Origin of the sequence: Kordia sp., from assembly GCF_022447245.1 — a bacterium.
GTDB lineage: Bacteria > Bacteroidota > Bacteroidia > Flavobacteriales > Flavobacteriaceae > Kordia.
In genome coordinates this window covers 1-92390 of record NZ_JAKVBC010000019.1, presented here as the reverse complement: position 1 = coordinate 92390, position 92390 = coordinate 1, and the positions used below count along the sequence as shown (strand labels likewise).

At 34.2% G+C, this 92390-nt stretch carries 95 protein-coding genes; 44 read left to right on the top strand and 51 right to left on the bottom strand.

Annotated features, from left to right (window positions below):
* From MK119_RS14035 to MK119_RS14015, 5 genes are all read right to left on the bottom strand, one after another.
* The coding region (locus tag MK119_RS14035) for a DUF6443 domain-containing protein (protein ID WP_290679934.1) at nt 1-1760 on the bottom strand (1760 nt) is incomplete at its 3' end.
* A gap of 2 nt (nt 1761-1762) precedes the next feature.
* Nucleotides 1763-5050: a hypothetical protein gene (locus MK119_RS14030; RefSeq protein WP_290679933.1), complete on the bottom strand. Its 3288-nt coding sequence runs from the start codon at nt 5048-5050 to the stop codon at nt 1763-1765.
* A gap of 27 nt (nt 5051-5077) precedes the next feature.
* On the bottom strand, nt 5078-5233 hold the full coding sequence (locus MK119_RS14025; protein WP_290679931.1) for a hypothetical protein: 156 nt from the start codon (nt 5231-5233) through the stop codon (nt 5078-5080).
* 55 nt (nt 5234-5288) lie between these two features.
* A complete protein-coding gene (locus MK119_RS14020) occupies nt 5289-5627 on the bottom strand; it encodes a LytTR family DNA-binding domain-containing protein (protein WP_290679929.1) in 339 nt (112 codons plus the stop codon).
* Nucleotides 5628-6350: 723 nt separating this feature from the next.
* Nucleotides 6351-6521 (bottom strand): hypothetical protein, encoded by a 171-nt coding sequence (locus tag MK119_RS14015; RefSeq protein WP_290679927.1) that lies wholly within the window; start codon nt 6519-6521, stop codon nt 6351-6353.
* A gap of 551 nt (nt 6522-7072) precedes the next feature.
* Between MK119_RS14015 and MK119_RS14010 the strand changes: the two genes are divergently transcribed.
* Genes MK119_RS14010 through MK119_RS14000 form a run of 3 tightly spaced genes read left to right on the top strand, consistent with a single transcriptional unit; the run spans nt 7073 to nt 8807 of the window.
* Nucleotides 7073-7237 (top strand): hypothetical protein, encoded by a 165-nt coding sequence (locus tag MK119_RS14010; protein WP_290679925.1) that lies wholly within the window; start codon nt 7073-7075, stop codon nt 7235-7237.
* Nucleotides 7230-7895: a recombinase family protein gene (locus MK119_RS14005; RefSeq protein ID WP_290679923.1), complete on the top strand. Its 666-nt coding sequence runs from the start codon at nt 7230-7232 to the stop codon at nt 7893-7895. Before MK119_RS14010 ends, MK119_RS14005 begins: the two co-directional genes overlap by 8 nt.
* Nucleotides 7896-7910: 15 nt before the next feature.
* The gene (locus tag MK119_RS14000) at nt 7911-8807 is read left to right on the top strand and encodes a recombinase family protein (RefSeq protein ID WP_366512820.1); all 897 of its coding nucleotides are present in this window, start codon (nt 7911-7913) and stop codon (nt 8805-8807) included.
* A 37-nt stretch (nt 8808-8844) separates the two neighbouring features.
* Here the strand turns inward: MK119_RS14000 and MK119_RS13995 are convergent, their stop codons facing one another.
* Genes MK119_RS13995 through MK119_RS13975 form a run of 5 tightly spaced genes read right to left on the bottom strand, consistent with a single transcriptional unit; the run spans nt 8845 to nt 12068 of the window.
* Entirely contained in the window at nt 8845-9660 is an 816-nt protein-coding gene (locus tag MK119_RS13995) for a YgcG family protein (RefSeq protein ID WP_290679921.1), read from the bottom strand.
* Nucleotides 9660-10100: a TPM domain-containing protein gene (locus tag MK119_RS13990; RefSeq protein ID WP_290679919.1), complete on the bottom strand. Its 441-nt coding sequence runs from the start codon at nt 10098-10100 to the stop codon at nt 9660-9662. Before MK119_RS13990 ends, MK119_RS13995 begins: the two co-directional genes overlap by 1 nt.
* A 24-nt stretch (nt 10101-10124) precedes the next feature.
* Nucleotides 10125-10718: a LemA family protein gene (locus MK119_RS13985; RefSeq protein WP_290679917.1), complete on the bottom strand. Its 594-nt coding sequence runs from the start codon at nt 10716-10718 to the stop codon at nt 10125-10127.
* A gap of 46 nt (nt 10719-10764) precedes the next feature.
* Nucleotides 10765-11094, bottom strand: a complete 330-nt coding sequence (locus MK119_RS13980; RefSeq protein ID WP_290679915.1) for a MerR family transcriptional regulator — start codon at nt 11092-11094, stop codon at nt 10765-10767.
* Nucleotides 11094-12068 carry a M23 family metallopeptidase gene (locus MK119_RS13975; RefSeq protein ID WP_290679913.1) on the bottom strand — a complete coding sequence of 325 codons (975 nt, stop codon included), beginning with the start codon at nt 12066-12068 and terminating at the stop codon, nt 11094-11096. Before MK119_RS13975 ends, MK119_RS13980 begins: the two co-directional genes overlap by 1 nt.
* 174 nt (nt 12069-12242) lie before the next feature.
* Here MK119_RS13975 and alaS point away from each other — a divergent pair, with 174 nt between their 5' ends.
* The 3 genes from alaS to MK119_RS13960 all read left to right on the top strand — a co-directional run bounded on the left by alaS (nt 12243) and on the right by MK119_RS13960 (nt 16307).
* Nucleotides 12243-14855, top strand: coding sequence for an alanine--tRNA ligase (gene alaS, locus MK119_RS13970; RefSeq protein ID WP_290679911.1), 2613 nt, complete (start codon nt 12243-12245; stop codon nt 14853-14855).
* A 99-nt stretch (nt 14856-14954) separates the two neighbouring features.
* Nucleotides 14955-15353, top strand: coding sequence for a hypothetical protein (locus MK119_RS13965; RefSeq protein ID WP_290679909.1), 399 nt, complete (start codon nt 14955-14957; stop codon nt 15351-15353).
* 3 nt (nt 15354-15356) lie between these two features.
* Nucleotides 15357-16307, top strand: coding sequence for a GSCFA domain-containing protein (locus MK119_RS13960; protein WP_290679907.1), 951 nt, complete (start codon nt 15357-15359; stop codon nt 16305-16307).
* Nucleotides 16308-16360: 53 nt separating this feature from the next.
* Here MK119_RS13960 and MK119_RS13955 read toward each other — a convergent pair whose 3' ends face one another.
* The gene (locus MK119_RS13955) at nt 16361-18100 is read right to left on the bottom strand and encodes an aromatic amino acid hydroxylase (protein ID WP_290679905.1); all 1740 of its coding nucleotides are present in this window, start codon (nt 18098-18100) and stop codon (nt 16361-16363) included.
* A 111-nt stretch (nt 18101-18211) separates the two neighbouring features.
* On the opposite strand from MK119_RS13955, the gene MK119_RS13950 reads away from it, so the two are divergent.
* The 18 genes from MK119_RS13950 to MK119_RS13865 all read left to right on the top strand — a co-directional run bounded on the left by MK119_RS13950 (nt 18212) and on the right by MK119_RS13865 (nt 33188).
* Nucleotides 18212-18790, top strand: coding sequence for a TetR/AcrR family transcriptional regulator (locus MK119_RS13950; protein ID WP_290679904.1), 579 nt, complete (start codon nt 18212-18214; stop codon nt 18788-18790).
* A 117-nt stretch (nt 18791-18907) separates the two neighbouring features.
* Entirely contained in the window at nt 18908-19093 is a 186-nt protein-coding gene (locus MK119_RS13945; RefSeq protein WP_290679902.1) for a hypothetical protein, read from the top strand.
* Nucleotides 19094-19292: 199 nt separating this feature from the next.
* On the top strand, nt 19293-20366 hold the full coding sequence (gene paaE, locus MK119_RS13940; RefSeq protein WP_290679900.1) for a 1,2-phenylacetyl-CoA epoxidase subunit PaaE: 1074 nt from the start codon (nt 19293-19295) through the stop codon (nt 20364-20366).
* Between the two features lie 111 nt (nt 20367-20477).
* Nucleotides 20478-21464 carry a 1,2-phenylacetyl-CoA epoxidase subunit PaaA gene (gene paaA / locus MK119_RS13935; protein ID WP_290679898.1) on the top strand — a complete coding sequence of 329 codons (987 nt, stop codon included), beginning with the start codon at nt 20478-20480 and terminating at the stop codon, nt 21462-21464.
* A gap of 39 nt (nt 21465-21503) precedes the next feature.
* Nucleotides 21504-21788, top strand: a complete 285-nt coding sequence (gene paaB, locus MK119_RS13930) for a 1,2-phenylacetyl-CoA epoxidase subunit PaaB (protein WP_290679897.1) — start codon at nt 21504-21506, stop codon at nt 21786-21788.
* A gap of 112 nt (nt 21789-21900) precedes the next feature.
* Entirely contained in the window at nt 21901-22653 is a 753-nt protein-coding gene (gene paaC, locus MK119_RS13925) for a 1,2-phenylacetyl-CoA epoxidase subunit PaaC (RefSeq protein WP_290679895.1), read from the top strand.
* Nucleotides 22654-22742: 89 nt separating this feature from the next.
* Complete coding sequence (gene paaD / locus MK119_RS13920) at nt 22743-23243, top strand: 1,2-phenylacetyl-CoA epoxidase subunit PaaD (RefSeq protein WP_290679893.1); 501 nt, start codon at nt 22743-22745, stop codon at nt 23241-23243.
* A gap of 67 nt (nt 23244-23310) precedes the next feature.
* Nucleotides 23311-24096 (top strand): enoyl-CoA hydratase-related protein, encoded by a 786-nt coding sequence (locus MK119_RS13915; RefSeq protein ID WP_290679891.1) that lies wholly within the window; start codon nt 23311-23313, stop codon nt 24094-24096.
* Nucleotides 24097-24139: 43 nt separating this feature from the next.
* Entirely contained in the window at nt 24140-24511 is a 372-nt protein-coding gene (locus MK119_RS13910) for a four helix bundle protein (RefSeq protein WP_290679889.1), read from the top strand.
* A gap of 60 nt (nt 24512-24571) precedes the next feature.
* Complete coding sequence (locus tag MK119_RS13905; RefSeq protein WP_290679887.1) at nt 24572-25726, top strand: 3-hydroxyacyl-CoA dehydrogenase NAD-binding domain-containing protein; 1155 nt, start codon at nt 24572-24574, stop codon at nt 25724-25726.
* Nucleotides 25726-25944 (top strand): hypothetical protein, encoded by a 219-nt coding sequence (locus MK119_RS13900; RefSeq protein ID WP_290679885.1) that lies wholly within the window; start codon nt 25726-25728, stop codon nt 25942-25944. The genes MK119_RS13905 and MK119_RS13900 overlap by 1 nt, the downstream gene beginning before the upstream one ends.
* Before the next feature lie 163 nt (nt 25945-26107).
* Entirely contained in the window at nt 26108-26515 is a 408-nt protein-coding gene (locus MK119_RS13895) for a hotdog fold thioesterase (protein WP_290679883.1), read from the top strand.
* Nucleotides 26516-26534: 19 nt separating this feature from the next.
* A complete protein-coding gene (locus tag MK119_RS13890) occupies nt 26535-26789 on the top strand; it encodes a four helix bundle protein (RefSeq protein ID WP_290679881.1) in 255 nt (84 codons plus the stop codon).
* A gap of 328 nt (nt 26790-27117) precedes the next feature.
* Complete coding sequence (gene pcaF, locus MK119_RS13885) at nt 27118-28329, top strand: 3-oxoadipyl-CoA thiolase (RefSeq protein WP_290679879.1); 1212 nt, start codon at nt 27118-27120, stop codon at nt 28327-28329.
* A gap of 321 nt (nt 28330-28650) precedes the next feature.
* Nucleotides 28651-31143, top strand: a complete 2493-nt coding sequence (gene paaZ, locus MK119_RS13880; protein WP_290679877.1) for a phenylacetic acid degradation bifunctional protein PaaZ — start codon at nt 28651-28653, stop codon at nt 31141-31143.
* Nucleotides 31144-31219: 76 nt separating this feature from the next.
* A complete protein-coding gene (locus MK119_RS13875) occupies nt 31220-31531 on the top strand; it encodes a GIY-YIG nuclease family protein (RefSeq protein ID WP_366512819.1) in 312 nt (103 codons plus the stop codon).
* Nucleotides 31532-31571: 40 nt separating this feature from the next.
* Complete coding sequence (locus MK119_RS13870) at nt 31572-32324, top strand: enoyl-CoA hydratase/isomerase family protein (protein ID WP_290679875.1); 753 nt, start codon at nt 31572-31574, stop codon at nt 32322-32324.
* Between the two features lie 267 nt (nt 32325-32591).
* Nucleotides 32592-33188, top strand: a complete 597-nt coding sequence (locus MK119_RS13865) for a transferase hexapeptide repeat family protein (protein ID WP_290679873.1) — start codon at nt 32592-32594, stop codon at nt 33186-33188.
* Here the strand turns inward: MK119_RS13865 and MK119_RS13860 are convergent, their stop codons facing one another.
* From MK119_RS13860 to MK119_RS13815, 10 genes are all read right to left on the bottom strand, one after another.
* The gene (locus MK119_RS13860; protein WP_290679871.1) at nt 33189-34010 is read right to left on the bottom strand and encodes a hypothetical protein; all 822 of its coding nucleotides are present in this window, start codon (nt 34008-34010) and stop codon (nt 33189-33191) included.
* A 191-nt stretch (nt 34011-34201) separates the two neighbouring features.
* The gene (locus MK119_RS13855) at nt 34202-34357 is read right to left on the bottom strand and encodes a hypothetical protein (RefSeq protein WP_290679869.1); all 156 of its coding nucleotides are present in this window, start codon (nt 34355-34357) and stop codon (nt 34202-34204) included.
* Nucleotides 34358-34573: 216 nt separating this feature from the next.
* Nucleotides 34574-35527: a hypothetical protein gene (locus MK119_RS13850; protein WP_290679867.1), complete on the bottom strand. Its 954-nt coding sequence runs from the start codon at nt 35525-35527 to the stop codon at nt 34574-34576.
* A gap of 124 nt (nt 35528-35651) precedes the next feature.
* A complete protein-coding gene (locus tag MK119_RS13845) occupies nt 35652-36200 on the bottom strand; it encodes a hypothetical protein (RefSeq protein WP_290679865.1) in 549 nt (182 codons plus the stop codon).
* Complete coding sequence (locus MK119_RS13840; RefSeq protein WP_290679863.1) at nt 36197-36649, bottom strand: VOC family protein; 453 nt, start codon at nt 36647-36649, stop codon at nt 36197-36199. The genes MK119_RS13845 and MK119_RS13840 overlap by 4 nt, the downstream gene beginning before the upstream one ends.
* 15 nt (nt 36650-36664) lie before the next feature.
* A complete protein-coding gene (locus MK119_RS13835; protein ID WP_290679861.1) occupies nt 36665-37783 on the bottom strand; it encodes an aminotransferase class I/II-fold pyridoxal phosphate-dependent enzyme in 1119 nt (372 codons plus the stop codon).
* A 216-nt stretch (nt 37784-37999) separates the two neighbouring features.
* Nucleotides 38000-38557 carry a hypothetical protein gene (locus tag MK119_RS13830; protein ID WP_290679859.1) on the bottom strand — a complete coding sequence of 186 codons (558 nt, stop codon included), beginning with the start codon at nt 38555-38557 and terminating at the stop codon, nt 38000-38002.
* A gap of 321 nt (nt 38558-38878) precedes the next feature.
* On the bottom strand, nt 38879-39826 hold the full coding sequence (locus MK119_RS13825) for a hypothetical protein (protein ID WP_290679857.1): 948 nt from the start codon (nt 39824-39826) through the stop codon (nt 38879-38881).
* 2 nt (nt 39827-39828) lie between these two features.
* Nucleotides 39829-40782, bottom strand: coding sequence for a threonine/serine dehydratase (locus MK119_RS13820; protein WP_290679855.1), 954 nt, complete (start codon nt 40780-40782; stop codon nt 39829-39831).
* Nucleotides 40783-41028: 246 nt separating this feature from the next.
* Nucleotides 41029-41496 (bottom strand): Lrp/AsnC family transcriptional regulator, encoded by a 468-nt coding sequence (locus tag MK119_RS13815; RefSeq protein ID WP_290679853.1) that lies wholly within the window; start codon nt 41494-41496, stop codon nt 41029-41031.
* Nucleotides 41497-41695: 199 nt separating this feature from the next.
* On the opposite strand from MK119_RS13815, the gene MK119_RS13810 reads away from it, so the two are divergent.
* From MK119_RS13810 to MK119_RS13800, 3 genes are all read left to right on the top strand, one after another.
* The gene (locus tag MK119_RS13810; RefSeq protein ID WP_290679851.1) at nt 41696-43018 is read left to right on the top strand and encodes a dihydrolipoamide acetyltransferase family protein; all 1323 of its coding nucleotides are present in this window, start codon (nt 41696-41698) and stop codon (nt 43016-43018) included.
* A 248-nt stretch (nt 43019-43266) separates the two neighbouring features.
* Nucleotides 43267-44325: a branched-chain amino acid aminotransferase gene (locus tag MK119_RS13805; RefSeq protein ID WP_290679849.1), complete on the top strand. Its 1059-nt coding sequence runs from the start codon at nt 43267-43269 to the stop codon at nt 44323-44325.
* A gap of 135 nt (nt 44326-44460) precedes the next feature.
* Nucleotides 44461-46533 carry an alpha-ketoacid dehydrogenase subunit alpha/beta gene (locus MK119_RS13800; protein ID WP_290679847.1) on the top strand — a complete coding sequence of 691 codons (2073 nt, stop codon included), beginning with the start codon at nt 44461-44463 and terminating at the stop codon, nt 46531-46533.
* A gap of 117 nt (nt 46534-46650) precedes the next feature.
* Here MK119_RS13800 and MK119_RS13795 read toward each other — a convergent pair whose 3' ends face one another.
* Together MK119_RS13795 and MK119_RS13790 are read right to left on the bottom strand one after the other, a co-directional pair.
* On the bottom strand, nt 46651-46968 hold the full coding sequence (locus MK119_RS13795) for a hypothetical protein (RefSeq protein WP_290679845.1): 318 nt from the start codon (nt 46966-46968) through the stop codon (nt 46651-46653).
* A gap of 94 nt (nt 46969-47062) precedes the next feature.
* Complete coding sequence (locus tag MK119_RS13790) at nt 47063-47392, bottom strand: hypothetical protein (protein WP_290679843.1); 330 nt, start codon at nt 47390-47392, stop codon at nt 47063-47065.
* A 228-nt stretch (nt 47393-47620) separates the two neighbouring features.
* Between MK119_RS13790 and MK119_RS13785 the strand changes: the two genes are divergently transcribed.
* Nucleotides 47621-48649, top strand: coding sequence for a hypothetical protein (locus MK119_RS13785; RefSeq protein ID WP_290679841.1), 1029 nt, complete (start codon nt 47621-47623; stop codon nt 48647-48649).
* Nucleotides 48650-48653: 4 nt separating this feature from the next.
* On the top strand, nt 48654-51005 hold the full coding sequence (locus MK119_RS13780) for a hypothetical protein (RefSeq protein WP_290679839.1): 2352 nt from the start codon (nt 48654-48656) through the stop codon (nt 51003-51005).
* 320 nt (nt 51006-51325) lie between these two features.
* Here the strand turns inward: MK119_RS13780 and MK119_RS13775 are convergent, their stop codons facing one another.
* The 10 genes from MK119_RS13775 to MK119_RS13730 form a co-directional block, all read right to left on the bottom strand.
* A complete protein-coding gene (locus MK119_RS13775; protein ID WP_290679837.1) occupies nt 51326-52168 on the bottom strand; it encodes a toxin-antitoxin system YwqK family antitoxin in 843 nt (280 codons plus the stop codon).
* 231 nt (nt 52169-52399) lie between these two features.
* Nucleotides 52400-52942, bottom strand: a complete 543-nt coding sequence (locus MK119_RS13770; protein ID WP_290679835.1) for a hypothetical protein — start codon at nt 52940-52942, stop codon at nt 52400-52402.
* Nucleotides 52943-53082: 140 nt separating this feature from the next.
* Nucleotides 53083-53400: a hypothetical protein gene (locus MK119_RS13765; protein WP_290679833.1), complete on the bottom strand. Its 318-nt coding sequence runs from the start codon at nt 53398-53400 to the stop codon at nt 53083-53085.
* Between the two features lie 11 nt (nt 53401-53411).
* The gene (locus MK119_RS13760; RefSeq protein WP_290679831.1) at nt 53412-53534 is read right to left on the bottom strand and encodes a hypothetical protein; all 123 of its coding nucleotides are present in this window, start codon (nt 53532-53534) and stop codon (nt 53412-53414) included.
* Nucleotides 53535-53607: 73 nt separating this feature from the next.
* Nucleotides 53608-53982, bottom strand: a complete 375-nt coding sequence (locus tag MK119_RS13755) for a hypothetical protein (protein ID WP_290679829.1) — start codon at nt 53980-53982, stop codon at nt 53608-53610.
* Nucleotides 53983-54082: 100 nt separating this feature from the next.
* Nucleotides 54083-54517, bottom strand: coding sequence for a VOC family protein (locus MK119_RS13750; RefSeq protein WP_290679827.1), 435 nt, complete (start codon nt 54515-54517; stop codon nt 54083-54085).
* Between the two features lie 109 nt (nt 54518-54626).
* The gene (locus tag MK119_RS13745; protein WP_290679825.1) at nt 54627-56063 is read right to left on the bottom strand and encodes a S41 family peptidase; all 1437 of its coding nucleotides are present in this window, start codon (nt 56061-56063) and stop codon (nt 54627-54629) included.
* Between the two features lie 398 nt (nt 56064-56461).
* On the bottom strand, nt 56462-57031 hold the full coding sequence (locus MK119_RS13740) for a DUF4136 domain-containing protein (protein ID WP_290679823.1): 570 nt from the start codon (nt 57029-57031) through the stop codon (nt 56462-56464).
* 141 nt (nt 57032-57172) lie between these two features.
* Nucleotides 57173-59161 (bottom strand): urocanate hydratase, encoded by a 1989-nt coding sequence (locus MK119_RS13735; RefSeq protein ID WP_290679821.1) that lies wholly within the window; start codon nt 59159-59161, stop codon nt 57173-57175.
* A gap of 138 nt (nt 59162-59299) precedes the next feature.
* Entirely contained in the window at nt 59300-59452 is a 153-nt protein-coding gene (locus MK119_RS13730) for a DUF5522 domain-containing protein (protein WP_162200418.1), read from the bottom strand.
* A gap of 47 nt (nt 59453-59499) precedes the next feature.
* Between MK119_RS13730 and MK119_RS13725 the strand changes: the two genes are divergently transcribed.
* Complete coding sequence (locus MK119_RS13725; RefSeq protein ID WP_290679818.1) at nt 59500-59823, top strand: hypothetical protein; 324 nt, start codon at nt 59500-59502, stop codon at nt 59821-59823.
* Between the two features lie 102 nt (nt 59824-59925).
* Entirely contained in the window at nt 59926-63468 is a 3543-nt protein-coding gene (locus tag MK119_RS13720; protein ID WP_290679816.1) for a VIT domain-containing protein, read from the top strand.
* Nucleotides 63469-63482: 14 nt separating this feature from the next.
* Here MK119_RS13720 and MK119_RS13715 read toward each other — a convergent pair whose 3' ends face one another.
* Nucleotides 63483-63788 carry an alpha/beta hydrolase gene (locus MK119_RS13715; RefSeq protein WP_290679814.1) on the bottom strand — a complete coding sequence of 102 codons (306 nt, stop codon included), beginning with the start codon at nt 63786-63788 and terminating at the stop codon, nt 63483-63485.
* Nucleotides 63788-64132: an alpha/beta hydrolase gene (locus tag MK119_RS13710; protein WP_290679812.1), complete on the bottom strand. Its 345-nt coding sequence runs from the start codon at nt 64130-64132 to the stop codon at nt 63788-63790. The genes MK119_RS13715 and MK119_RS13710 overlap by 1 nt, the downstream gene beginning before the upstream one ends.
* Nucleotides 64133-64468: 336 nt before the next feature.
* Between MK119_RS13710 and MK119_RS13705 the strand changes: the two genes are divergently transcribed.
* The 3 genes from MK119_RS13705 to hemL are packed head-to-tail and all read left to right on the top strand — an operon-like array spanning nt 64469 to nt 67538.
* On the top strand, nt 64469-65380 hold the full coding sequence (locus MK119_RS13705; protein ID WP_290679810.1) for a pyridoxal-phosphate dependent enzyme: 912 nt from the start codon (nt 64469-64471) through the stop codon (nt 65378-65380).
* 3 nt (nt 65381-65383) lie between these two features.
* Nucleotides 65384-66226 carry a glucosaminidase domain-containing protein gene (locus MK119_RS13700; RefSeq protein WP_290679808.1) on the top strand — a complete coding sequence of 281 codons (843 nt, stop codon included), beginning with the start codon at nt 65384-65386 and terminating at the stop codon, nt 66224-66226.
* Nucleotides 66227-66251: 25 nt separating this feature from the next.
* Nucleotides 66252-67538: a glutamate-1-semialdehyde 2,1-aminomutase gene (gene hemL, locus MK119_RS13695; protein WP_290679806.1), complete on the top strand. Its 1287-nt coding sequence runs from the start codon at nt 66252-66254 to the stop codon at nt 67536-67538.
* 113 nt (nt 67539-67651) lie between these two features.
* On the opposite strand, the gene MK119_RS13690 is transcribed toward hemL, so the two are convergent.
* The 10 genes from MK119_RS13690 to yiaA all read right to left on the bottom strand — a co-directional run bounded on the left by MK119_RS13690 (nt 67652) and on the right by yiaA (nt 74009).
* Entirely contained in the window at nt 67652-68368 is a 717-nt protein-coding gene (locus tag MK119_RS13690; RefSeq protein ID WP_290679804.1) for a CPBP family intramembrane glutamic endopeptidase, read from the bottom strand.
* A gap of 61 nt (nt 68369-68429) precedes the next feature.
* Nucleotides 68430-68762, bottom strand: a complete 333-nt coding sequence (locus MK119_RS13685) for a Spy/CpxP family protein refolding chaperone (protein WP_290679802.1) — start codon at nt 68760-68762, stop codon at nt 68430-68432.
* 101 nt (nt 68763-68863) lie between these two features.
* Complete coding sequence (locus tag MK119_RS13680) at nt 68864-69325, bottom strand: hypothetical protein (protein WP_290679800.1); 462 nt, start codon at nt 69323-69325, stop codon at nt 68864-68866.
* A 165-nt stretch (nt 69326-69490) separates the two neighbouring features.
* The gene (locus MK119_RS13675) at nt 69491-69997 is read right to left on the bottom strand and encodes a hypothetical protein (RefSeq protein ID WP_290679798.1); all 507 of its coding nucleotides are present in this window, start codon (nt 69995-69997) and stop codon (nt 69491-69493) included.
* 21 nt (nt 69998-70018) lie between these two features.
* A complete protein-coding gene (locus tag MK119_RS13670; RefSeq protein ID WP_290679796.1) occupies nt 70019-70195 on the bottom strand; it encodes a hypothetical protein in 177 nt (58 codons plus the stop codon).
* 271 nt (nt 70196-70466) lie between these two features.
* The gene (locus MK119_RS13665) at nt 70467-71036 is read right to left on the bottom strand and encodes a GDYXXLXY domain-containing protein (RefSeq protein WP_290679794.1); all 570 of its coding nucleotides are present in this window, start codon (nt 71034-71036) and stop codon (nt 70467-70469) included.
* On the bottom strand, nt 71033-72316 hold the full coding sequence (locus tag MK119_RS13660; RefSeq protein WP_290679792.1) for a DUF2157 domain-containing protein: 1284 nt from the start codon (nt 72314-72316) through the stop codon (nt 71033-71035). Before MK119_RS13660 ends, MK119_RS13665 begins: the two co-directional genes overlap by 4 nt.
* A 27-nt stretch (nt 72317-72343) precedes the next feature.
* Nucleotides 72344-72610, bottom strand: a complete 267-nt coding sequence (locus MK119_RS13655) for a hypothetical protein (protein ID WP_290679790.1) — start codon at nt 72608-72610, stop codon at nt 72344-72346.
* Nucleotides 72611-72655: 45 nt separating this feature from the next.
* Nucleotides 72656-73450 (bottom strand): tetratricopeptide repeat protein, encoded by a 795-nt coding sequence (locus MK119_RS13650; RefSeq protein WP_290679788.1) that lies wholly within the window; start codon nt 73448-73450, stop codon nt 72656-72658.
* Between the two features lie 82 nt (nt 73451-73532).
* On the bottom strand, nt 73533-74009 hold the full coding sequence (gene yiaA / locus MK119_RS13645) for an inner membrane protein YiaA (RefSeq protein ID WP_290679786.1): 477 nt from the start codon (nt 74007-74009) through the stop codon (nt 73533-73535).
* A gap of 180 nt (nt 74010-74189) precedes the next feature.
* On the opposite strand from yiaA, the gene MK119_RS13640 reads away from it, so the two are divergent.
* The gene (locus MK119_RS13640; protein WP_290679784.1) at nt 74190-75689 is read left to right on the top strand and encodes a hypothetical protein; all 1500 of its coding nucleotides are present in this window, start codon (nt 74190-74192) and stop codon (nt 75687-75689) included.
* Nucleotides 75690-75758: 69 nt separating this feature from the next.
* On the opposite strand, the gene MK119_RS13635 is transcribed toward MK119_RS13640, so the two are convergent.
* Both MK119_RS13635 and lysS read right to left on the bottom strand, forming a co-directional pair.
* Nucleotides 75759-76433, bottom strand: coding sequence for a hypothetical protein (locus MK119_RS13635; protein ID WP_290679782.1), 675 nt, complete (start codon nt 76431-76433; stop codon nt 75759-75761).
* Between the two features lie 157 nt (nt 76434-76590).
* A complete protein-coding gene (lysS, locus tag MK119_RS13630; protein ID WP_290679780.1) occupies nt 76591-78276 on the bottom strand; it encodes a lysine--tRNA ligase in 1686 nt (561 codons plus the stop codon).
* Nucleotides 78277-78447: 171 nt separating this feature from the next.
* Between lysS and MK119_RS13625 the strand changes: the two genes are divergently transcribed.
* On the top strand, nt 78448-78609 hold the full coding sequence (locus MK119_RS13625; RefSeq protein WP_290679778.1) for a YqaE/Pmp3 family membrane protein: 162 nt from the start codon (nt 78448-78450) through the stop codon (nt 78607-78609).
* 21 nt (nt 78610-78630) lie between these two features.
* Nucleotides 78631-79380, top strand: coding sequence for a hypothetical protein (locus MK119_RS13620; protein WP_290679776.1), 750 nt, complete (start codon nt 78631-78633; stop codon nt 79378-79380).
* A 61-nt stretch (nt 79381-79441) separates the two neighbouring features.
* Here the strand turns inward: MK119_RS13620 and MK119_RS13615 are convergent, their stop codons facing one another.
* Nucleotides 79442-79648, bottom strand: coding sequence for a hypothetical protein (locus tag MK119_RS13615; RefSeq protein ID WP_290679774.1), 207 nt, complete (start codon nt 79646-79648; stop codon nt 79442-79444).
* A gap of 178 nt (nt 79649-79826) precedes the next feature.
* Here MK119_RS13615 and lipB point away from each other — a divergent pair, with 178 nt between their 5' ends.
* Genes lipB through MK119_RS13595 form a run of 4 tightly spaced genes read left to right on the top strand, consistent with a single transcriptional unit; the run spans nt 79827 to nt 82046 of the window.
* Nucleotides 79827-80540 carry a lipoyl(octanoyl) transferase LipB gene (gene lipB, locus MK119_RS13610; protein ID WP_290679772.1) on the top strand — a complete coding sequence of 238 codons (714 nt, stop codon included), beginning with the start codon at nt 79827-79829 and terminating at the stop codon, nt 80538-80540.
* Nucleotides 80537-81013: a hypothetical protein gene (locus MK119_RS13605; protein WP_290679770.1), complete on the top strand. Its 477-nt coding sequence runs from the start codon at nt 80537-80539 to the stop codon at nt 81011-81013. Before lipB ends, MK119_RS13605 begins: the two co-directional genes overlap by 4 nt.
* Nucleotides 81014-81051: 38 nt before the next feature.
* Nucleotides 81052-81546, top strand: coding sequence for a hypothetical protein (locus MK119_RS13600; RefSeq protein ID WP_290679768.1), 495 nt, complete (start codon nt 81052-81054; stop codon nt 81544-81546).
* Nucleotides 81547-81560: 14 nt separating this feature from the next.
* A complete protein-coding gene (locus MK119_RS13595) occupies nt 81561-82046 on the top strand; it encodes a hypothetical protein (RefSeq protein WP_290679767.1) in 486 nt (161 codons plus the stop codon).
* A 23-nt stretch (nt 82047-82069) separates the two neighbouring features.
* Here the strand turns inward: MK119_RS13595 and MK119_RS13590 are convergent, their stop codons facing one another.
* Both MK119_RS13590 and MK119_RS13585 read right to left on the bottom strand, forming a co-directional pair.
* Complete coding sequence (locus MK119_RS13590) at nt 82070-84517, bottom strand: hypothetical protein (RefSeq protein ID WP_290679766.1); 2448 nt, start codon at nt 84515-84517, stop codon at nt 82070-82072.
* A 752-nt stretch (nt 84518-85269) separates the two neighbouring features.
* Nucleotides 85270-85428, bottom strand: a complete 159-nt coding sequence (locus tag MK119_RS13585) for a hypothetical protein (protein WP_290679764.1) — start codon at nt 85426-85428, stop codon at nt 85270-85272.
* A gap of 89 nt (nt 85429-85517) precedes the next feature.
* On the opposite strand from MK119_RS13585, the gene MK119_RS24325 reads away from it, so the two are divergent.
* Entirely contained in the window at nt 85518-85748 is a 231-nt protein-coding gene (locus MK119_RS24325) for a DUF1059 domain-containing protein (RefSeq protein WP_366512818.1), read from the top strand.
* Between the two features lie 99 nt (nt 85749-85847).
* Here MK119_RS24325 and MK119_RS13580 read toward each other — a convergent pair whose 3' ends face one another.
* Nucleotides 85848-86444: a ribonuclease HII gene (locus tag MK119_RS13580; protein WP_290679762.1), complete on the bottom strand. Its 597-nt coding sequence runs from the start codon at nt 86442-86444 to the stop codon at nt 85848-85850.
* A 204-nt stretch (nt 86445-86648) separates the two neighbouring features.
* Here MK119_RS13580 and MK119_RS13575 point away from each other — a divergent pair, with 204 nt between their 5' ends.
* Together MK119_RS13575 and MK119_RS13570 are read left to right on the top strand one after the other, a co-directional pair.
* Complete coding sequence (locus MK119_RS13575; protein ID WP_290679760.1) at nt 86649-88625, top strand: putative porin; 1977 nt, start codon at nt 86649-86651, stop codon at nt 88623-88625.
* A gap of 530 nt (nt 88626-89155) precedes the next feature.
* Nucleotides 89156-92074 carry a GEVED domain-containing protein gene (locus MK119_RS13570; RefSeq protein ID WP_290679758.1) on the top strand — a complete coding sequence of 973 codons (2919 nt, stop codon included), beginning with the start codon at nt 89156-89158 and terminating at the stop codon, nt 92072-92074.
* Nucleotides 92075-92390 lie beyond the last annotated feature (316 nt).

The window sequence follows — 92390 nt, the reverse complement described above, 5'->3', positions numbered from 1 at the left end:
CTAGTGGTATTGGTATTATCTGTATACTTTCCTGTGTAAACGACTCTTCCCAAGGCGTCGTATTTGGTAAATAGCCATGTATTGCTTCCTCTTAGATTTACATCTTGAGTAAGGATTGGACGATCTAGTTTATCATAGACAATATATTCCCATCCTTTCCCTGGAATTCGTTTTTCAATCAGCCTGTTTCTATGATCGTACTTGTACTGATAACAATATTTTTCAATTGTATTGTTAGCATTGATATCTGGTTGTGCAGATGCCATAGGAGGTAATACATAGGTTAGATTCCCAAATTTATCATACACATAATAAGTATCCAAAGTTTGTGCTCCATCATAAGTACGCTTTAAAAGCACCTGTCCAGATTTGTTGGTATATTCTTCTGTGGTATGATCTGTTGGATACTCTTGATTCTTTTTCCAATTCTCATCTTTAGTGATCGTTTTGGTCAGTTCTCCTGTAGGGTAATATGAATTTGTATATGATAATGATATATTCTGAGAGACTCCGCTAGGATGAGTCACATCATAACGTTTTACAGCATCCCCAAGTGAATCATTTAATTGATACACCATTTTAATGGTATGTTCTTTAGCAAGCGACCAATCTTCTCCTGCTGCTGCTTGTTCAACTGCTCTATCCACATTATCAAAAATCTGTGCGCTATACGATGGAGCTAATGATCCTTTTATACTCATCTCATCTAAAAGCGTTCTAAGGTTTTGTGGCAGGTTAGACAAACCATCAAGGATCGTTATCAGCCCATTTGTATTGGTCTGACTGGTAATATCTTCACTGTATTTATTGTGATAAAACTGTTGTTGTTTTCTAGTTTCTCCTACTGCTAGGCTATTACCTGAGACATCACTGATATGTGTATCTGTAAAACTTCCGCCACGCTCATTAGTAACATAGGGCAAGAAAGTATTGGCACTACGTCCATATCCATCATAAGCAGCGATGGTTTTAATATCTCTTCCATCTCTTGGAGACTGTCCAATGGCTATTTGCATTTGTGAGCGTCCAAGTCCATCAAAGTAGGTAACCTGTTCTATTTTATCTTTAGCTGTAACATTACTGATATCTTGGAGTTGTGTCGCTCTTTGATAAGCTACAGAGTGAACATAGTTTTTGTCCTGATTGATACTTGTCTGATTGGTAAGATCAGGACAACCATTAAATTCCCCAAAAGTATCAGGGCAGCTATCTCCTCCGTTTTCTACATACCCACTTGGAATGCTTCCAGAGCAAGAATAAATCACATCTTCAATATCTCCAAAACCATCACCTTCAACATCTCTATAATAGGCTTTAAATGCTGTTAAGCTTGGATCAGTATCATCACAATCCATTTGTAAATTCGCTGTATTGTTTAGATCAATCATTACCATATTCGAAGGAATATTGTCACAGCCTTGTACTACTGAGGTAATGGTATAATGATCGTCATTATCTCCATCTACAATAGCTGCCCAATAGGTATCAGGATTGATAAGGGGATCACTATCATCACAGTCACTAGCATTACAGACCCTATTGCCTTTTTGTATAACAGCATAGGCAGGAACTTCATATTGATATTGACTTGGATTTTGAGGGTTATAAGGATAGTTACTATCTCCATAGCCATCTCCATCCCAATCGTAGTATTGAATCACAGAACAATCCACCTGAATTGTCTGAGCTTGCACTTTTGTATTAGTGAAAAAAACACTAACACATAGAAGTGATAAAATATATTTCTGTATTGTTTTCATTGTTAGTTGTTTTTGTAGTGATACGTATTTTGACTCAGTACATTTCCATCATGGTCAAGGACAAACTCCAAACGTCCCATAATGTCGTATTTATAGAAAGTCTGTCTTCCTCTAGGATCACTGCTTTTAATCATCCCTACCATTGGCTCAAACTCATAGGTACTCACCATGGCATTTGGTAAGTTTGCTCTTAGTGGAGCTAAGGCATTTTCTAACGCTACTCCTGTAAGATTTTGAATCGTAGTTTCATCTACAAGAGCAGATACCTGAGTGTAGGTAGCATTTTCAATCTTAGCTACTGGATAGTTATAGTTATATCCCCAGAGATAGGTAATAGATGTTCCGCCAGTTTTAGAAACTTCTCTAGGTTGTCCATAAGGAGTATAGCCGTGATAGGTAACACGCTCCTCTAGTGCTGTATTTTCTTTAGCTCCTAAAATACGTGCCACTTGATTTTTTCCTTCAAAAACACCGTATTCACTTTTAATAGTAGAAAGTGTGATACCTTGCTCTTTACTTTCTGTAACTAGTGGAATATTAATTCTATTTTCACCTAGTAACACCGTATGATTTTCTTCATATGGATAGCGTATAATCGTTTCATTCATGTCTCCCTTACTATCAGTAGTCACTGTTTTGGTAGGATTGTAATGTGTAGGAACGCTCTCATAATAAGTGTCAGTTATTTGCGTGAGCTGAAGATCACCTTCTCTAGTAATTACCGTATTTTTATTTGGCAATGTTTTTCTTGAGAATAATGTATATGCGTGCATTGGTGCAAGTGTTATTCCATAAGCACTATTTACATCATTGACTTCAGTGCTAGGATCAATTCCCAATTCGTTCATTAATACATCTCTGTCGATTGCCGCTGTTAATTGTCCAAAGGTTGGAATAGGTGAGCCAAAGACCCTGCTTACTGTTGCATTACTTATCGATTGAATAGGAGGGTTTAAATTTACGCCTTCTATGTCGTTAGTAGTTTCAAATATTTGATACTCTGTACTTGAGATTTGCTTATTTTGAACGTTTTCAGTTAATAAATTCCCATCTTTCCAATCGTATACATGTACACCACCTAAACGCACATTAGAGTAATCATTTGCCTTAGAATAGGTTCTAACAATAGATTTGGTATCTCCATCATTCGAGCTCATTCCTTTATTAGAAGGTGCGATCTCATGGATCGTCTCTGTTACTTCTGTATATCCTACATATCCTGATTGTGTGGTAAGCAGTGGTACAGAACTATTAGATGTAATACGATAGGTTGGGAAATAAAAATTAGCACTAAATGTTCCTGATGCCTCATGTAATGCGAGGTCCTTTGATAAGTATATAGGTGTACTAACTACAGAACCTCCTGCATATTCATAGCTTTTGTGTGATGCTAGTCTTGACGCATTGTAGGTCTTAATGGCTTGTACACGTATGCCTCCAAAGTAGTCTACTGTTTGAACACTTGTATTTGGATTCTTTTCAAACCAACTAAGTTCTATCTCACTGTAATGATCTATAAGACTATAATCATTATTCGTACTTGTAATTTCTATTTCTAATTTATAGGTTGCTCCTTTATCAAGTAAGACATAGCCTGATTCCCAGATTGCTCCTGTAATAGGAGGATCTATACTTCCTACTTTGATAAGCTTAAAAAACATATTGTTACATACCAAATCGTCACCGTCAAAGATTGCTGCTACATTATCACTTTCACATCGATTAGAAGCTCCCATGTAGTGAGCTTGTGTTTTATTAGCATCATTCGGTGCTGATTTGGCATCAGAGGCAATGGTAAAATCATTGGAATAAAAACGATAGACCGTAGCATTTCCATTTTGAGTAATGGTATGTTGGTGTGAGTTTAATGCTTTAACCGTAGTCATTTTTTCTATATATGGCGGAAGGCTTCGCGTCTTAATATCTCCTTTATTGTTTTCATAAAATAGACGTGTGACACCGCCTTCTGGATAGGTGATTTTTTCTAGCATACACGCAGTGCTGTATTCAGGGTTAACCTCTCTGTTTGCACCATTAGAGATTTGTATGCCATTTGGAATGGCAATTAAACTGGTATTACCTGTAGCTCCGTTGTAATATCCCCAATGATCTTGTGCGAAGGACTGCTTGTCGGGAAGCATTTGTGAGGTATTATAATCAAAACTATACTCATAATGATCCTCTTGTACACTACTGTTGTAACCACCTCTAAACTGTACCTTATCTAAGTATAAACGTCTGGTTACAATGCTTTGCGCATTACTTGGTGCGCTATTGGCATGGTCTAAGAGCATCCCTGCTCTTGGGGTACTTTCAAAATAATCATGAAAGAATTCAATCTCTTGCAATTTTACATCTTGGTTATTGTAGACCTCAATAAATTGTAATCGTTTTGCGTTAGAGCGCATATCTAAACGCTGCTCTGGTGCTTGCACGAATTTTACATAACCATTACTACTAGTTATTTTTGATAATTCTTCTATATAACGATACGAGGTACTAAATGATTCTGTGGTATAAGGATTAGCAATCGTATATTGATGATTTCCTTGTGAGTTTGTTGTCCATACATCAAGAGGATTTAAAATAAGACTCTGTCCTCCATGACTAAACTCCCAACGTGTAGCGGTATCATTAGATAATAGCTCATGTGTGTATTCAAAGCTAAGCTCATCACCATTGATACTGGTTACTTTGGTTAGATTCCAAGTTTCTATATAAGAAAGACTAGTTCCTCCATCGGTAGGAATAGAGAACTGACCATCCTTTTTTTGATACGATTGGCTACGTATAAATTTATTTCCCGCAGAGAACTCATACAATGTTCCGTTGGTGTCGGTAATCTCCCAACCAATGATGGTATTGTTATTAAATATTGGTTCGATCTTTACATTTTGCTCAGGAAACTGAACGATTTCTCCTTTTGGATTCACATCTCGCTTCTGATTGAACATAAAACGTCCTGACACCCCTAACATGCTATAATTAAAATCATCAGGTTGAGGATCGTATAGATTAGAGCTTTCTCTGATTTGCTTGCAGAGATCAGCGCCACTACTGCCACCACTTCCATTACAAGCCGCAGCAATATCTGCCGCAGTAGTAGAAGTATGAATAAAGCCGTTGACATAATCATCAGGTAAACCTTTGACCACACGGCTTATTTGTCCACCCGCAGAGAGCGACCATCCAAGTCCAACACGACTGGCTTCTTCGTTGACTCTGTGACCACCTGCGTGATACGATAAATTAATAGGGGCAGCGAGTTCACGTCCTGCTAAAGTATACACAGGTACACCAATATTGGGTACACCATTTTAATACGAAACAGGAACTTCGCTGTAGCGTAGTATGGAACTTACCTCTGGTGAAGAAGGAATTACTGTAGGAAGATCATAAGGCGATGCCTGATTCTGCGATATTCCTAGCATACTACATAAAAAAAGGCATAGAAATGCGATACAATTTTTCATAGAGTGTTTGATTTTGAATTATTTACTAGTTTTTATTTTTTGAAGATGTATGTTTTTACACTGCCATTTTAAAAGGCGTATTTGATTCTTGATTTTTAATCATTTTGGAAATCTCTCGATTCTTACGATAACTCACTGGTAAAACAATTTCTTCTTTTAAATACACCAAACGATAGCGTGGTTCATAACGTTTTAAATGGGAAGAGTTGATAAGATATGAGCGGTGAATCCTTGAAAAGTTCTTTTTTGAAAACAACTCCTGATAATGTCCAATAGGTTTAGAGCTAAGGAATTTTGAGTCTCCTTTTACATGTATCCATGAGTAACATTCACTGGCTTCTACATAAAGAATCTGTGATTTTTGAATATAATCACCTTGATTTACTGTCCCCATAAGAAGATAGTTTTCATTGTTTTTAAGTGCTTTTTTTACATTCTTTTTGTTTTTGTTCCAATCATGCAATACGAGTTTTTAAGAGTTATTAATTCTTTGGGGTACAGCTTGGTTGGTGGTTATCATTTACAAAGTAAATTCTTTTTTCTATGTCAGTAGAAAATAATATATAAGCGTAAATATGTCATCTCTTATCGGTATTTCACTACCATTTAACGACATTATTTCTTGATTATTAACCAACTGCCTTTTTTTATTCCATTATTTTTTTCTTCTGCAAACATCTAAAACAAAGAGAGTTTTTTGACTCTATTTTAAATCTCAATTCTGTAGTTGCAGTATAATTTTATCTATATGAAAATTTGATATAGTAAGTAGTTTATAAGATTAATTACAGATAAAAAACTAATGTCAATACAAGAATAAGTACCATAGAAAGTATAGCAGCAAAAAAGCCAATAATAAACCAACGAAAACGCTCTAACTTTTGTAAACTCATGCCTATACGAATTAAGGAGATTTTGTTTGCTGTTTTTGTTCTAACTAAATAACAAAGTGATACTTTTAAAGTTTAGCAGATCACCTTGCACTAAAGAGTAGAACTGACTAAAATTCTACATATTAAATACACCTTTTGAATTTGAAAGCACTAAACAAAGGAAAAGCGCTTATCAGAAAAGTACCTAAATTTGAAAAAATGGTCTGAATAAAGGCGTATCATTCTTATCTGTGTAGTGTATCATCTAAATCAAAACGATGCACATACTTATAAATTACTATCGATATAAATAGTAAAATACAAAAGCATCCTACCCCAATAATAATCATTATGAGTTGCCATGTAGAAAATACATCTGATCCCAATTGTAAACCTTCTAAATTGTTAGTTCTCATTTTTTTAAGCTAATATTAGATTTTTTTATAGTGTGCCCATTAATCTATTGTAGCCTTTAGCTGTTAAGAAGTGATATTTATTTGATAAAAACTTTTCATTGATTGCAGTTTTTTAAGTTATTTATTTTACAAAATTACCAGTTGTTTTAAAGTCATAAGATATATACAAAAGAGGGAATGATGTAGTATCTATCTCTGTAAGTTCCATAAAAGGTGATCATTCCCCCGAAATTAGGACAGTAGTTTAAGTTAGAAAAAAAACAACATCGAATTCAATGTAAAATTGAATACCCACAAGGTCAGAAACAGAAATAATCACATTAAAACTAAAAACGTATCAAGAAATAATTAAGTAAACATATCATACAAACACTATTCCTTATCTATAATTATAAGATTTTAACTATTAATGTTCGATAAAACCCTTTGAGTTGGTTACAAATCTTTGTAACATTAAAGTATGGTTTTGAGCAATCTTACAATTTCAGGAAAAGAAATCAAGACTTACTATGCAGTAGTTATAGTAGGTAATTATACGATAGTTCCTTTCAATGAAAAACAAAAAAGATATACAAACATTACAAACCATAACTACTGAGCAATTAAAAAGCTTTGATGGTTTTGCTGATATATCTATAGAAGAAGCAGAGCGTATCATTCACACATTAAAAGAATTATCACTTATTACACATCAAATTATTACCGAGCATGAGTAACTTAAGTCAATTTCAAAACTTCGCCAAGCAGAATAAACAGAAAATAATTCGTACTAGTAATGCTGTTATTTACACGAGAGTTTCAGGAGCAAAACAAGAAGACAATACAAGTTTAGAAAGTCAAAAAATACATTGTACTTCCTATGCATCACGTTTGAAATTAAATATTGCAGCCTATTTTGGAGGAACTTATGAAAGTGCTAAAACGGATGATCGAAAAGAATTTTCTAAAATGATAAGTTATGTTAAACTAAATAAAATTTCATTTATCATCGTCTATAGTATTGATCGTTTTTCTCGTGCTGGAGCAAGTGCAATTACCATAGTTGAAGAATTAAAAAAAATTGGGATCAATGTACTTTCGGTAACACAACCTGTAGATGTGGAAATATCAACAGGAATGTTTTTCCAAAACCTAAATCTATTATTTAGTAAATATGATAATGACCAAAGGCGTGATAAAGTAGTCATGGTAATGCGTCAACGCCTTTTAAACGGATATTGGATAGGTAGAGCACCTCTTGGTTATAAGAATACCAGAAATGAAAATAATGTTCCTGTGATTGCAATGGATGAAAATGCAAGAATCATTCGCAATATATTTTTATGTAAAGTAAATGAAGGACTATCCAATATACAAATCGTAGAACGTTTATAAAAACAAGGTTTTAAAATACTTAGGCAAACGATTACAAAGATTTTTAGAAATCCTATCTACTGTGGACTCGTAGCATATAATTTATTGGATGGTGAAATTGTACAAGGAAAACATCCTGCTATCGTTTCTAAAGAATTATTCTTAAAAGCCAATGATTTACAAGCTATAAATCCGCATGGTTACAAGCAAACTAAAGTAAACGATAATTTGCCACTACGAGGTGGATTCTTAAGATGTGAAAAATGCGAAAAAGCATTGACAGGCTATGTTGTAAAAAAGAAAAACGTTCATTATTACAAATGTAGAACCAAAGGGTGTCGTTGTAATAAAAACGCAAATGCATTAAACAGTCAGTTTATAGAATTATTAAGTAGCTACAAAATAGACAAAAAGTTAATAGCACCGTTAAAATTGCAACTAAAAAATACTTTTGAATACTTCTCTAAATCAAATGAGGATAACACAGCTAGTTTAAAATATAATTTGAAGACTATCAAAGCGAATTTAGATCAGGTAGAGGAAAGATACGCAATAGGCAAAATAGACCTTACTATATATGAAAAGTATTTAAAGAAGTATCAAGAACGAATAGAGGAAATTACTGTAGAAATAAACAAAACGAGTTTTGAAAAGTCGAACCTTGATTCTTACATCGATAAATCGTTAGAATTAGCATGTAACCTGCATAATATATGGGAGTTAGGGAATCATTCGCAAAAGCAAAAGTTACAAAACCTATTGTTTCCTAATGGAATCTTATATAGTAAAGAAAATGATAGGTGTCGAACTACAAAAGTTAACAGCGTACTAGAGTTAATAAATTCATTATCAGTAGTTTTTGATTCAAAAAAAGGAAGTCAAAAAAACAAAAATGTTGACTTTTCCCATTCCCTAAGAGTAAAGCAAGTCTAAAAATTAAAAATTCTGTAAGGAGCTGAACTTGTCGAAGCTACCAACTTCCACCAGCGCCACCACCGCTAAATCCGCCGCCGCCAAAGCCACCTCCGAATCCACCGCCAAAGCCGCCACCGCTACTTCCGCCGCTGCCAAAAGAACCTTTTCCAAGATTACTCAAAATAATAATATCGAGCAAATCACTTCCAGTACTTCGTCTTCTGCCGCCGCGATTATTGCCGCCGCCGTTACGTTTATTGTTCGCTAAAATGGATACTAGCACTATAAAAAAGATAATCAAAAAGAATACTACACCTACAGGAGCGCCTTTTGAGGAACGTTTTCGTTCACCTGTAAACTCGCCAGCTAGTACTTCAATAATGCTATCAACACCGGCGTTCAATCCACCATAATAATCACCTTTCTTAAAAAATGGAATAATACGATTTCTGGTAATCTGCCCTACAATTCCTGCTGTTAATTGGTTTTCGGCACCATATCCTGGAGAAATCCATATCTTACGATCGTTCTTTGAAAGTACGATCATCACACCATTATCTTTTCCTTTTTGTCCAACGCCCCATTCATGTCCCCATTTTGGCGTAAGCATACCAATACTTTCTCCTTTCAAACTTTCAATAATAGCAATGACAATTTGGGTAGAAGTTGTATCAGAATACTTAATAATTTTATTCTCTAAGGAAGCTTTTTCTGTATTAGAAAGTAGACCTGCATAATCGTAAATAGCATCAGGATTTGCTTTTGTGGGTTTCGGTGGAATGTCAAACTGAGCATTCGAAACGTTCAAGAATAGCAATCCTAAAAGGCAGAGAAATGTACGTAAATATGTTGTTTGTAGTGTTTTTAGCATTAGCCTCTTGAAATTTCGTTTGAGAGTTCGTTTTCGTCGTTATCCATATCCCAAGGGAAATGCTTTTGTAATTCTAGTCCGGCTTGTAATACACCATCAATCAATCCTTGTGTAAAATTTCCTTGTCGGAACTGATTACTCATGGTATCACGCGTAGTATCCCAAAAATTATCTGGAACTACATTATTAATGCCTTCGTCACCGCAAATCACAAATTTTTTATCGCGCACAGCAACATAAATAAGCACACCATTGCGGAGTTTAGTATTGTCCATTTTAAGCATGTGAAATACTTCTAGCGCGCGTTCAAAAGGATCAATATTAACACGATCTTCAATGTGAATGCGAATTTCACCAGAAGTATTTCGTTCTGCTGTTCTAATGGCAGCAACGATTTCTTGTTCTTCCGCTGCGGAAAGGAAATCTTCTACTTTAGACATATGTTGTGTACGTGTTGTGAATTATTAATTACTAAAATCGAATTCAACATCTGGTGCATTCTCAGAACCAGCTGCCGCTTTGAAACGAGCCATATCTTTAAATCCAAACATACCTGCAAAAAGATTATTTGGGAATGTTTTAACGCTTTTGTTGAAGTCATTTACCGCTTTGTTAAAACGGTTTCTAGACGTTCGTACTGAGTTCTCTGTGCTAGCCAATTCGTCTTGAAGTTTCAAGAAATTCTGATTGGCTTTTAAATCAGGATAACGTTCAACCGTTACTAAAAGTCTTGATAAAGCACCTGATAATCCATCTTGTGCTTGTTGAAACTTTGTCATGTTTTCTGGTGTTAAATCATCTACGTTTATTTGTGTAGACGTCGCTTTTGCTCTGGCATTAATAACTGCTTCTAGTGTAGATTTTTCAAAATCAGCAGCACCTTTTACAGTATTTACTAAATTTTTAATAAGATCACTTCTTCGTTGGTATTCACTTTCAACATTAGACCAAGCTGTCTTGGCATCTTCACTTAATCCTACCATTCCATTATATTTCGTATACGTGAAAATGGCTATAATCGCTAGGACAACGATTATGATGATCGATTTTTTACTCATAATTATTCGGGTTTATCTGTTGTTAGTATTGTATTTGGCTTGAGCGTTACAAGTTATCTTTAATTTTTACTAGTTCCGCTCTTATGTGTTGTAATTTACGAATTATCTCAAAATTGGAAAGTGTTTTTTTCTTTTCCTCTTTTAAGTGAACTTTGGCGCCTTCAAGAGTAAAGCCGCGTTCTTTTACCAAGTGATAAATAAGTTCGATATGTTTGATGTCTTCTGGAGTAAATTTACGATTTCCTTTAGCGTTTTTTTTCGGTTGAATTTCATCAAATTCTTTTTCCCAAAAACGTATCAAAGAAGCATTCACGCCAAAAGCTTTTGCAACTTCGCCGATGCTGTAATATAATTTGTCTGGTAAATCAATATGCATTAGTCAAGCGATTGATTCTGCTTTTCAGCGTTTTTAAGTAATTGTTCAAACTCTGCAGCAGATAAATTTCCATAGTAAAAATTAATTGGATTTATTTTTTCTCCGTTCTTGCGAATTTCATAGTGCAAATGCGGTGCTTGCGATCGTCCTGTACTTCCCACAAAACCAATTAAATCACCACGTTTTACCTTTCTTCCTTTGCGAACATTGTACCTGCTTAAGTGTGCATACAAGGAAACATATCCGTATCCGTGATCAATTCGTATATGCTTTCCAAAACCTGAAGAAGAATTGTCTGCACGAACAACAACACCATCACCAGAAGCGTATACTGGCGTTCCTCTTGGAGCGGTGAAATCCATTCCCCAATGCATTTTACGAGCTTTCGTAAACGGATCGTTTCGCCATCCATATCCAGAAGCCATACGTGTTAAATCCTCATTAGTTACAGGCTGAATGGCAGGAATAGAAGACAAAAACTTTTCTTTATCTTCAGCAAGTATTGCAATTTCATCTAAGGATTTAGAATGTACAATCATGCGTTTTTGCAATTTTTCCAAGTCTTTTGTAGTAGAAATTAGCAAATCAGCATTTTCATAACGATACAAATCTTCATAACGATTTACACCACCAAAACCAGCTTTTCGTTGTTCCTCTGGAATTGGGTTTGCTTCAAAATACAAACGATAAATATTGTTATCGCGTTCTTCTAAATTTTTTAAAACTTCTTGTGCTTGTTTAATCTTCTTATTCAGTAAGTTATACTGAAGTTTCATCTGTGTTAATTCACGTTTTAAAATCTTCTCTTTAGGCGTTTCAAAGGCAGTATTGAGAAACAAAATCATGAGTAAAACTGAACCCAAAACAACCGATGCAATGTATACTAAAGCATAGCCAATTTTGCGTCCGCGTTTGGTTTCAATCTTCCGATATGATAATGTTTCTGAATCGTAATAATATTTTACCTTACTCATTCCTTAAATTATTCTATTTTTGTACAGATTTTCGTGAAAATAAATTCGCGAATCAACTGTGAAACGAACAAATATAGCTATTGTTTTACAGTTTTTAGAAATTTTAAAGCAGGTTAAGATAAATTTAATAGAAAAAATAAATTCTCTTACCACTATTATATAAAAGTATAACACATGAAATCTCAGGATATTAGAGCGAAGTTTTTAGAGTTTTTTAAATCTAAAACACATCAAATTGTACCTTCTGCACCAATGGTTACGAAGAATGACCCAACTTTGATGTTTGTCAACTCTGGAATGGCACCTTTTAAAGAATATTTCTTAGGAAATGGAACGCCAACAAGCAATCGTATCGCCGATACTCAAAAATGTTTACGTGTAAGCGGAAAGCACAATGATTTGGAAGAAGTAGGATACGATACCTATCATCATACAATGTTTGAAATGTTAGGGAATTGGAGTTTTGGCGATTACTTTAAAAAAGATGCCATTGCCTGGGCATGGGAATTATTGACAGAAGTGTACGAAATTGACAAAGATATTTTATATGTAACTGTATTTGAAGGAAGTGATGAAGATGGATTGAAACTCGATCAAGAAGCATACGATTTATGGAAAGAAATTATTCCAGAAGATCGCATTTTGATGGGTAATAAGATAGATAATTTCTGGGAAATGGGAAGTCAAGGACCATGTGGACCTTGCTCTGAAATTCATGTAGATATTCGTTCTGAAGAAGAAAAAGCAAAAGTATCAGGAGCTGAATTGGTCAATATGGACCATCCACAAGTTGTGGAAATTTGGAACTTGGTATTTATGCAATACAATCGTAAAGCTGATAAATCTTTAGAAAAATTACCTTCGCAACATGTTGATACAGGAATGGGATTTGAACGTTTGTGTATGGTGTTACAAGATGTAAAATCGAACTATGATACGGATGTTTTTACGCCAATTATTCGAGAAATTGAAGCCATCACAAATGTAGAGTACGGAAAAAATGAAAAAATAGACGTTGCTATTCGCGTGATTGCAGATCATGTGCGTGCCGTTTCTTTTTCTATTGCTGACGGACAATTGCCAAGTAATAATACCAGAGGATATGTAATTCGTAGAATTTTGCGTAGAGCAGTTCGTTACGGATTTACATTCTTAAACAAAAAAGAACCTTTTATCTATCGTCTTGTAGATGTGTTAGATAAGAAAATGGGGGAAGCATTTCCAGAAATCAAAGAGCAAAAGCAATTGATTCAGAATGTAATTAAAGAAGAAGAACAATCGTTCTTACGTACGTTAGATCAAGGATTGTTATTGTTGGATCGTGTGATAAAAAATGTTGAAGGAAATGTAATTTCTGGAAAGAAAGTTTTTGAATTAAAAGATACCTATGGTTTTCCACAAGATTTAACAGAGTTGATTTTAGGTGAACGTGGATATTCATACAATGTAGACGAGTTTAATGAAGCATTAAGAAAACAGCAAGAAGGTGGACGAATAGGAACTAAAATTGAAGCTGATGATTGGGTAGTGCTTATAGAAGATGAAGAAGAAGAGTTTGTAGGCTATGATACACTTGAAGTAGATGTGAAATTGACGCGTTATCGTAAAATTGAAACTCAAAAAGAAGGTGTGCAATATCAATTGGTATTCAACCTAACTCCATTTTACCCAGAAGGCGGAGGACAAGTTGGAGACAAAGGATATTTGGAAGTGCCTAATGGTGATGTTGTCTATATTTTAGATACAAAAAAGGAGAATAATTTGATTATTCATATCACTAAAAACTTGCCAAAGAACATCAATGAAACATTTCGTGCAGTTGTAGATAAAAAGCAACGTGAACGTACGGCTGCAAATCATACAGCAACGCACTTGCTACATCAAGCATTGCGTGAAATTTTAGGGACACATGTAGAACAAAAAGGTTCAGCAGTGCATTCTAAATACTTACGTTTTGACTTTTCTCACTTTGCAAAATTAACCGTAGAAGAATTACGTGATGTAGAAAATTTTGTCAATGCTCGAATAGAAGGAAAACTTCCGTTAGAAGAAATCCGTAACAGACCAGTTGCAGAAGCAATGGCAGATGGAGCAATGGCATTATTTGGTGAAAAATATGGAGATACAGTTCGCTCTATTCGTTTTGGTCAATCAATTGAATTGTGTGGAGGAACGCATGTACAAAACACAGCAGATATTTGGCATTTCAAAATCAAATCGGAAGGTGCTGTTGCAGCAGGAATTCGAAGAATAGAAGCGATTACGTTTGATGCGACCAAAGAATTCTATTTTGAAAATAACAGAGCATACTACGAAATCAAAGATGTTTTAAATAATCCTAAAGATGCAGTAAAAGCAGTTACGGATTTAAAAGATGAAAACGCTAAGTTGAAAAAGCAAATTGAAAACCTTTTAAAAGACAAAGCGAAAAACTTAAAAGGCGATCTTAAAAATGAATTACAAGATGTTAGTGGAGTTCAGTTTTTAGCTAAGCAAGTAGACTTAGATCAAAACGGAATTAAAAACCTAGCATTTGAACTTGGCGGAGAAATGAATAACTTATTTTTATTCTTTGCCACAGCAACTGATACTAAAGTAATGCTAACGTGTTATATTTCGAAAGAATTGGTAGCTGAGCGTGGGTATGATGCTGGAAAAGTAGTACGTGAATTAGGGAAATTAATCCATGGCGGCGGCGGCGGACAACCGTTTTTTGCAACTGCTGGAGGGAAGAATCCAGGAGGAATTCCAAAAGCTATAGAACGTGTACGTGAATATCTTAAATAAGAAAGTGGTAAATGTATTTTAGAAAAAAAGAAGAATTTTCTTTGAAAAATCTTACATAGCATTTATTTTAGGACACAATAATCCTTATATGACAGTCAGATGAAAAAAGTCTATATCCTTGTATTGGCATTGTTTTTTGCAATTCCAATGCTTGCGCAAGAAGAAACAAAAGAAAACGATACCAAAGACGATGTGTATGTTTGGTGTGTAATGCCAAATAAAAAAGGAAAATGGTATAAATTAGAAAAGCCAACGCCTAAAGTGGTCACTGATTTTCAAGACAAATTGGTATATCTTAAATTTTTGAAGCCTTATGATATTGTAGAAAAAGGAAAGTTAGATCGTGCAACTAGTGACGCTATTTTAAAACTGGAAAAATTAAAAGGAGTTACCTATGAAAGTAAAGAGTTAGTTGGATTTACACAAGGAATGAAAAACAGACTCAATTTAATGTATCATATAGCCAAAAGAGCTGCGGAAAAAAAGGAAAAGCAATAATATATGCTATTACAAACTAACATTCCGTTTGTAAAAGAACCATACAACCCAATAAACTACAACTCAAATGTATGTTTATTGGGTTCTTGTTTTTCAGAGCACATTGGTGCTAAGTTGGCGTATTACAAATTCAAAACGTTTCAAAATCCATTCGGAATTCTATTTCACCCAAAAGCTATCGAAAATGTAATTCTAAAAGCGATCAATGAAGAAACGTATACCGAAGAAGATATTTTTTATCTAAATGAACGTTGGCATTGTTTTGAAGCGCATTCTGAAATAAGTGACGCAAATAAAGAAAAAATACTGGAAAAATTAAATTCAAGTATTCAACAAACACATAAACAGTTGCAAGAAGCTTCCCATGTTATCATTACCTTAGGAACTGCATGGGCGTATCGATACATAAAAACGGATACGATTGTTGCTAATTGTCATAAAGTGCCGCAAAAACAGTTTTTAAAAGAAATTTTGTCGGTAGATGAAATTGCTGCGAGTGTTGAAAATTGTATTATGTTACTCAAAAGTATCAATCCAAAAATAACCATACTCTTTACAGTTTCTCCCGTTCGTCATAAAAAAGATGGTTTTGTGGAAAACCAACGTAGCAAAGCACACTTATTAGCAGGAATTCACCAACATATATCAGCGCGACATTTAGTGCATTATTTTCCTTCGTATGAATTAATGATGGACGAATTGCGTGATTATCGCTTTTATGCCGACGATATGTTGCATCCAAATACATTGGCGGTGAATTATATTTGGGAAAAGTTTCAGTACGCTTGGATCTCTCACGAAAGTGAACAAGCAATGGAAGCTGTAGCAAACATTCAAAAAGGATTGGCGCACAAACCTTTCAATCTAGACTCTGAGCAACATCAAAAATTTAAGGAAAACCTACAAATCAAAATTCAAAAACTTCAACAAGATTTTCCGAATATTCAATTTTAAACTAACTGTTGAAAAACGGTTCTCTGAACAGCTTTTGTAGCTAAAATAGATGTCTAGTTCACCAAATCAACTCCATCACGAATCAATTGTTCGATTTCTGGACGTTCCATTTGAAGAGTTTGTAAGTGCTGTAAAATTTGCTTTTGTATAGCTGGTTGATCAATAGTTAATTCATACAATTCAACTAATAGCAACCAATCTTTCGGATGATTTTTAGTAAGTGTTTCCAGAATTGCTTCTAAAGAAACAGAAGTATCTTTTCCAGCTCTAAAATCACGAACTTTAGCATATAAATTTTCTAAATCTTGATCTTCTTTCGATTTCGGAACTTTCACTGTCAAAGTTTCTGATTTAAAATGCATCGTATCAAATGAGTTATAATCGGCGGCACCAGCATAAGCGGAAACAATCTTTTTACCTAAAGCCAAATCAAACGTACCATATTCAGGTTTAAACAATACGAGATCTTTATAAGTTACAGTACAATCAGTAAACTGAATCAAAATCAACTTTCCATAAATATTGCGAATTCCAGTGACGTTTAAACCATCTACTTTAATGCCACTTTCATATTCAAAAGAAATGCGTTCACCATCATAAAAACTATAGGCTTTTAAATCTCTTGGACTCATATCTTCAATCGCCAAATTGATACCTTTCAATTTACCCAAAGGAGAGCTAAAACCATGTGGATGCATCGTAACACCATGACCGATTAGTTCTTTTTCACGATTCGATAACGCAGTTGGACCTTCTGTTCTAAAAAAGACAACTTCATTATCTTCATTCATAATCATTTCTGTAAATACGCCTGAAACTTGTAAACCAGTACTCAATTCAATAGTACCAATCTTTTTAGATTCGATTAATTTTCGCAAACCTCTAAATCCGCCTTTTCGCAATGCCATAGTAGCAGCAAATTCTTCCAATACTTGCATCAAATAAGAAAAATCTGGAGTTACATACAATTGTGGTTGTGGTTTGGTAATATCAAACTCTTGATACGCAGCATCTACAGAATATGGAATCTTTTTTACTTCATCACTCATACACCATTTGCTCTCTCCGATAGAAGAAAGTAAACCGGCACCATAAATCTTTGGGCTGTCAACATTACCAATCATACCATATTCAACAGTCCACCAATGTAAATTACGAATCATGGCCATTTCTGACAGTTCTACTTTCTTAGCTTGTAATTCGTTCACACGATTTTCCGCTGCTTCAATCTCTGCCTCAGTACTTCCAGGTGCTTCTTTTACAATAGAAAGTTTACGAACAGCTTCATACATATCATTATCATGCGCAGATAAAATGGCTTTGGCTCCAATTTCTCCAAAACGACGTAAATATTCTGCATAATCAGGATTTGCAATAATAGGCGCATGTCCAGCTGCTTCATGTATAATATCTGGAGCTGGTGTGTACGTAATATGTTCCAACTGACGAATATCACTTGCAATCACCAATACTTTATAAGCTTGAAATTCCATAAAAGCATTTGGAGGAATAAAACCATCTACAGCAACAGCAGCCCAACCAATTTCTTTCAAAATACGATTCATTCCGTACATGCCAGGAATGACGTCAATAGAAATTCCTGTCTTTTTCAAACCTTCCAAATAAGAATCGTGCGCTATAGTACTCAAATACGAAACACTTTTACGCATCACATAACGCCAAACAGCTTGATTGATAGGAGTATAATCCTCATAATTCTGTGGCTTAATATACTGTTGTAAATGTGGAGGAAGTCTATCCAGTAACGGATTGGTTTCAATATTCTGATTCATTTGGCAAATTTTCACAAAACTATAAAAACATAAAATAGGGATGCAATAAAAAGAAGAAATTCAACGTATTTTATAAAATATGTATCTTCACAAACTTATAAGGGCAAAATTATGGTGCAAAAATCTGAAACTCGTAAAGAGGAAATTGTACGGACGGCAGAAATGCTTTTCAAAAAAAAAGGATACAGTGCAGTTACCATGCGTGACATAGCACAGGCTATGGGAATAAAAGCAGCGAGTTTATACAATCACATTCAATCTAAGCAACAAATACTATCAGATATTATCATTCAAATTGGTGAACAATTTACCGAAGGAATGGCAGAAATAGTAGCAACAGAAGAAACAACAAGTATTGAAAAACTAGAACAAATCATTAAGTTGCATGTAAAAATTACAATGAATAATCCTTCTCGAATGGCAACGATGAATAATGATTGGATGCATTTAGAAAAGCAAAAAGATTATTATTTAAGCTTGCGAAGAAACTATGAAGATAGTTTTCGTCAAATACTAAAACAAGGAATTGAAAAAGGCGAACTAAAAACAGTAAATCCAGAAATCATATTGTTCTCTATCCTCTCTACATTACGTTCATTATACCTTTGGATTCCTAAGAAAGAAGAAATTATCAAGGAAAATTTATTAGGCAAATTGAGTCAAGTTTTACTCACAGGAGTTGTTGTTTAAAACTATATGGCGTAACTTTTGTAAGTTTTTACATTAAATATATTATTGTAAAACCTTATATGTATTGGTTTTGTATTATTTAAATTAAAGTTAATTAATTTAAAAACCTACCATAAAATGAAAAGTAAATCCAAGTTTGGTTTGAGATTGAATAAAAGTATGATCTCTAACTTAAATGAAGTTGTCGCTGGCTTACCGCCTGTGCCGCCTGGGAGTAACTCTTGTGTGCAAGAAGAAACCTGTTTGACCTGTGATGTGTTTACCATCACTTGTTTAGTGCATACCTGTAAAGCATGTATGTAATATTGAATTGATTTTAAAACTCAAAAGACGCTTATGTAAGCGTCTTTTTTTAATTGTTTGAATTATAGTGTTTTAACTTTATTTTTTTATGTGATGTAAAATGCTAAGTTGGAATCAGTCTAAATTAACTCTTTGATTAAAAAACGGTTGCGAGTCAAACTAACAATTGTTAGTTTTGTAAAAACAACTAAAAAAGTACATGGCAAAGTTTCATGAAATAGAAGTGGCTGAAGTATATAAAGAAACTTCAGATTGTACAGTAATTACGTTCAATATTCCTGAAAACCTTCAGAAAGAATTTCAATATACTCAAGGGCAATACCTAACATTACGAAAAATCATCAACGATGAAGACATTCGTCGATCTTACTCTTTGTGTTCCAGCCCTGTGGACAACGAATGGAAAGTAGCGGTAAAGCAAATCCCAGGTGGAATATTTTCAACTTATGCAAATACAGAATTAAAAGCTGGTGATACTTTAGAATTGATGGAGCCAGCAGGTCGTTTTTATGTAGAAGTAGATCCGCAAGGAAAGAAAAACTATATCGCATTTGCAGCAGGTAGTGGAATTACCCCAATGTTATCTATCATAAAAACACACTTAGAATTAGAACCTGAAAGTACCTTTAAACTATTCTATTTGAATCGTACAGTAAAATCAATTATCTTTAAGGAAGAGATAGAACAATTGAAAAACAAATACTTACAGCGTTTAAATGTATTTTATTTCTTAACAAAAGAACAGCGAGATATTGAATTCTTAAATGGACGTTTTACGCCTGAAAAAATTGAAACACTCACAAAAACATTTATAGATATTCCAGATACTGCTGATTGCTTTATTTGCGGACCTGAAGAAATGATCTTTCTAATTAGGGATGAACTTGAAGCTGCAGGGTTGCCAAAAGAAAATATCCATTACGAATTGTTCTTTTCTGGCGATAAAAAAGCGTCAAACGCACATATTGCAGAAATTTTAGAGCAAAAAGTAGATGGAACTGATGTAACTATTGTCGATGGAGGAAAAGAATTCCATTTCATCATGGAAGAAGAATATGACAATATTTTAGACGGAGCTTTAGCAGCTGGTGCTGATTTGCCTTTTGCCTGCAAAGGAGGTGTATGTAGTACTTGTAAATGTAGAGTAGTCGAAGGTTCTGTAGAAATGAAAATCAACTATGCATTAGTAGAAGAAGAACTCGCGAGCGGATTGGTGTTATCATGCCAAGCTGTTCCAACCACAGAAAAAGTCGTTGTAGACTTTGATGTGTAGAAAATAATAAAGGAGTTATCCTTTGGGCGAACTTTCATAACTCGCTCTCACTAAAGACAAACAAAATTAGCTCGCTGAGAAGAGTCGAGTCGAAACTTAAAATTCATAATCATGAGTGAAGCACAATTAAAAAACACTGGAGCAGAGCGAAGCCGAAGTTTAGAAGAAATCTTTGAGCAACGCATTGTAAATGATGAAAAGATTGAACCAAAAGATTGGATGCCTGAAAAATATAGGAAGACACACATTCGACAAATATCACAACACGCACACTCTGAAATCGTAGGAATGCTACCAGAAGGAAATTGGATTACCAGAGCACCTTCACTTCGTAGAAAAGTAGCATTATTGGCAAAAGTGCAAGACGAAGCTGGTCATGGATTATACTTATATAGTGCTTGTGAGACTTTAGGAGTTTCTCGTGACGAATTATATGATCAATTGCATTCAGGAAAAGCAAAATACTCTAGTATTTTTAACTATCCAACAATCACATGGGCAGATATGGGAGCCATTGGATGGTTGGTAGATGGAGCCGCAATTATCAATCAAGTACCGTTATGTAATACTTCTTACGGACCGTATGCAAGAGCTATGATTCGTGTATGTAAAGAAGAAAGTTTTCATCAACGTCAAGGATTTGAAATCATGATGAGTTTGTGTAACGGAACAGAAGTACAAAAACAAATGGCACAAGATGCTTTAAACCGTTGGTGGTGGCCATCATTAATGATGTTAGGTCCTACAGATGATGTTTCTGTACATACAGCACAATCAATGAAGTGGAAACTAAAGCGTAAAACGAACGATGAATTACGTCAACAATTCATTGATCAAACGGTTCCACAAGCAGATATCTTAGGGTTAACAGTTCCCGATCCAGACTTAAAATGGAATGAAGAAACTGGTCATTATGACTTCGGGGAAATTGATTGGGAAGAGTTCTGGCAAGTTGTCAAAGGTCATGGTCCATGTAACAAAGAACGTATGAATGATAGAGTTGGTGCATGGGAACGTGGAACTTGGGTTCGAGATGCAGCTATGGCACATGCTGAAAAGCAACAAATCAAAAAAGAAAATCAAGCGAAAGCGGTATAACATAAAGTAAAGGGTAAAGAATCTCAATACTAGAAAAATATGGAAAAAAATTGGCCTCTTTGGGAAATATTCGTGAGAAGTAAAAACGGATTAGAACACAGACATTTTGGAAGCTTGCACGCAGCAGATGCTGAAATGGCACTAGAGAATGCAAGAGATGTATACACACGTAGAAGTGAAGGCGTTAGCATTTGGGTTGTAGAATCGAAAAATATTACAGCTTCAAACCCTGAAAACAACGGAGAAATGTTTGAGCCTGCACAAGATAAAATCTATCGTCATCCAACTTTTTACACGTTACCAGACGAAATTAAACACATGTAATGCAGCGGATTATTCTCACAAATTGGGAATCTGTGATTTGTACACTAAGCAAAGTCGAAGTGTACTCTAAAATTAAAAACAAAAAAGTTATCCACTTTTGTGGGCAATAAATATGAAAACAAACTTATACAACTACATACTTGAACTAGCGGATAACTGCTTAATAGCAGGTCAGCGATTAGGAGAATTATGTGGTCACGGACCAAGCCTTGAAACAGATATTGCGTGTACAAATATATCCCTAGATTTATTTGGGCAAACACGTAGTTACTTTCAATATGCTGCAGATATTAAAGGCGGCGATGCAACAGAAGATAGCATTGCATTCTTACGCTATGAACGTGAATACAAAAATGTATTACTAGTAGAGCAGCCAAATCGAGATTTTGCATATACAGTGGCAAGGCAATATCTATTTGATGTTTTTCACTTGCTATTGCTTGAAAAATTACAATTCAGCCAAGATATGACCTTAAGTGCAATTGCTAAAAAGTCAATCAAGGAAGTTTCTTATCATGTGCGTTTCTCAGGAGATTGGATCAAACGCTTAGGCGATGGAACAGAAGAAAGTCATGAAAAAATGCAAGCAGCCATTGATGGACTTTGGCAATACACAAACGAATTGTTTGAAGTTACCGAAGAAGCAAAAGCATTAGCGGAAGAAGGAATGGGAATAGATGTATCAACAATAAAAGATGCATACTATCAAAATGTAACTTTGCTATTTGAGGAAGCAACATTAAACGTTCCAGAATCAAAATACTTCCAAAAAGGAGGGAAATCAGGAATTCACACGGAACATATGGGATATTTACTAGCAGACATGCAATACATGCAAAGAGCGTATCCTAATATGAATTGGTAAATAATGTTCATTTGTCATTCCTGTGTAATTATTGAAAGTATTCGAAATGAAAGCAAGTAAACCTAAAACCCAACACCTAAAATCTATTCATGATTTCAACCAAGCAACATATAGATGAAATATTAATTCCAATCCTAGAAAAAGTATCGGATCCAGAAATTCCAGTACTTTCCATTATGGATATGGGCGTAGTACGTTCTGCAAGGTTGATAAATGGAGTTGTACAAGTAAGCATAACACCAACATACACAGGTTGTCCAGCCATGGATGTTATTGGCGATGATATTTCGAAAGCCTTAAAAGAGCATGGTTATGAATCTAAAGTAAAACTAATTCTGTCACCAGCTTGGACAACCGATTGGATTACAGAACGTGGTCGGAATGCGCTTCGTGAATATGGAATAGCACCACCGTTAACTCCAGATGCAGATAAAGAAGCGCTGCTCGGTGATAAACGGATTGTAAAGTGTACCAATTGCGGTTCAACAAATACAAAACTAGTCAGTCAATTTGGTTCCACAGCGTGCAAAGCATTATTTAAATGCGAAGACTGTTTAGAACCATTCGACTACTTTAAATGTTTAAAATGATAATTCCTGCCTGTACTGAGCTTGCCGAAGTAAAAGCAGGAATCTCTGTTTACAATAAAAACGATATATGAGTAATCAATCTATAACAATAACCATTCAAAACAATGTAGCGTATATAACGCTAAATCGCCCAGAAGTATTCAATAGCTTTAATCGTGAAATGGCATTGCGTTTACAAGACACTTTAGATCAATGTGAACAAAATGATGAAGTCCGAGCAATAGTATTGACTGGAGAAGGAAAAGCATTTTGTGCAGGACAAGACTTAAAAGAAGTAACGCATCCAGAACTAAATCCTGGATTCAAAAAAATATTAGAAGAACATTACAATCCAATCATTCAGAGAATTCGTAAAATCGAAAAGCCAGTCGTTGGGGCTGTAAATGGTGTCGCAGCTGGTGCAGGAGCAAACATTGCCTTAGCTTGTGATATCGTAGTAGCACATGAAAAAGTAAGCTTCATTCAAGCATTCAGTAAAATTGGATTAATTCCTGATAGTGCAGGAACTTTCTTTTTACCACGATTAATCGGATTCCAAAAAGCATCTGCCTTAATGATGTTAGGAGATAAAGTTGGTGCAGAAGAAGCTGAACGCTTAGGAATGTTGTACAAAGTATTACCACTAGAAACATTCAAAGAAGACGTAGTTGCTTTAGCGGAAAAGTTAGCTAAAATGCCAACCAAAGCACTTGGATTGACTAAAAAAGTGCTAAATCAATCCTTAGTAAATGATTTAGAATCCCAATTAGCATTAGAATCAAAATATCAAATAGAATCAAGCGAATCAGAAGATTATCGCGAAGGTGTTTCAGCTTTTGTTGAAAAACGTGCGCCAAACTTTAAAGGGAAATAATCAACGGATTGCTAATTTTTGAATTTTGATATAAGAACTTATTATGAAATCAAATGAATTAGAAAACAGGCTTATTGCATTCTCTGTGAATGTTATTAATCGTTTTCAAGAAGTAGAGAATAATTTTGCATTAGAACACTTAGTAAAACAAATTATTAGGTCTTCAACTTCTCCTGCTTTATATCATGTAATGGCGCAAAATGCCAAATCTACTGTAGAATTTGAGAATAATATGAAGGTAGGCTTGAAAGAATTAAGAGCGACTTTAGTAAACTTAAAAATTCAAAAAGGAATACAAAACATTTCAGATATAGAAGAGTTGCAACGATTGATAAATGAAAATAATGAGCTTATCGAGATTTTTGTAAATGACATAAAAACATCAAAAAATAAAAACAAGAATATAGGATTCTAAAAAAGATGATTAGTTATAAACTTTTCATCATAATATGCTGTATTCAATATTTCAAATAACATGAAAGTAGGAATCATAGGATCTGGCACCATGGGAAGCGGGATTGCACAAGTAGCAGCAACCGCAGGATGCATGGTCAAACTATACGATACAAAACAAGCAGCTTTAGATAAAAGTAAAGCAGCTTTAGAAAAAATATTAAATCGTCTTATTCAAAAAGGACGTATCGATGAAGCTGAGAAAAATAGAATTCAAGGAAACATTTCCTATGTAGATTCACTAAAAGATTTAGGTGATTCTGATTTGACAATCGAGGCAATCATTGAAAACCTAGACATCAAGCAGAAAGTATTTTTGGAATTAGAAACATACCTAAGTGATTCAGCAATCATTGCATCAAACACGTCGTCGTTATCTATCGCTTCAATTGCATCGTCTTTACAAAAACCAGAACGTTGTATTGGAATTCATTTCTTCAATCCAGCACCTTTAATGAAATTGGTTGAGGTCATTCCTGCAATTCAAACCTCTCAAGAAGTACTAGATACAGTAACGCAAACCATTGCTGATTGGAAAAAAGTAGTCGCAGTGGCGAAAGATACACCAGGATTTATTGTCAACAGAGTAGCGCGACCTTTTTATGGAGAATCTTTACGAATCTATGAAGAAGGATTGGCAGACTTTGCAACGATTGATTGGAGTTTAAAATCGCTTGGAGGATTCCGAATGGGACCTTTTGAATTAATGGATTTCATTGGAAACGATGTAAACTATACCGTAACAGAAACGGTTTTTACAGCATTCTATTACGATTCAAGATACAAACCATCATTCACACAAAAACGTTTATCTGAAGCTGGATATCTAGGTCGAAAAACAGGAAAAGGGTATTATGATTATGCAGAAGGAATAGAAAAACCTGTACCAAAAGATGACAAAGAACTAGCGCAACAAATATTTGATCGTGTACTAGTTATGCTTATCAACGAAGCAGCTGATGCTTTATTCTTAAACATCGCTTCTGCGGAAGACATTGACAATGCCATGACCAAAGGTGTAAACTATCCAAAAGGATTATTAGCTTGGGCAGATGAAAAAGGAATCGATTGGTGTGTAAAAACCTTAGATGATTTATACGAAGAATATCATGAAGACAGATATCGTTGTTCGCCATTGCTCAGAAAAATGCTAAGAAACGGCAAGACGTTCTTTTAATGGAAAAGTTTTTAAAGATCAGGATTGAAGATAAACTCAATATTGGAGATGATATTAAAGAGAAATTTAAAAGTGAATTTCCAATTCTCATAATGGGCGCTGTGGATGCTCAGTATTATGGAAAATTAGAAGTAGGAGATCATATAGAATTCAAAATTGAAGCGCAGACCTTAATCAGAAAAATTATTGGAATAGAATACCTTCGACCTTCACACTGACTAGAATATCAGGAAATAAAAACTAGATATACAGGTTTATTAATTGAGTGTAAAAGCAAAGAAGAATTAAATAAAATTTTAGAAGTTGAATCAATATATCAAATAGCAACTATTTATAAAAATATAACATAGAATGTGAAGATTCATAATTCAAAATTCAAACATGCAAGGAGAAAAAATACCATACAAAATGTTAAGTCAAGATCCATTCAGTACATGGTTGGGAATCGAGATTTTAGAATGTGAAATCGGACGATGTAAAGTTGGATTGACCGTCCGAAAAGAAATGCTGAATAGTATGGGAAAAGCACATGGAGGCATCAGTTATTCACTAGCGGATACGGCGTTTGGTTTCGCAGCCAATACGCATGGGAAATATGCAGTTTCTATTGAAACATCCATCAATCATATTGAAGCATTAGAAGAAGGTGATTTCATTGTGGCAGAATCTGTCATAGAAAAAGTAAAAAACAAACTAGGATTCAATATCATAGAAGTCAAACGTGGAGACGAACTTATTGCACTTTTTAAAGGTGTCGTATATCGAACGCAAAAGGACTGGGAAGAGTAAGTAAATTCTAAATGTAAAAGTGGAAAAGCGAAAACAATACGATTTACAAAAAAGATTGGTGAAATTCTCAGCCAGCGTGATTGTAAATATTTCTACTTTAAAAAAAGAATTTGCATCTGAACAACTAATAAAACAAATCATTCGTTCGACAATATCAGCAGCTTTAAACTATGCAGAAGCGCAATCGGCTGAATCAAGAAAAGACTTTATTCATAAAATGAAAATATGTCTAAAAGAATTACGAGAATCTCAAGTAAATATGGAGATTATGTAGGAGGCAAACTTAATAAACAATACAACTGAGTTTAAGAAAATTCAAAAAGAATGTAATGAATTTGTAGCTATCTTTACAACAAGCATAAAAACATCAAACAAAAAATAAAATAACAATGAAAAAGTTCTAAATGCAGTTTGAAAATATAAACAAGCACTTTGAAATTTAGTATTCAGAGTTTTACATTTTAAATTAAACAAACAGCATGAACAACATACGCTAAAATATAAATGAAAAAGCACACAATAGATGTTGAAAACACAAACAATACTTTTACATTTTACATTTAGAGTTTTTCAGTTTTATATATAAAAATTTACATTTCAAAATGGAATCATACATCATAGATGGAGTAAGAACTCCGATAGGAAAATTCAAAGGATCTCTCGCTACCAAACGCGTAGACGATTTAGGTGCTTTGGTCATCAAAGAAGTAACAGATCGCAATCCAAACATTCCAAAAGATGCGTACGACGATGTTATCATTGGTTGTGCCAATCAAGCAGGAGAAGACAATCGTAACGTAGCACGTATGTCGTTACTATTAGCTGGATTACCGCACACGGTACCAGGTGAAACGGTAAACAGATTATGTAGCTCTGGACTATCATCCATCATTCACGCTAATCGTGCAATCAAAGCAGGAGATGGAGACTTGTTCATAGCTGGTGGCGTAGAAAACATGACACGCGGACCGTACGCCATTGCAAAACCTTCAAGTGCTTTTGGAACTGATGCTAAAATGTATGATACCAGTTTCGGATGGCGATTCATCAATCCGAAAATGCACGAAATGTATGGAACTGATGGCATGGGAATGACGGCAGAAAATCTAGTTGAAAAATACAATATTTCTCGTGAAGACCAAGATGCATTCGCTTACAGAAGTCAAATGAAAGCGACAGCAGCACAAGAATCTGGTCGTTTAGCTAAGGAAATTGTAGCGGTAGAAATTCCGCAACGTAAAAAAGATCCGATTATTTTCAATCAAGATGAATTCATCAAACCAACGACAACTCCTGAAATCTTAGCAAAACTAAGAGCAGCCTTTAAAAAAGAAGGAGGAAGTGTAACAGCAGGAAATGCGTCAGGTTTAAATGATGGAGCTGCAGCAACCATTATTGCTTCCGAAGCAGCGGTTGAGAAATACAATCTAAAACCAATGGCGCGTATTGTAAGTTCTGCGGTTGTTGGAGTAGAACCACGTATCATGGGAATCGGACCTGTAAACGCTTCTAATAAAGCATTAAAGAAGGCAGGATTAACCATGGATAACATGGATATTATAGAACTAAATGAAGCTTTTGCGGCACAAAGTTTAGCTTGTATTCGCGAATGGGGATTGGCAGATGATGACGCTCGAATCAATCCAAATGGAGGCGCCATTGCTATCGGTCATCCACTAGGAGTTACTGGAACACGTATTGCCTATTCAGCGGCGTTGCAATTGCAGGAAACGGGCAAGCGTTATGCATTAATTACTATGTGTATTGGTGTCGGACAAGGCTATGCTGCCATCATTGAGAATGTAAACATATAATATAATTTGGGCGTTACCCTTTGGGTCGCGCTTTCGGCTGTATCTTTTCTTGAAAATAGTCCATTGTGAGACAAATTTTAATTTGTAGTGGCAATCTGTTCCAAAAGAAGCAGATTACTTCGTCGCAAACTCCTCGTAATGACGTATCAAAATAGTAAAGGATGCCGCCTCAATCGCTAACGTGTATAGAAAGTATTGAGTCTTGAAAAAAGTCAAATTAACAAATTGACAAAAAACAAAGAGCGCAGCGATTAAAAAATAATAAAAAATAAAACCAACAGCTAGCGGCTAGAAGCTAAAAGCCAGAAAAATAAAAACCACATGATTCTACAAAGCTATATCAACGGACAATGGACGCAAGGAACTGGAGAAGGTTCCCCAATGTTTGATGCCGTAACAGGAGAAACTATTGGATTTGCAACTACGGAAGGATTGGACATTCCAGATGCCTTACAATACGGAAGAACTAAAGGAGGCGAAAAACTTCGTAAAATGACCTTTCAAGAGCGTGGAAACATGCTTAAAAAACTAGCCTTGTATCTCAACAAACGAAAAGAACAATTCTACGATATCAGTTATAAAACGGGGGCAACACGTGTCGATAGTTGGATAGATATCGATGGTGGATTCGGAAACTTATTTGCAAATGCTTCTTTAAGAAAGTTATTTCCAAATCAACCGTATCATGTAGAAGGAGATCCAATTGATTTATCGCGTGGTGGACGATTCATGGCACATCATATTCTCGTGCCAAAACGTGGAGTAGCTGTGCATATCAATGCCTTCAACTTCCCAGTATGGGGAATGTTAGAAAAATGTGCCGTAAACTGGATGGCAGGAATGGCAGCAGTGGTTTTGCCAGCACCACAAACAGCATATCTCACAGAAGCAGTAGTAAGAGTAATTGTAGATTCTGGAATCTTACCAGAAGGAGCTTTGCAATTGTTGAGTGGAATGACAAAAACGATTTTAGACACTGTAGAATCACAAGATGTAGTAACGTTTACAGGTTCCGCACATACAGGAAGAATCTTAAAAGCACATCCAAGACTCACACAAGAAGCTGTGCCATTCACCATGGAAGCAGATTCGTTAAACTGTTCTGTACTTGGAGAAGATGCTGTGCCGGGAACTACAGAATTTGATCTCTTTATCAAAGAAGTTCGTAAAGAAATGACCGTAAAAACAGGTCAAAAATGTACAGCGATCCGTAGAATCGTAGTTCCAGAAAACTTAGTGGAAGATGTACAAATTGCTTTAGGAAAGCAGTTAAGCAAAGTAACCATCGGTGATCCAAGACTCAAAGAAGTTCGTATGGGAGCATTGATCAACAAAGCGCAAGTACAATCTGTAAAAGATCAAGTTTCCAAATTAGCACAAACTGCTGATATCGTATATGGAAGTCTAGACACAATTGATGCAGTTGGCGCAGATGGCGAAAAAGGAGCATTCCTAAGTCCAATCTTACTTAGAGAAAATAATCCTTTTGAAAACATAAGTGTTCACGAAATTGAAGCATTCGGACCTGTAAGTACCATTATGCCATATAAAAACATGGACGAAGCTATTGAATTAGCACAAATGGGGAAAGGATCTTTAGTATCTTCCATCTTTACAAATGATGATAAACTTGCCAAAGAATATGTAGTTGGAGCAGCGTCACATCACGGACGTATATTAGTTGGAAATCGCGACATGGCAAAGCAAAGCACAGGTCACGGTTCACCATTACCATTACTAGTTCATGGAGGTCCAGGACGTGCTGGTGGAGGCGAAGAAATGGGTGGATTGCGAGGCATCAAACATTATATGCAACGATGTGCTATTCAAGGTTCACCAACCACCATTACAGAAGTCACAGGAATCTATCAAGCAAATGCCGAATACAAAGAAACAGAAAAGCATCCTTTTGCATATCATTGGGAAGATATCGAAGCCGGAATGTCTATCAAAACGCACAAACGTACGGTAACTGATACAGATATTATCAACTTCGGAAACCTAACTTGGGATCATTTCTATGCGCATACTGACATTACTTCGTTAGACGGAAGCATTTTTGAAAAACGCACAGCACACGGATACTTTATCATTTCCGCTGCAGCGGGATTATTCGTATATCCAAACAAAGGTCCAGTGGCAGCCAACTACGGATTGGAAGAATGTCGTTTCTTACGTCCAATCTATCACAATGATACTATCTATGTACGCTTAACATGTAAAGAAAAAGTAGATCGTGATTCACGTGGAAAAGAATTACCAAGCGGAATTGTAAAATGGTTTGTGGAGGTATTCGATCAGGAAGATGAATTGGTAGCAATCGCAACAATTTTGACGATGGTTCAAAAGAAAAATCCATTCGCAACGATCAATAAAAGTACCATCCAAAATTACCTTGGAAAATTAACAGAAGACGTGAAACCAGCTTGGGGTAATATGACGCCGCAACAAATGGTGGAGCATTTAGAGTATTCTTTAGTAGTAGCATCTGGTGAAAACCAAGATTTTGAAATTGAAACACCAGAAAAGATTTTGGAAAAGGTGAATGAAACCTTATACACTCATGATCCAATGCCAAGAAATTACGACGCACCAAAACTATTAGAAAAAGCAATGTCGGAATCGCGTTATGAAAACTTAGCAGAAGCGAAAGCGAAATTACTAGAAGCCTACGATGCATTTGAATTGTACTTCAAAGAAAATCCGGAAGTAACCACTAAAAATGCAGTTTTTGGACATCTAGATAAATTTGAGTGGGATTTGATGAATACGAAGCATTTTAATCACCATTTTGAACAATTTGGTTTGCTTTAGGCAAACGAAATTGTTCAAAACTCCCGAGAAATCGGGAGTCTAGAAAGAAACGAAAAGTTACTGAAAGTAGTAAGTAATAAAAAGTATTCTAACAAAATTAGAAACTCACTACATATACATCATCACAAACAAACCAAATGGTGTTTTGTATATCGGAGTTACCAAAGATTTAAAAAGAAGAATTAGACAACATAAAAATAAAGTTCATCTAAGCAGATTCTCAGCAAGATACAATCTGAATACTTTAGTGTATTTTGAGAATCACGAAACTAAGGAAAGTGTATTATTTCTAGAAAAGCGTATGAAAAAGTGGAATCGTGATTGGAAAGTTGGACTAATAGAAAAAGAAAATCCTATTTGGGAAGATTTAGTAGATAAAATAAAATAGAATTAACAAAAAAAGATTCTCGCTTTTGCGGGAAATGAATATGACAAATCCATACGTAAAACAAGACATACAAAATGGTGTAGCAACCATCGAATTTTTTCATCCAGCACACAATTCGTTGCCAGGTGATATTTTAGCAAAACTAGCACAAACCATCACAGATGCAGGAAATAATGACGACATCAAAGTTATTGTTCTAAAAAGTGGAAGAGATAGAACATTCTGTGCAGGTGCAAGCTTCAAAGAACTCATCAATATCAACGATGCAGAAGCGGGAAGAATCTTCTTTTCTGGATTTGCTAACGTTATCAATGCGATGCGTAAATGTCCAAAATTCATCATTGGACGCGTACAAGGAAAAACCGTTGGTGGTGGCGTAGGATTGGCTTCTGCGGTAGACTATTGTATGGCTTCAAAATTTGCTTCTATCAAGCTAAGCGAGTTAAATGTAGGAATTGGACCGTTTGTAGTTGGACCAGCGGTTGAACGTAAACTAGGTCTTAGCGGAATGTCACAAATTGCCATTGATGCCAACAGTTTCTACGATGCAGAATGGGCAAGAAACAAAGGTTTATACATGCAGGTTTTCGATTCTAATGAAGAATTGGATGAAGCAGTAACTGCATTTGCAAACCATCTTTGCACGTATAATCCAGAAGCAATGGCGGAAATGAAAAAAGCATTTTGGGTAGGCACAGAAAACTGGGATGACTTACTAGCAGAACGTGCGGCAATCTCAGGAAGATTAGTGCTTTCAGAGTTTACAAAAGAAACACTAAAAAGGTTCAAATAATATTACTGAACGTCAGTTCGAGTGTTTTTATTCACTAAAGCAAAATAAAAATGAATAGGGAACAGCCTAGATTTCCAATTAGCTCTAGATAACTCGAACTGACGTCTTTGTTCCGGACTCAAATTTGAAGTAGCTACCACTTTATCTTGTAAAGACAAATCAGAAGCAACACTTTAAAAAAATCCAGTACCTTTAGAAAAGTCAATCTCAATGCTTTTTATATTGAGTAAAGGTGAAATACAATAGTAACATCTCAAATCTAAAACCATGATTTACAGTTTCAAAGGATACATTCCGGTCGTACACGAAAGTAGTTTTGTGCATCCGTTGGCAGCTATAACAGGAAATGTCATTATTGGAAAAGATTGTTATATCGGTCCAGGCGCAGCAATTCGTGGCGATTGGGGAGAAATTATCTTAGAAGATGGAGTCAATGTGCAGGAAAACTGTACCGTACACATGTTTCCAGGGAAATCCATTGTATTGAAAGAAAGTGCCCATATTGGACATGGTGCCATCATTCATGGTGCAAATATTGGAAGAAATGTGTTGGTTGGAATGAATACAGTGATCATGGATGATACAGAAATAGGCGACGAAAGTATTATTGGCGCGATGGCATTCGTAAAAGCAAAAACGATCATTCCACGTCGTAGTTTAGTAGTTGGAAATCCTGCAAAAATAATCAAAGAAGTGAGTGACGAAATGATTGCTTGGAAAACCAAAGGCACAGAGTTGTATCAGCAATTACCAGCCGATTGTCATGAAAGTCTTCGAGAAGTAGAACCGTTACGTGAAGTTCCGAAAGATCGTCCTACGCAGGAAGCATTCTATGATACCTTACGTGATTTTATGGGGAAGTGATTAGTAAAAAGTATATGAATAGTTTGTAGTTGATACATGTTTATCTCGAAAAAACACTTCGGTTCTTTCTAATAAATCGCTTAGTTTATAAAAATTCTTAAAAGTGTAATGATCATCTATGCTTATACAAGGATCACTGAAATATGAGTATTCTTCTTTGATTCTTCCTAGTTCATCATAACTAATATTAGATAAAAAATACGCAATAGGTTTCTTATACTTAGCATACTCTTCATTCCTGTATTTAATGCTACTTTTATCATATTCTCTCTTTTCAACCAATCTACAAAAAGTATCATATTCATATAAAATGGTATTCACAATTTTGGTGTTTTCAAAATGAACTTCTTTGATCAAATTACCAGACGAATCGTATTGATAAGTTTTTAATAAGTTATTTGCAGTATTTTCATCATCATCAAGCTTTACAGATTTTATTAAGTGATTTTTTTTATCATAGAAGTTCTGATACTCAGTGCCGTTGTCAATAAGAATATTACCTTGTTCATCATATGTGGTCTTCATAATATACACATCTGTTGAATCTGATTTACTTTTTCGAATTAATTCGATTTTTCTATCTTGTTCATCGTATTTATATTCAAAAAAAAATCCCAAACGTTTCATATCCCATTTAATGGTATTCCCTTTTGAATCATAAGTTGTGGTAGAAGTGTTACAACCTTCACTAGAATTAGTATAATACTCCTTTTTAGTAATCGTTTTAACTTTATTTTTAGCAATAGCTTTTTTGGTAATAGATTGTGCATTGGCAATAAAAAAAGAAAAGACTGAAATAATAGAAAGGAAATAGGTTTTCATAAAAATGACTAGTTTAAATTTCTAGCATCCACAACACAGCTTTCTCATAAATAGCTTTAATACGATTGTATTCTTGCGGATTGTTGTTGTATAAATACGCAATCATCACACCAGAATTGATTCCGAATACATAAAATTCTCCTAAAGTTGTTTCAATAATGTTTTGGAATACAATTCATTAATAGACGTTATTAAAAGTCCCCAACATCTCCGCCCATGTGAGAATGAGGATTTCGATCGTGTTTTACAAGTAGTTCGTCTCTCTTCTTTTTGGTCATAATTACAAAATCGTCTTCTATCATTTCTTTTATGATATAATACCAAGCAAAAGGTAGTATCCATATCAATATGGAGTTTAAAACTTTTTGAGTCTTGGTGAGTACTTTATTTTGAGTAATCTTCTTTTGAGCCTTTACCGTGCGGAAAAGATATACTATGAATATAAGAACCAAAAAAATATATATAATGTTCATGTTGTAAAAGAAGTTAAAAAGATTACAATATGATTTATTTGTATATCAAAAAAATATTTAGTTACATGGTTTTGAAAGAAAAGGGAATAATTAGATTCCAAACATTCTCAAAACCACTTTCTCATAAATACTTTTAATTCGATTATATTCTTGCGGATTGCTGTTGAGGAAATGCTCAATCATCACGCCAGAATTTATTTCCAAAACATAAAATACTCCTGAAGTAGTTTCAATAATATCTACAGAGCAGAAACGAATATTAATTGCCTTTGCAGCTTGGATGGCAAGTTGTTTTATTGCTGAATTTTCTATGATTTCAGCTTGTGCGCCTTCTCCTAAATTACTTTTCCAATTCACTTCAATAATGTCTCCTTTCTCAGGAATATCATAGAAGTTTTTATCACTTCTATCAGAAAATGATGTAATTACATTATCTAAGGTTTCGCCTGAAAATTTAGTTTGTAGTAATTCGAGAATGGTTTTGGAACCATCAGCCGCTACAAAAGGAATATTTTTTTGATACAATAATTCTACTTCACCATCTAAAATCACAGCTCTGTACTCTTTTTTGATATTATAAAAAGGAGATAGGCAAATGCTTCGATGCTTTGAAAATAAGGTGTGAATTGCTTGTTCTAATTCAGTGACTGTAGTAGCCATAAATACACCATTTCCTCCAGTTCCATCAACAGGTTTGCACACAATATGTTGATTGTTTTCATGGAAATAAGCCAGGATTTGTTGCCAATTTCCAATGCTTCTTACATATTTGCCCATACTTGGATTGAGAAACAATGTATGTTCAACGGTTGCAACATTTGCAGCTTTGAGTAAATCGGAAGCAGCACTTTTGTCACCAGCAATCATCTTTGCAGTAGAAGAATTCAACTCAAAATTATAACCAAAAATATGTTTGTGAATATTGTTTTTAGAAAGTTTCAATATCCAATCATACGAAAAAGAATCAATCGTAATTCCGTAATCATTGGCAATATCATACACAATACGAACTAGGTTTCGTTTGCTGTTGGAGATGGTACTCATTCACTATAGATTTAAAAAATAAAAGTAATTCAAAGATTGTGAAGCAACAATGATTTTAGTAATAAAATTCATCTGTATTTTCAACCAAACTAATCAATCGGTAGCGTGTTGATTCTAAAATAAATCACATAAAATCGTTTAATTCATCTTTGATGATTTGTTTTTTATTTTTTCGTTGTTTCTTTATTCGTTCTGATTTATCTCTAGCCGCATACTCATTTTTGTCAGAATTAAAATGTATTGCGCTTTCAGTTAAAAAAGATCCTTGTTTAATCATTAAACCATTGTAGTTACAATCTTTATAGCCGCAATTGTGTTTGGAATATTCTCCAAAGTTTCGATGTTTAATTTTTTTATCTGCTAATATTTTTTGTTGATTACTTCTAATATTTTCCCAAAGTTGTTTTTCGTCGGCTACGGTTAATTCTTCACCTAAAGTAATGACTTCAAAATACATTTGAGGATCTTTGAGCTGCAAAAAAGTAAATGTTTTTCCGAAAATAGTATTAGCGTAATCTCTAATTTCTATTTTTTCAGTAAGTGTTAATTTTTCATTTTCACAAATAGATCGATACAACCCTAAGGTATTAAAGTCAGTATATTTTTTACGATTGTAAATGTAATGAATGTATTGACTTTTGCTTAGCTGATTGAATAACTTTCCTATTTTCATAAGTCTATTTTTTTTGAGTAAAACGTATCTGCATTCACAACCAAAGTTGTCAACTCTACTGTGTGTCTATCTAAATCTTTGGTGTAGATCGAATGAAAATAATGATGATCTTGAAAAGAGTAGGAGAGTCCTAAATTTTCATAATGTTTACGAGCTTTTGAAAAAGCTTCATTGCTAACTTGAAACGCAAAGTGATCAATCTTTACGTTTTTAGAAGTTGTTTCCAGTTTTGGATCATTTGTATTTCCAGGAAACAATGCAATGCCTGTTTTTCCAGACAGCATAAAAATTGGAAAGTCGCCCCATTCAGGAAGTTGATAACACTTTAAACCCAATACTTTTTTGTGCCAAGCTACAGAAGCATCAATATCTTTCACACGAATGGCAACATGATCTAAAAAAATTAATTGAAAATCTACCATAGCGTGCAAATTAAGAATAATACGCATGCTTTGGTAATCCTGTTACAAATTAAAACGTGCTTTCAATGCTTGTTTTATACGTTCCAATCCTTCTAAAATGTACGTTTTGCGTTCTCCAATTCCGATTCTAAAATGATGATCCATTCCATAACAATCGCCTGCAAGAATGAAAACGCTCTTTTCAGTTCGCAACCATTCTGCTAATTCCGAAGAATTGATATCCAGATTGTACTTTATAAAAAGCATCCCACCAGCTTTTGGTTCTGTATATTCAAATAAATCTCCATACTGATCTAACCAAGATTTGACAGCTACTAAATTTTCATTCAGCATCGTTCTATTTCGAGTTAAAATCTCTTGTCTTTTTTTTGGACGTAATGCGATTTCACCAATATAATGACTCATAATTCCAGCCGTGATAGACGTATAATCGCTATATGCCCAAGTATCTGCTATTAAGTTTTCAGGACCAATTAGCCATCCCAAACGTAAGCCTGGTAAAGCGTATGCTTTGGACAATCCGCCATTGACCATTACTTTATCATACATTCCAATAAAACTTTCGATAGTTTTTCCATTTAGTTCTGCACCTCGGTAGACTTCGTCACAGTAAATCCAAGCATCAACACTTTTGGCAATCGAAACAATTTCCTGCATTTCTTCATTAGTCAAAGTGTATCCTGTAGGATTGTTAGGATTACAAAGCGCAATCATTTTTGTTTTAGAAGTTATCAAAGATTTTAATTCTGTCAAATCAGGTTTCCATTCGTTGTCTTCTCTCAGATGAAATGCTTTAGGGAAACAACCCATTTCTTCTGCAATTCCCCAAATTTGCATATAATTTGGAACCATCATTACGACTTCATCTCCTTTTTCTAAAAGTGTATGACAGGCAATAAAATTAGCTTCGGATGAACCATTTGTAACCAATACATTTTCTTCATTGGCGCCATTGTACATAGCACTTATTCGTTTACGTAGAGGAATAGAACCATTAGTTTGTCCATACCTTAAAACCGTATTGGTAAGTGTGTCAATTTGCTCTTTACTTAATAATTCATTTAAGGTATATGGATGAAATCCACTTTCCGTTAAATTATAATCAACCGTATTTTCAAATAACGACTGAACTCTTTCTAGTTCAAAAATTGGAATGTTCATAATGCGATTACTTTTTGGTTCTTATTTTGTATTTATAATTTTATCTTCTGTCATAATGTGAATATCACTCGCTGGTGCAGCTTCTAAAGTACACCAATAGAAGGCTTGTGGAATGCCTACTACTTTGTAATAATTCAAATACTTTTCATGAGCAGGATCGTCCTAAGGAACATCTGTGGTAGCTACATTTCCTCTGCCCCAAGAATGTACTCCAATTTAAGCTCTTTTTTCCACAATACGTTGTCTGCCAGCTAAAAAGAAATCTGTTCCACCAGAAGCTACAGAAATGTTAGCATTTAGTTTTGTGTTCAAACCAAATTTGTGCACATATAAGGAAGTACGTAAATTGGCAATATCGTCTATAGAACCCGGAACAGTCAACATTTCGATGCTAGTTACTTCAGGGTGTTCAAATAATAATTGCAATACAGTTGCTGGAGTTGAGGCAGTAATCACTCCCTTCATATAAGCGGTTTCTCCTTGTACACTGAATTTCACAGGTGTATTGTCTGTCTTCATATAACTATATATTTCTTTTCGTGTTAAAAGTCCATCGTGATCTTTATCCCATTCAGAAAATCGACCCAATTGTTCTTTCTTTACTTTTTTTAAGGGTAAAGGATTAATTCCGTACTCTTCAAAAATTCCATCAATTCGTTCGTTAATATCTTCTTCGCTGACTTGGAAAGCAGATGCAAAATCAAAATCTATCATTTCTGTAAGTGTCACCGCTTTATCTTTATTCGCATCCATCGCAATGATAAAACCTAACATATCTTCGTTTGCTTCTTCATATTGAATTTTATGATCCTTGTTAGCATCAAACTCATTAAAAAGCTCTGTAAATTCTTGTTTTTGGACTGCTTCGTACTCAGAAAAAATAGACTTGAAATCTTTCAGCGAGAGTGGTTTTTCGTTTTCATTTAGTTACTGAAGCAATACATCCAAAGCTTCATACGGATTAAGGATTCCGTCTTTATTAGCATCCAATAACTTAATTTCAGTAGCTATGTTTTTCATCTTATCCCAAACTTATTATAGGTGTTAAGAGAAGAATACTGATTCATGTTTTTACAAATAGTTTTTTCATTGGTTTCAATTTTTAAAGTTTGTGTAAACAGCTTTTGCGATCATCATGTCTTGTACAGCAACGCCAGTTAAGTCTACAATGCTAATTTGTTGTTCGTTGGTTCTTTGTAAAGCGGTATTTTGAACAGCTGTTCCAAGTTCAACAACTTTGTTTGGAGCTAATTTTCCATCTTTTACAGCACGATAAATTTCTCCTCTACTGTTACTTTGCGGAATACTATCAGCGACAACAATGTTTGCTTCACTTACTAAATCACTAGAAAGTTCTTGTTTTTCAGAAGTGTCAGAGCCAACAGCCGTAACATGTGTTCCAGATACAATATCATCTGCGTGGAGTAGTGGTTTTGTTGAAGGAGTAGTCGTCACAATCAAATTGGAATGTGAAGCAACTTCTGCTGGAGAATCTGCAATATGAATAGTAAAGTCATGTGCTAAATCTGATACAAACTTAGCTGCATTTTTAGCTGTTCTTCCCCAAACCCAAACCGTTTTACAAGGTGTATGCTTTTGCAAGTATTGTAGTTGTAATTTGGCTTGAATTCCCGTACCAATAATACCAATAGCAGAAATTTCTTTTGGAGCAAAATATTTGGCAGCTAACGCTCCAGCAGCAGCTGTACGAATATCGGTAAGGAAACCTTCGTCTAGTAAAATAGCAACGGGTTGACCTGTTTTTTGACTAAACAATAACATCAATCCTTGACTGGAAGAAATTCCGAGTTTCGGATTGTCATAAAAGCCAGAAGCGACTTTAATAACATAATAATCATCATTTTTAACATAGCCATATTTAATATGAGCTTCTCCTTTTGGTTCGTCAAAAATTAATTCACCAACTGGAGGAACAACCGTATTTCCATTACTATAGACAATAAAACCTTCTTCCATTGTAGCAATAATATCAATATTTTGTACAATGTTTTTTATCTCTTTTAAGCGTATAATTTCTGCCATTTCTAGATAATTTTTTTCAATTTGTCAGCATCCATATTTCCTCCACATATCACGATGACTACTTTTTTTCCTTTAAATCGATCTTTGTTTTCAATAAGACTTGCTATGGCAACACCAGCAGCACCTTCTACAATTTTATAATGTGTATGTACCATGAATTTTATAGCATCAGCAATAGAAGTTTCTGAAACTAAAATGGTATCGTCTACCACTTTTTGACAAATATTAAAAGTGATGGAATCCGGTTCAATGCCGCCTGCTGATGCACTAGATAAAGTGTCTAATTCAACATCCATATCTGTAATTTTTCCAGCTTTTAAGCTTAAAGTCATTTCACAGGAGTTTTCAGGTTCACAACCTATGATTTCTATAGTTGGATTGTTTTTTTTGATATAGGTTCCTATTCCTGAAATCAATCCGCCACCGCCAATAGTTACTAAAATAGTATCCAGATCTGGGACTTGTTCTATGATTTCTACACCAACAGTTCCTTGTCCTCCAATAACTTGCGGATCGTTATAAGGAGACATCCATATTTTTCCTAGTTTTTGCGCCATTTCTTTTGCATAAACTTCCGTATCAACACAATCGGTTCCATATTGTTCTAGGGTAACATTGTAATTCTTTAGTGCTTTTAGTTTTGAGGGCGATACATTTGTTGGGAGATAAATACAGCCTTCAATTTGAGTAATTTCAGAAGCTCTGGCATATCCTAAACCATGATTTCCTGTGGAAGCTGTCAGTGTTCCTATTTTTCTTTCTTCAGGAGTTAGCGATAATAGTTTGTTCATGCTTCCTCTAGCCTTAAATGAACCTGTGTGTTGTTCGCTCTCTAATTTTAAGAATACTTCACCTTCAATAAGTTTGCTTAATTCCTTTGATTTAAGCAAAGGTGTTTTCAGCACGTATGGACGTATTCTTTGCGTTGCAATTTCAATTTCGTTATAAATATCCATAATGTTTATTTTTTTGTTGGTGAGCGGAAATAAAAAACCTCCATACACCAACATCAATTTTATGATTTAAGGTATACGGAGGTTTTCCGTAGAAACTTCACTTGCTTTTCCAATGTCTTCCTTAAAGTTGAAAAACAAGCATGTAATCAACTGATTACTAAATTTCAATTATACAAATATAGAAAAAAAAATAAATGACTATAAAATATTTCTTAGGAAGTGCGAGAACAAAAGATACTTTTGTGACTATAAATCGTTCAAATTTAGCTCATGTGTTTGCTTTCCTTTAGAGAGTGCAATATAGCTCTGAACACTTCCCAGATATGGAAGTAGAGTTAGTTTTGTAATGATAAATTTTTCATAGGCTTCTACATCTTCTACAACCAATTTTAACAAATAATCAAAGTTTCCAGTAATACGATGGCATTCTACAACTTCAGGAAAAGTATTGATCTGTTTTACAAAACGTTCCAAATAACTGCGCGTATGTCCCTGTAATGTAATACCAATAAAAACGGTTTGTTTTAAACCTAACTTCTTGGCATTCAATAAAGCAACATAATCATCAATATAACCTTCTTTTTCAAGTTTTTTAATGCGTTCAAAAACAGGTGTTGTCGACATCTTTAATTCTTCAGCCAAACTTTTAGTTGTACGATTACTATTTTGCTGTAACAACTTTAAAATTTTCAAATCAATGTGATCTAATTTCATAGGTTTTAGATAAAAAATATAAAAAAGCTACATAAGACAGCTTCTAAAAGAAAAAAATATAATTGAAATTCAAAAATAAAGAAAAAAACACTTCAAATACTAATATAGAGTAGTGTATTTGTTTTTTTTTGATTGAAAAAACAGTATTTTTGTTCGCTTTTTAATATAAAGCAGGACCCTAAATAAAAAACAAACGCTCATGCCTATTGTACCGCTGAAAATGCCCAAAATGGGAGAAAGTATCTCTGAAGCCACTGTTATTAGTTGGATGAAAAATGTTGGAGATACGGTTGAAATTGAAGAAACTATTTTAGAAGTAGCAACGGACAAAGTAGACTCTGAAGTACCGTCACCATGTACTGGTGTGATTACCGAAATTCGTTTTCAACCAAATGATGTAGTACCAGTTGGAGAAATTATTGCACTGATTGATGCTTCTGAAAATGGAGAAATAGCCGCAGAAATTTCTAGAGAAGATCTACAAACTCACGAACCAAAAGCAGCGAGCGTTACAACTTCGAATACTTCAAGCAATCCTGAACCTAAGATTCAACATTCAGAATTCGTACGAAATCCAGATGCCTTTTTATCACCATTAATCGTCAGTATTGCGAAAAAGGAAAATATGACGATTGATGAAGTACAAAGCATTCCAGGAACAGGAGCAGAAGGACGAATTCGAAAAAGTGATGTATTCAACTATTTAAAAAATAGACAATATCCACTGGCGAGTAGACCACAAGTACAAGGCCAACCAACACAGCCAAAAAGTAGTTACAATCCGCCACCAATCAAATTTGTGGAAGGTCATGACAATGTGATCGAAATGGATCGTATGCGTAAAATGATTGCAGACCACATGGTGTACTCAAAACATACATCGCCACATGTAACTGCATACATTGAAATTGATGTAACGAATATGGTGAATTGGCGTGATGCAAACAAAGTAGCATTCCAAGAAAAATACGGACAACGCTTAACGTTTACTCCATTATTTGTTGAAGCAGTGGCAAAAGCAGTCATCGATTTCCCAGGTATCAATGCTTCGGTATCGGAAGACGGAATGAAAATCATAGAACGTAAAGACATTAACATAGGAATGGCTACAGCATTACCAAGTGGAAACTTGATTGTACCTGTAGTAAAAAATGCAGATGATAAAAACTTAAAAGGCTTGGCTTCGGAAGTCAATCATTTGGCTGCTGCGGCAAGAGATAACAAACTCAAACCAGAAGAAATTCAAGGAAGCACGTTTACGATCTCTAATGTTGGAACCTTTGGAAGTTTAATTGGAACACCAATCATCAATCAACCAGAAGTAGCCATCTTAGCATTGGGAATCATCAAAAAACGGCCAGAAGTTATTGAAACAGAAAAAGGAGATGAAATCGCAATTCGTAGCATGATGTATCTATCATTATCATTCGACCATAGAGTTGTTGATGGATATTTAGGCGGATCATTCCTGAGAAAAGTAGGTGATTATCTAGAAGATTTTGACGCAAATCGAAAGATTTGATGTTTGAGCTTGAAATGAAAAGGATTTGTGAATAAGAAAGAACAATACGTCACTTCGAGTGATTTTTCCCAGAAAAATTAGTGTTGACAAGTACTACGAAACGGGAAATAGATATGAGATGTTAGTATTGAGAACAGTCATATCTACAAACAAATCAACAAAAAACAAATACACAAATAACAGGAGCAAAGCGACTACTAAAACAACTAACTAAACTAAAACACTAAAATCCCCGTACGATGATGCAAATGGCACACAAGATTGAAATTACAAAAACTACGGAGTCTAACCTTTCAAAACTCGATTTTGACAACATTCCGTTGGGAAGAACATTTACCGATCACATGTTTATCTGTTCGTATGAAGATGGCGCATGGCAAACACCAAAAATTCAACCGTTAGGAATGATTCCAACGCATCCTGCAGCGATGGCATTACATTACGGTCAGGCTATTTTTGAAGGAATGAAAGCTACCGTAAACGCTGAAGGTGAGCCATTACTATTTCGTCCAGAAGAAAACGCAAAACGATTAAATTTTAGTGCACGTCGTATGGGAATGCCAGAATTTCCAGAAGAATTATTTGTGGAAGGATTAAAGAAAATTGTAGATATGGAACGCGGTTGGATTCCACCACAAGAAGGAAGTGCCTTATACCTGCGTCCATTCATGTATGCAACAGAAGCATTTATTGGAATGCGCGCTGCAACAAGCTATCATTTCATCATCATTGCATCACCAGCAGGACCATTCTTTACAAAACGTATCAAGTTATACGCTGAAACAAAATTCATTCGTGCAGCGGAAGGAGGAACAGGAGAAGCCAAAGCCGCAGGAAACTATGCTGCAGCCATTCGTCCAACGGAAATTGCAAAATCCAAAGGATTCGATCAAGTATTATGGTTAGATGCGCATGAATTTGAATACATTCAGGAAGTAGGAACCATGAATATCTTCTTTAAAATCAATGGGAAATTCATCACGCCAAGTTTAGACGGCGCTATCTTAGATGGAATTACTCGTAAAAGTGTCATTACAATATTAGAAGACAATGGTTATGAAGTAGCGCAACGTCCACTCAAACTTTCCGAAATCATCGAAGCTTCTAACAATGGAAGTTTAGAAGAGGCATTCGGAACAGGAACTGCGGTAGGAATTGCTATGATTCAAGCAATTGGTTATAAAGACACAGAAATTCACGTATCTGACGAAAGTCCAGTAGGGCAATTGGTAATGAACACGATCAATGGTGTTCGTGCAGGAAAACTAGAAGACAAACACAACTGGATGGTTTCAGTTGCGGAATAAATAATTAAGCGTTTCCACAAAAGTACGTTTCAACTCCGCTCAACGTACTTACAAACAACAAACAAAGTACACTGAAAACAAAACAGAGTACACTAAGCGGAGTCGAAGTGAACGGATTAAGATAGATGATCACCTATGAATAAAGAAACACTACAAAAAGGATTCTCATTGCTATGCACTGCTAAGGCAATGGCAACATTATACGAAGACAACTTTAAGCAAGTATCAAAATATGTGCATGCAACCTCACGTGGGCACGAAGCCATTCAATGTGCAGTTGGAATGCAATTGCTTCCGCAAGATTATGCATTTCCATATTACCGAGATGATGCCATGTTGCTATCTATCGGAATGCGTCCGTATGATTTAATGTTACAATTATTAGCAAAAAAAGATGATCCTTTTTCAGGTGGAAGAACCTATTATTCGCATCCAAGTTTAAAGGATATAGATAAACCAAAAATCCCACATCAATCCTCGGCTACAGGAATGCAAACCATTCCGGCAACAGGTGTTGCGATGGGAATGAAATACAAAGAAATTCAAGGTATTGAAGATCAAGCTGCGAAAGATTCTCCATTTGATGATACACGTGATTTAAAACCGATTACCGTGTGTTCTTTAGGTGATGCGTCAGTCACTGAAGGAGAAATTGCTGAAGCCTTTCAAATGGCTGCGTTAAAGCAATTACCAATACTATACTTAGTGCAAGACAATGGTTGGGACATTTCGGCAAATGCCGCTGAAACCAGAGCACAAAATGCTGCAGAGTATGCGGAAGGATTTAAAGGATTAGATGCCGTTTCTATTGATGGCGCTAACTTTATAGAAAGCTATGAAACGCTTGAAAAAGTAATTAAGACTATTCGTGAAGAACGTCGTCCAATCTTAGTACATGCCAAAGTTCCCTTATTAAATCATCATACTTCAGGTGTGCGTATGGAATGGTATCGTGACGATTTGGAAGAAGCACGTTCGCGCGATCCGTATCCAGTAATCAAACAGCAATTATTAGACAATGGTTTCTCAGAAGCTGAGGTCGCAAAAATTGAAGCAGATGCCATCGCACAAGTAAAAGCAAATTTTGACGAAGCAGTACAAGCAGAAGATCCTTCACCAGAGGATTTATTTACACATGATTTTGCACCAACACCAGTAACTACTGAAGTAGGAGAGCGTAGTCCAAAACGAGACGAAAAAGTCGTGATGGTAGACTGTGCTTTATTTGCAGTAGAAGAGTTGATGCGTGAACACAAAGAATGTTTGTTATACGGACAAGATGTTGGAGGACGTTTAGGAGGAGTTTTCCGTGAAGCAGCAACCTTAGCACAAAAATTTGGAGACGATCGTGTATTCAATACGCCAATTCAAGAAGCATTTATCGTAGGTTCTACAGTTGGAATGAGTGCCGTAGGATTAAAACCGATTGTGGAGGTGCAGTTTGCAGATTATATTTGGCCTGGACTCAATCAGTTATTTACAGAAGTAAGTCGTTCCTGTTACTTATCTAACGGAAAATGGCCCGTTTCTATGATTCTACGTGTACCAATTGGTGCCTATGGAAGTGGTGGACCGTATCATTCGTCTTCCGTAGAATCTGTATTAACCAACATTCGCGGAATCAAGATTGCCTATCCAAGTAACGGAGCTGATTTAAAAGGTTTGATGAAAGCTGCATATCACGATCCAAATCCAGTAGTGATCTTAGAACACAAAGGCTTGTATTGGTCAAAAGTACCGGGAACCAAAGGCGCAACTTCTATTGAGCCAGCAGAAGATTATCTATTACCATTTGGAAAAGCCAATGTATTACAAGAAATCTGGAAGCAAGACGACAAAGAAACCATGACGGTGATTACCTACGGAATGGGAACACATTGGGCAATGAATGCTTCTGAAGGACAACGTGAAAACATCGAAATCATCGATTTAAGAACACTATTTCCACTAGATGAAGAAACGATCATAGCATCAGTAAAAAAGACAGGGAAATGCTTGGTAGTAACGGAAGAACCCGTAAATAATTCCTTTGCACGTTCTATTGCAGGAATGATTCAAGAAAAATGTTTCAAATACCTAGATGCACCAGTAATGGTCACAGGTTCCGAAAACATGCCAGCAATTCCATTAAACAGTACATTGGAACAAACAATGATTCCATCTACAGAAAAAGTGAAAGAGAAAATAGAGGAGTTGATGAAATATTAATATCAATTCGGCAATTTGTCAATGTGTTAATTTGACAATGTCCTTACAAAGTAACAAACCCTAAAAGCAGCACTTTTAGGGTTTGTTTTTTATACTATTCTGTGTTTTTAATTTAACTTAAAGAATTCCACTCGGTATTTGGTTGTCGCACAAAAAATTTCCACCACATGAGTGTTGTGTTACGCAATTTTGTAACGTTAAACAATCTTGTTGAGTAGGAGCACAAATAGGTGGTTGTGATGGGCAAAGACAACCTGTAGGACCTGTTGGACAAGCGCCTTCTGTTGGTGATGGCGGATCAGGACAATTCATAAAGGAAAGAGGACAGGCTTCAAATGTATTATTTCCCCCATTTACTTGTTGTGATTGTTTTAAAGATGCAATCCTTGTTTTGGAAAGCTTCAACTTTTTTAATTCGATATTTCTTTTCTTCATAGTTTAAAGTTTAGTGATGAAATTATAAATGCTACAAAAAAAACCTCGAAGTGTTTTTTCGAGGTTTTGGGCATAGTATACGTTTACATATAGATTAAAAACCTCCGCCAGGAAGTTGATTGTCACATAAAAAGTTTCCATCGCAAGTTTGTTGTGTAACACAATTTTCTCGTGTTGGGAAACATGCAGGACCACAACTAAACCCTTGTGTCAAACATTGAGGAAATGTTGGGCAATTATTTGAGGGTTGAGGTGGTGGTACTGAAGTACAGGTATTTTGAACACAAGTATGTGTACATTCAATATCTGAATTACAGCCTGGTCCGACACCAGAACCTCCCATAATTCTTTCTCTTTGTACTAATGAAGCAACATTTGATTTAGTAAGTGTAAGTTTCCCTAAGTTTAAATTCTTTTTTTTCATATTTGAAGTTTTAAGTTATAAGAAAATTACTAAAAATCAATGGAGTATGCCTATGGTAAGTCTATAATAGTGATAAGGTTTTAAGTGCTTTAAAGAGCTGTTAATTACGGAAATTACTTTCAAATGGACTCTTATGGATAGAGATTATAAAAAAAATAACTGTCGTTTCTTTGGTTTAAAAACTGTATCTTTGAGTACCACTCTTCATTTTTATATAATTAAAACCGTATGAACTATTCTAGTAAACTAGGAATAGTGACCTTGTTGTTGCTATTTTTATATTCGTGCACATCTAAAAAGAAGGATGTATTTTTCTATCATTGGAACACTGATTTTGAATTGAATGCTTCAAAAAAGGAAATGTTGAGTGCGCTTGAGAGTAAGAAACTCTATACAAAGTTTTTTGATGTTACTTATTCGGGAAGTAGCAAAGGACCGCTTCCCACAGCAACGATTCAATTTAAAGAAGAAGTTACAAGAGATCAAGAATTGGTGCCTGTCGTATATATTACGAATGAGGTTTTTAAGAAAATGAAGAATGTTTCAGAAGCGGAACAACTGGCAAGAAACATAAGCGATAAAATTGGAAGGTTGGTAAAACGAAATGCCTTGAAAGTAAATGAACTTCAATTTGATTGCGATTGGTCTATGGCTACTCGCGAAAATTACTTTGCATTTTTAGAAGCTATTAAAACACAAGTTTCCTATGCGGACTTGGGAAAACCCAAACTATCGGCAACCATTCGTTTACATCAAGTAAAATATAAAGAGAAGACTGGAATTCCACCTGTAAGTAGTGGTGTTATTATGTTTTATAATGTTGGAGAAGTCACTTCAGTAGAAGAAACAAATTCGATTTTGAATATAGAAATCGTTGACAAATACATCGCTTCCTTAGAAGAGTATCCGCTAGAGTACGATATTGCATTGCCTTTATTTTCTTGGGGAGTTGTTTTTAACCAAGGGAGGTTTCGAAAATTACTAAATGATGTTCCTAGCAGTTCTTTAAAAGGCTTGAAAAAGGAAGGAAATTACTATGCTATGGAAAGCAGCGGTATGTTTGCTGACAATTACTACTTGTATGGTGATGATAAAATACGTTTTGAAACGGTTGATGAACAAAGCTTAACTGAACTTGCCAAGCGTATCAAAAAATATGCTGCGCAGGATTTTAATATTATTTATTATCATATCAATTCCAAAGTAGCAGACGAATATTCTGCAGAAGAAATTAAACAATTAAGCAATAAATTTTAAACGTATGAAAAAGATAGTTGCACTGATAGTATTTCTGCCATTATTCTTGCAGGCAAACATATACAAGTTTAGCTTTTGTGGCGGTTATTATGACATGGGAAGTCGTAGTATCTTATTGTTGGATCAAACCTTGATTTCGGATCCGTCATTATATCCTTTTTTAAATTGTTTAGATAGTACCTTTTGCGCACCTTTTGGAAATGCCACAGAAGTGAATTCTTATGATAATTTGAACGAATGGGAACGCTATTTTGATCATAAACTAGACAAAGAAGCGATTATAAAAGGGTTTTATCGAACTTCTTTTTTAGATTTTGACAAGTTTTTAAAAGATCATACCTCTAAAAATTATGTTCCAAAAAACGAATTAGAACGTTACATACTAGCTTCACCAAACAAAAAAGAATTGCTGCAATATTTCTGGTTTGCTAAAAAATGCGAGTTGATTTACACCGGAAAATACGAATTGGAAAACTCTTGGTATCAAGGAGAAGGTTTTGGGAATAGTGAAAAAGATTTGCAAAAAATGTATCAGGAAGCCGTTGATTTATATGCCAATACACAAGATGCTTTTTTGAAAAATAGAATTGGATTTCAAATCGTTCGCTTAGCTTTTGAATTGGGTAATCCTGCACAAACCAACGAAATGTTTGAAACGTACATGAAGTATGACGAAAACTCAAAATACATTTATTATAGAGCTATGGAACGCAATGCAACCATGTTGTATAAACACGGAAAAAAGGTAGAAAGCTTGCAACAGTTTTGGCAAGTATTTGAAAATCTTCAAGACAGAAAAAGCATTGTTTTCCTGAGTTTGCAGCGTTTGCCTATGCTGGGATTGGATTTGAGTAATCATCCAAGTGAAAACGAATTGGTGCATTTCTTTCAGGGATTTTATGGCAATCACATTGCAGCGTTGCAGGAAATATTAAAAATAAACCCAAATTCTACGTATGCAGAAGTGTTGGCAATGCGTTATTTTGACTCGCTTCATGAAATGTATTTTGGAGGTAATCTCAATAATGAAGAAGATGAGTTGGTATACGATCATCTGTCAAAAGCGGAAACCATTGTTAACAATCAATTAGACAATGCAACGGTAAAAAACAAAGAGCTTTGGTCCATCTTTAAAGGCATCATAGAAATTGCAAAAGAAGATTATGAAGCGGCAACAGCTACATTCTCTAAAACTTATAACAATAAAGCATACAAAAATCAAGCAGACATCTTTGCTTATGTACTAAAAGTATTGAACGTAAAAGAATTTGATATCTATGCTATGGATCGTCTGTTTTTGGAATTAAAAGGAAACAAAAACCTATTCAATAATCATGGTGTACGCGGTTTTTATTTTCGAAAAATATCACAGTTATATGCAGAGAATGATCAAAAAATAATTGGTCAATTTTTATCGTATCAATCCAAACATTACTCAAAAAATAAAGTTGCTAAAAACGATGTACTTACCACAAATTTTGATGCTTCCAACTTCTTTTATGAGCAGCACAAGTATTTAGAAGAAAAAGATTTGTTGAAGCTTAAAGAGCTAATTACGGCTATTTCTAGAACGGAATTGGAGCATTTTATCGTAAGTCTGCTTCCAAAAGATAACGAAGATTTTATCAATGAAATGTTAGGAACGTTTTATTTAAGAGAGAATGATTTGGAGGAAGCTATTATTTATTTTAGTCAAATAAAAAAGCCGAAGCAATTTTACCGAGAAGGAATCCGAAACAGTCTTTTTTCTGCGGCAATCAGAGAGTATTTTAATATCAATTTTTTACAACAAAGCGATCGTTTTCATGAAAACTATAAAGATATTTTTTATGCGCCTGAAATTGACGAAGATCATTATGTAGATAACAAATTGCTACTAGCTAAAACATTGATGAAGCTTGAGGCATTGGCAGAAGAAGATGAGGTAAACGCAGGTGCTTACTATTACATGCTTGGAAATGCTTGGTATAACTTAAGTGAATTGGGTTGGTTTGTAAATACGCTACATTACTTGCATTATGGAAATGATGGTAGAAATGCAGTCAAAGGATATGACGATTGGTCTGATGAAGATGCAGCATTTGATTCGGGAATGTTAGAAAGAGCAACGTTTTATTATGACAAAGCTACAGAGACTACTAGTTCTGACGAGATAAAAGCTAAGGCTACTTTTTTTAAGGCGAAAGCAGCAATGTGTTTTGATGCAATATGGAATGATGGAAATTATACTGTTGGTGATTTTTGTGGAGATCACGCGTCTAATTTTGAAGAATTGAAATCGTACAAAGACACGCAATTCTACCAAGAAGTCATTCGAGAGTGCACGTATTACCAAGCATACTTACAAGGGAATTAGGATATAGATGCTCATATCGAGCTTATAAAAACAAAAATAGTATTACTAAAGAGACAGATTGCCACGTCGCTATACTTCTCGCAAAGACGTATCTAATATCTCTAAAAGCAAAACAATTTTGAATACGTCAGAAACCTGAACGTCTGATCGAGTGAAATTCTAGAATAAAATTTTGTGTCGAGATCTGCGTAGGAGCACTAGATTTTCAAAGTACTTCTCGATACAATTCTTCTTCATGTCATTCCGAAAAACCACTCGAAGTGACGTTAAGTATATATAACAAGTCTAACAATCTAAGTCAATCCAAGCACAAAGCAAGTCTAATTAATAATCGTCTTAATCAGCTTATCATTTTTATAAATATACTGTTCTAGGATTTTTCCTTGTTCATCATAAATGGTGTATTCTCCATGAAAAAGTCCTTGCTTATAATAGTACTCTTCTTTGATAGTGCCATTTTCATAGTACTCTTTCCAAGGACCTTCCGCTAAACCTTTATCGCGATATATTCCTTCAATTTCAATCGCTCCAGACTCATAATAAGTGGTGCTTTTTCCAAACTTTAAACCGTCTTTGTAATTGTTTACAATCTTTTTATTTCCGTTCGGATAATAATAAATCTGTTCGCCATCCACTATTTTTCCATTTTTATATTCAGTACGATAATGCAAAGCGCCACCACTGTGAAATTCCTCACAAATACCATTCTTAACACCTTTTACATATTTATCAATCCCAAGGACTTCTCCATCGGTATGAAAGCGATACATTACCTCTTCTAAGACACCATTTTTGTAGAAGGAAGCAGTAGTAAATACATTTTCATCATTAAACGTAAGCCATATTCCTTCACGCTTTCCATTCTTTATAAGACCATAATATTCTTCTAAAATTTGCCCTTTTGATCGCGGATCGTATTTTTTTTCAACAGTAACTTCTGATAGTTTGACTCTTCGTTTTTTACCATTTTCATAAACAAACGATTTGTGTTTTCCATTGCGTTTGTATTTGAAAAATAACCCATCTTTTTCTCCATTTGTAAGCGTTCCTATTTCTTTGACACGATCTTTACGATCTAATTTGATATAAAAGTCACTTTGCGCGACAGCCATATTTGTGTAGATGAACAAAACAATGAGTGTGAAAAATACTTTTTGAATCATAGATATTGTGTGAATTTTTAAAAGTAAATATATAAAATGTACGGCAAGAAATGTATAATAAAAGCTTAAAACGTTGTACTGGTATATATGTAAACGTAAGTTCAATATAGCTTTGTTGTTATGGAACTAATTGTATGTAACTTTTTGAAAATGTAAAATCGAGCGCAGTCGAAATTCAATTAAAACACATACTTTTCTCATCTTCTCAATTGCGCTCCAATGCACAATTAGTTACTTTTTAGAAGCATTATTTTTCTTTTCATATTCCTGAAGTTTTTTTGCGAATTTAGGAAAAATGCTATTGTAATTTGTATAATAACCTTCACGAATAATATGAGGATTTTTCATCTTTTTCCAATAACACTTATTGGTGAGTTTTACAGATGGAACTGTATGCGAAGAAACCGAACTTGGATCTAGAAGCCATGAGATATTAATTAAGTCCCAAATATTCCATATTTGTCCAAAAAGATCATTTTTATCTTTTCCATACCAAGTAAACAACTGATTGTTCATATATCTTTTGTAGAGTGTTTTTCCAATAGGACCAGAGTTTTTAAACCAATTTTTAGCATCTACTTGCGATAAACCAAGTTGCTGACCTATGTAAAAACCAGGAATATACACAAGTGGAACGCCACTACTAAATAAGAGTTGAGAAGCCAATATATCTTGTGTCATATTGAAAGAAGTATTTTCGAGATTGGTTATATTGGTAGGATAACCAGCGTCCCAGATAAACACTACTTTATCTTTAATATCGGGAGCAAGCATGAGCGCAGAAGCCAAATTGGTGCACAGGCAATACCTAATACATAAATAGAATCATAGGTACTTGCATTTCGTGCTAAATCGATCAAATGCGTTACGGCTTCGCTTCTTTCAGGACAATTATTCTGTATGTAATTTGTAGCTCATTTGTAGATTGGAATATCTAACTCAGGAAATAGTTTCATGAATTTCTTCAATTCCTTATAACTGCGTTCCATTCCTTGTTTTGGTGTCAAGGAAACATGACTTCCTTTTTTTAGTAAATCTTTTGGATCGACACCTAGTTTTTCAATCGCTTCAATTTGACTCTTGTATTTATCAACAAGTGCTTGTTCTGCATCTGTCAAATTTTCTGCGTTAGATTTTATCAATTCATTGGCTGATAAAAGTGCTTTTAATCGTTCCAAAAAAGAAAAAGGCGCTGCATAAATAGCTTCTACATTAATTTTATCATTGGGCAAAAACAAATAGGTTAATGCAAAAAATAATCAATTTCGTTCGCAAAGTCTGTATCGACAACCACTCGAAGTGGTTTTGTTCTTTCACCAGGTAGCTGCAATAAACTTTCTAATTGTTTGTGGGTAGGTTTGTCCATAGAAATAGATTTTAGTTATATACATCTGTTGAAATTATGCTTTTTAAAGCATTTCTACACAGTGTTTTGCGTTTTATTTGATTCTAGTGAATATAATTTTGTCTGATCTGCTATCATATATATGCTTTGTTGCTTTTAAAGAAATTGTATCTCCACTGAATTCTCCCCAAATTGAATTATAAGTATCAAATGAAATTAGTACATTTTTATTGAGTTTGGAACTGTCAAAATCTGTAACTTCAAGCAACTCATCTGAATATTGGAAGTCATAAAACATCAAGTCATCAATACCATTTTGATTTGCCCCTTTATTAACTGTTTTTGATAAGAAATATGTATAAGAGGTTTTAGTGGAATCAGGCGATATTTTAAGTGCTTTACCATGATAAAACACATCAGATCCTATAATAGTTAGATATTGCGCTCCAGCATTGTCAGGATGTGTCAATTGATATTCAATCCTTTCTGTATTTGAACATGAGGCAAGTAGTATAATCGAACAAATTAAATATTTTATCATAATCGTTTAAGTCTAATTATGTGTGTGTTTAGTTGTTTTCTAACGCAAAACTAATTTTCCAATTCACGCCAAATTTGTCCATGCAAATTCCATAATATGAACCCCAAAATTGCTTCTCCATGGGAAGTTTGATTGATCCATCTTTTGAAAGCGCATTAAAAATACTATCTGCTTCTTCTTTACTTTTTGTACTGACAATTAGTGAGAAAAATGCAGCAGCATTTTGATCTTTCTTGTTAGGATCAATCACATCAGCTCCCATTAAAAAAGTTTCCTCGCTAATTGGCAATGTAGCATGCATAATATGTTCATCTTTACAATTCAGAAAATGTTGTCTTGCGGCTTCAGGAACATCTTTATAGCGTTCCATATAGGTGATTTCTTTTTTGAAAACATCTTTGTAAAACTCAAACGCTTTTTCACAATTTCCATTAAAATATAAGTAGGTGTTCACTATTGCCATGATGCTAGATTTTCATAATGTCTTGTTCTGATGTAGCAAAACTTTCAGACATATTATAAATATATAAAGAATTGTGACGCTATTCGTTTATTTATATTTTGAGCGATGGTTATTTTTTTAGAATATCTACGGCTTGCTCTATCCAGTCTTTATCATTATTAAAGTAATACTTAGGCGGAATTCCATCAGCTTCATACTTTCTTTGATGGCTGTATCGCGTCATGGTACAACCCAATTCAAAGTTGAAGTTTGGTGTGTTTACTCCAGAAATTTCTCCATAGCCAACATATCCTCCAGAGTTTTCTCCCACAATAATGGCTTTATCACTTTCCATTGCCCAAAATAATAGACTCTCACAAGAACTTGCACAATACTTATTTATCATAATTACTACTTTTTTAGGATTCTCTAAAACAGTATCAAGGGTTACTGTTTCTCCGGTTCCTCTTGGAATAAATGTTTTGTTAGGAACCGATTTCATGGTTTCTATCTCTTCCTTAACTCCTTTTAAAAACTCTTTGCTAAAGTTTGCAGTATCATTTTTCATATCGTTATACCACTCCAAAAACTTTCGTGTGTTTTGTTTGGTAGCATACACATCTACTTTATCCGTTTGAAAAGGCTTTGTGTATATGTACTTCAGTAATGGACTTGCGCAGGCATCACTACCACCACCATTATTCCGTACATCAATAATTAGGTAGGGTTTTGCTTGTATTTTGGCATCGTGTTGCTCGTAAAATTCAGAAATTTTAGCGAACCAATTTCCGCTAAATGTTGGGATATACATATAGTTTGTCTCTTCATCAATTTCTTTGAATGTTAATTCTCTAGTTGTGACATCAATATTGTATGATTTTCTTTCTTTTAGTTGTGTATTAAACCAACTATCATTGAGGATACCATTGGTGGTGAGTTTTACATTTTTATAATATCGTAAAGAATGGTTTCTCATGTACATAAACATATCGTATGTATTCTCCTTTACCTTCTTTAGTTCGAACTTTACTTGTCCTTTTTTCCAAAGTGATGTTTTTGAATCGATAATAACACCTACATAATCTCTAAATTCATTTTCATTTTTTACAATAGCTACAGTATACGCTGCATCTTTTGTTTGGTATTGATTTTCAATGTCCTGAATAGGATTGTTGATGTTTAGATTGATATTTTGAAAAATTTCACGATTCTTAAAAAGATCTGATATCAGGAATTTATTCACCTCTTCCTCATTACTTTCATCTACATTAAAAGACTTATTTGTATAAATTGAAGAATGATTGTCCTTAAAAAACTCTACATATACCAATAGGGTTTTAAAGCATAAATCTTCGTCATTGCAATAATTTTTAGCTTGATTGTATAGTTTTTCCTTGAATTTGGTGTATGCTGCTAGGTTATCTTCAGTGACATTGTCCGTAAATCCAGGCAAGTTTTCTTCATAGTAGTTTGCAACAAACTCAAACTCTTTTTGACATTCGCAATCTTGAGCTGTTGCTAGTTTAACAATCATCAAAAATAGCAAGGCGGTAAAGTAATGTTTCATAAAATACGTTTTTACTAAGGACAATTAGTATTGTAATTTGTTACAGTTGTTTTGAAGATTTGTATCAAAAACGTTACTAATTAATTAGGAAAAAAGTTCTTAGATCTATTTCTGATTATAAAATATCAAAAGTAAAGGAGGTTTTCATTAAAACCACAGTAGGTTTCGATCAAAACCAAAGGAGGAAAAGGTGAAAACCTACGGTGCTTTTTATCAAAAGGAAAGGAGAAAAAGAAGAGAAGTTGCTATGCTCAAGTGTAGAAAATCTGAGTACAGCAGCAGAAAAACTGAGCAGCGGAGCACAAAAAACGCTGCACTGCTGCAAAAATGACGTTAAAGCATAAAAAAACCTCGAAAGTTGCCTTCCGAGGTTTTCTGTTTCTATGTGAATTATGTATCTACTGAGCGTCTGCTACAGGTGGATATTCTTTCATGATTTCTTCTACAAATTCTTGGATACGCGCTTCTTTCTTTTCAATGTTTCCACGGTCTCCTATTAAGTTACCAGCGCCTCTTCCTTGCCATACCAATTCTTTTTTCTTTGTATCAATCAAGTCAATATACAAAACGCCTTCAACACGAGAAGTTACCCATGCGGAGTTTCCTCCCCATATCCAAGGGTTCCAACCCCAGCCACCAAAGCCTAATCCACCGCCCCAGCCCCAGCCGAAGTTGTTGTTTACATTGATGCGCTTGTTCGCTTTGGTCATAATATTTACTAGAATATCTGGATTGTCAGACTTTACAAATCCTCTAGCAAGCATCTCTTTTTCTATAGAACGTAGAATTCTTTTTTTATCCAAATCTGAAATCTCAGCTTTGTCGATTCCAGTTTTATAAAACGCAAATGTTTTATACGATTTAAAATCAGCTTCTTGGTCGTAGTCGGCAACCACTCTAACCGAAATACAAGAAGTAACGAATAGTAGTAATGCAACTACTGGCAATAGTAATTTTAATTTTTTCATATCACTGCTTTTTTTGGGTTACTATATTATTTAAAATGTTAATGTATTCAATAATCTAGATTTTAATGTTCCGAGGCTTGCCTCGATATTCATCAAATATGAATTCTTTATTCGTGCCTCGGAAACTTGTCTCGAGGTGATTTATTTTAGCAAAGCATCATCTACGATATTTGGAAGCGTCACTTTTAAATTTGGTTCGACTTCCATAGCGCGTTTAATGGCAAAGATTGCTTCTTCATTTCGAGCCCAACTTCTTCTAGCAATTCCATTATTTACATCCCAAAATAACATAGAATGTAGTCGCCTTGATGCTTCCTTAGTACCATCAAGAACCATGCCGAATCCACCATTCATTACTTCGCCCCAACCGACGCCTCCACCATTGTGAATAGAAACCCAAGTAGCACCTCTAAAACTGTCTCCAATAACATTATGAATAGCCATATCTGCCGTGAATTTTGAACCATCATAAATGTTGGAAGTCTCACGATATGGAGAATCTGTTCCAGAAACATCATGGTGATCACGCCCTAAAATTACAGGTCCTATGTCGCCTCTTTCTATAGCTTCATTAAAAGCTTGCGCAATTTTCATACGACCTTCCGCATCTGCATACAATATACGTGCTTGCGATCCTACGACTAATTTATTTTGCTGAGCACCTTTAATCCAACGAATATTATCTGCCATTTGCTGCTGAATTTCTATTGGTGAAGCTTTCATAATTTCTTCCAATACTTCACAGGCAATTTGATCAGTTTTTGCTAAATCTTCTGGCTTTCCAGATGCACAAACCCAACGGAAAGGTCCAAAACCGTAATCGAAACACATAGGTCCCATGATGTCTTGTACATAACTTCGGTATTTAAAATCGATTTCGTTTTCCGCCATAATATCAGCACCTGCACGAGAAGCTTCTAATAAGAACGCATTTCCGTAATCGAAAAAGTAGGTTCCTTTTTCAGCATGTTTGTTCACAGCAGCTGCATGTCTGCGTAAGGTTTCTTGTATTTTTTCTTTGAAAAGTGCTGGATTGTTTGCCATCATATCGTTCGACTCTTCATAGGTAAGTCCAATCGGATAATAACCACCAGCCCAAGGATTGTGTAAGGAAGTTTGATCGCTTCCTAAATCAACAAAAATATGTTCTTCGTCAAATTTCTCCCAAACATCCACAATATTTCCTTGGTAGGCGATAGACACAACTTCTTTGTTCGCTTTTGCAGCATTCACTCTGCTCACCAATTTGTCTAAATCGTGAATCACTTCATCTACCCAACCTTGTGAGTGACGCGTTTCAGTGACTTTCGGGTTTACTTCTGCACAAACAGTGATACAACCTGCAATGTTTCCAGCTTTTGGTTGCGCTCCACTCATTCCCCCTAATCCGGCAGTTAGGAATAATTTTCCTTCTAAACCTTCACCATTTTTAGAAATTTTTCGTCCGCCATTCAATACGGTGATGGTCGTTCCATGCACAATTCCTTGCGGACCAATATACATATAACTTCCAGCAGTCATTTGCCCGTATTGTGTGACACCTAGCGCGTTGAATTTTTCCCAGTCATCAGGTTGTGAATAGTTAGGAATCATCATTCCATTAGTAATTACAACTCTTGGAGCATCTTTGTGCGAAGGAAATAGTCCTAATGGATGTCCAGAATACATCACTAAGGTTTGCTCATCGTTCATTTCTGCCAAATACTGCATTACCAACAAGTATTGTGCCCAGTTTTGGAATACGGCACCATTTCCGCCAGACGTTATCAATTCATGTGGATGTTGAGCAACGGCATAATCCAAATTATTTTGAATCATCAACATAATGGCTTTTGCTTGCGTTGATTTTCCTGGATACTCATCTATCGGACGTGCATACATTTTATAATCTGGACGAAAACGATACATATAGATTCTTCCATAAGTTTCGAGTTCGTTTTTGAATTCTGGTAGTAAAACTTCGTGGTGTTTTTTATCAAAATAGCGCAATGCGTTTCGCAAGGCTAATTTCTTTTCTTCTACAGATAATATTTCTTTACGCTTTGGCGCATGATTGATTGTTGTATCGTACGGTTTTGGATTTGGTAATTCGTTAGGGATTCCTTGTAAGATATGTTCTTTTACTGTCATTTTGTATTTTAATTATGTGGTCATTCGTTATGCTAAAAACTTGTGAGTTCATAGCAAATGCTAGGGATAACGAATATCTACACGGTGAAAATGTGCAGTAGCTTTTTTATATTTCATAAAGATAGAATCCATGGAATGTTATTTTCTTTTTTTATTAAATCCATAAGGGCAATGTCTGCAACCACTTTCGCAGCAATAGCCTCTTTTTAGGTGAAACTGTTCTGTAAACACCTTATAGCCTTCGGGCGAAAGATAAAAATCGCCTTCTTCAATGGGAATTAATTTCTTCATTTCGACAAAGGTACTTAAATTGGCGTACATTTTGAATTACTTAACGTATGGTTTTTATATCAAAATATATAGTGCCTAGAGGTTTTCGAGGAATTACATTGTTTCCGTTTATTTTTTTACGAGATAAAGAAGATAAAGGGAATGCTGTTTTGGTATATCATGAGCGCATCCATTTGCGACAACAACTCGAATTGTTGATTCTTCCTTTTTATGTATTCTATGTGACGGAATGGTTAATTCGACTCTGTTATTATCGCAATCGTCACAGAGCTTATATTAATATCAGTTTTGAGCGAGAAGCGTATGACAATGAAGCTGACTTTAGGTATTTGAAACGGCGTGGCTTGTTTCGGGATCTTCGGTATATGTAATCAATTGAGTTAACTCATTCAAAAGTAGTCTTAACTCATTCCTTCTTTTCTTTACTTTAATTAATGTAGAGTTTTGTTTTTGTAGATGAAAACCAGACTCTTATGAAAAAGCTTTACTATTGTTTCTTTTTATTGCTAATAAGCACACAAGTATTTGCTCAAAGTACACCCAAAGTTACTGTAGCTAATGAACACGATTTAAAACTTACCGACTTAAATGTGCATGTTGAAATTGTCGGGAATTTAGCTGTGACGACCTATGACATGAAGTTTTATAATGGATTGGATAGAACGCTGGAAGGGGAATTGGTGTTTCCGTTAGGAGAAGGACAAGCTGTTTCGGGTTTTGCTATGGAAGTGAATGGTAAAATGCGCGATGCAGTTATTGTTGAAAGTGAATTGGGGCGTGTAGCTTACGAAGCTACGATTCGTAGAAAAATAGATCCTGCATTGTTAGAAAAGACAGAAGGGAATAATTACCGAGCTCGCATATATCCTATATTTTCTAAAAAACACAAACATATTATTTTAAAATTTGAACAAGAGTTACGAACAATAAATGGTGAACAAAGTTATGAATTGCCACTAGGAATTTCTGAAAAGTTAGATGTGTTTTCAATAACGATGAATGTTTTTACGAAGCAGTTGCCTAAAGTTATAAAAACAAAGTATGATGATTTTTTCTTTGAAAAAAACGGAGATGCATTTGTGGCGAAAACCACTAAGAAAAATCATGCACCTAAAACTCCTGTTGTGATTCAAATTTCAAACAAAACTAATCAAGAACATTTGGCAACATACAACGGATATTTTCATTTTCACAAAGTATTACAACCAAAAACACGTTTAAAAAAGAAACCAAAAAAGATAACAATTCTTTGGGATGCATCATATTCTATGCGCTTTAAAGATGTAGCAAACGAAGTAAAATTAGTAGCATCATATTTGGATTATGTACAAGACGTAACTGTGAATTTTATCACATTCAACAATCAAATTCAAACTCAAAAAGAATTTATAATAAAAGAGGGAAATACAGACGATTTACTTGCTGAAATACAGAACGTGCAATATGATGGAGGAACAAAACTAAATATATTTGAAGACCTAAAAATTAAAGCTGATGAAATATTATTGTTTTCAGACGGATTGGGGAATTTGGGAGATTTAGCTATGAAGCGGAAAATTCAAGTGTATGCCATCAACTCATTAGTATCTGCAAATCATCAAAGTCTCATTGATCTTACTACAAAATCTGGAGGAAATTATTTGAACTTAGTTCGAATGGAATATACAAAAGCGGCACAACTATTAAAAAGAGAAACGTATCAATTTTTAGGAATAACACACAATGAACAGGTGAGTGAAATATATCCGAAACGTCGTGTCAATGTATATCAAGATTTTTCAATCAGTGGTAAATTTTCAAAAAACACTGACATTGAACTCTTATTTGGCTATGGAGGTGAAGTGACACAAAAAGTTCCTGTAACTTTAGAAGCTTCTGAAGGAACTACTGCTGTAAAACGCTTATGGGCAAAACAAAAACTGAAACATTTGTATCAAAACGAATTAGAAAATAAAGGCGAAATTATTGCACTGGCAACCCGATACAGTTTGATTACAAATTATACGTCTATGATTATTTTAGATCGTATCGAAGATTATGTACACTTCAAAATTAAGCCACCAAAGGAGCTATTAGCAGCTTATAAAGAGTATTTAGCAAACATGTCATCTGATGAAGAGTTTGTGGACGATGGACTAGCGGAAAGAAAAGAAGAATTGCGAGAAGCATACGAGGATTTGATAGATTGGTATGAGGAAGAGAAGGTTGTAGATGTGCAAAATACAACTACAGAAATAGTAACTCCTGTAACGACACAAGCAACTGCACAAAATCAAACCGTAACGCAAACAGAAAGCACAACGCAAAGACAAACTGAATCTATAACGACGCAAGCAGAAGATACAACGCAAAGACACAATGAACCTGTATCACAAACGGACGAGACTGCGGAACATCAAACAAAAAATACAATACAGACTACGGAAATGTCTTCAGCTAATATAAATGGTTCAGGTGAATTGTTTACAGTTTCAGGAGTTGTTATAGATGATGAAGGAATGCCACTCCCGGGTGCTAATGTATTAGTAAAAGGGACAAGTAGAGGAGCTACAACTGATTTTGATGGTAACTTTCGCTTGAAAGCAAAAAAAGGACAGCTTCTCGTAATTTCTTATGTCGGTTACATGACAAATGAAGTGCAAATCAATTCATCAACCGTAAAATCAAAATTGAAATTTCGTGAAGCACTTGAAGCAGTAACGGTAGTTGGCTATGGTGGTTCTGTGTCTAGTGCTAAAGTTGCTTCTGCGGTTTCTACAGGGCAATCATCTGTGCTTAGAGGTAGTGCATCAGGTGTTATTATTTCAGGAGGTGTACATCAAAGTTGGGAAACTATTGAAATGTTTCTTCGAAGTCAAAATTCACTCAGTAAAAACAATCGTCCCATATATGTTATTGATGGAGAAATGTCAAACTTTTATGCGCTCAAAAAGTTAAAGAGAGAGGAAATCCAACAATTGAGCGTGTTAAAAAATCAGCAAGCAATTGCCATTTATGGGCAGGAAGGTCGTGGTGGTGTTGTGTATGTAATTACGAAGCAAGGACTCAAAGACAACTTGGAAGCCATACAAGCATTTACTGAAAAAATGAATTCCAGTATACAATTAAAATCATGGAATTCAGATATTCCATATATAAGAGAACTAGATAAAGAAACAACGCTCTTAGGAGCACACAAAAAGTATATAGAAATACGTGATGCGTATGCAAATACACCTTCCTTTTATTTAGATATTGCCGATTTTTTCTATATGAGAAATGCTCCTGATATTGCATTGACTATTACTACCAATTTACTAGAAATGAACCTAAATAATTATGAATTGTTAAAAGCTGCAGGCTACAGGTTTGAACAGTTAAAGCAATATGAATTAGCGGTATTGGTATATGAAAAAGTGTTAGCATTGCGACCAGAAGAACCACAATCGTATCGTGATTTGGCATTGGCGTATGAATATGTGGGTGAGATTCAAAAAAGCTATGATTTACTAAGTAATTTGTATGATGGCGAGTTATTGCATAAAGATGAAAATGGAAGATTTACAGGTATCGAACATGTAGCATTTGTAGAGTTAACCCGTTTGGTAAATACACATAAGAAACAACTAAAAATAAAGAAGAAAAAACGAAAATCGTTTAAAGAAATGCCTGTAGATGTGCGTATTGTGATCGATTGGAATCATAACGATACAGATATTGATTTGTGGGTTTTTGATCCTAAAGGCGAGAAGGCTTCATACAAAAATCCATTTACCAAAATTGGCGGAAGAATGTCTGAAGATTTAACAGACGGTTATGGACCAGAAGAATTCATGCTGAAAAATGCTGTCAAAGGAGAGTATAAAATATTTGTAGATCATTTTGCAGACAGTATGCAAAAAGTATCCGGACCTACCATTTTGAAAGTTGCATTGTATACAAATTATGGAAAGGAAAACGAAGAGAAAAAGACCATCATTGTTCGCTTAGAGAAAACAAAAGGCAATTTGGAAGTTGGAAGCTTGTTTTTTGAATAATAATTTCTGTAAAACTATTTTATAGTTTGAATCTGACGAATAAGTTTTAACAAATGTGGAATGATCAATTCTTTATGTTTCCAAGCAATCTCATGTCCTTTTTTAGGAATGGAAATGATCTCAATATTTTGAAAGTTGTCTTTTGAGAAATGAATGTTCTCATACGGAACAATGTCGTCAACATCTCCATGGAAATACAATACAGGAATGGTGATTTTTTTCCAGTCATTTGCAATAGAGGCAAGTTCTTTAGCATGAACAATCTTTTCGTCACCAGCAGCACGATATACAGTAGGAACTAACAGCGTGTGAGTTTCCATTATGTGAATCGAGATGCCCAAATGTCTTTTTCATTGTTGGGATCGATGGCAGGAGAAATCATGACAATAACTTTAACGTTATTATTTAAAAAACCAATTCTTGCGGCTAATGGACCTCCGTAAGATACACCTATAACAATAACATTTGTAAGTTTCTTTTCATTAATAAGTGCGCTCATGAGTTGTGCTTGTGTTTCAATAGACGTCATTTCATCTCCAAAATTTGAATAGCCATACCTTGGACGATCGATGGCATGCATATTTGCACTTTCTCGAAGTGAAGAATCTACCAAATATCCTTCCCAAGCAGACAATGAACTTGGAGAACCGTGAAAGAAAACCAAATTGATACTGTGTTTTTAAGAAACAACAGATTGTACTCTAACATTCACGCCCAAACTGTCTACTTTATAGTAAGAAATCTCAGTGACAATATTTTTTTCATTGAATGTTTGTTGAATTTCAGCGTCGGTTTTTCGTCATTGTAAAACTGTGTAAGAAGAACTGCTTATACAAAAGAAGATAAAGCTCAGAAATAGAAAGTAGTTTTTCATAATGTGAATTTACTAAATACTACGAATTAGTCGTAGGGAATCATTAGAACATAAATATCAAGTTCATTAATATTTCAATAAGAGAAACTAAATGATTCTATTTTTTACGGTATTTTTGTACTCTGAATGCAATTTTTAAGCGAAAATATCCCTATTCAAGAAGTCAAACTCGATTTTGAAACTGATGTACAATTGTTCATCAAGCGTGAAGATTTGATTCATCCGTTTGTTTCTGGGAATAAGTTTCGAAAACTGAAGTACAATCTATCAGAAGCCAAATCTCAAGAACAAGAAACATTACTTACATTTGGTGGTGCTTTTTCCAATCATATAGCTGCCGTTGCTGCTGCAGGAAAACTGCATGGATTTCACACCATTGGAATCATCCGAGGAGAAGAGTTGGAGAGTAAAATTGACAGCAATCCAACTCTACGATTTGCTGTAGAAAATGGCATGCAACTTGTATTTATCACACGAACAACATATCGAGAAAAAACTTCCGAAACCGTCATTACACAATTAAAAGAGAAGTTTGGGGATTTTTATACCATACCTGAAGGCGGAACCAATGATTTGGCGGTGAAAGGTTGTGCGGAAATCATCACGGAAACTGAAACAGATTTCGATATTGTTTGCTGTGCTGTTGGAACAGGAGGAACAATTGCAGGATTGAGTCACGGTGTACATTCGCATCAACAGGTGCTCGGGTTTCCAGCATTAAAAGGAGATTTTTTACAGAAAGAAATCGCGAAGTATACTCACAAAAATAATTGGCAATTGATTACAGAGTATCATTTTGGTGGTTATGGGAAAGTATCTGATGAATTAATTGCGTTTATCAATTATTTCAAACAACAAACAAACATTCCGCTAGATCCAATTTATACAGGAAAAATGTTATTTGGAATTATAGATTTGATTAAAAATGGGCATTTTGCCAAACAAAAGCGTATTTTAGCAATTCATACTGGAGGATTGCAAGGAATTGAAGGAATGAACCAGAAACTACAAAGAAAAGGACAAAAAACGATCGTATAGCGCATGAAGAAACAACTTATATATTTATTGCTAGGTGTATTCATATTTTCAAGTTGTGGTACACAAAATCGTGTTTCAAAAACAAAAGAACGTACGAAGAAAACAACAAAGGTTGTAAAAACTACGAAACCTAAAGAAGAACCTGTTGAGGTTGTGGAAACTACTCCAAAAGAAGAAGTTAAAACGCCAAAAACAAGCAATAAAAGTATCACTGAAATTTATATTGATACTTACAGCGACGTAGCAAAACGAGAAATGGAATTACATGGAATTCCTGCGAGTATTACGTTGGCGCAAGGAATTTTAGAATCTGGATCAGGAAAAGGGAAGTTGACTATGCGTTCTAACAACCACTTTGGAATTAAATGTCATAAAGGTTGGAAAGGACAACGTGTATATCACGATGATGATGAAGATCAAGAGTGTTTTAGAAAATATGCAAATCCAGCCTATTCATTTACAGATCATTCTTTGTTCTTGACTGGAAGATCACGTTATGCAGGATTATTTAAACTTCCTAAAGACGATTATAAAGGTTGGGCGAGAGGTTTAAAAAAAGCAGGATATGCTACCGATCGGAAGTATCCAAATAAATTAATTGCATTGATTGAGCGTTATGAGTTATACAAATATGATGCTGAGGTTTTAGGAAAGAAACCAGAAGATGCTAAAAAAGTAACAACACATAACGATCGTTACACAGTTACAAAAGGAGATACATTGTATAGTATAGCCAAAAAACATAAAATTACAGTTGATACATTAAAATCTTTGAACGGACTTGAAAGTAATGAAATTTTTGTGGGACAAGTGCTGTTTGTAAAACCACTTCTGAAAGATTTTTAGTCATTAAAAAATATAAATTAACACAATGGAATATAAACGTAGTAGCACACTATTTGCAGAGGCACAAAAAGTGATTCCTGGTGGTGTAAATTCACCAGTTCGTGCGTTTAAAGCAGTTGGAGGAACACCAATTTTTGTAAAAGAAGCCAAAGGTGCGTACATCATTGATGAAGATGATAAGCAATATATAGAATACATTAACTCGTGGGGACCAATGATTTTAGGTCATGCACACAAACCCGTGATTGAAGCTGTTGTAGAGAAAGCCAAGAAAGGAACTTCTTTTGGAATGCCTACAGAGATTGAAACAAAGATCGCAGAATTAGCAGTTTCCATGGTGCCAAATATTGATATGATCCGTTTTGTAAACAGCGGAACGGAAGCTTGTATGAGTGCAGTTCGTTTGGCAAGAGGATATACAGGAAAAGATAAGATGATTAAGTTTGCAGGTTGCTATCACGGACACAGCGATGCATTTTTGATCCAAGCAGGAAGTGGAGCTGTTACTTTTGGAAGTCCCAACAGTCCTGGAGTGACTCAAGGAACTGCAAAAGATACGTTGCTAGCACGTTACAATGATTTGGAAAATGTAAAAGAAATCATTGAACAAAATGAAGGTGAGATAGCTTGTATTATTTTAGAGCCTGTAGCTGGAAATATGGGGTGTATTCCACCAGTGAAAGGATTTTTAGAAGGATTACGTGCCTTGTGTGATGAACATAATATTTTGCTAGTTTATGATGAAGTCATGACAGGTTTTAGATTGGCAAAAGGTGGCGTGCAAGAGTTATATGGTGTGGATGCTGATATCGTATGTTTTGGAAAAGTGATTGGTGGCGGATTGCCAGTAGGTGCTTTTGCGTCTAGTAAAGAAATTATGAGTCACCTAGCACCATTAGGTCCCGTATATCAAGCAGGAACGTTAAGCGGAAATCCATTAGCGATGGCGGCTGGATTGGCAATGTTGGAAGAGTTAAATCAAAGAGATGAAATCTTTACCAGTCTACAAGAGAAAACTGCATACTTACATGAAGGCATTGAAAAAGTATTAACGGCAGCAGGCATTACGCATCAAATCAATAGAGTTGGTTCTATGATTTCTGTTCATTTTTGTGAAGAGCCCGTAACTGATTTTGCATCTTCTGCAAAAGGAAACAACGATTCATTTAAGAAGTTTTTTCACGGATTGTTAAATAGAGGAATTTACATTGCACCGTCGGCTTTTGAATCTTGGTTTTTATCAGATGCCTTATCGTATGAAGATTTAGATAAAACTATTCAAGCTATTGAAGAGGTTGCAAAAGAATTGTAGTGTTTACACGTCATACTGAACTTGATTCAATATCACAATAATTAATACACTTGAAAAACTAGATAAAAACTCGGCAATTTGCCGAGTTTTTTTATGATACATAGAAATAGTAATTACTTAATGACACTGATTATCTTTCCTGATACATTTCCTAAGTTATGAGATAGTAAAGCAAGTAGTATACTTCCCGTTTTTATAGTTACCCAAGCCCAAATCATTCCCATAATTGTTGTTTGGAAAAAAGGTTGACTTTTAAAAATCAGTTCAAAATTCTGATTTAAGAAAAGCCCGTGAGCCATTCCAAATAATAAAGCAGTAATCAACATGGCAATGGAATTCGGTTTCAAAATTTTCACTAAAAGTCCTAGCATTATGCCACGAAAGGCAATTTCTTCATTAATTCCCGGCATTGTAAACTGATATAGTATCGTCTCAGTATGCCATTCACTAGTAGGAGTGTTAAATTTAAAGTTTAAAATTGTTGAAACTAGGAATACTACTAAGATCGCTATGATTCCGCTTTTTAAGCTCTTTTTGTGTTGTTTAAAGGTTAAAAAGTAATCTTTCAAATGGAATTTTCTATATACTAAGAGAAAGATGATAGCGCCCAAAATTGCAAGTATTTTTCCAGTCCAATTCCATCTTCCATTTATGATTCTTAATTCATCAAATTCAATAGGTAAATACAATAAGACACCATTTGCCATGAAAAATATTGAAAAAGCTAGTAATATTTTTAAATTTTCTAGCGATCTATTTTTCAATGTCAATAGTATGATGGGAAGTACAATTACCAAGTGAATTATATGTTCTAAAATTACTCTTGTCATATTAGAATAAGCATAAAAAAACTCAGCAATTTGCCGAGTTTTATGTTTTTATTGAGAGAGATTATTGAGCTCTTCCTTTGGCTAATTTCTTCTTGCGTTCTTTTTCTTTTACAAAACGAGCTTTGAATTGTTGTTGTTGCTCTGGATGTAATAACGCGCTGATATCTTTTCTTGCTTTATCTAATGCAGCAGCATTTTCAACACGATTATTTTTTTCGTATGCTAAGTAAATAGCATATACTTGTTGTACTTGTGCATCAGAAAGTTCAACTGCTTTTGATAATTCTAGGGTTTTCGTTTTCGCTTTCGCTTCAGGACTTTCCTGAGCTGTAGCTGCCTGCATTCCTAGAAATAATACACATACAAACGTGAATAGTGTAATATATTTTTTCATAACTTGTTGGTTGGTGTTAGCTAAATAATAGCTCAATAATACTAAAATTGTGAAGAAATAACAAAAAAAGAGAAGTCTTTTAACTTCTCTTTTCTGAATCACTATTCTTGTTTCTTACGCTTTCCTTTTCTTTTTTTCTTTCCTTTTGCTTTTCGTGCCTGCATTTTCTCCCATCGTAAGTACTGTTCATCCGAGAGAATCTGTTTCATACTTTTCTTATGAGCAATTTTAGCATCTAAGTGTTCGTTCATCATTTTGTAGCGTTCTTCTTGTGTAGGTTTTTCGACTTTTTCTTTCTTAGCCTTATACGCTTCCATTTTTGCTTTACGCTCGGTAGCAACTTTTGTTTGTAAAGCTAATACTTGCGTTTGTTGACTATCTGATAAATCTAATGCGAGTGTAAGTTTTTTAGTGTGTAACGTAGCAATTTCTTTTGGAGTAAGATTTTGCATGAATTCTTTTGTCATTTCCCTTCTTTCTTTTCTGTCTGTACGATCAGATCCTTCTTGTGCAACTACATTCAGGGAAAATAGTATTGCCAATGCATAAATGATATTTTTCATGAGTTTTGTTTTTTATTATAGTTGCTTCTAGGACTTTTGCTTTTGCGAAAGGTTTAATGACTTTTTTTATTTTGTGAATTGTTTAACAGTCTTTAGTGAGTTGTTAATGATGTGTTTTGAGTGAATTGGATATTATGAGCTTTTTTTTGTGAGGAATTTAGAATACTACTTTTTATAAATACGAATCGTTCCTGAAATATTGCTAAAGCCATTAAAACCACCCATTTCAAGTTTTCCTATTTCTAGCAATCCGTTATTAGTATTCACAATATAAGTGCCTTTTAAGTTTTTGGTAAAGACACTATCTTCATCATCACTTTTCAGTTCGCTAGAAACTTTAATATGTGCCAAACTATCATTTTGGATTTCTAAGAACGTGTATTTGGAATTGATTCTTGTAAATATCAAATCAACCGCAGGCCGAGAACCTGTCCATGAATCACCTGTTTTTTGAATTCCTGTTGGTAATTCCATAAAGAAATTATTAATATCAAACACCGTTTCTTGATGATGTCCGCTTTTATACTCAAGATTCTTTAGTATTTTTCCTTGTGAATTTATGGTAAATACAAAAGGGTTATTGATAAAACGATCTTTGTAATATTGGTTGGTTTCTTGTTCAAGTTCTCCGCCATCATCTTTCCATTTCATATCTTGAATTGCGGCTTCCATTTGCAAACTATCATTGGCAGATTATATTAGTTTAAAATCCACCAATTGTGTAATTGTTAATGCTTTCGAACTCAATACAAACTCATACGAATATGTTTTGTTAGGAGTCATTGTATATGAAAGAGCTGTTTCTTGGATTTGATTTCCTTTGCAGCTAAAAAGGAGAATACTTAGTAATAAGAGAGTTGTTTTTTTCATGATTTCAAGATATGCTTTTTTTAATTGTTTTAACTGTTAAAATTGGTTGGGGAGTTGTTGTTTCTTTATCAAAGTAGGTAATAATTCAATAGAAGTGCTGAGTTATTTTATAAGCGTTAGATTTTAACAAAATAAATAGAGGAATTTTGGATTTTTATCCAAAACAGAAATAGTGAAAAAGAAGAATTAGAATAAAAAAAACACCATCTTAAAATGTAAAAAGATGGTGTTTTGTAACTATAAAATTAATGTTTCTAGCAAACAGATTTTTCTATAAATGCGTTTGTTTTTCTACAGCATTTTTTATGGAAATTCCATTTATGATAACATCCGTTAATACGTGTGTTCCATTTTGAAGATGAACTATGGCATATACATCTTGTTGTTTGTTACGCCTATTATTATTTCGGTATAATTTTTCTGCATCATACGCTTTGTTTTCGTCCATATAATACGTGTCAAAAGGCAAATCAAAATATATAATGCCTTTATTAGTATAATTAGTAGTTTCTACTTCTACATAATCAAATTCACTATCTGATAATTTCGTTTTTGAAAGTGTTTCTAATACCGCATATCCATTTTTATCTTTTGAAAAATAGGCAAATGCTTTATCGTTATAATTCCAAACCTCATCATCAGTAATAAAGCGATCAATTTCAAAGTTTAATGTGATGTATTTTCCACGAAATGGATCACTTGGATCTACTGGAGCCGTTTTAAATTTATAAATAGTTCCTCTAGCAATGGTCTGTTCATACTTGTAAACAATTTGTGCAGAAGCAAAAATTTGTGCTACTACCATCAATCCAAAAAGTAAGTATATATGTATTTTTTTCATGGTTGTATTTTTTTAGCGTTTTGTTTTTTGAACATGATATAATTGGCAACAAAGAATCCTATGCCAAGTAAAAGGAAAATAATTCCACGTAGAGCAAAACTGATGTCTGTATCATAAAAACGGAATGTAATCACGGCAGCAATAATTAGCAAGCCATAGTTCAACAATCCAAAATGCAATTTATCAGTACCAATTTTAATCGTAACAAGTCCTAAAATAAGGAGCAAGATATTGACAAATATAGGAGCTAGCATCGGATTCGTTTGACCAATTAAAAAGATAGCGCCAAAGATGAGAAAAGTGTATTGAAACAAATGACTTCCTCGTAGTTTTTGTTGTTTGTTGTTGAGGTAAAGAAGGATACATGCAGAAATAAATAAAATAGCAATGCTGATAAATTCTGAAAAGAAAATTAGATTATGGTTAATATTGAACCTCCATGGATCTTTAAAACTCATTATGAGTAATATAATTACAGTTCCTAACGAACCAAAAAAGGAGTAACTATTTTGTAGTAATGATTTGTCTTTAAAATATGGAAGTTGTCCAATATTATAAAAAACACCAAATAATAAGATGTAAAGTAAAGAACCAATCTCAAAATTACTTTCAATACAAGTAGGAAGAGAGATGATCAAACTTAGTGGAAACATCCAATGTAGCATATATAATGAAGCTGATGGTATTTTTGATTTTAGCATTTCTATATAACGCGGAATACTTACAGCTAATAGAATAAAGTATATTTGCGGAAAGGTTGTGCCTCTGAATGTAAAATTAACTTCAACAGCAAAATAGGTGCAAAAAACAAGATGTAAAATAATAGCTGCTTTAGATTTGGTAACATAAAGCAGAGGTGTGCACAACACTACCCAAGCAAGTAAATATGATTCTATATCACCTGAAACATGATATACTTGACTTACAATGGCAATACAAGCGCCAACGGCAAAGAATAAACATGCAGTAGCAGCTTCTTTCCATACCATACTTTTTCCTTTTACAATACCATATCCCAAAATAAATTGCCCAATAAGCATAGGAGCAAAAGCAAGTGCTAGTTTGATGGATTTTGGGAAATCATCCCAGTTATGTGCCATGATTAAGATAATACCTAATCCTACTAACGTTGCACCTAAAATTCCGAAAACAATGAACAATCTGTTCGGGTTGGATTCGGAAGTAGTTTCGTAATAATTATTGATGTTTTGAGCAATCTCTTCCGTAATAATGCCGTTTTCGACCAATTCGGGCAAGGCTCTTTTTATTTTTGAACTCATGATTTTTAATTTTAGAATATTTTAAAATTAACGATACGGGTACCATGCAAATGTTAAGACGATGATTATAAGTAGCATCGTTAAAAAGATACTGTTTCTATAATAAGTGTTTTTAATTTTTCGAACCAAAGCGAAATAAATCATCCCGAAAGCACTTCCTAAGACTATAAAAAAAGGAATTGTAAGGAGAAATATTAGACTAACACCTCCACCGCCAACAGGAATAAAATAACTAAGTATCCATGTAAGTAATCCGCTGAATACAATAACAATTGATTTTATTTGATCGTTCATTTTTCGGATGCTTATTAATTTTTTTAAGTTGCTACTTAAAGGGTTTTAATTCCGTTTCTTTTTTACTTCTCTGTCGCAATAGATAAAAATCAAGTCGTCAACTGAATTATCTCCAAGTTCTTTGGCTTTTTTCAAATCTTTACATGCGCTTTTTGTCTCTTTCTTGCTTGGTTGTAAATTTCCATTTCCAGTTAATAGGTTCTTCTTAGCTGTTCCAAGGTTTGCATACGCTTGAAAATAATTTGATTTAATTTCAATTGCTTTGCTATAATCCTTAATAGATTGTTTAAAATTTCGCAGCATATCGTTTGCAGTTCCACGGATAAAATACAATTCAGGATCTTTTGAGTTGATTACAAAATACTGATCACAGTTTTGTATTGCTTCTTTAAATTTTCCTTGAGCATAGTGAATACGAGCAAGCCAATACAAGGCAGACTGCATCATTTTAGGATTGCTGTTGTTGGTAACTACATAATTGTAGTCTTCTTTAGCCTTTTCTAAATCTCCAGCATGCATTTTTGCAAGACCTCTATCTATAAATGAAGCCATATCTGTGCTGTCTAGTTTGATCGCTTCTGTAAAATCAGCAATTGCTAAATCATATTTTTGAAGTCTGTCGTATGAAAGTCCACGATTTATATAACAGGTTTTTTGAACTGTTTTTGTATCAACGATTTTCATTAATTCTGTGTAATTCGCAATTGCTTTTTCAAAATTCCCTGATTGAAAATTGGAATTTCCTTCTTTATATAATGCTATTGGATCATTCTGAGCATTAACTGAAATTGCTAGTAACAGAAAGATTACTGTTAGCTTTATTTGATTAACTTTTTCCATCTTTTATATATTTGATTAGGTAAAACCTCGCAACAACTGCTTTCGCTTGTTATTGCAAGGTTTCTTGGTAATCAACCCACATTTAGGCGTTTTGATTTTTTAATGCGTACATGTCTCTGGTATTTTTTTGTACGGCTACGGATGCAAATAGACTTAATGTAAATGACATTCCGTAAAACCCTTTTTCACTCAATTCTAATTCTGCATTCCACAATCCAACTACGAGTAATAAAATTGCTGCAATAGTTGTGAACCAGCTAATTCCATAATAGATTTCAGTTACTGGAATACCTTCCATTTTATCTCTTACAGCTTTTTGAACTGAAATCACGGAGAATAATCCGAATAGTAAAATGGTGAAGTAATATCCTTTTTCGTTAAATTCCATGGTTGCTTTCCATAATCCGATACAGTACGATATCATTCCGATGGCTAATGCTGCCCAAGATGCAGATATAAACGCTGGTGTTGGTTTAAAAGGATTTTTTTCTGCTCTATTTGTTGTTGTTCTAGATTTCTTGTTTTTTTCTTCTGGATTTAAAAATTTGTGTTGTTCCATAATGGTTTGATTTTAAATGTAAATTGATTTGTTGTTGTGTTTTGATTACAGGACAAATATGCGATTGGATTTTTGAGTATGAAATCTAATCTTTGATAAAAAAGGATTATATTTATAGAATAATAAATTGTTTAAAGTATTGATATATAGTATTTTAAATAAATAAAAACAGTCGATATAATGATCGCTATTGATGTTATTATTTCTGAATTTTCTACAGAAGAACAGCAAGAGTTTATAAAATATCTTACGTATAGAAACAAGCGACACGATACAAAGAATGTGCAATTGTTTCAGTTGCTACTCGCGAAGTATCCCGCTAAGGAGATTCCTAAAAAACTATATGGAAAGGACAACAAAACAGCGTATCACGGATTGCGGAAACGTTTGTGGAGTTCATTGGTTGATTTTATGGCAACACAAAGTTTAACGCATGAGGTTTCAGATGAATTGGAAATTACCAAACGAATTTTAGTTGCACGGAATTTATTGCTCCAAAAACAATTTAAGACAGCATTTAAAATTTTAGACAAAGCTGAAAAAAAAGCACGTGAGATTTTGCATTTTTCGCTATTAAATGAAGTCTATCATACACAAATACAATACGCACATAGAACTAGTTTTGCGCCGCCTTTGGAAGTTTTGATTGAAAAATGTACTGCCAATCAACAAGATTTTCTGCAAGAAGAAAAATTAAATATGGCGTATGCAGTTATTCAGGAAGAAGTGCAAAAAGTAGTGTATAAAGGTGAAATTATCTCGTTTCAAAGTCTAATCCAAGAAACCTATGAGCGTTTTGGAATTTCAAAGGAAATCGGATTGTCTTATAAATCCTTATATCAATTAGCACAAATTGTCAACTCAATTGCTGCAGTTAACAGAACTTATTTTGCGATTGAACCATTTATTTTAGAGAATTACAACGCCATTTCGAACCGATTAAAACAAACAGACAAACATTTGTTTTATCATATCAAAGTATTGTATCTAATCGCTAATATTTTCTTTAGGAAGAAAGAATTTGCGCAAAGTTTAACCTATTTGGAGCTTATGAAAGCAGCAATGGAGCAACAAAAGCAAAAGTATTACAAAGATTCTTTGTTATCTTATCAATGTTTGTTAGCGTTGAATTATAACTATTCTGGAAATGCCAAAAAAGCTATTCAGTTATTAGAAGAAGTGATCGATTTAAAAAAGTATGATTTAGAAGCCATGTTGGACGTACATATCAGTTTGATTGTATTGTATTTTCAGCAAGGTGAATATAAAAAGGCGCAAAAAGTATTCTCAAAATTTTATCATACGGACAAATGGTATGAGGAAAAAACGGGCGTGGATTGGGTCATAAAAAAGAATTTGATTGAATTGTTATTACATATTGAACTGGGAAATATTTCTTATGTTGATTCGCGTTTTGCAAGTTTTCAGCGAAAGTACTATCCGTTTTTTAGAAAATCGGGAGAAGAACGCGTAATTACCTTTTTAAAATTTGTAAAAGAATTTTATCATGCGCCAGAAAAAGTAACTTCTGAAGAATTTCAAACGAAATTTGCACAATCTTTTCAATGGAGAGAACGTGTAGAAGAAGATATTTTTGTCATGAGTTTTTACGCTTGGTTAAAAGCCAAAATGAATAAAACTTCATTGTATGAAACAACTTTAGATTTGGTAAAGATTTAATAAACTAAAAGCAAAGCGCTTCTGAACAAGTCTAAAAACGAAGAATGTCTAAGCTAGTCTAACAAAAAACTATTCAATCTTCAAATAAAGATTTAGATATTTCCTAAGAAAAGAAGTATCAAACTTGTGTCCTTTTTTTTCTTTAGAAATAAAGTGAAAGAAAAAACGATCATTTTCAGTTTCAACCAAAGCTGCAATACCTTGCATTTCAATAGTATCCCATGAAATGGTAAACTTATGTTCTTCAATAGTTACATTTTTAAAGCTGTATTCTTTGAGTTTTTTATGTAAAAAAATACTTGTGGCAATCTGTCTCCTTGAACATTTACTTCGTAACACTTCCCATTGATCGACAATCGATTCCGAAGCAGATTTCTCAACACGATCATAAAAGAAATAATATTTAGAAAACTTTCCGAATAGCTCAGTGGTTGAAGTTATTGCTGAATCGTACAAATGAAATTTTTTGTAGAGATGCACGTTGACATATTCAGTAACAGGGAAAACAGAATCTTTTTGCAATTGCAAGAGTTCTTTTCCTGGAACCATTTTTCCTGTCAATAACGCCATTGGGATCATTTTCATAAATTGATCTTCAAGATTACGATTTATTTCAGGATCAACTTTTGGATAGTCGAATGTAGAAGATGAATTATTAGAGAAATCAATAATTCCAAATGTAATTTGACCGATAGCTAAAATGACAGTAATTATAATTCCAAAGGCAGATTTTGAGTTTTTCAATGTATGAGTTTATTTAAAATAGAAGTTGTGATCTTTGTGAGTTTTAAGAGTTCTAAGATATAAAATAATGTTACGAAAAAAGGAACTGTAAATTTACAGTTCCTTTAATACTATTACGAAAGTACACTGAGCGGAGGCGAAGTGTACATTTTATAACTTAAACAAGCTCTACAAAAAGCCCATCATCGTTTTTCTCAACTTTAGCAAGACTATTCTTAGTCAATTCTTTAATAGACTTGTCCCATTTTTTATTAGACAATCCTGCTTGCGCTTTTAAATCTGCTAATGGAAGTTTTTCTACTTTTTTCAATAAGTCTAAAACCACTTTGGCTTCGTCAGTTAAAGCAACTTGCTTTTTCTCTGGTCGCATTTGTGGAAAGAACAATACTTCTTGGATAGATGGATTGTTGGTTAAATACATAATTAAACGGTCCATTCCAATTCCTAAACCAGATGTTGGCGGCATTCCATATTCTAATGCACGAATGTAGTCATTGTCAATAAACATTGCTTCATCGTCACCTTTTTCAGAAAGTTTCAACTGCGCTTCAAAGCGTTCACGCTGATCAATTGGATCATTTAACTCCGAATAAGCGTTGGCAATTTCTTTACCACATACCATTAATTCAAAGCGTTCTGTTAGTTCAGGATTATCACGATGTTCTTTACACAACGGACTCATTTCTTTCGGGTAATCTGTAATGAAGGTTGGTTCAATATAATTCCCTTCACATTTTTCGCCGAAAATTTCATCGATCAGTTTTCCTTTCCCCATCGTTTCATCCACTTCAATGCCCATGCCTTTGGCTGCTTCACGAAGTTCTTCTTCAGATTTTCCTGTAATGTCAAATCCTGTGAAATCAATGATCGATTGTGTCATCGTTACACGTTTGTACGGTGCTTTAAAGTCAATGGTATGTTCTCCAAACGTTGCTGTGGTAGTTCCGTTTACGGCAATAGCACAGTGTTCCAATAACTTTTCTGTGAATTCCATCATCCAATTGTAGTCTTTGTAAGCTACATAAATTTCCATGGCGGTAAATTCAGGATTATGTGTACGATCCATTCCTTCATTACGGAAGTTTTTAGAGAATTCATACACACCATCAAATCCACCAACAATCAATCTTTTTAAATACAATTCGTTGGCAATTCGCATATATAATGGAATATTCAATGAGTTGTGATGTGTTACAAATGGACGTGCAGCTGCTCCACCAGGAATTGGTTGTAAGATTGGTGTTTCTACTTCAAAATAACCAGCTTCATTAAAGAAGTTACGCATAGCGTTGAACAATTTTGTACGCTTTACAAACACTTCTTTTACGTGTGGATTTACAACCAAATCAGCATAACGCTGACGGTAACGCTGTTCTGGATCATCAAACTTATCATATACAACTCCATCTTTCTCCTTTGGAAGTGGCAATGGCTTTAAAGCTTTACTCAATACCGTGAAATTTTTCACCATTACGGTTTTTTCACCAACTTTTGTAGTGAATAATTCTCCTTCAATTCCAATAAAATCACCTATGTCTAATAATTTTTTATAAACAGTATTATAATGTGATTTATCTTCTCCTGGACAAATTTCGTCTCTATTAAAATAAACTTGAATTCTTCCTTCAGCATCTTGCATTTCTGCGAATGAAGCCGAACCTTGAATACGGCGCGACATCAATCTACCTGCAATTATCACCTGTTTACCTTCTGCAAAAGTTTCCTTCACCTGTTTCGAAGTATGATTTACAGGATACAAATTTGCTGGATAAGGATTAATATCGAGTTCGCGTAACTTTGAAAGTTTTTCTCTACGAACGATTTCTTGCTCTGATAATTGCATAATATTATGTGTAAATTTAAGTTTGCAAAGATAAATACATTTCATTAGTATACCAATGTATTGATTTGGAAATATTTGAACTCACAAAACTTTGTAGCAACAGTAATTCTGTAACATTTTTGCTGTTTTTCAGTCTTATGAGTATCATCAATCATTAAACAAAATAATAACATGAGTATTTGGAGAGTATTATTGGCAATTAATTTTCCGCCATTATCTGTATTGGATAAAGGTTGCGGATCTATAGTAATTGTCTTTCTTTTGTGGATATGTGGTTGGGTTCCCGGAACCATTGCCGCATTGGTCATATTAAACAATCCAGATCGACAATAAAAACTACTTAATTTAATAACCATGAAAAAAATCTATTTAGGACTTTTAGTCGTATTAGCAACATTTTTTACAAGTTGCGAATTCTCGGAAACAATTTATATTAATGATGATGGTTCAGGAAAAGTGTCGTATTATTTAGATGGCTCTGAACTGATGCAAATGATGGGAAGTCAAATGACAGGTGGAAGAGAAGAGTCTATTGATTCTATGATATCGTTCAAAGATATATTTCGAAAAGGGAATTTAAATCTTTCTAAACTTTCAAGTGATGATCAAAAAAAGATCAAAAGTCTAGAAAAATTAAATATGCATATGGTGATGGACACCAAGAAAAGTAAATTCACTTTTGATATTTTTGCAAACTTCAAAAGTATAAGAGACATGCAAAGTATGTTTGGCGCGATGAATTCGCTCAATAAATTGGCTCAAGATTCTAAAATAATGGGATCTAAAAATCCGTTGTCTTCTATAGATCCAGATAAAGTGACAAAGATGGAGTATTCCTTTAATAATAATGTATTTAAGCGTTCCTTTCAAGTTTTAGATAAAAAGTTGCTGGATTCTCTTAAACAAAATATGGGACAAGCAGAAATGTTATTTGCTGCGTCAACCTATAAGTTGAATTATCACTTTCCTAAAAAAATCAAATCCGTTTCTGTAAAAGATGCTGTCATAGGAGAAGATGGGAAGAGTTTTACAGTGAAAATTAATGTTATGGAATTTGTAAACAATCCGGAAATTCTAAACTTAGAAGTTGAGTTGGAAAAATAAAAAAGTATATTACTAAATAGAGAAGAGGAATTACACAATTGTAATTCCTCTTTTTTTTAACCTATTTTGGACACCATTCGCATATACTGTTGCAAGAAATTGTTGGGCATCTCCATGGATCTATGGAATGAATTGTCAAAATTGTAGTCCCACTAGGACATGCTAAAAGCGTTAATGCTTCTTGTGCTTGTCCATCTTTTAATCCTCCTGTAATATTCGCAATATTACTTTTCTTTATGGATAATGATTTTAGAGATTTTTTCTTCATGATCTATTATTTTTTGTTTCGTTGCAAAGAACTTTTAAATCGCAATTTTACAAAAAGGCATTTTCACTAAAATTACTACAGGAAAAACACGTAAGAATTGAAGTATGTAAATAGTATCTTAAAAAGGAATCTCCTTCGTTGATAATATCGTATTTTTGTAATTGTAAATATGCATACATTGAACAAAACGATACAAGTACAGGATTTAGGTACAAAAGATTATAAAGAAACTTGGGATTTTCAAGAAGATTTATTCAAGGACATTGTTGATACTAAAATTAAAAATCGACGCGAAGACGCAGGATTGGAAACAAAGAATCACTTTTTGTTTGTAGAACATCCGCATGTATATACCTTAGGAAAAAGTGGTGATATTTCTAATTTATTATTAGATGAAACACAATTAAAAGCCAAAGGTGCTACGTTTTATAAAATAAATCGTGGAGGTGATATTACGTATCACGGACCTGGGCAAATTGTTGGCTATCCTATTTTGGATTTAGAAAATTTCTTTACAGATATTCATAAGTATCTACGTTTATTAGAAGAAATGATCATTTTGACTTTGGCAGAATATGGTTTGAAAGCGACTAGGAGCGAAGGTGAAACGGGCGTTTGGTTGGATGTAGGTACGCCGTTTGCACGTAAAATATGTGCTATGGGAGTACGCGCGAGTCGTTGGGTAACCATGCACGGTTTTGCTTTGAATGTAAATGCAGATTTAGGATACTTTGATAATATCATTCCGTGTGGAATTAGAGGAAAAGCGGTAACTTCTTTAAATGTTGAACTCGGAAAGATGCAGATTGATGAGGCGGAAGTAAAAGAAAAATTATTGCGTCATTTTGAAATACTTTTTGAAGCTGAACTTGCATATCAAACTGTAAAATGAAACTTGTAAAGATAGGATTGCTAATTTTTACGATTATCATCACCGTACTTCTTTTTGTGTTTAGTTATGTGATGTATTTAGATTTGAGAAGTTTTCAAGGAGCTGTCTCGGCGTTGTTTTTTTTAGCATGTACGAGTTCCTTTAGCATTTACTTCCATATTAAGACCTTGCGTTACTATCCGTTATTTATTTTTGGGAAAACCATAGAAGAACTCACCAAACAATATTGGGCTTTACATATTTCTTTTGGACTCATTAATTTATTGTTGGGTTTTGGAATTTTAATTCCGAAAATTATAAATGGAACGTTTGTGATGTATTCTTTTAGTGCAATCTTATCTATTTGTTTTATCGTTTTTGGATTTGTTACGCTTTTGGAAACCTATAAGTTGAATCGTTTTGTAACTATTTACAAGAGAAGACGAGAGCAGCATGAAGAAATAGAAAATATTAAAGGAGTTAATGAATCTTAGTAGTGAAAGTCTTATATTGAAGCGAAAAATCACTCACATTGACCAAAATTATTATTCAAGAAACATTAAAAGTTTTCATTGTAGCGTATGTAGTCCTAGTTAAAGGAGGAATGTTGTTTCTTTTCTTTGAATCATTTTCGCGCGATACCACTGCAAATACTTTTGATTACATTCTTTTAACACTTGCGTTTGTTGCTGGAATTTTGAGTGTTGTATTTCATGTAAAAACCTATCCATATTACAGTAAAATAAAGAGAAGACGTACGATTCCTAAATTGTTATGGATTGCTGCGTTGCTTTTTCCTAGCTACGTGCTGTATTTTACATATGAGACATTTATAAACTTTTTTTATGCCACAAATGCTTCGATAACCCAAGATGTGAATGGTTTTATCTTTTTTATGATCATCTTATTGTTTAGTTTGATAGCTATTGTGGAAGCCTTTTTAATGTTTAAAAGAGTTCAAAAACGTCATGAAAATTTATCTTTGGAAGAAGAATTAGAAAATATAGGTGATAATTCTATTTTATAAAGCACAAAAAAAATATGCGTATATTTAAAATCATACTTATTATAGTGTCTGTATTTATTTCAGGAACAGTGATATATCTTGTATGGAATAGTATGGCAACTTCACGCAGTGCACAGATTCCTTTATATATATATTTATACTTAGGATTTGCTTTTGCTTCTGCAATTGCAAATATTATTTATCACATTAAAACATTTCGTTTTTACAGACGAAAAGAAAAACGACGTTTAGAAAAAAAAGTACACAAATTTTTGTGGGTTGGAACCATTTGCTTTTCTACCTTTCTTATTTATATCGGTGGTGTAACTTTGTACTCTCTACTTCGATTTATAGAATACGGATATAGTAAACAAGATGTGTTTTCAGTTTTATTGTTTCTGATTCCAGGTTTTTTCGGCTTCTTAGAAGCTTCGTTGTTAAAAAAACGTATTAGACGCTTGCGTTCAGAACACGACGTAATAGAGGAAATCGATAATATTGGTAAGGAAATGGAATATTAGTAGTATTTTCTAACACCTAACACCTAATTTAACTTATATACCAAAATAGTATTGTTCTCTCCTTTGGTAACAACTTCTAGCTTATTGTCTTTGTCAAAATTTCCAAGGTCAATCGCTGAACTTCCAAATGCTGGAAAACCTGCAATTGGTTTGGCGTTGCTATCAAATAGATATACTTTTTGTGCGTCTTTATCCGTAATTGTAACGTAAATTTTATTGCGAATGTAAAAGATATTTGGTTTGCTGTACGAACCAAAGTCGAGTTCTACGGTTTTGTCTTTGATGCGTAACTTATTCTCAAAGAAACTCACTAGGGTTTTACTTGTCATCACGACATCGTGACTTTCCTCTACAGGAAGTTTTGTTTCCTGAAATTGCCCTTTCTGATCTATCTGAATTAAATTTCCTTTACGATCTGATGTGGTGAAAAGATTGTCGTGAATGTACATAATATTGTCTGAGAATTGAACATTTTTCTTTGGTGTAATTCTCGGTTTTCCTGTACGTGATAAGATGTGTAGTTTTCCGTTGCTTTCCTGAAATGTAATATAATCCTTAGAGCGAACTCTAAAATGTTGTGGCGGATTGATAAAGTCGTTCTCTGAACCTGAAAACTTAAATCCAGAAACAGTTTTTCCTTTTTTATCGCGCATAGATACTTTATTACCTTCTGTAAATACAAAGCGGTAGTTTTTGGATTTGTCGTAATCAAAAATAGCAACAGGTTGTGTATAGGTTGTTTTGGCTTTGGTTGGATATGGTTTTACATCTTTTCCATTTCTATCTAACACATAAAAAGATTGCGAAGTTGTAAATGCTAATTGTAAGCGTCCGTTTTTGTATAAATCTACTTGAGAAACTTTCCCTAAAAGCTGTCCATCCAATTGCTTTTTCCATAAAACTTTTCCTGAAGTAGAAATTAAGTACAAAGCATTTTGGTCATCTTGCACTACAATTTCTTTTCGTTTTGTAATATGATTTTTGACAAATTGCGGATTAGAAGTAGGAGGATTGTCCAATACTATATTCAATAATTGAGAAACTGTATTTTCAGAAGGTTTTGCGGTATTTCGTTTTAAAATACCATGAACATGTGCATAATTGCTTCCTTTTTCGTTAGTAAACTGTAAGGCTGCAAAAGGATAGTCTTCAATATTGATGCTTGAAATTTCTTTTTGATACTTTTTCTGAGCGCTTTCTGCGAATGTTTTCTTGAATGTTTCCGTATTTACAAACGTAAGCAAAGACGATTCGTCACTTAAACTTTTAATGGTTTCTTGATAATTCTTTTGATAAAACAATGTTTGTTCATCTTTATACATACCAATTAACATAGCTAAACTACCTGCTGCCTCTGGTTCAGAAAAGACTATATATTCATCCAAAACCACAAAAGTACGATTGTCAAAATTCTTGATAAAAGGCGTAAAATGGTCTTTAAAAAGCGATGCGTCTTCGTTTTCGTAAACTTTTATATTTCTTACTGTACTGGCTTCGGACTTGGTTTGTAATTGTGTGATAGCTTCATTGCTAGAAGAAATAAAACGCAATCCAGTAAACGTATTTCCGTTAAAAGAGAAGGTGGTGACTTCTTCTAAAGCATCAAGCAGTGAGTTTTTTATTTCTGGGTGAAACTTCTTGTATTCATCAAATGTTATGGAAGTAAAATATTCAAAAGACACAGGAATCACTTTTGCCATTTTGTACTCTCGAGGAGCCGTATTTTTTAAAGAACTCAGTGTGTGTGATAGTGAGTCGTTTGACGTTACAACTCCTGTAAACGAAAGTTCGTCAGGTAAAATGCTTACATCTAGTGCTGCTTGTTCTCCAAAATTAGTTACAATGTCTGTAGCTGCATTTGGAAATAATTTTTTTAATAAGGGTTGAAAATGCTTTGGATTGGCTAAAACTGTTGCAGATTTTGTTTCATCAATGGTGGCGTAAACTTTTTTGAGTGTTTCAGGAATTGTTGCCTTTTTGTAGGAACGAATGCAATTTTCAATCAATAATTCAGAAGAAGAATTTATAAAAATGCTATCGGCAATAAAGGTATAATTTACACGATCATTCAACGTAGTTTTTGTGATGGAGTTTCCTTCATAGTCAATTTTTTCAGTGCTAGACTTCGCTAAAGAATCTAAGACAATTAAGTCAGGATGAATTTTTGTAATAAAGGTGTATTCAAAATTTTTCTTTCCTAATTCATTAAAGCATAGCAAAGCTTTCGAATTGGGTTTTATGTATTGTAAATAGTCAACAAAGGCATTAAAGTCTTTTTTGAAAAATGGTTTTCGAAATGATTTTAATAACTGATTGTTTTTGAGTTCGCTTCGAAAGCTTTCAAAATTCTGAATTTGTATGATTGCAGCAGCATTTTGTGGAACATAAGCTAATAGAGAATATTCCTTAGGAGTTTCTGTTGTACAACCAATACTAAGTATGGTAAGAAGAAGAATGAGAATTCTTTTCATGTAATTTCTATTTAAAAACATCTTGCGATGTTGTTGCCCTTTTTGTAATGTATCTACAAAAATATAAAACTTACTAATTTATGAATTAGTATAAGAGCAATAGAATTACAGTTCTTATTAACATAAATAACCAAACAGGGTATTAGAGATACAGAAACTCCATTATGTACTGAGAAGCTTTACACTTTGCATTGAAGATACATGTAAAAGCTGCTGTTGCAAATGGAGAATGAGTAAAGTTGTCCTTTGAGTTAGTTTAGCTATTATTTCGAAAGAAGCGACATCACATATTCATAACTTTCATTGAGTAAGTTTGCTAGGTTGTCTAAGTCGTTCATCATGTCATCGGGAATTAATACATATCATTTCATAGTTGCGCCATAGGATTTGTAATAATCGGAGTTAAATTCCTTGATATATTTTTCTTGTACTTCTTTTGAGTAGCGGAAACCAATCTCGCCAGCTTAGTTAAGCAAGCCAAACATGTGTCTGTTGGTAGAAGTGTAAATCATGCTTTTGCCTTTTCGCTTAAAGAGAGGACATTTAGCTGCGATAGCATCAAAAATGTTGAGTCGTTCTTCCCACATAAAAAATAGTTTTAATAGGTTAAAGTTACATTTTTATAAATACGGGTAGTGAATCTTTTAGATGTTCCCTTATAAGTGTAACTTAAACTAAACATTATGAAAAAAAAATATCAAAAGTCTATCGCTCTCAAAGGGAAAAATTAGCTCATTAAATGAGGTTGAAATTCACGGAGGATTGGCAGCTTCTGCAACACTAACAATTACGGTGACTCTTTCATTTTTGCTATGTCCTCCAGATAATGATATAAATAAAGTTCTAGGAAAACCGAGAGCGACTTCTGGCTGTCCTTGAATTATATAGTAGCGATATTTATTCTCGTTCAAACATCATCAATGGGCCATCAACTTCATATTCATGTCCAATAAATAGTTTGCCATCTTCAAAAAAGTATTCATAAGGAATATCTAATAAGGTGATCGTTTCACTACTTAAAGAGAAAAATAGATGCCTTTATCAAAAAATTGTAAAGGTTCATCAATTTCATTGTCTACAATCAGTCTGTTTTGAGATAGATCAAAATTCCAAAGATGATTTGCTTGAAAATTTGGTGGCGCACATTCGCAGAAAACATCAACTAGTTTCTATAGACCCGCAACTGAATTTGCATCTGGAATTACAATATCGTCATTGTTTCAGGAAGTGAATAATCCTATGGTAAATAGGAATAAAAGAATTTTAGTTTTCATAACGGTCGGTTTTAGTATAAATGTACTAAAATTACAACGAGAAAACTTTTTGAATATTATAAATCTAAGGTGTATTGTTCTGGAAGCAAACGAAATGACATGCGATGATATTTGGTAGTGCCATATTTCTTAATTGCTTCACGATGTTCTACGGTCGGATACCCTTTGTTCTTTTTCCAGTTATACATGGGAAATTCTTCATGAATCTTTTCCATATACGCATCTCGGTAGGTTTTGGCTAAAACAGAAGCAGCAGCAATATTCAAATACTTTCCATCGCCTTTGATAATGGTTTGATGTGGAATTTCTTTATAGGGTTTAAACTTATTTCCATCTACAATAATATGTTCAGGGATGATGGAGAGTTGATCAATAGCTTTGTGCATTCCTAAAATAGAAGCATTTAATATATTGATAGTGTCAATTTCTTTGGGGAAGATGTGCGCTACGCCAAAACCCATAGCTTCCAATTCAATAACAGGGCGCAAAATTTCACGCTTTCGTTCACTCAACTGTTTAGAGTCGTTTAGTATATCATTTGAAAAATCTTTAGGTAAAATAACGGCAGCGGCTGTAACTGGTCCGGCAAGACATCCGCGTCCGGCTTCATCAGTTCCAGCTTCCAAGCTCTCAGATAATTGTAATGCTAGCATGCGTAAAATCTTAAAAGACAAAACTATTCGTTCTAAAAGTTAAATCAAAATAGAAAAACAAAACAAGTTCTATTTAAAAAAACAACAATTTATGATTTCAATAACAAATCTTAGCTTTTTATTTCGATCAAAAAGTATACTTTTGTTGCGTAGCTAGCGTAAAATGAATGGTAACTATGTAGATACGCTAAAAAAATCAAAGAAGTGAAGCACATCCTTTTCGTTATATTTATATGTATTACTGTTTCTGCTGTACAAGCGCAGGAAGGCGAATTTAAACCAATTCCAGAGAAAAAACAAAGACTCGATCAAAGAGGTCAAGAACCTGTGAATAGGGGAAATAAAGGTTCAGAAAAAGACAATACTGCCAAACGAAAAGAATACGATATCAATCTGTATAAAGTTATTTCTCACGATAGAGATACTACGATTGTAGATACTACATTAACAATTCAGAAAGATTACAAGTACAATTATCTGCGTAGAGACGATTTTGAATTGATACCTTTTTCAAACTTAGGGCAAACATATAATAGTTTAGGATATTCATTTGATAGAGCTGCTGCTTTTCCAAGTATTGGAATGCGAGCAAAACACTTTAATTATGACGAGGTTGAAGATGTGAAATATTTCAATGTGCCAACACCAACTACAGAACTGTTCTTTAAAACAGCGATGGAACAAGGGCAATTATTGGATGCTTTTATTACTATGAATACTTCCAAACGCATGAATTTTTCGATTGCTTACAAAGGAATGCGTTCGTTAGGAAAATATCAAAACATACTGAGCAGTACAGGTAACTTTAGGTTAACGGCAAACTACCGCACAAAAAATGACCGTTATGGATTGCGTGCACATTTTTATTCGCAAGATGTTCTAAATAACGAAAATGGAGGATTGACTACAGAAGCTGTAGCAGACTTTGAGAATGGAGTAGAAGAATTTACAGATAGGTCGCGTTTATCAGTGCAATTTCAAGATGCGCAAAACATATTGGTAGGAAAACGTTACTTTTTGGAACATGATTATAAAATTGTAAAACAAAAAGATTCCATAAGAGACAATAACTTACGCGTTGGGCATACCTTTAATTACGAAACAAAATATTACATCTACGATCAAGCGAATGCAAACGTATTATTTGGAAATAGTTTTGTGTCTAATTCTATCAGAGATCGTTCGCAGCTTAGAAAGTTATTCAATCAAGCAAGTTTAAGTTATTCGACAAAAACTTTTGGAGATGTAAAATTTAAAGCCAATCATACTAAATACGATTACTTCTTTGATAAAATTCTATTTCCTGCTTCAGGAAATGTTATACCAAGCAGTTTGGAAGGTGATGTGATTGCCATTGGAGGAGAGTGGAGACATACCATTGCAGGAATTCAGCTAAAAGCAGATTTGTTAGCAAATGTATCAGGCGAACTTGGTGGAAATTATTTTACAGGTCGTGCACGATACAATTTTAATGATGACTTGAAGGCTGAAGCTTCTATTGTTATCAATTCCAAAGCACCAAACTTTAATTTTCTCATTAATCAAAGTGATTACATAGATTACAACTGGCGTAACAATTTCAAAAACGAACGCACACAAAGCATCAACTTTAGTCTGAAGTCTAAAAAATGGGGGAATGCTGATGTAAGCTTTGCATCCTTAGATAACTATACATACTTTTCTGGGCTTACGGCAGGTGCGCAAGTGTCACCGCAACAAAGCCAAGATGCTATTACGTATTTAAAAGTAAAACTAGGGAAAGAATTTCGTTATGGAAAATTTGCACTTAACAATACTGTAATGTATCAGCAAGTGACACAAACTGGAGATGTGTTCAATGTTCCTGACTTGGTAACACGAAATACATTATACTATACAGACAAGTGGTTCAAAAAAGCACTTTTCATTCAAACGGGAGTTACCTTTAGTTACTTTACAGAATACTTCGGAAATGCATACAGTCCATTACTTGGAGAATTCTACAGTCAAAATCAACAAAAAATAGGAGGTTTTCCTCGCTTTGATGTCTTTATAAATGCCAAAGTAAGACGTACGAGAATTTATTTCAAGTTAGAACACTTAAACTCTTCTTTTACAGGATATAACTTTTTCGCCGCACCAAATCAACCATATCGTGATTTTGTAGTTCGCTTTGGATTGGTATGGAATTTCTTCTCTTAAAAACGGAGTAAAAAAAGTTTAACTATTTGTAATATTTTGAATTAGAACTGTTAAAGGTGATTTTAAATCTATGAATAACTGAGTTTACAGGATGTCGTAATGTTTATGTCAAAGAATTTAAATAATATATGAATCTATAAATCTTTTCTTAATTCAAAAAGTTTACATTACTTCTTCAATAAAGTTTTTGAAACTAGGATTAAAAATAATACTTTTATCAAAAATTGCTAAATTCCTATATTTTATTAAAAATCGGTATTGATTAATGCTGTATTTTCAAAAATGCAATTGTTTTGATGCTTATTTTGTTGATAGTCAATGAATATTCATTAATGTAAAATCAAAAAATGGAGTTGTCAAGTTCTGACAAAAAAAGTAAGTGTAAATATGCTAAGATTTACTTTTTATTTTAATTGCATGGTTGGTGAAATATAGAAATTAATATTTAAAAAGTTTCTCAATGGTTTAAAGATCATCCTATTTAGTATCTAAAGCTTGAGTTACTATTTATTAAACTAAACCAAATATTAATGAAAAAATTATTACTCATCCCATTTCTTTTCTGCGTCACACTTGCCTTCTCGCAAAACGGGCCTACGACGATTATTCAAGGAGAATTTAAAGGAAAAACAATTCCTCTTAGAGATTTTGTGACAAATGAAGAACAAGCCTACAGGGTTAATGAAATTAGAATCATATCTAATAATCTAAGGGCAAACGAAAAATTAAACCCAAATGGACTTCCACTTAATGGTGTTGATCCTTTAAGACAGAGAACAAATGGTAATTATTCAGCAATGTTTAATTTGGAAGAAAACTTTGATGGTATTTCATCAAACGAAGCGGGTGGAGCTACTCCTCCAGATCCATCTGGTGCAGCAGGTCCAAACCACTATGTAAATGCGGTAAATACTGCAGTAAAAGTTTTTGATAAATCAGGAAACCTTTTAGCTGGTCCAACACCGCTAGGTACATTCTTAAGTTCAGGGAACAATGATGGAGACCCTATTGTAATGTATGATCATTTAGCAGACAGGTATTTTGTAAGTCAGTTCGGAGTAGCAAACAATTCTTTAATTATTGGGGTTTCAGATACACCAGATCCAACAGGAGCTTATAATGTATATGAATTTCCTTTAGATTCTTTTCCTGACTATCCACACTATGCTGTTTGGCCTGATGGATACTATCTTACTTCAAATAAATCTGGAGATACAGTATATGTATTAGATAGAGATGTAATGGTGAGCGGAGGTACAAATCCACAAATTGTAGGTTTTTCGCTACCAGGAATCGTGAATAACCCAAATACTGTTTTTAGTCCAGAACCAGCAAACCTTTTAGGAAATACTTATCCAACAGATGTTCCAGGTTATATTGTATACCTGCAAGATGATGGATGGAGTGCTGCTATTACAAATGACCATTTAAAAATATGGGAAATTGATATGGATTGGAATACGCCTTCTAATTCTGTAGTTTCTATTCCTATAGAGGTTGGTTTAAATGCTTTTGACTCTGTATTTGCTCCTTTTGGAACAGGAGATGTTGATCAGCCAGGAACAAATCAAAAAATAGATATGATCGGTGGTGTAATATCGTATGCCGCAAACTATAGAAGTTTTGGAACTCACAACTCATGGGTAATAACATTTAACGTAGATGTAGATGGTAATGATACTTCTGGTATCCGTTGGATTGAATTAAGAAATAATGATACTGATGGTTGGAGTGTGTATCAAGAAGGTACGTATGCTCCAGCAGATGGTCGTAGCCGTTTCATGGGGTCAGCAGCAATTGATCAACAAGGAAATATTGGTTTAGGTTTCAATATTGCTAGTGGTACTTTGCCTGTTGGTATCGCATATACTGGACGTTTTAGTACTGATCCTTTAGGGCAAATGTCTGTTGCTGAAACTACTATAGTTGCAGGTGTTGGTGTGCAAACATTTTCTAATAGATTTGGTGACTATTCACACCTAACTATGGATCCAGATGGATTTACCTTTTGGCATACAGCTGAATACTTTAGATCTACTAATGTTTGGCAATCTAGAGTAGCTTCCTTCAGATTATCTAATGGTTTTGATGGTGATGTCGGAATAACTGCAATTGTAAATCCAGTCAATGCCGCTTTAACAAACTCAGAAACTGTAGAAGTAACTGTCAGAAACTTTGGTAATTTAAGCCAATCAAATATTCCTTTAGAGTTGAGAGTTGATGGTAACCTAGTGGCTTCAGAGGTTTTTACAGGAACATTGAATTCCGGTGATACAGCTAACTATACATTTACGCAAACTGTTGATCTATCAAACGCCGGTCAAACATATACCATAGAAGCAAAGACAGCTCTAGCTACCGATGAATTCACATTAAATGATCCATATAGCAAAGATGTTACGCATTTACTTGCGAACGATGTAGGTGTAACGAATATTACTGCGCCTGTAACAGGAACTGGACTTGGAAATGAAGCTGTAACTGTAACAGTTAGAAACTTCGGTTCTAATGCACAAAGTAACATTCCAGTTCAGTACAGTGTTGGTGGAGGAGCTGTTATTACTGAAACTATAACAGCTACAATTAATCCTGAACAAACACTTGATTACACATTTACTCAAACTGCTGATTTATCAAATGTAGCAGTATATTCAATCACTGCTTCTACAACATTAGTTAGTGATCAAATGGCTAGCAACAACAGTACGACGGTATCAGTTGAGAATACGATATGTGCACCTTCAGCAAATTGCAGTTTTGGTGATGGTTTAAGGTTGTTCTCTATTGCTGAAATTAATAACCCTTCTGGATGTGAAGGTTATGGTGATTTTACAAATCAAGTTGCAAGTTTAGAGCCTGATACTACATATCCTTTAACTTTAACAACAACTTATGGGGATCAATATGTAACTGTTTGGATAGATTTCAATGACAATAATATTTTTGAAACAAATGAAAAAGTAGTATCTGATTTTATATTGGGAGCAGGACAAACAGGAGGAACTTTTACAGATACTGTAAATATTACAATACCTGCTGGTGCTAACGAAGGAAATCACAGAATGAGAGTAAAAACGAACTGGGATGCTGTCGTTCCTGATGATGCTTGTGCGGAAACAACTTATGGTGAAACAGAAGATTATACAGCAAGTATTCAAACTTTAAGCGTTGAAGAATTTTCGTTGACTAATAACTCAGACCTTAAAATCATTGAAAAAGGAGAAAATCAATTCGAAGCTGTATTAAATACACCATACAAAGGTTCTGTATATGCTGCAATCTATAACATAAATGGTCAACAACTTAAGTTTAAAAACTTATCAAGAACATCTGCTAGCTCTTATGTTATTAATTTAGACATGTCTCAAGCAGCTGCAGGACTGTATACACTAAAAATTGGAGGAAAAGAAACTAAAGCGCATGTTACTGAAAAATTTATAGTTAAATAATGTTCATATTATTATCTAATAAATAATGAGAACTGCCTTATAATTAAATTGCCATATTTTTATGTCTTCAAGACTAATTAATATGGCAATTTTTTAGATTTGAATATCAAAAAACATATAACAAGGGGCTTTATAAATCCCTAACACCTAATCCCTAAAACCCTATTTTCCATCTTTCGGTTTCCCTTTGCTTTTTTAATTAGTAAAAAAGCAACTGGTTACGTTTTCGTCAGTCGCTACTCTATGGATGTATTTTCAAAAGTCAATAATAACATCCTAAGTATATAATAAGGATATAATAAGTATTTATGTTGTA

What these genes read in the sequence shown, in the direction of transcription:
- MK119_RS14025 (WP_290679931.1), bottom strand. Translation starts at nt 5,233, where the DNA reads ATGAAAAATTGTATCGCATTTCTATGCCTTTTTTTATGTAGTATGCTA.
- MK119_RS14020 (WP_290679929.1), bottom strand. Translation starts at nt 5,627, where the DNA reads ATGGGGACAGTAAATCAAGGTGATTATATTCAAAAATCACAGATTCTT.
- MK119_RS14015 (WP_290679927.1), bottom strand. Translation starts at nt 6,521, where the DNA reads ATGAGAACTAACAATTTAGAAGGTTTACAATTGGGATCAGATGTATTT.
- MK119_RS14010 (WP_290679925.1), top strand. Translation starts at nt 7,073, where the DNA reads ATGAAAAACAAAAAAGATATACAAACATTACAAACCATAACTACTGAG.
- MK119_RS14005 (WP_290679923.1), top strand. Translation starts at nt 7,230, where the DNA reads ATGAGTAACTTAAGTCAATTTCAAAACTTCGCCAAGCAGAATAAACAG.
- MK119_RS13995 (WP_290679921.1), bottom strand. Translation starts at nt 9,660, where the DNA reads ATGCTAAAAACACTACAAACAACATATTTACGTACATTTCTCTGCCTT.
- MK119_RS13990 (WP_290679919.1), bottom strand. Translation starts at nt 10,100, where the DNA reads ATGTCTAAAGTAGAAGATTTCCTTTCCGCAGCGGAAGAACAAGAAATC.
- MK119_RS13985 (WP_290679917.1), bottom strand. Translation starts at nt 10,718, where the DNA reads ATGAGTAAAAAATCGATCATCATAATCGTTGTCCTAGCGATTATAGCC.
- MK119_RS13980 (WP_290679915.1), bottom strand. Translation starts at nt 11,094, where the DNA reads ATGCATATTGATTTACCAGACAAATTATATTACAGCATCGGCGAAGTT.
- MK119_RS13975 (WP_290679913.1), bottom strand. Translation starts at nt 12,068, where the DNA reads ATGAGTAAGGTAAAATATTATTACGATTCAGAAACATTATCATATCGG.
- alaS (WP_290679911.1), top strand. Translation starts at nt 12,243, where the DNA reads ATGAAATCTCAGGATATTAGAGCGAAGTTTTTAGAGTTTTTTAAATCT.
- MK119_RS13965 (WP_290679909.1), top strand. Translation starts at nt 14,955, where the DNA reads ATGAAAAAAGTCTATATCCTTGTATTGGCATTGTTTTTTGCAATTCCA.
- MK119_RS13960 (WP_290679907.1), top strand. Translation starts at nt 15,357, where the DNA reads ATGCTATTACAAACTAACATTCCGTTTGTAAAAGAACCATACAACCCA.
- MK119_RS13955 (WP_290679905.1), bottom strand. Translation starts at nt 18,100, where the DNA reads ATGAATCAGAATATTGAAACCAATCCGTTACTGGATAGACTTCCTCCA.
- MK119_RS13950 (WP_290679904.1), top strand. Translation starts at nt 18,212, where the DNA reads ATGGTGCAAAAATCTGAAACTCGTAAAGAGGAAATTGTACGGACGGCA.
- MK119_RS13945 (WP_290679902.1), top strand. Translation starts at nt 18,908, where the DNA reads ATGAAAAGTAAATCCAAGTTTGGTTTGAGATTGAATAAAAGTATGATC.
- paaE (WP_290679900.1), top strand. Translation starts at nt 19,293, where the DNA reads ATGGCAAAGTTTCATGAAATAGAAGTGGCTGAAGTATATAAAGAAACT.
- paaA (WP_290679898.1), top strand. Translation starts at nt 20,478, where the DNA reads ATGAGTGAAGCACAATTAAAAAACACTGGAGCAGAGCGAAGCCGAAGT.
- paaB (WP_290679897.1), top strand. Translation starts at nt 21,504, where the DNA reads ATGGAAAAAAATTGGCCTCTTTGGGAAATATTCGTGAGAAGTAAAAAC.
- paaC (WP_290679895.1), top strand. Translation starts at nt 21,901, where the DNA reads ATGAAAACAAACTTATACAACTACATACTTGAACTAGCGGATAACTGC.
- paaD (WP_290679893.1), top strand. Translation starts at nt 22,743, where the DNA reads ATGATTTCAACCAAGCAACATATAGATGAAATATTAATTCCAATCCTA.
- MK119_RS13915 (WP_290679891.1), top strand. Translation starts at nt 23,311, where the DNA reads ATGAGTAATCAATCTATAACAATAACCATTCAAAACAATGTAGCGTAT.
- MK119_RS13910 (WP_290679889.1), top strand. Translation starts at nt 24,140, where the DNA reads ATGAAATCAAATGAATTAGAAAACAGGCTTATTGCATTCTCTGTGAAT.
- MK119_RS13905 (WP_290679887.1), top strand. Translation starts at nt 24,572, where the DNA reads ATGAAAGTAGGAATCATAGGATCTGGCACCATGGGAAGCGGGATTGCA.
- MK119_RS13900 (WP_290679885.1), top strand. Translation starts at nt 25,726, where the DNA reads ATGGAAAAGTTTTTAAAGATCAGGATTGAAGATAAACTCAATATTGGA.
- MK119_RS13895 (WP_290679883.1), top strand. Translation starts at nt 26,108, where the DNA reads ATGCAAGGAGAAAAAATACCATACAAAATGTTAAGTCAAGATCCATTC.
- pcaF (WP_290679879.1), top strand. Translation starts at nt 27,118, where the DNA reads ATGGAATCATACATCATAGATGGAGTAAGAACTCCGATAGGAAAATTC.
- paaZ (WP_290679877.1), top strand. Translation starts at nt 28,651, where the DNA reads ATGATTCTACAAAGCTATATCAACGGACAATGGACGCAAGGAACTGGA.
- MK119_RS13870 (WP_290679875.1), top strand. Translation starts at nt 31,572, where the DNA reads ATGACAAATCCATACGTAAAACAAGACATACAAAATGGTGTAGCAACC.
- MK119_RS13865 (WP_290679873.1), top strand. Translation starts at nt 32,592, where the DNA reads ATGATTTACAGTTTCAAAGGATACATTCCGGTCGTACACGAAAGTAGT.
- MK119_RS13860 (WP_290679871.1), bottom strand. Translation starts at nt 34,010, where the DNA reads ATGAAAACCTATTTCCTTTCTATTATTTCAGTCTTTTCTTTTTTTATT.
- MK119_RS13850 (WP_290679867.1), bottom strand. Translation starts at nt 35,527, where the DNA reads ATGAGTACCATCTCCAACAGCAAACGAAACCTAGTTCGTATTGTGTAT.
- MK119_RS13845 (WP_290679865.1), bottom strand. Translation starts at nt 36,200, where the DNA reads ATGAAAATAGGAAAGTTATTCAATCAGCTAAGCAAAAGTCAATACATT.
- MK119_RS13840 (WP_290679863.1), bottom strand. Translation starts at nt 36,649, where the DNA reads ATGCGTATTATTCTTAATTTGCACGCTATGGTAGATTTTCAATTAATT.
- MK119_RS13835 (WP_290679861.1), bottom strand. Translation starts at nt 37,783, where the DNA reads ATGAACATTCCAATTTTTGAACTAGAAAGAGTTCAGTCGTTATTTGAA.
- MK119_RS13830 (WP_290679859.1), bottom strand. Translation starts at nt 38,557, where the DNA reads ATGTTAGGTTTTATCATTGCGATGGATGCGAATAAAGATAAAGCGGTG.
- MK119_RS13825 (WP_290679857.1), bottom strand. Translation starts at nt 39,826, where the DNA reads ATGGCAGAAATTATACGCTTAAAAGAGATAAAAAACATTGTACAAAAT.
- MK119_RS13820 (WP_290679855.1), bottom strand. Translation starts at nt 40,782, where the DNA reads ATGGATATTTATAACGAAATTGAAATTGCAACGCAAAGAATACGTCCA.
- MK119_RS13815 (WP_290679853.1), bottom strand. Translation starts at nt 41,496, where the DNA reads ATGAAATTAGATCACATTGATTTGAAAATTTTAAAGTTGTTACAGCAA.
- MK119_RS13810 (WP_290679851.1), top strand. Translation starts at nt 41,696, where the DNA reads ATGCCTATTGTACCGCTGAAAATGCCCAAAATGGGAGAAAGTATCTCT.
- MK119_RS13805 (WP_290679849.1), top strand. Translation starts at nt 43,267, where the DNA reads ATGGCACACAAGATTGAAATTACAAAAACTACGGAGTCTAACCTTTCA.
- MK119_RS13800 (WP_290679847.1), top strand. Translation starts at nt 44,461, where the DNA reads ATGAATAAAGAAACACTACAAAAAGGATTCTCATTGCTATGCACTGCT.
- MK119_RS13795 (WP_290679845.1), bottom strand. Translation starts at nt 46,968, where the DNA reads ATGAAGAAAAGAAATATCGAATTAAAAAAGTTGAAGCTTTCCAAAACA.
- MK119_RS13790 (WP_290679843.1), bottom strand. Translation starts at nt 47,392, where the DNA reads ATGAAAAAAAAGAATTTAAACTTAGGGAAACTTACACTTACTAAATCA.
- MK119_RS13785 (WP_290679841.1), top strand. Translation starts at nt 47,621, where the DNA reads ATGAACTATTCTAGTAAACTAGGAATAGTGACCTTGTTGTTGCTATTT.
- MK119_RS13780 (WP_290679839.1), top strand. Translation starts at nt 48,654, where the DNA reads ATGAAAAAGATAGTTGCACTGATAGTATTTCTGCCATTATTCTTGCAG.
- MK119_RS13775 (WP_290679837.1), bottom strand. Translation starts at nt 52,168, where the DNA reads ATGATTCAAAAAGTATTTTTCACACTCATTGTTTTGTTCATCTACACA.
- MK119_RS13770 (WP_290679835.1), bottom strand. Translation starts at nt 52,942, where the DNA reads ATGCTTGCTCCCGATATTAAAGATAAAGTAGTGTTTATCTGGGACGCT.
- MK119_RS13760 (WP_290679831.1), bottom strand. Translation starts at nt 53,534, where the DNA reads ATGGACAAACCTACCCACAAACAATTAGAAAGTTTATTGCAGCTACCT.
- MK119_RS13750 (WP_290679827.1), bottom strand. Translation starts at nt 54,517, where the DNA reads ATGGCAATAGTGAACACCTACTTATATTTTAATGGAAATTGTGAAAAA.
- MK119_RS13745 (WP_290679825.1), bottom strand. Translation starts at nt 56,063, where the DNA reads ATGAAACATTACTTTACCGCCTTGCTATTTTTGATGATTGTTAAACTA.
- MK119_RS13740 (WP_290679823.1), bottom strand. Translation starts at nt 57,031, where the DNA reads ATGAAAAAATTAAAATTACTATTGCCAGTAGTTGCATTACTACTATTC.
- MK119_RS13735 (WP_290679821.1), bottom strand. Translation starts at nt 59,161, where the DNA reads ATGACAGTAAAAGAACATATCTTACAAGGAATCCCTAACGAATTACCA.
- MK119_RS13730 (WP_162200418.1), bottom strand. Translation starts at nt 59,452, where the DNA reads ATGAAGAAATTAATTCCCATTGAAGAAGGCGATTTTTATCTTTCGCCC.
- MK119_RS13725 (WP_290679818.1), top strand. Translation starts at nt 59,500, where the DNA reads ATGGTTTTTATATCAAAATATATAGTGCCTAGAGGTTTTCGAGGAATT.
- MK119_RS13720 (WP_290679816.1), top strand. Translation starts at nt 59,926, where the DNA reads ATGAAAAAGCTTTACTATTGTTTCTTTTTATTGCTAATAAGCACACAA.
- MK119_RS13715 (WP_290679814.1), bottom strand. Translation starts at nt 63,788, where the DNA reads ATGGAAACTCACACGCTGTTAGTTCCTACTGTATATCGTGCTGCTGGT.
- MK119_RS13705 (WP_290679810.1), top strand. Translation starts at nt 64,469, where the DNA reads ATGCAATTTTTAAGCGAAAATATCCCTATTCAAGAAGTCAAACTCGAT.
- MK119_RS13700 (WP_290679808.1), top strand. Translation starts at nt 65,384, where the DNA reads ATGAAGAAACAACTTATATATTTATTGCTAGGTGTATTCATATTTTCA.
- hemL (WP_290679806.1), top strand. Translation starts at nt 66,252, where the DNA reads ATGGAATATAAACGTAGTAGCACACTATTTGCAGAGGCACAAAAAGTG.
- MK119_RS13690 (WP_290679804.1), bottom strand. Translation starts at nt 68,368, where the DNA reads ATGACAAGAGTAATTTTAGAACATATAATTCACTTGGTAATTGTACTT.
- MK119_RS13685 (WP_290679802.1), bottom strand. Translation starts at nt 68,762, where the DNA reads ATGAAAAAATATATTACACTATTCACGTTTGTATGTGTATTATTTCTA.
- MK119_RS13680 (WP_290679800.1), bottom strand. Translation starts at nt 69,325, where the DNA reads ATGAAAAATATCATTTATGCATTGGCAATACTATTTTCCCTGAATGTA.
- MK119_RS13675 (WP_290679798.1), bottom strand. Translation starts at nt 69,997, where the DNA reads ATGGAAGCCGCAATTCAAGATATGAAATGGAAAGATGATGGCGGAGAA.
- MK119_RS13670 (WP_290679796.1), bottom strand. Translation starts at nt 70,195, where the DNA reads ATGAAAAAAACAACTCTCTTATTACTAAGTATTCTCCTTTTTAGCTGC.
- MK119_RS13665 (WP_290679794.1), bottom strand. Translation starts at nt 71,036, where the DNA reads ATGAAAAAAATACATATATACTTACTTTTTGGATTGATGGTAGTAGCA.
- MK119_RS13660 (WP_290679792.1), bottom strand. Translation starts at nt 72,316, where the DNA reads ATGAGTTCAAAAATAAAAAGAGCCTTGCCCGAATTGGTCGAAAACGGC.
- MK119_RS13655 (WP_290679790.1), bottom strand. Translation starts at nt 72,610, where the DNA reads ATGAACGATCAAATAAAATCAATTGTTATTGTATTCAGCGGATTACTT.
- MK119_RS13650 (WP_290679788.1), bottom strand. Translation starts at nt 73,450, where the DNA reads ATGGAAAAAGTTAATCAAATAAAGCTAACAGTAATCTTTCTGTTACTA.
- yiaA (WP_290679786.1), bottom strand. Translation starts at nt 74,009, where the DNA reads ATGGAACAACACAAATTTTTAAATCCAGAAGAAAAAAACAAGAAATCT.
- MK119_RS13640 (WP_290679784.1), top strand. Translation starts at nt 74,190, where the DNA reads ATGATCGCTATTGATGTTATTATTTCTGAATTTTCTACAGAAGAACAG.
- lysS (WP_290679780.1), bottom strand. Translation starts at nt 78,276, where the DNA reads ATGCAATTATCAGAGCAAGAAATCGTTCGTAGAGAAAAACTTTCAAAG.
- MK119_RS13625 (WP_290679778.1), top strand. Translation starts at nt 78,448, where the DNA reads ATGAGTATTTGGAGAGTATTATTGGCAATTAATTTTCCGCCATTATCT.
- MK119_RS13620 (WP_290679776.1), top strand. Translation starts at nt 78,631, where the DNA reads ATGAAAAAAATCTATTTAGGACTTTTAGTCGTATTAGCAACATTTTTT.
- MK119_RS13615 (WP_290679774.1), bottom strand. Translation starts at nt 79,648, where the DNA reads ATGAAGAAAAAATCTCTAAAATCATTATCCATAAAGAAAAGTAATATT.
- MK119_RS13605 (WP_290679770.1), top strand. Translation starts at nt 80,537, where the DNA reads ATGAAACTTGTAAAGATAGGATTGCTAATTTTTACGATTATCATCACC.
- MK119_RS13595 (WP_290679767.1), top strand. Translation starts at nt 81,561, where the DNA reads ATGCGTATATTTAAAATCATACTTATTATAGTGTCTGTATTTATTTCA.
- MK119_RS13590 (WP_290679766.1), bottom strand. Translation starts at nt 84,517, where the DNA reads ATGAAAAGAATTCTCATTCTTCTTCTTACCATACTTAGTATTGGTTGT.
- MK119_RS13580 (WP_290679762.1), bottom strand. Translation starts at nt 86,444, where the DNA reads ATGCTAGCATTACAATTATCTGAGAGCTTGGAAGCTGGAACTGATGAA.
- MK119_RS13570 (WP_290679758.1), top strand. Translation starts at nt 89,156, where the DNA reads ATGAAAAAATTATTACTCATCCCATTTCTTTTCTGCGTCACACTTGCC.